The sequence below is a fragment of the Neglectibacter caecimuris genome, from assembly GCF_034335015.1.
Classification (GTDB): domain Bacteria; phylum Bacillota; class Clostridia; order Oscillospirales; family Acutalibacteraceae; genus Acutalibacter; species Acutalibacter caecimuris_A.
The window spans coordinates 1-115,059 of record NZ_JAWXXK010000002.1 but is presented as its reverse complement, the minus strand read 5'-3'; the positions used below and the strand labels follow the sequence as shown (position 1 = coordinate 115,059).

Below are 115,059 nucleotides of genomic sequence, written 5' to 3'. Positions count from 1 at the left end.
TCTGCTGGTTCCCCGCTGTGCCACGTCAAGGGCGCTCAATATTTACGGCGACGCGCCCGGAGCGGGGGCAAACGTGTGCACCTGGACCACCACTAAGCACGGCACGCAGACCTGGATCCCGGAATATGTGGAATCCATGGGCGGGTTCCTGCTGCGCTCCGCTTATAATCAGAACCTGCTGCTGACCGCTTCCGGCAGTGCCAACGGCTCCAATGTCTGTGTGCAGACCTATAACGGCAAGAAAAATCAGATTTGGACCAGTGATCTGCTTACCGTATTGCCCACAAACCTGAAAACAAATACCAAAAGCAGCTATACCCTGGGCGAAACCGTGACCATCGCCCCCACCGCCACCGGCGCGCAGCAGTACAGCGTCAGCATTTGGGACGGCGGCGCTTTCGGCGCGGGGAACAATGTTTTTCAAAAGCTGAAGTTTACCGGCTCCGTCTCCTACAAGCCCACGAAAGCTGGTACTTATAGTATCCGCATGGACGCCCACAACGGGGCGGGAAAGGCAAGCATTGACCAAAAATTCACGGTAAGCGATATCCCTTGCAGTCTTTCTTTTACGAATACAGTGTCTTCTCTCAATGTAGGGGAAACAAAAACGCTGAGGATCAATTATACAGCGGGAAGCAACATCAAAACGATACGACGGGCGATTTCTACAGGTGCTGTATCCGGTTCTTGGAGCAATACGACAAGCAAGGGTATCGCTGATTTGAATCTTACCGGACAATACGCTGGAACGGCCAATATTACCATTTCCCTTCTAGATGAAAATGAGAAAGCTATACTTTCCAAGTCCTTTAGCATCACAGTAAACCCCCTGCGGGTTTCCAGCGTGTCACTGAACAAGAGCAGCCTTAACCTGACGGTGGGGCAAAGCGAGCTGCTCAGCGCCTCGATAGCGCCCTCTAACGCCACGAACAGGTCGGTTACCTGGTCCAGCAGTAATTCCTCCGTGGTCTCGGTGAGCGGAGGCGCTGTGACCGCCAGAAATCCCGGCACCGCTGTGATCACCGCCACGGTAGACGGAAAAAGCGCCTCCTGCCAGGTGACAGTAAAGGGCGTTGAGGTTAGTCGTGTCACAGTGGATCGGGCTTCTGCCGAGCTCCGAATCGGAGATACTATTCAGTTGAACGCTTCTGTCTACCCCTCCAACGCCGCGGATCGTTCCGTTTCCTGGCGCAGCGACGACTCCTCTGTTGCTTCAGTTTCCTCTACCGGGCTTGTTACCGCGAAAGGAGAGGGTCTCGTCCGTGTGTGGGCCAGAGCAGGAGGGAAAGAAGACTATTGCTCGATTCTGGTGGTTCCGCGCGAGGTGGAGGGCCTGACCCTCAGCGCCTCCGAGTTGGAGCTTTCTCCCGGGGAAACTCAGCTGCTGTCGGCCTCCGTATACCCTTCGGACGCCTGGAACAGCACGGTCACCTGGAGCTCCAGCGCGCCGGAAATTGTACAGGTGGTAGACGGATGGCTCACAGCCCTGAAGCCCGGAAAAGCGGTTATCACTGCCAAAGCAGGGTCGTTCTCCAAAACCTGTGCGGTGACGGTTTCCGAAATAGAGGTGGAAGAGCTTCGGATTTCAGAAAGCTTTTTAGAGCTTGCCCCCGAAGAAACAAAAACCCTTTCCGTGGGGATCCTTCCGGAAAGCGCCGCTAACAGAAGCGTTTCCTGGAGCAGCAGCGACCGGGAGATCGCTGTGGTGGAAAACGGGCAGGTTACGGGAATCAGCCCCGGCTTTGTCAAGATCACCGCGGCCTGCGGGCGCCTGGAGGCTACCTGCTACGTCAGGGTACTGGGCGTGGGAGATGAGCTTCTGGACCCCACGGAGGAAAATGAATTTGTCGATGTTCCCAATGGCGCTTATTTTTCCGCCGCCGTGGATTGGGCTGTGGAAAAGGGCATTACCGCCGGAACGGATAAAAGCCATTTCCGCCCCAACCAGGTCTGCACCAGGGCCCAGGCCGTCACCTTCCTGTGGCGCGCGGCGGGCTCCCCCAAGCCCCTAAACGCCGAGGTGAGCTTTACCGATATTTCCGAAACCGAGTATTATTACGACGCCGTGATCTGGGCGGCGGAGCGCGGCATTACCGGCGGCGTGGGCGAAAATCGGTTCGCCCCCAACGACAAATGCACCAGGGCCCAGATCGTCTGCTTTATGCATCGCATGGAGGGCATGCCGGAGGTTTCCTCCGTCAGTCCCTTCCGGGACGTTCCCCCCACCATGTACTACGCCAATTCCGTGGCCTGGGCTGTGGAAAACGGCATCACCGCAGGCACCAGCGCCACCACCTTCAGCCCCCACAACGATTGCAGCCGCGGCCAGATCGTGTCCTTCCTCTACCGCTTTCTGGGGTAAGGCGGGGCTGAATACAGAATAAAGAAAAAGAGCAAGCCAGCCCGCAATTCGTGCGGGCTGGCTTTGTGGGAAAGGATGGGGTTTGGTATGAAAAAGTTTTTCAGCGTTTTACTTGCCATGCTGGTGGCACTGACCGCAGTCCCGCAGGGAGTAATTTCCGCCGAAGCGGCAACCGGATGGTTGACTGTGCCTGGTATCGAGGAAGGGGAAATCGTGTTTGACAGCGGCACGGGAACAATCACGAGTTGTACCCTTGAGGTGACATCTGCAAATATCCCCAGTACAATCAATGGGGTGAAAGTGACGAGCATAGGGGCATCTGCGTTTTTTGGTTGCAGTAGCCTGACCAGCGTTACGATTCCAGACAGTGTGACGAGCATAGGGAATTTGGCGTTTTATCGTTGTAGTAGCCTGGTCGACATTACGATCCCCAACAGCGTGACCAGCATAGTAGATGCGGCGTTTCATGGTTGCAGCAGCCTGACCAGCGTTACGATCCCCGACAGCGTGACGAGCATAAGGGGTGGTGTATTTGCAGATTGTAGTGGCCTGGCCAGTGTTACGATCCCCAACAGTGTAACCAGTATCGGAGATTTGGCGTTTCATGGTTGCAGCAGCTTGAAAACCGTTTATTACGGCGGCAGTGAGGACCAGTGGGAAAATATAAATATCTCCGATGGCAACAATGAGTTGATAGACGCCGATATCCGCTATAACAGTGACGTATCCGGCGAAAAAGGCAGCAAATGCGGCGATAACCTGACCTGGACCTATGCCAACGGCAATCTGGAGATCAGAGGGACCGGAAATATGTATGACTTTGATGAAGCCCATTTGCCGCCCTGGGCAAATATTGCCGGTGAAATCAAGAGCATCTTTATATGGGGAGATACGGCCAATATTGGGAAGAACGCGTTTCAGGGGTGCGTTAACGCGACATATACCGCCATTCACAGCAGCGTAACAAGAATCGGCGAGGGCGCCTACGGAGCGTGTGAAAAGCTGCGGAATGTCCACTACAGTGGGACGGAGGCTAATTGGGGCAATGTACAAATTGGCGTCAACAATGAACCGCTGATGACCGCGAGTCGTCTATGTTCTGGAACAGATCCATGGAAACCGGGCCCCGGCGATAAGCCTGATAAGCCCGGTACAGACGTCAGTTCCTTTAACAAAACCCTGTATCATTCCGACTGGCTGGCAAAGGAAGGCCAGATTATGCCGAGAAATTGCGGCTATTTGAAAAACCGCCAAACTCCCAGCGGTATTCTGGTTGAACTGCTGAAGGGAAGCGCAATGGATAACGCGACCGGCCTGTGGAAGGATTTGTCCGCAGTTTTTGACATGATAGAAGATATCGGAACCGTACACAAGCTGGTGATTGAAGAAAAGGATATGTACTCGGCAATTATTCTTGCCGCTATGGAAGCTGGCGCTGATTACGATCTGATTTCCTCTGAAGCTGAGGACGCGCTGAAATTCTTTAAGGAGGCCATTTCAGACTATAAGGCCGTGATTACGGCTGATAAGGGCTGGTCGCCGGGAACAAATGACGCGGAGTTCTTAAAGTATATTCAAAAGAACCCGAACGGCACTCAGGAATATATCTCCCAATGGTTCAAAAAGAACCATCCCGGCCTTACTCAATATGGGGACGTGTTCAAGAATTTTTCCACCGTATTAAAAGGAATCAATTCTATTGAGAGTTATGTAAAGACCCTGACCTCATATGCCATTCTTTCTCAAACAACGGAATCGATGGAAGAGGTTTTGAGAAGCGCGTTGAATGTCAGCCGCCAAACCCATGGCGGTTTACACCCTCTTACAATGGCTTTTTCCGAAACTTTAGGAATTATTTCCAAAAGCAAGGAAAATCTCATAAAAGCGGTAACGATGAAGGAAGTCACCGTCATTGGCGAGGGAATGGCAAGATATCTTATTAAAGAATTGTTTTGGAACGAGGTGAAAAACGAGCTGTATACCGCAATGCCAGGCGTTGCTGTCCTGCAGGCGGGGTATAAGGTGGGAAAAACCATCTCAAACGCTTTGTGCAACACAGACGATACGATTGAGGCTTATCTGAAAATGAAAGCTACTTTAGAGGTTGACCAGGTGATCGCTTCCGTTTACGAAGACATGAAAGCGAACGCTCAAAGCAGCCATACCATTGAAAACGCGGAAAAGCATTTAAGCGCCATGACCCTGGTTTTTAAGATACTGGATACCGACTGTGAAAACGCCTATTCTTACGTAGATAAGCTGGACTCCGCCGTGCTGAGCAAGGTGGAACAGGCTTTTGGGAAAAAAGGATATGCAGAACTGAAAAAATCGATAAAGTCTATTCAGAACAGCTATTCAGTTGATCACATTATGGCTTTGAAAGGCTGGGTTGATTGGCTGGAAGAGGATTATCCCAATTCAGGCTTATATGAATACTATAACGGTATCTATTACGGAGGGACAAGAGCAATTTCAAAATCAATGGTGGTAGCTTGTCCCGTAAACGTATATGTGAAAGATTCCGACGGGAATATTGTAGCGTATGTGGAGAGCGACGAGGTAGCCTGCTATGCGGAGGATGTAATGATTGGAAAAATCGGAGAGGAAAAAATCATTCATTTCTATGGGACTGCCGACTATACGATTGACTGTGTGGGATATGATTCCGGAACGATGAGTGTTTACACAGAGGACTCCGGTAATGGCTCCGATAAAGCAAAAATCGCCAATTACTATGATTTACTGGTGAGTGAGGAAATTACTTATACTGCCTCTGTAAGCAGCTCTGCTTCAGGAGAGCACTGCGTTCTGAAGGACGCTGCGAACAACGAAATCCTCACCGCTGATTTTGACAATTCAAAAAATGAAAACGCATATCCCCTGAAGATGCTATCCGGCACATTTTCGCGGGAAAGTGGAATTCATACAGAAGCCTCCGTGGTGAAGGGTGAAAAAATTGATATTTCCGCCTTTGTCCCGGAGGGGTATGAATTTATTCGCTGGGAAGTAACGGAGGGAAACTGTGTTATCAAGGAGCCTACAGCACGGTGCACATCACTGATCATGCCCGGCGAAAGGATTACAGTCATGGCGGTTATGAAAGAGCCGAAAAAAGAAAAAATCAGCATAACCGGGGTGTCTGCTGCGTCTGAGTTGGTCTATAGGAATGCTCCCCACCTGGGCTACACCGGTACGCCGACCAGCGCCTATACGGGAGACTATGAAACTCACTATTCCGGCAGGAACAGCACGGTTTATGACAGTGCCAATGCTCCTGTGAACGCTGGCGACTATACTGTGACCATTAAAATTCCGGACAGCAGTACGGAATATACCGGAAGCGTCACATTGGATTTCACAATCTCAAAGGCTCCTCAAGCAGCGCCCGGCGCGCCGGAGTTATCCAAGAAGACTGCCGACAGCGTTACCCTAAAGGCCATTTCCTCAAGCGGTAACGGCACGGCAGCACAATACAGCGGAGATGGCGGAGTTACCTGGCAGAACAGCTCGTTTTTCAGCGGCCTTTCTGCGGCGACAGAGTATCACTTTGCGGCCCGGTATGCCGGTACGGGGAATTATGAGGATTCCCCTATCGGCGAAGTCTTATCAGTCGTCACTGACACAGAAGCTACGGGCACGCCACCTGATGTTTCCCCTGCTCCCGATGATCCCGGAATAGAGCTTCCGCCCTCCGACGTCCCCGAAGACTGGGAAAATCCCTACACCGATGTATCAAAAAGCGACTGGTACTATGACGCTGTGGGGTATGTGACGGTTCGCTCTTTGATGAACGGCCATGGAAACGGAAAATTCGGGCCGAATGAGAAGATCAGCCGGGGGCAGTTCGCCCAGATCATTTATAACAGAGAGGGCAGGCCGGAAGCTGTGGAAAGCGGCGGGTTCAGTGATGTTCCGAAGGGCCAATGGTATTATGACGCCGTGACCTGGGCCGCAGGCAGCGGGGTGGTCAGCGGCTACGGAAACGGGAAATACGGCCCCAATGATCCGATCACCCGGGAGCAGCTGGCGGTGATGCTCTGGCGCTATGCCGGGAAACCGGAAAGCTCCGGCAGCCTGGAAGACTTTGCAGACAGGGAAAGGGCCGAGGACTATGCCGTGCAGGCGCTGCAATGGGCTGTGGAAAAGGGCATTATGAGCGGCAAGGGAAACGGCATTCTGGATCCCGGCGGCAGGGCCACCCGAGGAGAGGCCGCCCAAATGGTCAGACAGTTCTGCAAGGCGCTGGACGAAGAGAAGGCTGAGGAAACGTAACAGTGGTAAACCTGTAGAAAAATAAAGTGAACCTTGCTTTCCTGATGAAGAAGCTCGCTCTCTAGTTGTTAGTTGTGAGTAGTTAGTCGTTAGAAAGGTCAAGGACGAGATTCTTCGCCTGCGGTTCAGAATGACAGTGGGGAACTGTTTGATAAATTGAAATTTGGCGTGTTAGTTGTTAGCTGTTAGTAGTTAGTTATTTAGAAAGGGAAAAGGCCTTTCCTTGTCATTCTGAACGAAGTGAAGAATCTCGCCCTTTGCCCTTTTATTCAGGCACTAAGGGCGAGATCCTTCGTCACTTTGTTCCTCAGGATGACAAAGGAGGGGGCTTGTTCTTCTCTAACAACTAACAGCTAACGACTAGTTCGCTAAACTACAATTTAGCGGTGTCCCTGCGGTCGGGTCAGAAATCATTTTCCTGCACCAAGTAGGGGCACGAGTGGCCGCGGCGCCTCGCCGCTAAACCATCATTTATCACTCTATATCCAGCCCTTTCTTGATTGCGCTGCTACGCAGCGCCACCACCGTCTAGCATCTAGTATCTAGTATCCAGCATCTAAAAAACGCCCTTCTCTAACAACTAACAACTGTTTCCCTTGACAGCAAAAGAAAAAGGGCATACACTTTTCTAAAGGCGACACCGCGTGGTTTACGGCTATCGCGTTAAACAAAGAAAAGAGGGCCATTTTATGGAAATTTGCGGGAAAAGGGAATTTGAGCTGCTGAAGAAAATCGGGTTTACCCGGGTGGCCGGGTCTGCGGAGGAGCTGAAGGCGGCGGAGATTTTGCGGGCGGAGTGCGAAGCCATTGGCGTACAGGCGGAGATCGAGCCTTTTCAGATTGAGGACGCGGACATCGAAACGGCGGCCTTTGAGATTTTGGAGCCCTTTCATCAGGAATATCAGGTTACGGGCTTCAAATGTGCTCAGAATACTCCGGAGGGCGGCCTGACCGCGGATTTTCTCTATGTGGAAAACGGGCTGGACGTGAATCTCATAGATGCCGCCGGGAAGATCGTACTGGTCAACGGCTATCTGCGGGTGCCGGTGTTCCGCAAGCTTTTGAAGGCAGGCGCGGCGGCCATTGTCACCATGGAGGGTGAGCTGCGGGATAAGCCGGAGGAAACCGACCTTTCCACTCGTGCGCTGCGTAAGACCCTGCGGGCCTTTGGCAACGTGCCCATGGTGAACCTGCGGGTGGCGGACGCCATGGACATGGTGCGCAAAGGGGCCTGTAAGGCAAAACTTACCCTGAAAAACACGGTGGTGGAGCGCATCTCTCACAATGTGGTCTGCACCCTGCCCGGCACGGAAAAGCCCGAGGAGATCATTTCCTTCGGCGCCCATTACGATTCCGTGCCCTTTTCTACCGGCGTGTACGACAACGGCGCGGGATCTGTCATCAACATGGAGCTTCTGCGGTACTTCAAGGAGAATCCGCCCTGCCGAACCTTAAAATTCATGTGGTACGGCTCGGAGGAGATCGGCCTGGAGGGCAGCAAGGCCTATGTTCGTGACCACAAGGACGAGCTTTCCCGGCATGTGTTGATGATCAATGTGGATGTGGGCGGCCCGATCCTGGGCGTGGAGGAGCTGGGTGTGACCGGCGAGGAAAGCCTTGTTTCCTTTGCGGACTATCTGATGAAGATCGGCGGCTACCCGGTGCAGGTAAAGCAGACCATCTATTCCAGCGATTCCATTCCCTTTGCGGATAACGGCATTCCGGCGGTGAATTTTGACCGGGCAGGCGCTCACGGCGCCGCCTATATCCACAACCGGTATGACACCCTGGATTTCCTTTCTGCGGAGATGCTGGAGAAAACCACCGCCCACGTGCTGGAGTTTTCAAAAACAATGGCAAACGCCAGAGTGTTCCCGGTGGAGAAAAAGATGCCCCAGAACATGGTGGAGGAGATCGACAAGTACCTCTACAAAAAGGAGCTTCAGGAGGCGGAGGAAGAAAAGGCACAGAAAAACGCTTGACTTTTCTCCGGGGTTCTGCTAGGATAAAAGCGATTTCGAGAAGAAAGGGAGTAGAAGATGAGACTGTAAGCCTATGAAAAACCCAGAATAGAACTACGGTTTCGGGCAGATTGTGCCCGCGGCCTTTCTTTGCTGTTGGTTTCATGGCTTACGGATATGTCTTTTCAGAGAGCTTCGGGAATTTTTCCCGGGGGCTCCTCCTGTGTGATGTAAAGTGGGCCTGTTTCCGGCGGCGTCGGGAACAGGCCTTTTTGCATAGGAGGGATTTTTATGCTGCAATTACAGAATATAAGCATTTCCATGAGGAAGGACCTGCGGGAGCTTCTTCGGGACTTTACCTTTTCCCTAAACCCCGGGGATAAGGCGGCGGTGATCGGCGAGGAGGGCAACGGAAAATCCACCTTGCTGAAGCTGATCTATGACGAGAACATGGTGGAGGGGTACGTGGAGTGGAGCGGAACAGTCCGAAAAAACGGTCTTGTACTGGGCTATCTTGCCCAGGAGCTTCCGGCAGAGGACAAATGGAAAACAGCCTATGAATTCTGCTGTGAAGAGTCCTCTTTTTTGGATAGTACCCCAAAGGAACTGGCGGACGCGGCAGCGGAGCTGCGGTTTTCCCAGGAGCTTTTCTACTCGGACCGGACCATGGGCGCACTCTCCGGCGGGGAAAAGGTAAAGCTGCGTATGGCCCTTCTCACTCTGCGCCGCCCGGACTGCTACCTTTTGGACGAACCCTCCAACGACCTGGATATCGAAACCCTGGAATGGCTGGAGGAATTTATCCGCGGCTGTCCCCAGCCTGTTTTGTATATTTCCCACGACGAAATGCTCCTGGAAAACACGGCCAATGTGATCCTTCACATGGAACAGCTGCGGAGAAAGACTCTGCCCCGGTGGACGGTGGCGAGAATGGGGTATCGCCGCTATGTGGAGGAGAGGCTCCAAAGCTTTTCCCATCAGGAGCAGGTGGCCAGGAAGGAACGGGAAGAGGAGAAAAAACAGCAGGAAAGGTTTCAAAAGATCCAGCAGAAGGTGGAGCACCAGCTGAATTCCATTTCCCGGGGCGATCCCCATGGGGGAAGACTTCTGAAAAAGAAAATGAAGTCCGTAAAGGCCATGGAGCACCGGTTTGATCGGGAGCACCAGGCCATGACGGAGCTTCCCGATACGGAGGAAGCGATCCTGGTGGGCTTCGGAGAAAATACCGGGATCCCGGCAGGCAAAACCGTGCTGGATCTTTCCCTTCCCAGGCTGACGGCGGGAGAAGGAGAAGAGGAAAAGCTTTTGGCGGAAAACCTTCGCCTTTCTGTCCGGGGGCCGGAGCATATCTGCATCATCGGGAAAAACGGAGCGGGAAAAACCACCCTGCTGCGCAGGCTGGCTCGGGAGCTTCTGCCCAGAACAGACCTGCGGGTCTCCTACATGCCTCAGGATTATGAGGAAACCGTGGAGCAGGAGCAGACCCCGGTGGAATTTCTGGCAAGCTCCTCGGAAAAGGCGGAGCTGACCCGGGTAAAAACCTATCTTGGCAGCATGAAATATACCCCCGAAGAAAGCGAACACAGTATTCGGGAGCTTTCCGGCGGACAGAAGGCAAAGCTGTTCTTCCTGAAAATGATCCTGAGCGGCAGCAACGTGCTGCTGTTAGACGAGCCCACCCGAAATTTCAGCCCCCTTTCCGGCCCGGTGATCCGGGGGATCCTGCGGGAGTTCAAGGGCTGCATCATCAGTGTGTCTCACGATAGAAAGTATATCGAAGAGGTCTGTGAAACCCTGTATGAATTAACAGAAAAAGGGTTGGAAGAAAAATCATAAGCTATCAAAAAAGGGCCGCCGGATAACGGTGGCTCTTTTTTATTTATCTTGCTGTTTTTGAATTGCGTCTTCTATTGCTTGAATCAATTCGTGAGGCGGGACGTCCAGAGCTTGCGAAATTTTGAAAAGTGTATCAATGGTAGGACTGCGTAATCCCCGCTCAATTTTACTATAATGTGTTCGATCCAGACCTGCCAGACCACTGAGTACCTCTTGAGATTTTCTTCTGTTTTTACGAAACCTGCGAATAACCTGACCAACCAATTCTGCGCTTACCATGGTGCCACACCTTTCCCGATAAAGCGATAAGAAATCGAAAAACACGACGAGGTCACTTGACCTCATTATAGAAGTGTGGTATATTGTTTTTGAGGTCAATCGACCTCAAAAGATTGAAGGAGGGAAAATTGTGGATTACATGACAGTGAAAGAAGCTTCAGCGCTTTGGGGATATGCTCCAAGCACAATCAGAACATGGTGTAAAAACGAAAAAATCAGTGTGCTGCTTAAGCCGGTAAAGGTTTCCAATGAGTGGCGAATACCGGCTGAAGCGTCTTGTCCGAAAGCTCTTAAAAAGAAAACGGGGGTATAAATTATGCAAAAAAGCAAATTTTGGCCACTTGTTCTGGCTGTATCGCTCCTATTGACTTTGTGTGCTTGTGGAAAAAGTGAAGAAGTTAAATCGGTGGAAAAACTTATAGCTGGAATTGGCGAAGTGACATTTGAAAGTGAAATCAAAATTACGGAAGCCGAAAATGCCTATAATAATCTTATAGAGGAAGACCAGCAGAAGGTCGAAAACTACAATATATTACTCTCTGCTAAAGAACAGTATAAAAACCTGGGAATTAAGTTAACACGAGATAACTACGAGAAGTATCTAGCGGTTGATTTTAATTTAGAATATGGAGGGAAAATTGATGCCGCAAAAGTAATGGGGTATAATATTCAATCTGGTAATTACGTATATACCGAAATTGAATTGAATGCGAGAGTAAGCGGAAAATCTCCAAATTACGATTATAATGATGTTACAGTCACAGTGAGCATACAAGGAGATTATTTGCCTTTCACATATGAAATTTATAAAAAGTTGAATTCAGGAGCAATGTCCTTGGAGGAATACGCAGCAGATTATAAGACAGATGTCAACAAAACACTTATACTGCAAACGGACATTTTAGGAGTTGGAGAAGCACAGGATAAGATCATACTCAACGAGGATATGTGGACTTTAGACAAAGGCTTGTCTCTTGAGTTTGAAGTAGTCGATGTTTCCGGAACGATGACAACAATTAGATAACCGCTTATTATGAGGCGGCAGTTGAGCCCTCATGGTATTGCCTAATGAAAGCAAGTTTAAGCAACTTGAGATTATTGTGAGCAAAAATTACTCCCTTTTTATATTTGATAGGAGGAAGTTATTATGAAAGCTTCAAAATTCTTTTCTGCTATTTTTTCCGTTATTGGAATATTTACCGGATTTTTGTCAACTATCTTTGGAATAGTGGCTTTAACAATGTCACCGGGGTATGCAGAATCCGCTAAAGCATACGGCGGAGACGCATACACGGGTATACAAAATGCAGCAGCACAATCAGCCACTAATATTCGGTATTTAGCTGAAATCGTAAAATTTGGAGTCGGCACGTTTTTGATTGTGTTTGGTATAGTAGCTCTATGCTATTTCGGGCTGAAAATCAGCAATTTCAAAAAAGAAGTGAATGAGCCGACACACCTTCAAACTAATTTTCCAGGAAATGGGCAGACAGACCTCCAAATTGGCCTTCCGGAACCAGCTGTTTTTCATGATTCTTTGGAATAATATTGGAAAGTTGAGGGAATAAGCTCAGGCATAGTTACTTGAGAGCGAAAAATCCAAAAACAAATGTTCGTAAAATTTTCGGAAAAGCATTGCATTTCCGAAAATTTTTCTTTATAATGAAATAAAGAAATATGTGACCCGGGAAAACGGGCGAGGAGGATACGGGAATGGCGGAAAAAAAGCAGGCCCCCATCAGCACCAGAGCGGAGGGAAAGCCGGAGGAAAAGGCGAAGGCTCTGGAAACGGCCCTGGCCCAGATCAAAAAGCAGTTTGGCGAAGGGGCGGTCATGCGCCTGGGGCAGGATTCTACCCTGAATGTGGAAAGCATCCCCACGGGGTCCCTTTCCCTGGATATGGCCTTGGGCATTGGCGGCCTGCCCAGAGGGCGTATTGTGGAGGTTTACGGGCCGGAATCCTCCGGTAAAACCACCCTGGCCCTGCACTGTATCGCCGAGGGCCAGAAAATGGGCGGCAATGCCGCGTTTATCGATGTAGAGCATGCCCTGGACCCGGTGTATGCCGGAAACCTGGGAGTAGATGTGGAAAGTCTGCTGGTTTCCCAGCCGGATACCGGCGAGCAGGCCCTGGAGATCACGGAAGCGCTGGTGCGCTCCAACGCCATCGATGTGATCGTGGTGGACTCTGTGGCCGCCCTGGTGCCCCGGGCTGAGATCGAGGGCGATATGGGCGACGCCCACGTGGGCCTGCAGGCAAGGCTCATGAGCCAGGCTCTCCGAAAGCTGGCGGGCGCCATTTCCAAGTCCAACTGTGTGGCGATCTTTATTAACCAGCTGCGGGAAAAGGTGGGCGTTATGTACGGCAACCCCGAGGTCACTCCCGGCGGCCGGGCATTGAAATTCTATTCCTCCGTGCGCATTGAGGTGCGCAAGGGAGAGATCATCAAAAACGGCACGGATATGATCGGTGCCCGTACCAAGGTGAAGGTGGTCAAAAACAAGGTGGCCCCGCCCTTCCGCGTGGCGGAATTTGACGTGATGTACGGCACGGGCATTTCCCGTACCGGCGAGCTGCTGGACAGCGCCGTGGAGCTGGAGATCATTCAAAAGAGCGGCTCCTGGTTCTCCTACAACGGAGAGCGCATCGGCCAGGGACGGGATAAAACCAAAGAATTCCTGGCAAGCCATGAGGAAATGGCGGCGGAGATCGAAAAGCAGGTTCGGGAAAATGTGGAAAAGCTCTATGAAAAGCCCGGAAAAACCGGCGGAGCAAGAGAAGCCGCCACTCCGGTAGAGCTGCCGGAGGCTGCCCCCGCGCCGGAAGCCGCCCCCGCTCCCACCAGCAAGGCGGCGGCAAAGCAGAGCATCGATATCACGGTGGATGACGACTGATGGAGCTGACAGCGGCAGAGCCCCGGCGGAAAAGCCTGACCCAGCTGTATCTGAACGGCGAGGCCGCCGTAAAGATCGACACGGAAACCTTTCTCCGCTCCGGCCTGAAGCCGGGAGACGAGCTTTCCGATGAGGAGCTCCATGAGCTGATTCAGGCCTCTGACGCCCGCCGGGCAAGAGAAAAGGCTCTGTATTTGCTGGAGCACCGCAGCCATTCCAAAAAGGAGCTGACGGAAAAGATCGCCCGCACCGCAGCCTCCCGGGAAGCCGCCCAGGCGGCGGCGGACCGCATGGAGGAGCTGGGTCTCTTAAACGATGAAACCTATGCCAGAGACCTGGCCAGGGAGCTGTTTCAAAGGCGGCGGTTCGGCAAAGCCAGGGTCCGGCAGGAGCTTCGGCGAAAGGGCATCGATAGTGCGCTCATCGATGAGCTGTTGGAGGAATACGGAGACGAGGAGTTAGCCCTTCAGAATATTCAGGCGGTTCTGGAAAAGAAATACGCCGGCTGGCAGGAGGAGGAAAAGCTTCGGCGCAGAGCCTTCTCAGCCCTGCAGCGGCTGGGCTATTCCTACGACCTGATCCGCCGCGCCATGCGCACGGAGGAAGAGGAGTTTTAACAGGTTTCTGAGAAAACCGGTCAGGCTGTCGCTTGGCCGGTTTTGTAAATTTAGTGGTCAGCGGGGAATTAGTAATTCAAGGCAAGGGCGGAGTGTGCTGGATTATAGTTTGTACTGCAGGCAATCGCAAACTGGGTGGAAAAGGAAGCTCGGAAAAAGTGCAGAAAGCTATCGCTTTCTTGGCACTTTCTCGAAGAATCTCATCCTCACTTCTTGAGCAAAAGGGCAAAGGGCGAGATTCTTCACCGCCTTCGGCGGTTCAGAATGACAAAGGGAAGGCGGTTGCCTTTTCTAACAGCTGACTACTCACAACGAAAGGGTGAGGTTTTTTACTGAGAAAGTAAGGAGAGCCTTACTTTTTGTTCAGCAATGACAGGAGGAAGCGAGCGTTTCACCGCTAAATGATAGTTTTGCAATTACTCTTGGCTTTCTCGCCTGCCGGCTCAGACATTGCTGGACGTGCCCCACCGGGGCACAGCAACCGAAGCGGTAGCTGAGAACGGTTCGCACCAGCGGTCTCGCCTGCCGGCTCGGGTGCAAAGCGCAGAAAGCTATAGCTTTCTTGGCGCATTGTCCTGCACCGACCGAGTTGACAAACGAGAACGGGTCAGAGCGGTCTCCACTGGAGACCTTCCCCCCACTGGGACGCGCTCGCCCCTGAAAGGAGAGCAGTCACGGCAAAGCCGTCTGGCTGGGCAGTTAATAAGGCGCAGGGTTTATACGGGTTTACAGTGAGCTGACACCGCTCCACCATGTTTACGCATGGTCCCCCTCTCCTTTCAGGGGAGGCAAGGGTTGCTGTGGCCCACCGGGGCACAGCAACCGGAGCGAAGCGGAGAAAGATGTCAGCCAACAGGCGAGAAAGGCAAGGATTTCTGCTTCTCGTCAGCCTGCTAAATTATAGTTTAGCAAACTAGTCGTTAGCTATTAGTTGTTAGTCGTTAGAGAGGGGCGAGTTCTCACTTTTGTCATTCTGAAGAACGCAGAAAGCTATAGCTTTCTTGACGAAGAATCTCGTCCTTCATTTCCTGAATAGAAGGGAAAAGGGCGAGATTCTTCACCGGGAAAGCAAGGTTAAAAAGCTATAGCTTTTTGTGCTTGTCTGTTCAGTAATGACAGGAGGGAGGTGTGTGGATAACCGGTAAATCCCAGTTTAGCGAACTTTGCCCTTGCCCTTCTTAATTGCTCCTTGCTCATGGTATACGCTCTATTTTTCCATGTATTGAATAGCTGCCGCCTTGCTCGGTTATTTGTGTACCTATTGTTCAGCATTCCATATCAAAATTCTTCCAATGCCTGCCGCAGGGCGGGAAGCTTCAGTTTCAGCATTTCCTCTAAGGGGTAGCTTTCCAGCAAAAATCGGACGAACCGGCAGCCCAGGAAATAGCCCGTATCTGATTTTCCCCGGTAGCTGCACCAATCCCCGAAGAAGTCCTGTACGCTTTCCTCTGCCGCAAGCCTGCGGCGGTATTCCGCTTTCAGAGTTTCCTCCTGTTCTATGCACCAGGTAAGCCAGCCGTTTTGATCCTGATGGTAATAATCGGGCTGTCCCAGAAGCTCCTGTTCGCAGAACATGGCCACGCCTTCGCTGTAAAGCTGGAACAGCCCCTCTTCTTCGGGAGTGGCTGCTTCTCCAAAGCAGCCGCCCTTTTGCTCGTGATACAAATGCCCCAGCTCGTGGGCGGCCAAGGCAAACAGTTTTTCTTCTTCGCCCCAGCGGAGCTCCCAGATCTTTTCCATGCCCAGAAGCACGGCGGGCTTTCCGTTCAGCTTATCTGCCCAGCCTGCCCCGTTGCACAGGCCCAAATACAACAGCACCTCCGCTTCCGGTTCTTGCCCAAAAGCCTGCTGAAAGCCGGAGGCAATTTTTTTCGATACCCTTTGAAAACTGAGGTGGATCTCCCTGAGCCCCTCGCTGTTTTTCAATGCGTCCTGCAAAACAGGCAGGACCTGTTTTTCAAAATCGTAGTCCGCTGCGTCCTTTTCACATTTTTCCGCAAGCTCCGGAGAAATAGCCGCGGCATATTTCTTCCATGCGGTAAGAGTAAAGCTCCCCTCCGGGAAAGCCCTCTGTACCGCTTCATAAGTATCCGTAAAATGCATTTTGTTCTCCTTTCCCCGCTTCAAAAATCTCCCCGAACACCTGAAGGTTCGGGGAGAGCTGCTATTTCACAATGAAATTGTAGGGCTGCTCCGCCACAATGCCGCCGGAGCTGTCCGCAATGCGGATTAGCAAGCGGTAGGTGCCGCGCTCCTGGCCCTTGGGAACCACCAGGTGCAGAGTTTCTCCCTGCCCGGTCGGAATACTTCCGGAAGAGGGAGAAATGCTCCAATCTCCCGCCGCCGGAGAGTAGCTGCCGCTTTCAGGCCCTTCTCCTGTTTTACACAGAACCTCCGCCAGAAGGGTATCTCCCGGCTGGATCCCACGGTAGCTCAGGTTGAAGGCCAAATCTATTGCCCCTTCCGAAACGTCTATCAGCCTTTGGCTGTCGCCGCCCAGCTCGACCTTGATAGACCGCTGGCCGCCGCCGGTTTCTTCCCGATCCAGGGAAACGCCGAGCTCCGCTTCCGCGTCCACGGCGCCCTGGCTGCCGGCCATTTGCAGGCCCGCCCGGGGGAAAAGGGCTGCCTTGATCCGGTATTCTCCGGAGGCCAGCTCGCTTTCCTGCACAGAGGAAAGGTTCAGGTTTATGGCGGCAGAGCCATTTTGGGCCATGGTAAAGGACAGGGTGCCGTCCCGCTCCGAAATCACGTTTTCTCCATCTCCGGTAACGGACATTCCGGTGGGGAAGCTGATTTTCTTCCCATCGGGAGTCGTCAGAGTCAAACGGACACAGGCACCTGCCGCATAGCGGGCATTTGACCCTGTGGCAGCGGACGCCGTAAAGCTCCAAATACCGGTTTCCGTTTCCTCCCGGCTGAGGCTCAGGCTGCAGCCTTCCTCCGCCGCCACAGTAAAGGCCGCTTTTGCCGCGCTTTCCGGCTGCTGGCTGCTTTCATAGGTCATTGCCAGAAAATACTCGCCCTGAGGAAGTCCACCGGCCGCGGCGGAAAAATCCACCACCACAAGAAGCCCTTCTGAAACGGAAGCAGACCCCGCCGTCGAAGCAGAATAGCTTTCTCCGCCGTCCAGGGCCGTAAAGCCGGAAAGGGGCAGCTTTGCGGCTCCTCCGCCTGCGGAAAAGCTGTAATACCGGCTGTTTTCCGCGGAGGTCATATCGCCCAAAACCAGCCTGGTTCCCGCAGGGAAGGCCACCTTGGATATGGCGGCGCCCTCTCCCTTGGCGCACAGCCAAAGGCTGCTCTCCGTTTTTCCGGAGGGGATATAGCTTCTATGAAAGCTTGCCGTCACCACGCCGCTGGGGGGAATGACCGCGCTGCCGCCGGAAATGCCGCCCAAAAAGCTTTTGCCCGGTACAATGCCGGCCGAGCCGCTTTCTGAGGGATCGCCTTCCGCCGTGGAGGAAACACCCTGTACGGCGGAAAAGGCCACCTCCTCGCCGCTGCTCTCACTGCGGAACAGCGCTTGGAAGAGAGTTTGCTTTTTTTGTACGGTCTCAATACAGCGGAACCATTTGCCGCTGTCTGCGGGCTCCGGCTTGTGCCGGTAGGTTTTTGCGGTTTCTCCCGAAAGCTCCTTCCAGGAAAGCTGCTCCTGATCCACGGGAAGCGTTTTTCCCGCTTCCTGCACACAGGTCTGCCAGCGGCAGGAAAGAACCTCATAGCCCACTGGCTCCGGTGCGGTAAACACCCAGGTATCTCCCTCCTGCGTCACTGTGATTTTTCCGGCAGGCTCCCGGCTCCAGTTGGCGATCAAATAGAGGTCTGTTCGCTCTCCCACTGAGAAGACCGAACCGGCGGGACGCACGGTATTGGGCTCGTCCTGGGTTTCCGTCCAGCCGCTGAAAACGTACCGATACAGGCCGTCCCCCTCCGGGGCGGAAAATTCCGGCGGAACGCCCGGCACAGTGAGCTTGCCGTCTGCCACGGGAATATTTTTCAAAACAGCCTGGCTGTCTGTGCTGCTCCCTTTTCCATAGTGCAGGGTGACGGGAAGCATTGCCTGGGCCTCCTGATATCCTGCCGCGGTCATTGCCGCCCGAAAGCTTTCGTTTTCCGCTGAGCAGAAAAAAACAGGGCCGTTTTGCCGGGGATAGAAGATTTCCGTTCCGATCTCCTGCTGGGTAATATGCTCGATCACGTACCGATTTTCTTCTTCCGGATTTGAATCATTTTCCGGCGTGCCGGAAGCTTCCGGGAGGCTGTCCAGAGAGCTTTGCGGTGTGCTCTGCGCCTGATCCGGCAGAGAGGAAGCTGCTTCCTGTTCCTCCGGAGCGGAAGAAACCGTCTGTTCTCCCTCCACTGTGGAAGCAGGCTCTAAGGAGGCGCTTTCCGGGGCCGTGGACGATGGTTGCTGGGAGGCCTCACTTTTCGCCGGAGGCTCTGCTTCCTTCTTTTTGGTAACTAACGCCTCGGTAAAGGGATTTTCCACATACTCGGGCCTGGGGGCCAGCTCCGCGCTGTCCCCGGAAAAGGCCTGATCCCCAATGCGAAGTAGGCCTTTCGGCAGCACAATGGTCCCGGTAAGGCTTTTACAGTTATAAAAGGTGCAGCTTCCAATGGCGGTCAAGTCCGCTCCCAGCTTTACCGTGGTGATCTGATATGCCCCAAAGGGTGCTGTTTCCGGGGTAAAATCCCGAATGGCCCCGGAACCGCTGATGGTCAGCACGCCGTTTTCTTCCAAGGCGGCGGTAACGCTTTGTGGGTTTACACCGATATCAAAGGAACGTGTCTCTCCGCTGGCAGTAACGGTGATCCCCTCCGCGCAGAGGCAGCCTGTTATCAGCATTGCCGAAAGCAGAACGCACAGAAGCGCTCCCGCCTTTTTCCGGACAAAACAGAACAAACGCTTCATTACAGCAAGCTCCTTTCCAATGAGAGATCAGTGCATAGATACTAAGTTTGCACAGAGGGAAAATACTATGACATGCTTTCCTGCTCTGTTACGGTAAAATCTTCTTTTACATAGCTGATTTTTGGGTTTTTCTTGAGAAAGGTAAGGGCATAACGTGTTCCCGGCTGGGGAGTAAAGGTAATTTCCCCGGAGGCCGCGCCGGACAAAAGCGCATTCATGGGGTCCGGCAGCAGGGAAGCGGGCCAGGCTACCGTTACGGCAGAGCCGCCGCCTCCCGCCAGCTCCAGCACCACGGCGCCTTCCTGCTCTTCCACTGTCCACTGCAATTCTCCCTGCCGGGCGGTAAAACCAAACCGGGCGCTGACTGTTTTGACATAGGGCTCGGTGCTCTGAGCTGTTACCATTACCACGCCGTCGCCGCCAAAGGCCGATTTCTCCAGCGTCAGCGTGATGGTCTCTGTTTGAAAATCGCCGGACAGACTGCCGGAACGTTCCGTTCCCGAAATGACCTCAGAAGCGGCGTTTTCCGCCCAACAGGTATACTGCAGGGGGTGCTCCGTACAGCGCAGCTCATCTACAAAATTGGACAGGGAAAAGGTGACGGTTACCGCTTCCCCCTCTGCCGGTTCACTGATTTGATAATAGGGGGGATCCTCCTTCAGCCGGTCGCTGACAAAGTAAAAGGGTACAGCCGCCGCGGCGCCGTTTTTTGCGGCCTGATTCACATATTTTGCCAGAGTGGCCCCTACAGTAGATAACAGCAAAGCCAGCGCCACCAGAAAAACCAGTGCCGCCAGCACACGCTGAAACTGTATTTTCTTTTTTTTCTGCTTTCTCATGGGTACCACCTTTAGGTCTGGGAGACAAGTCATTAGCCGTAAGTAGTTAGTAATTAGAAAGGACGATGTGAGTCAAATCAGGACCCAGCGGCAGGTTTTGGCTGTGCTTGCCTGGTGGTCACAGTCACTGTGACCAGATCGATCTCATGGCTGTAATCTTCATTGGTTTCCGCTTCGGGCCACTTGATGGAAAGCTCATACGAATGCTGCTTTCTACTGCCCTCTTTACCGCCGGCCACCGGCAGCTTTCCGCCGCCCGCGGTAAGCGTTTGATCCAGGGGGCCCGCAAGCTGACTGCCTTCCTCGCTGTCTCCCGCTTCTTTTTTCCCCAGCAGGGTAAAGGTAAGCGGCAGGTTCCCCATGGTATCTATGGCGATCTCATATTCCAGAGCTACCTCGCAGTTTCTTTCCCCATCGTAGTTTTGTACGGTAAACTGCACCGTGCGGGTATCGCCGGGGGCCATATTTTCAAGGGAAAGATCGAAATCCAGTGTACCGCCTCCGGCAAAAGCCGCGGTCCGCGCGGAAAGAGACGTGCCAAACTGAGAGGAATACTTTGCCAGGGTCCCAGTAGTTCCGAGCATAGTAACTACCGCCGCCAGCAGCAGATATCGCAAAAGGCGGGGGCGATGCCTCATATGTTTCGCGTGTTCCGACTTCCTCATGGTTTCTCTTTCCTCTGGCTGGATTTTTCGCTAAGAATTTGTACCGATAGCATCATTTGACGAGGGCGCAGCGCCGCGGGTATTTCCCCGGCGTTCTGTGGTATTGATGAAAACATTAAAATTTTGATTTTTTAGCCCGCAATAGAAGGCTTTTCTGCTTCTTACGCACTGTGTCTGCCCTTTTCCTTCCCGGTTCCGATCCAATCGGGAAGCTTAATGAGCAAAGCACCTATCACAAGCAGCAGCAGGATCCCCAGAGGGGAGCGCAAAAACAGCAGCACTCCGCCTGCGCCGGGCAGCACCAGGCACAGCTTTCCCAAGATCCGCTCCGGGGAAAGCAGGTCGCTGTCCTCTGTGTTGTTGGCGTCTCCCTGGGTGATAAACTGCCCGGAAACACTACCCATGATCCGATGGGTCACCGTTTCTCCCCGGCTGTCGCGGAAAGTGACTACATCTCCCAGGGTATAAGTTTCCTGACTTTTTACCAAGATCAGGTCACCGGGAGACATGCTGGGCTCCATACTGCCCGAGGTCACGATATACTGAGAGTACCCCAGCACCTCCGGCGCCTCCTTTTTCAGCACCGTCTGCTGCACCAGCATCCAGATATTTACAAGGAGCACTATGCACAATACTGCCGTTAGCAGGCCGCGCAGCACTTTAATGATCACTTTCATAGCCGTTTCCTTCCGCAAATGAGGGCTTCGTGGTTAGGGACTTGGAAAGGGGAAAAGCCAAGAATCCGTTTGGATAGGGAGCTTTGTTCTTCCCGCTCTTCCCACTTTCTTGCTAGTGGATCCCCGGATACCGGGTGTCGCCATCGAGGCTGACCTCGGGCTCTTTTATTACCTGAGCTGCTTCAATGAGCACAGAAACCATATAGGTCCTGCCGGTGGTATAAAGATCTGAGGTTGCCGCCGCGGTATCCAGCGCGTCGTCCCGTTCCGGTCTGTACCAGTCTTCATACATCCATTCCCAATCGATCCGGAAATGCTGCACGCTTTCCGCCGGGATCACGATCTCCTTGGTTCCCAGCGGCTGCTCTGCGCTGGAAATACGTTCCCGGTACAGATAGCTGTAATTCGTAGTCACGTTGATGATCGAATATCGGATCGGCAGGTGAAAGGAGGTTTCTACCAGCGAAACGGTATAAACAATATCGAAGGGTTCCGGGTTTTCCAAGGAAAATTCATAATATCCCTTGGAACCGGGCGCGGTAACGGGAAGGCCGTTCTTTTGCCCCAAATTCATGGAATCCATGCGATGCTTGAACAAGTCGATCACAGACTGCTGTTTCCAGGAAACGCCTGTGTCCTGGTCGATCACAGAAATTCCCTGATAGTGCTCCGGTTCGGAAGAAACGGGTTCAGAGGACTCCGATTCGGAAGGCTCGGGCTCGGAAGGCTCCCGCTCCGGCTCCGGGGGCTCCGAACCTTGTGAGGCTTCATCAGGAGCTTCGCTTACCGGTTCTTTTTTCGGAGGGGCATATTCTTCAGGAAGCTGGGGCAGTTCCTCCGCCTCATCATCTGTGATAATGACGACCTTATCTCCGCCGCCTACCGTTTCTCCCCCCGGCAGTTGTACTTCCCCGCCGGGCAGCACCACAGGCCCGCCCTCCAGCTGAACGGAACCGTCCTTCTCCACCACCACGCCGGAAACGATTTCCTCACCTGGAGACAGCTCCACATGCCCTCCCCAGGGTGTTACCGCCGTGCCCTTGGTAGGCAGCAGCACATGACCTGACGATGCTACCAGACTTCCGGCAGGCGTTACCGCATGGGAGGGCTCCTTCACCTTCAGGGAGGAGCCGCTGAAATCCACGATCTGTCCATCTTTCGTCACAAAGTAGGCGCTTTCCTCTTCCACCTTCAGGGCCTGGTCCTTAGAAAGAACCAGGGTGAATTCCAGCAGCCGGGCATCTTCAGACATTTGAAAGGAGGGCTGCTCACCGAGATCCGCCAAAATGGCGGTTCCGGAAAAATCCAGAGACAGCTCCAGCTCGGTTAGGATCTCTCTGTCGCTGTTCAGAACCGTTAAAGTGTGGGCGCCGGAACGCACATCGGAAAAATAGAATTTCCCCTGTTCGTCCGTTATATCGCTTTTCCCTGTTCTTTTCAGCTGTACCACGGCCCCCATGAAGGGTTCGCCGGAGCTGTGCAAAAGCCGCCCGCTGAGAAACCGCAGAGTTTCTCCGGACGAAAGAGAAGAATCGCCGGGGGAAAGTACAATGGTATCCAGCAGCTCCCCGCTGGAACGGGCGGCGTTCTTTCCCAAAAGGAAGCCTACCATGCCGGAGGTCAGGGCAAAGACCAGAAAAAGTGCCATCAATAGCGCGGAAAGCCGGGGCTGCCCCAAAAGCTTTCTTTTTTGTTTTTCCGCCAATTCCCTTCCCTCCTTTTCAAACGGAAAGCCCCCGGCAGAGGGCTTTCAAAGTCCTCTGCCGAGGGCTCTTATTGCCATCGGCTGTGCCAAAACGGCAACCTTTTTATCCTTTTATTCTTACTTTCTTCTGCCTTTTACGGAGCAGTAGAAGCGACAGGGTTCGCCTGTACGAACTGTACCGTCACTGTGAAGTCCGTAGTACGGTCAGTAGCGTTGGTCTGCTTACCATAGCCAGTGTCGTCCGCATCGTTGGCAGGACTGTCGGGAGCATCTTCATAGGGCCATTCCCAGCTGACATTCAGATCCTTTGTATTGGTGCCAGCCTTCAGTGTGCCGCTGTCCAGTACAAAACCGTATGTAGTATCTTTTTCCGCTGTGTCATCAGAGAAATCCAAGGTCTTGGCGCCCAGCTTCATGGTGAAATGATTGGGCAGATTGCCGGGCTTATCAGGCTTGATGTAAACAACATAATCCGCGTCTACTTCTGTGCCTAGGGAACCACTGGCGTCGGCAGCGGTAGTCAGGTTGATGTCAAAACCGCCTGCCATACCGGGAGCAATTCTTCCGCTAGCCACATTAGCGGGCTTTGTAGTGGCCGTGTCAGCGAGGTCGCCAAAGTTAACGGGAGAGGAGGCCAAAGTGGATTTGGTACCATTGGCCGTAATAGACGCACCCACGTTCCATCTGGCAACGATCATTTTGGTTGTACCCTGCACAGTATCCGAATACTTAGCCAAAGTACCGGAAGACAAGCTGGTGGTAATCAGCGTCAGGGCCATTGCGGCCACGCCAAGGCGAGCCGCGATGCTTCTCTTCTTCATTTGCTGTTCCTCCATTTGTTTTGTAAAATAGTGTGATATCTTTCACGGCGCCTGAAAAGCGCCGAAATATCCTGCTGGATGCTGGACTCTAGACACTAGAGAAAGGACAAAGGACGTTTTTTATGTGCTTTCTGCTTCTTGAGAAAGGGCCTTGGGCCTTTTTCTTTATTTTAAGAAAGCCTATCCTGCTCCTGAGGCGGGGCTTCACTTCCATTTACCTGGGCGCGCAGCCTTTGCAGCTCCTTTTCCATTTCTTCCATTTCCTGCTGCTTGGAAGAGCTTTCCTCCTGCAATTTTCGCTTCTCCTGACGATTCTGCTTTCCTGCCGCTACCCGGCGGATCACATCCCATAAAACGAAGAGCAGAACAGGACCGCCGATAAACAGGAGCATTCCCGGCGTGGACTGCAGGAACATGGCAAATTCGCCCGCACCCGCGATCCTTACCCCGGTATATTTCCCCTGCACCTGCTCGGGAGAAACCGGCGTGGCGTCTTCGGCGTTATTGGCATCGCCCTGCGTCACATACAAAAGAGTACCGTCCTGCTGCTGAATCTCCATAATTCTATGGGTAACAGCCGATTCCTCCTCCAGATAACAGATCACATCATTTACCTTCAGAGTATAGGGATCTGTTTTCTGAATGAAAATCATATCCCCGGCTTCAAACGCAGGCGACATAGAGCCGGAAAGCACCACCACCGGCGAAACGCCAAACACAGAGGGAATATGCTCGGAATCGGTATAGGAACGAACGATCATTACCACATTCAAAATAATGATCGGGATAAAAAGCACACACAAAACCACGCCGAGAACATTAAGAAATGTTCGCAGCGGGCCACCTTGCTTTTTCTGAGGCTCTTTCACGCCTTCTCCCATTACAAAATCACATCATTTCCGTAAGCGCTAAAAACAAAGGGAAAACACAGCCGCGCCGCAGGCCACTCTATACAGCCAGTGCGCCTTCTTCACAGATAAAGAAGTTGTTTTCTTTTCCAGAGCAGAACTTCACATTCTGGAAAAAACCGTAACAATACAACGCTCTGTATTCCTACTTTGTATTTTATCATGTTCTTCCTATTTTTCAAGAGGCAACACTGTTTTGACAGCAATTTTCACTTTTTCCCGAATTTTTCCTTTCAACAGAATACCAAAAGTAATAAATTGCACAATTTTTTTCTTTTACTACTAGATTTCGAGTGAAGTTCCCGGTATAATTGAGTGAAAGATTTTCAGCAGGGGAGGAAACCATATGCTGGATATTTCACTTTACAGCAATGATTCTTTCTTCCTGGCGGAAATGCAAAGGGACCTTTCCGCCAGCTTGGAAAGCGCTATGCAGGGTTCTTGCCGGTTTCGAAGCTTTTCCCTGCTTCAAACCAGCCTTTATGAACATATGGATTCTCCGCCGGATCTGTGCGTGGTAGATCTTCGGGACGACCCGGAGGAAGCGATGGCATTTATCCGACGACTGCATAGAAGCACCGGAACAGAAATCATGGTGGTAGCCCCCACCCCGGAATGGGCCATGGCAGCTTACGACGCCGATGTAATGTCTTACCTCTTGGATCCTCCGAATATTTCCAGAATGGCAGAGCTTGTGCTGCGTCGTTTTGCCCAGAGGTTCCGGCCCCAGCCCCTGCAATTTTCCTTTCGCACCGCTTCCGGTACCCAGGTGCTGGCGGCGGAACATATCAGTTATGTAGAATATTCTGATCACCGCCTGCTGATCCACACCGCCTCCGGTAAACAATTCTCCACTACTACCATGCGTCTTTCCTTCGGGAAAGCAGCCGAGCAGCTTCTTTCCGATCCCCGGTTCGTGCGTACCCACGCCTCTTTTCTTATCAATATTATGCACGTTACTTCTTTTGGCCAATATGCCGTTACCATGGATACCGGCGTTACCGTACCTATTTCCCATGCCAAAAAAGCCGAGGTCAATAAGCGCTTCCGGCAGTTCTTCAACAAGGAGGGAAAGAAACTGACCGGCGATGGAAAATGAAAAATTAGGAATGAGCAATTAAGGGCAGGAGCATAGTTTAGATAAATTGGAATTTGCAGGGCTAATGAATAGCAGAAAGCCAAGGGTTGTTCACTAAACTATAATTTAGCACTCCATATCCTGGCCTTTCTTCATTGCACCGAAGGTGTCACCACCGTCTAGCATTTAGTATCCAGCATCTAAATCTCCCTTCTCTAACAACTAACAACTACATTCCGAAAGGTGGTTCTTCTCTTGCGCTCCTCCGCTTTGTTCCGCCGCTTTCAGGGCAGTTATTTCAGCTATGTGCTGGTCTATTTCTGCGCGTATTTTGCCATGGCTTCCTTTGTTTCCATTTTATCGGTGTACCTTACCGGCATTGGAAAAACCGGAAGCGAAATGTCCTTTATCATTTCCGCTTCCGGTATTTTTTCCTTTTTTATGGTTCCGGCGGCAGGCTTTCTTTGCGACCGCACCGGGAGATCCCGGCTAATCAGCGCTGTGCTTCTGATGGCCATGGGGCTTCTGGCCCTGGTCTTTTCTGGGTGCAGGCAGGTGTGGGCCCTTTTTCTGCTGGAAGGGCTGCTGATGTCCTGCCTGAATTCCGCCCTCCCGGCCTGTGAGCGGCTTGCCGCCGCCACAAAATTCCGCTATGGGGTGCTGCGGATCTGGGGCACGGTGGGCTATGCGGCGGGGGCCCAGGCCGCAGGACTGGCGATCCAGCATTTTCCGCCCATTGTCCTGTTTTCTCTGGTATTTCTTTCCACTCTGCTTGCCGCGCTGGGCCTTGCCGGGGCGGAGGACCCCATTCAGCCGGAGCCTGCAGCGCCCCGGGAGGAGCAAAAAAAGCCGCCTCTTTCCTCTTTCTTGAAAAAGCCTCAATTTTTGCTGTTTCTGTTGATCGCCTTTCTTTTTTACAGCTGCTCCGGCGTGAATTTCAACTATGCCGCCTTTCTGCTGGACACCATGGGCGTGCCCACCGGCGCGGTAGGCACGGTGCTTTCCGTAGGCACGCTGGTGGAGATCCCGATCATTTTGTTTTCCAATAAATTTATGGATCGCTTTTCCGGAAAAAACCTGCTGCTGGCCTGCTGCGTTATCAATCTGGTGCAATTTCTCTGCTATGGACTGACCGGTTCCGCCTGGGTGGTGGTCACGGCCATGATCCTGCTGAAGGCCATTGGCGCAACTCTTTTTATGATGCTTATTCTGAAGATCGTGCGGAACCTTGTGGAGGCAGAGCTTACCGTGACCGGGATCTCCGTGGTAAATTCCATTACCAATCTGGGCGTGATCGTAATGCAGAATATTGGCGGCACGATTTTAGACCGTGCCGGCATTCAGGCCTTTTATCTGATCCTTGCCGCCGTCACTGCCGCCGCCATGCTCCTGACCCTGCCGCTCCGGGTGAAAAACACGGAAAAGGTGTTCGGTTGATCAGGGCGTGTTCCCATGAAGCAAGACACACGCCTTTTCGGCAAATTTTGCAGGCTTCTACGTTAAAAATCCTCGACAGGCGACAGCCTGTCTTGCGGTTTTTGCCTTGTATCCTGCAAAATTTTGCTCGAAAATCCGTGCACTTATCTTTATGTGAACACGCCCTAGTTGTTAGTTGTAAGTAGTTAGTCGTTAGAAAGGGCAGGGAGCAAAGCTCCCTGCCCTTTTTTCTTGCGCTGTGCAGCAGCGCCGCCTTTGTCCAGTATCTAAAATCCAGCATCCAGAATCTAGGAAATCAGTGCCTCTACCAGATCTGTCATCAGGGCGTCCCGGCTGATGTGGTACACATAGCGGATCAGGTGCCGGTTCCGGTCAAAGGCGTACACGCCCTCGTAGGTGGGAATGGGGCTGGGCTTTAAGCAGTCCAGCATAAAATCTCCGTCCAAAAGCCAGGCCACGGCGGTCACGTCCCAGATCACACGGGTCCAGGTTTTGGGGTAGCGGCTTTCCCGTTCTCCCACCTGGCAGCTGTAGGAGCAAAGGTGGTCGCACAGGGGGCTTTTGCCCTGAAGCCAGGCCTTCAGCTCCACGCCGCTGACGGAAAAGCTGGATACCACGCCCATACAGGGCAGCTGTACCACCGCCGCGCCGCAGCCGAACACGATCCGCGCTGCGGCAATGTCCTGCTGCAAATTGAATTCCAGGCAGTCCTCCCAGTCCAAAGCATGGCCGCCCAGCCAGACAAGAACAATGCGGTCCCGGATCTCCGGGTTTAACAGCAGGGCAGAGGCCACGTTGGTAATGGCCCCAATGGCCACCACATACAGAGGACGCTCCGGGGTATAGCCCATGGCCCGCGCCGCAAGGTCCCTGGCCGCGTCGGACGCCACAGGCGTAAGCTCATCGGGCAGATAGGCCTCCGAGCCGCGGAACACCACGCTTTTCAGATCGTCCCTTTCCGCCAGTGTGAGCAGCCGCAGAATCTCCTGGTAGCTTTTCTCCATGCCGTCCGCGGGGCCGGTGGATTTATCGTTGAAGAAGGGCGCGGCGTACAGCGCCTGCAGCCGCAGCTTTTCCCCGCGCCGCAGCAGATAGGAAATGGCAAACTGATCGTCGATCTCGTTATAGGCGTCGGTATCGATCACCACGTCCACAGGGCCCCGGGGCTTTTCCAGCCGTTTCAGCAGAGAAGCCGTATCGATGGGAGCGGAAAAAAGCTTTTTCCGCTTTTCGGCCTGCTCCAGCACAGCGGTACTGGTCTCATTTTTGTATTTCATCCTGTCAAACTCCATTGGGGTGTCTCCTGCCTTTCTAAGAGCCTATCCCGAAATAAGACGCGCAAATAGCGCTGTCAGATTTTCAGCCAGACAATGTATGGTTGAAAATCTGCAGGCAAGATGTGTGCCGATTATTTTGGGAGAGGCTCTAAATTTCGTTCAATGCCGCAAGCATACCATAAATCCACAGGAGAAGCAACAGGCTGTTGCTTGTTTTTTTCCCATCGTGCATCTATACTGGAGAAAAGACAAAAGCTTCTTATCTTATTTTTGGAAAGGCAGTGTTACTTTTATGGAAACAAAGGATATTTTGAAGCAGCTCAGAGAACGGGACGGCCTGACCCAGGAAGAGCTGGCGGAAAAGCTTTTTCTCACCCGCCAGGCCGTGTCCCGCTGGGAAACCGGGGAAACGCAGCCTGGAGTGGATCTGCTAAAGCGGCTTTCCACTCTGTTTCAGGTTTCTGTCAATACCCTGCTGGGCCAGCCCAGAACCCTGATCTGCCAGTGCTGCGGCATGCCCCTCCAGGACGACGGCACCATCAGCCGGGAGCCGGACGGCAGCCTGAACGAGGATTACTGCCAGTGGTGCTATACAGACGGAAGCTTCGTGTATCAAAGTATGGAGGAGCTTTTGAATTTTCTGACGGAGCATATGTCAAACGAAAGCTTCCCGCCCGAAGAGGCCAGAGCCTATTTCGCCCGGCAGCTTCCGCAGCTTGCCCATTGGAAGGGACGGGAACAATGACAGTGTAGGGTGGTTGCTGTCAGAGAAGGGAAAAACGCAAATTGCGTCTTAAAAAAGCGGCGAGGCGCCGCAGCCACTCGTGAAGCTGCTTGGTGCGAACGGACAGTTTCCAGCCCGACCACAATCAGGCAGATAAATTAGAATTTAGCGGTTATCCGCTCACTTCTCGCCTGTCATCCTGAGCAGACAAGCACAAAAAGCTATAGCTTTTTAACCTTGCTTTCTTGGCGAAGGATCTCGTCCTTTGGCTCTTTGACCAGGAATGAAGAGCGAGATCCTTCATCGCTTCGCTCCTCAGGATGACAAAGGAGAGGACTTGTTCTTCTCTAACGACTAACAACTAACAGTTAACGACTAGTTCGCTAAACTATAATTTAGCGATTATCCGTGTCATTCTGAACAAAGTGAAGAATCTCGTCCTTGGGTCTTTTTGAAGGGCTTTAAGGACGAGATTCTTTGTCAAGAAAGCTATAGCTTTCTGCGTTCCTCAGAATGACAGCGAGGGGGCGTACCTTTTTCTAACGACTAACAACTAGTTCGCTAAACTATTATTTAGCAACTCGCTGCCCTATCAAACGGGAGCTCTTTGTTTATGAGAAATAAAAAGCTGCTGAATATTTCAGATGCCGGATATCGGAAAAGGCCCTTTGCCCTTCTCCAGCGTCTAGGATCCAGAATCTAGAACGGTATCATCACTTCTGTGGCGAACACGTCTTCCTCCTGCTGACGGTTTACATAGCCGCCCAGGTATTTTACCATGCGGTCAATTTGGGAAAGCCCGAAGCCGTGACGGGCGCGGGGGTCCCTGTTGGGCTTTGCGGACAGAAATTTTCCGTTTTCCTGCCGGGCTTTTCCGGGGGCGGAATTGGTAACGGAAAGATAGAGCTGCCCTTTCATGGGGGAAATGTAGACCCGGAGAAACCGGGCCTCCGGGTCGGTAAGCCGCAGGCAGGCCTCCATGGCGTTATCCAGAAGGTTGCCCAAAATGGTGCAGAGGCTCACGTCCGGAATGGAGGATTCCTTTGGAATGCTGGCCGCGGCGCTGACGCGGATCCCCTTTGCCTTTGCCAGGGAAAGCTTGCTGTTTAAGATGGCGTCCGCCATTACGTTTCCGGTGCGGAACACCTGATCCACCTGCTCAAAGGAAGCCCCCAGCTCCTGCAAATAAGCCTGCAGCTGCTCCGTTTCCCCCAGCTCCAGAAAGGCGCGCATGGTTTGGGCGTGATTTCGCAGGTCGTGGCGCATGCCCCGGATTTGCTGGTACAGGTTTTCCACCTCCGCCACCTGCTGGGCGAGCAGATCGGTTTGAAAGGCCTCCAGCCGTTTTTCCGTGGAGCGCAGGGTGAAAAACCGAGTGAGAAAAACCGCTCCGGCCGCTGCAAGTAAAAGCACCGCCGCTGTAAGGAGCTGCCAAGGCATTATCGTTTTCTCTCCTTTCTGCCGTATTAGCTTCACTTGACGAGGAGGAACACGGTTTTGCGGGGCCGTAGGGGGGCCCTCTGGGGCGTGCTTACCCTTGTCAAATGAAGCTATCCTTCCTTTTTATAAAAGCGCACAAAGGCACTGTTGACCTGAGAAAACAGCCGCCTGCTCACCGGCACCACAGCGCCGCTGTCCAGCACCAGCTGCTCCTTTTGCAGGCGGCTGATCTGCCGCAGGCCCACCAGATAAGAGCGGTGGCACTGCACGAAATCCTCCGGGGAAAGCTTTGCCAGAACTTCCTGAAAGCCTGCCTTTACCTCCAGCATCTGCCCGTTTTCCAGGGAGATCAGCACCCTTCTTCCGGCGGCCTCCACCAGGGCGATCTCCCGCTGCAGCAGCCGAAGCTCCTCGCCGTCCGCCGATTCCGCCAGCAGCACCGGCTCCCGAGCGGATCGCTTTATGGCCCGGTCCAGGGAAGAAAAAAGCTTTTCCGGCCGAACGGGCTTCAAAAGATAGTGCAGGGCTTCCACCTCATACCCCTCTTCCACGTAGTCCGGCACCCCGGTGATGAAGATAATGGGCAGAGAGGAATCTGCTTTCCGCAGTTTTTTTGCCAGCTCCATGCCGCTGAGGCCCCCCATCTGGATATCCAGCAGCAGGACGGCCCAGTCCTTTTCCTCCTCCCAGGCGAAAAGAAAGGCCTCCGCGCTGGGGAAAAGGCACAGCTTCACCGTTTCCCCCCGCTGGGCGGCCCACTGTGTGACATAGCCCTCCAGAAGCGCCGCCTGAGCCGACTCATCGTCACAAATGGCAATTTTCCGCATAGGGGAACTCCTTTCGAAACTAGTTATTAGAAAAGGGCGGTAGGGATAATGAGGAATGAGAAATGAGCAGTGAGCAATGAAGGACAGGGACAGAGCAATAAATTGTAGTTTAGCGGTGTCCTTAGGCTCCACTTATTTATAAGGGGAGCTGTCAGCCGATAGGCTGACTGAGGGGATCAAAACTAGCGATTCTATGGCATTTTCTGCGTGTGACTATCCCTTCCACCGCCTATCGGCAGTCCCCGCAGACTGCGAAGCAGTCTGTTTCCCTTCTGCAAGCAAGGGGGGGCTTTCTCTCACCGCCAAATTCCAATTTAGCGAGCTCTTCCCTTGACCTTACATTGCGCATTCCTCATTGCGTCTGCCGTTTCGCGCCGCAGGCAAGCCCCTATCCCTTCCATTTCAAAAAGGTGATGGTCTGGTTTTTCATGGAGATCTTCTCCACCTGCCAGCCGTAGTTTAAAAGCTCCTTTTTGTATTGCAGAAAGGAATGGTCCAGAGGGACTCCCGCGATTTGGCGGAGCTCTTCAAAGGACAGAGTGAGAGAACCTCCCTCGGTTTTCTGAAGGTGCTCCCACAGAAGCTGATATTTGCTCATTTACTGCTCCAACCTCTTTCCGAAAAGCAGATCTTACACCTCTTCTACTACGCCGTCCTCCATGGTATAGCCCTCCAAAGAGTTTTCCTTCACCTGAATGCAGAGGAAGCTGATGGCGGAATCCTCCGCCGCGGAGAACTGACGCTTTGCCGCCGGGGCAACGCGGATCCAGTCCCCTGCGGAAAGTTCCACCGTTTCCTCATCGATCACAGCCTTTCCCTTCCCGGAAAGCACCCCGTAGATCTCCTCATTCTGCTTATGGGAGTGAACAAAGGGCACGCCCGTTCCCGCGGGAAGATCGTTTACGCTGATCTCCGCGCCTGTCAGGGAAAGGCTGTCGTGCAGCTCTGTTCTGGCGCCCGGCACAACGCTTACCTTGGTAAAGTTTTTCATTGAGAAAGCCTCCATTCTTTGTTGTAACATTCATTAGTACAACACAAGTATAGCGGCTTTTCATTGTAATGTCAAGTGTTACATCTGATTTTTTCCCGCGTATCTTCCAGCAGGTCCCGAAGGGTCATGGATTCCATCTTCTGCTCCATGGCTTTCTGAATTTCCGTGAGCCTTTCGTCTAAGACCCCATGAATATTTCTTCCCACAGGGCAAAGGGGATTGGGGTTTTCGTGGAAATGGAAAAGCTCTCCCTTTTCCACACATTCCACTGCGCGATAGATCTCCAGCAGGGTAATTTCTTCGGCCGGCTTCAAAAGCTCCGCGCCGCCCGTGCCCCGTGCCACACGGACGATCCCCGCCGCCTTGAGCTGCTGCAGCAGCCTTCTTACCACTACAGGGTTCACCGCCGCACTGGAGGCCAGCAGGCCGCTTGTCACCTTCTGCTCGTCCTTTAGCAGCTCCATACACAGGAGAACCTGGATCGCGACTGTAAATCTGCTTGAGATCTGCATGGATACGCCTCCGTTCCTTCCGGCAAAGAAATGTGCTTTCCCGGCGGCTTTCGCTACCGGTTCAGATCCTTTTTGATCTGGGTGGTGGAGATCTCCGGGGTGCGGGGAAGGTAGACCACCTCACACTGCTCCTTCAGGAAATCGAATTTCCCCTCCCAGTCGTCTCCCATCACAAAGGTATCCACATGATATTCCTTTACGTCCCGGCTTTTCTGATCCCAGCATTCCTCGGGAATGACCAGATCCACATACCGGATGGCTTCTAACAGCTGCTTCCGTTTTTCATAAGAAAAGTAGCATTTTTTCTGCTTTTCGTTCCAGTTGAATTCATCGGTGGACAGGGCCACGATCAGGTAATCGCCGTATTGCTTGGCCCGGCGAAGCAGATTGATATGCCCGTAATGCAACAGGTCAAAGGTGCCGTAGGTGATCACGCGCTTCACTGAGAATTCCTCCTTTGTTCCAGATGATCTATGGTTTTCCCGGCGGCGTTTCCAGTGGGTTCCACCATGCCGAATTCCCGCCGGAACTCCTGCACCTTTTCCGCCTGCCGCCCTTCCTCGAAGGACAGAATGCTTTCCTCCAGCGCGTTGTTATCCGCCGCCCGGGAGAAGGGAAGCAGGTTCAGATCAAAGGTAAAATTCCGGTCGTTCTCATAGGCCGCCAGGTCGTTTACATACAAAAAGCAGGGCTTTCCGGTATTCATAAAATCAAACATGGAGGAGGAGTAGTCGGTGAGCAGCGCGTCGCAGGCCAGGTACAGCTCCCCGATATCCGGGTAGTCCGAAGCGTTTCGCACCATGGGGGGCAGCTTCAGCTCCGCCGCTTTCTCCGCCACGTTGGGGTGAAGCCTCGCTAAGATCAGCCATTCCCCGCCAAAGCGTTTTTCCAGTGCTTTCACACAGCGCGCATAATCCACATCATAGACCGAAAGGCCCTTGTCCTTCCGGTAGGTGGGGGCGTAAAGCAGCAGTCTTTTCCCCTGCTCCAGCCCAAGGGCGTTTCGCACCTTTTCCGCCAGCTCCGGGTGTTCTCCGAACAGGAGATCGTTTCTGGGAAAGCCGCATTCCAGAATATCGCCGTCATACCAGAAGGCTCGCCGGTAGATCTCCGTTAAAAACCGGCTGTCGGAAAGAAAGAGATCCGCCATTTGAGAATCCTTTTTGGCCGTTTCCACATATTCCGGATCCAGAGCCTCCACAGCGTCCCCTTCGATGCGCTTTAAGGGAAATCCGTGCCAGGTTTGAATATAGTACTGGCCGGGACGCTTAAACAGATGTCCCCACTTCCGGCAGTTATCGATCCACACCCCGGCGGTGGCCCGGTGGTAAATTTCCCCGAAGGTGCCGAGGAAAACCGGGTGGATTTCCTTCGGCAGGGAAGCGGCCTCTTTTTCTCCCTTCACCGTCCAGTAAACCGAATAGCCCCGCCGGAGCAGCTCCTCCGCCAGAGGCTTGGGATTGTCGGAATAGCCCCTGCCGATAAAGCTTTGGCAGAAAACCTTTTTCCGGTCTTTCGGTAGCAGGGAGAAAAGCAGCCCCAGCCCATTTCGGGTCAGCTTTTGCCACAGATTCATGGCTGTTTTTCCTCCTTTTCTGACAAAGGCCCCTCAGAGCCGCTCATCAAGTGCCGGTTTCTCACAATGACCACCAGCCGGAAAACCAGAATGGCAAAGTCCGTCAAAGAGGTCAGCACGCAGAGGGAAACCAGATCGATTCCCCAGGTGAGGAAGGAGACCCCCACGCCGATGAGATACACCGCCGTGCCGAAGGCCACGGAGATATTGGCGTATCTCGCCAGGCCCATGGCCCCCAGGGTGGGATAGCCCAAAATATAATTGGGAAAGGTGAACACCGCGGCGGGGATCAGCAACCGGAGGGGAAGCACCACCTGGGCCCCCACCTCTTCTCCCAGCCACCATACCAGCAGGGGCCGGGCCAGCACAAAGACAAAGGCACAGCCTGCCAGGATAATGGGATAGATGTACAGCATCGCTTTTTTGACCAGCTTAAAATTTTTATGCTTCATCATGTGAGGGTACAGGCTGTCACTGATGGGGGACATGCCGTTTCTGGCGGTGCTGATCACCTTATCGGCGTTGAAGTACAGGCCGTTGGCCACAGGGCCGGCCACGTTTTTCAGCAAAATTCCGTTTAGATTGGAATTGATCGCGGCCGATACCTTGGAAAGAAAGAACTGGGAAGCGTCCTTGATTTCCAGCCAGATATCCCGGAAGGAGACCTTTGCGAACCGCAGGCCGATTTTTGCGAACAAATGCCAATAGACAAACAGGGTAGCCCCGGCATTGCCGATAGCGGAGATCAGAGGCACCAGGTAATAATCCTCCGGCTGCTTGACAAAAACGAACACCATGGCGGTGGCAAATACCTTCACCAGCACAGCCCGCACGGTAATGGCGGACATTTTTTCCAGCCCCCGGTACATGAAATCCGGCAGCAGGGCCACCATGCAGACATAAAGCAGATAAAAGACATAGGCCAAAAGCTCCCCCGGCTCCTTCAGCGTGGGGCGGATAAAGATCATCAGAACCAGGAAGGAAAGCACCATAAAGAAGCACTTTGCCGACACCACACAGGTAAGGGTTTTATTCAGGTATTTCTTGTCCTCCCGGTGCTGGGAGATCTTGGCCGTGGCGGACATGATAAACCCGAAATCAATGAAAATCTGAAAAAAGTTGGTGGTATAGTTGGCCGCGCCCAGCAAGCCGATATGCTCCGCGCCCAGCACCCGGGTCTGATAGCCCTGGGTCACCAGACCCAAAAGGGCGTTGGAAAAGGTGAGAATGTACAGCATGATGGTGTTTTCCAGCAATACATGGGGCTTTCTCTGCCGGAATTTTTGCAGCAGGTTCATGGGAAATCGACCAGCGCCTCGCAGAGGAGCGGGCATAAGCCTTCCTCAGACGAAAGCATTCCTTTCTTTTTAGAAATACAGCGAAAAGTCAACCCCTTGCCCGAAAGAGAAGGGATACCAGAGGGTAAAGCTTTTTTTCCAGGAGAAAAGAGACGAGCTTCTGTTTTTTCGGCAGCGTGCGCATGTAGCTGTTTTTCCGGTAATCGGGAAAATGCTCTGTAAGATAGCTTTGCAGCCTGGGAAGCAGCGGGTGGCTTCTGTCCGCCCGAACTACCCGCACAGCGGCCTGATATAAATGGGAATAGGTGAGAAAGCACAACTCCTCCCGGTATTCCTCAAACAGGCCTTTTTCCCGGAAATAAGTGAGGATCGCGTCAAAGGTATCTAAAATTTCCGCATTTCGGTCCAGGTTACTGTTCCGCATGGTAGAGCCGAAGCGCTGAAAATAATTGTACCCGATATCGTCCAGAAACACCATGCTGCCGGCCTCCGCCATCAGCATGGGGGTCAGGCGGGCGTCCTCATACCACATGCGGGGCGGATATTCCACCCCCGCCCGCTGAAACAGGTCTCTGCGGTACAGCTTATTCGCCGTGGCGGGGGCGGTGAGCAGCAGGTTTTTATGCTCTCTGAGGGTAAGGCCCACATTTTTCGGCACGTTTTCCGTGAGAGTGGCAAGCACCCTTCCCCCTTCGTCCACAAAGCGCATGCCGAACATGACAAGATCGGCGTTTTCCCGTTCTCCCGCTTCCAGGGTCGTCTCCAAAAGCTCAGGGTCGATCCAGTCGTCTCCGTCCACCTGGAGCAGCCATTTGCCGGCGGCTTCCCGGATCCCGGTATTTCTGGCGCTGCCCGGCCCGCCGTTTTCCTGGTGGATCACCCGAACCCGGGGGTCCCGTTCGGCGAGAGCATCGCAAAGCTCCCCTCCGCCGTCGGTGGAGCCGTCGTCAATGAGCAGCAGTTCAAAATCCGGCTCTGTCTGACAGAGAATGGAATCCACGCATTTTTCCAGATAGTCTTTTACATTGTAGACGGGAATGATCACACTGACTTTTGGCATAAGGCACCCCATTTAGTAGTTAGTTGTGAGTGGTTAGTTGTTAGAGAAGGGATTTTTCTTTTCCATTACTCTGATTCTCTTCCCTGTCATTCTGAACGAAGCGAAGAATCTCGGTCTTTCGTCTTTAGAAAAGGCACAAAGGCGGTTCAGCCTTTTAGTTTGAAAAGCAGGGCAATGAGAAAATACTGCTTTTTTTCCAGGAGGAACAGGAGAAGCCGCTGGTTGCGGGTAAGGGTGGCCCGGTAGGGGTTTTGCCGGTAGTCCGGAAAATGCTCCCGGAGGTAGGCGGCAAATTTCGGAACCAGAGCATGGCGTCTGTCCAGCCGGATCACTCGCACCGAGGCAGTAAGATAAACGTGAAAAAGGGTTAAAAAGCAAAGCTCGTCCCGGTATTTTTCAAACAGGCCCTGTTCCCGGAAATAGGTGAAAATATCGTCAAAGGCCTCTAAAATTTCCACATTCCGCTCCACATTGAGGTTTTGAATGATGGAGCCGGGCCGCTGCAAATAGTTGTACCCGATATCGTCCAGAGAAACCACGCGCTCCGCAAACAGCAGCAGCTTCAGCGTGGTACGGATATCCTCATACCACACCCGCAGGGGATAGCGCACGCCGGAGCGCTGAAACAGGCTCGTCTTATACAGCTTATTCCAGGCGCAGGGAGAGGAAAGCAGCAGCGCCTTGCAGTCCGCAAGGGAAAGCGCCCGGTTTTTGGGAAGCTTGTCCCGGAACAGGCCCAATTCCTTCCCCTGCAGATCCACCGAGCGAAAACCGAACGACACCATATCCGCGTTTTCCCGCTCCGCCGCCTTCAGGGCTTTTTCCAGAATTTCCGGCTCGATCCAGTCGTCGCTGTCCACCAGCAGCAGCCATGTTCCCCGGGCCGCCTCGATCCCGGTGTTCCGGGCGCCGCCCAGCCCCCGGTTCTCCTGGTGGATTACCCGCACCCGGCCGTCCCTTTCGGCCAGAGTATCGCAAAGCTCCCCGCTGCCGTCGGTGGAGCCATCGTCGATAAGCAGCAGCTCAAACTCCCGCTCTGTCTGACGGAGAATGGAATCCACGCATTTTTCCAGATAATCCTTTACATTGTAGACCGGAACCACAATACTGACCTTGGGCACAAAAGCACCTCCTAATACGGAATCGTATTATTCTTCTCAAAAAGACCGGGTTCTATCATCAAAAGGCCGGTCGCTGTGCCCCGGCGCTGTAAAACAGCTTTATTATACACTCTTTGGTGGGATTTGGCAAATGAGATGTTAGCGGTTAGTCGTTAGTTGTTAGGGAAGGGCATTTGGAGGTTGAGGGCGGCAGGATAAATGGGAAAGCGCTCACCTTTTCCTGTTGTTCTTCCCCCTTCTTCCTACGATTCTGGGCCCCCTTCCTGTCACTCTGCCTCCCTTCCTGTTATTCTGAGCCTCTTTCCTGTTATTCTGAGTCCCCTTTTCTGTCATTCTGAGCCGAAGGCGAAGAATCTCGGTCTTTCGTTGTCAGTTATTAGCCGTTAGAGAAGGACGCAACGGCATTTTTGGGGGGTCTTCCGCCTTGTTTTTTCTGTTTGATTGCGGTATACTGGAGCTACAGAAAGGAGGCGTTGTAATGGCTGTGGAAAAATCGGAGCGCAGGCTGGAAAAACGGCGCTTTTTGGGGCTTCCCAGATATTCCCTGGGGGAGGAGATCTTCTCCGCCGTTTCCCATGGGGTGTCCGCGCTGTTTGCCGTGGCGGCCCTGGTGCTGCTGCTGGTGTTTTGTGAAAAACGGGCGATCAACGTGGTTTCCGTATCCATTTACGGCGCTACCATGATCCTGCTGTACGCGGTGTCCACCCTGTACCATGCCCTGGGCCTGAATAAGGCCAAGGTGGTATTCCGCTCTCTGGATCACTGCACCATTTTCCTGCTGATCGCCGGCACCTACACGCCCATTACCCTGGTGTGCCTGGGCGGGGCCTGGGGATGGTCTCTGTTCGGCGTGGTATGGGGCGCGGCAGTACTGGGAGTAGTCTTAAACGCCGTCAGTGTGGAGCGGTTCAAAAGGGTCTCCATGGTGTGCTACCTGGCCATGGGCTGGGTGGTGGTGATCGCCATGAAGCCGGTGATGGCCCACCTGAGTACAGTGGGTTTCTGGTGCCTGCTTTCCGGCGGCCTGTGCTATACCGCTGGGGCGATCCTCTACGGAGTGGGAAAGAAAATTCCCTACATTCACTCCGTGTTTCACCTGTTTGTGCTGGCAGGCAGCGTGCTGCACACCATTTGCGTGGCGCAGATCTGCTGCTAGCTGTTTCGAAAGTATCATGAGGAATGAGCAAGGAAAGAGAAGAAACCCGTTTGATAAATTGGAATTTGGCGGCGAGCCGCCGCAGGCACACGTAAAGCTGCTAGGTGCGGGAGAACAGCTTACTTTCTATCTGTCATTACTGAACAGAAAGCAAGGAAACCTTGCTTTCTCGGCGAAGAATCTCGTACTGGGGTCTTTTTGAAGGGCTTTCAGGGCAAGATTCTTCTTCTTTTCTTTCCTCAGAATGACAGGAGAGGACTAGTCGATAAATTGGAATTTGCAGCGTTGGTTACAACGCTTGTGCCGCTGCACCCACTCGAGAACCCTCTTGGTGCGGGGAACCGGTTTCCGACCCGACCATAAGTAAGATGATAAATTGGAATTTAGCGCCGAGCCGGCGCATGCACTCGTGAAGTTGCTTGGTACGGGAAACCGGTTTCTGAGCCGACCGTTGGCAGGGTGGTAAATTGGAATTTAGCGGACTAATGAATAGTAGTAACTCCTTGCCTCCCCTGTTCAGGGGAAGAAGGTTGCTTTGCAACTCTGGGACCGCCGATAGACGGTGGAGAGGTTCCAGCTCACTGTAAACCAGCAAAAAACCTGTATTTTTCATCTCTCTGTCAGAACCCCTCGGTTACCCTATCGGGTGACTGCACCCCTTTCAGGGGTGAGCGCGTCCCGGTGGGGGGAAGGTCTCCAGTGGAGAACTCGGCTGTCGCTTCAGACATTGCTGAACGTGCCCCACCGGGGCACAGCAACCGAGCCGACAGGCGAGAAAGCCAAGGGTAAGTGCTAAACTACAATTTATTGCTCTTCTCCTGTTTTTCCTTATTATTGCGCCGAAGGCGCCATCACCGTCCAGCAATCTAGAATCCGGCCTCTAACATCTAAAAGGGCTCGTTGCAGCTTTTCCCTCTGCAACGAGCCCTTCAAATCCCTTTTCTAAACAACTAACGACTAACCTTTTCATAAATAACGCATAACGGCAATGACCTTTCCCAGCAGGAACACATTGTCGGAATAAATGGGCTCAAAATCCGGGTTTTCCGGCTGTAGCCGCACCCGGTCCTTTTCCCGGTAGAAGCGCTTTACCGTGGCCTCGTCTTCGATCATGGCCACGACGATATCGCCGTTTTCCGCGGTAGAAACACGCTGTGCCACTACATAATCACCGTCCAGAATGCCGGCGTCACGCATACTCAGGCCGCTGACGTGCAGGGCGAAAAGCTCCCTGCCCTCTTTTTGGGGGAAGGGGAGATAACCTTCAATATCCTCCACAGCCAAAATGGGCTGCCCGGCGGTGACCTTTCCCAAAATTGGCACCTGTACCGCGGCGGTGCTGCCTTCAATGCGAATGGAGCGGTTCAGGCCTGCGTCTCTGGTGATATACCCCAGCTTTTCCAGGGTTTTCAGGTGGGCGTGAACGGTGGAGGTAGAGTGAAGCCCCGTAGCGGCGCAAATTTCCCGCACGGTGGGAGGTACGCCCTTGGGCGCTTCCTTCACAAGGAAATCATAGACCTTCTGCTGGCTTTTTGTCAGGCGTTCCATGGCAATGCCTCCATTACGATTCAAATGGTTTTACGCGCTTTACGAATCAAAAGCTTCTTCCAGCCTTAAGTATAGCATATAGTATAGGAAAAAGTAAACATTTGTTTGAATATATTTTCGGAAAATTTTTCCGCATGGTTTCTGTGCGAAGCTTTGCAAAACGTTCACAAATCTTGCGGAAATTCTTTAAGCTTTATTCACAGCGCGGTAACAACTCCTCCGGGTTTTCCGCTATAATAAAAATGTACTCAGAAGAAATGGACCGCACCTTTTCTTTGAGATACGTGTTCTACCCTCCTCAATAATACCCCTCAAGCAAAAAGGGAAAAGGCCGGCAGTGCTGCCGGCCTTTTCCCTTTTTGTTGTTAGATGTTAGTTATTAGTTGTTAGTTGTTAGAAAGGGATTTTTAGATGCTGGATATTATGGGCAATGAGCAATGAGCAAGGAAGGGCAAGCCCTCTCGCTGTCATTCCGAGCCGCAGGCGAAGAATTTTGTTCTTGAGCCCTTTCTATCAACTAACTGTTCACAACTAATAACTAAAGAACGAGATCCTTCGCTTCGCTCAGAATGACAGAAAAAGAAGACTTTTCCTTGTTCTAACAACTAACGACTAACAACTTATACGCCAAATTCTCATTTATCAAACTCTATTCTTAAGTTGCTCATTGCTAATTCCTCATTTCACATGCTGGCGCCGCGCTTTTCCGCCCGGCGGGCTGAAGGGCGCTTTCAAAAAATCTGAGCGTTTGAAAAGTATAATCCCGGAATTTTCGGCTCAAAATACAGATGCAAGCAAACTGTATTTTAATCCGAAAGGAATGGAACACATGAACGGAAGACGTTTTTCAGAGAACAAGGCCCGGAAAAATGGGTTCTACCTTGCCCTGGCGGTTTGTCTGGTGGCGGTGGGGATCGCGGCGTGGAGCACCTATGACGCGGTACACAATTATCTTGCCCCGGAGGCCGGGAAGGCAAGTTCCGGCTCGGTGCAGAGCCAGGCGCCCAAGTCCCAGAGCGGCAAAACGGTAAGCCGGATCAAGGACGACCCGGAAGCGCCCAGCTCCTCCGCCTCTTCCGCTCCCGCCCGCCAGACCGTGGGAGCTGTAACGGGAAAAGAGGAAAGCAGCAAGATCGACAGCAGCGAAGCGGAGCAGCCGGTGAGCTCTGTGCCGGAGGAGCCGGTTTCCTCTGAGCCCCAGATCCCGGTAAACGCGCCCATCTATGAGATCAGCGACGAGCTGATCCACCCGCTGCAATCCAAAGAGATCCACAAGGCTTACAGCGCCGGGGCCCCCGTCTATTCCGAAACCATGAAGGACTGGCGGATCCATACCGGCATGGACGAAAAGGCGGAAAGCGGTGAAGAGGTTTACGCCTGCGGCAACGGGCAGGTCAAGCGCACTTACACCGACCGCATGCTGGGCAATGTGATCGAGATCGAGCACGGCGAGTACGAATTTTTCTATTGCGGCCTGGGGGAAAATTTCCTGGTGAAGGAAGGCGATACCGTCACAAAGGGACAGGCCATCGGCACAGTGACTGCCGTGCCCTTTGAGGCGGCGGAGGGAGTTCACCTGCACCTGGAGGTGCGCCGGGACGGCATCTATGTGGATCCCGAAAGCATTTTGACCGGACAGGAATAATCAGTACAACGAAAAAGAGAAAAATTTTGGGCGGCGCCTCCATTGGGAAGCGCCGCCCTTGTTGTATTGTGATACTTTTTTACCGATCATCAAGTCTTCCAGGAGGGAAGTTTTTTCTTTGGCAATGCAAGGACTTTCTGTTTCAGAGGGGGTGAAGCGGCATAGAATGAGCAATGAGAAATTAAGAACATGGGCGGAGTTCTGCAAATCAAAATTCAGCGATTACATGTTCACTGTCCATACAGGGTAACTGCCGGCCTGTTCCGGCAGTTGGCGGAACAAATGATTGAGCAGGCGGGAAAATAGTTGTATAATAAAAAGCACAGCAGAAAGGGGGTGTTAAAATGCTATGTTATTGTCATAGAAGAATCGATTTAAGCAATCAACTCTGTACAAAGTCTGATGTCTGGACGAAATTTGTACAGAGGTAAAAACTATCGTCCACATTGGATTTTGTACTTTTTATTCTGAGAATCATAGAGAATAGAATGGAGAAAATTCAATGGAAGAAAGAGCATTTAAGAAATATATTATTTTATGGTTAAGCCAGAGCGTATCAGGTCTTGGAAGCTCCATGACCGGGTTTGCGCTTGTTTTGTGGGCGTATGAACAGAGCCATTCCGCAATGTCCGTTTCGCTGATGTCCTTTTGCAATTATGTGCCGTATGTCTTTTTAAGCCTGTTTGTCGGCGGTTTTATAGACAGGCATAAGAAGAAAACGATCATGCTGGTTTCGGACAGTATTGCGGCAGCCGGTTCACTGACAGTATTGGCATTTCTGCTTGCGGGCTGTCTGGAGGTTTGGACTATCTATGCCATAAATGCGGTGATCGGTGTAACGAACGCCTTCCAGCAGCCCGCGTCCGCAGTGGCAACGGGAAGGCTTGTGCCAAAGGAGAAGATTTCAAATGTCAGCGGAATGAATTCTTTTTCCAGTAATCTTATCGTGGTATTCAGCCCCATGCTGGCGGCTTTCCTGTTTGCGGTAGGCGGGCTTCCGCTTATCCTGCTGATAGATCTGGCGAGCTTTGCCTTTGCCTTTTGCGTATTGCTGTTTTATATTACGATCCCAGAACAGGCGCAGGACAAAGCATACAGCTCGCCCTTTGCCGGGATAGCGCAGGGGTTTGACTTTCTAAAAAAAGAAATGGGCATTTTTTACATGATGTTGACAATGGCGCTGATTAATTTCTGTTCAAGGCTGACCTATGAAAATATTTTATCACCCATGATCCTGGCAAGAAGCTCCGGGGACAGCGTTGCGCTTGGAATGGTAAATGCCTGCATGGGAATAGGCGGGATTGCCGGAGGAATGATTGTTTCCGTGAAAAAAGAGAGCCGCCATAAGACAGCGGCAATTTATGTTTCGGCGGCACTGTCTTTTCTGTTTGGGGACTTGATGATGGCAGTTGGGAAAAATGTATTCTGGTGGTCCGCTGCTGCGGTCGCTGCCAGTCTGCCGATTCCATTTATCATGGCAAATCAGAATACGATACTGTATCGGAAGATTCCTGCCGCTCTGCAGGGGAGGGTGTTTGCCGTCAGGAACGCCATTCAGTACAGCACGATTCCGGCCGGCATTATCCTCGGAGGCTGGCTGGCAGATTATGTTTTTGAACCCTTTATGGCTTCCGGAAACAGGCTGGCAGGAATACTGGGAACAATCGTAGGGAATAGCGCAGGAAGCGGCATGGCTGTTATGTTTTTATGTACGGGAGTCTGCGGCTTTGTCCTGAGTATTTTGTCTCTGCACAGCAAAAAAATTCAGAAATTGAATGACGATTGATGTTTAAGAGCCTATCCCGAAATAAGACGTGCGCAGATAGCGCCGTCAGATTTCGGAATAGGCTCTAAGTATACGATGAAAATGTATTGCAGATCAGACTGTTGTGCGTAATCATTATGCAACAGATGGCAAAGCCCTAAAACGGCTTTCCTGCCGCTTCAAATGCCTTTGCCCTCCCCGGCGGCAACGGCATTTTCAGGGCATGTCTCTTTGAATATCCCCCGTAACAAACAGGCGCTATGCTCCCGCAAGGGAACATAGCGCCGTTTGTTGTCAGCAGACCGTGAAACGGTCTGCGTGTAGTTCTTTATAAACCGGCCCAGCCAATATGCGAAACCGGGATTTACCACATTGCCGTGTTGTTTTCCTTTGCCCTTTCTTTGCGATACTGTCCAGCATCTACTCTCTAGAATCTGGAAAATACAAATTTCCCGGATTCGGAGAGATCCTTCTGCTTCCAGCCGCCGTTGGCGGAGGCGCCGGGCTTCAGAGCGGCGGAGGTCTCATTTTTGTCGCAAAGGGACCAGTTTGCCCAGCTGATGCTTCGGCTTTCCAGGAAATCCAGCCATTCTCCCGCTTCCTTCAGGAACACGCCGCCGCTGCCGTCGGCGCGGCTGGTGCCCCATTCCGAAACAAAGATGGCGATCCCCTTGTTTCTGGCGGAATCGATCCGATCCCGCAGCTCCTTGCCGTGAGTGCCCGCGTAGAAGTGCAGGGTGTACATCAGGTTTTTCCCCTGTACCGGGTCGGCGGCGGCCAGGTGGATATCCTGGCTCCAGGTGGGGCTGCCGATGAGGATCACTCCGTCGGAGCCGGCGTCCCGAATGGTTTTTACCACTTCCTGGGCATAGGGCTTCACATCGTTTTTCCAGGAAACATTGCCATTGGGCTCGTTGCAGATCTCATAGAGCACCGCCGGGCTGTCTTTGTATCGCTTCGCCATTTCGGAGAAGAAGCTTTTCGCCTCCCGCAAATGGCTTTTGGGGTTTCCATCGGAAAGGATATGCCAGTCAAGAATGACATACATGTCGTTTTGAATGGCGGCGTCCACTGCGGCGATCACCTGTTTTTTGATGGTCTCCGGCTGGGAAAGATAGCCGTTTTCCCCGGTGTACATGGCCACCCGGAACAGATTTGCCCCATAGTCCGCCGTGGTTTTGATGGCCCCGGAGGAGGCGTACTGCCCGTACCACTGCATGCCGTGGGTGCTCATACCCCGCAAAACAATAGGCTCGCCCGCCTCGTTGCAGAGCTGCGTTCCCTTTACCTGAAGCTTGCCGTTTTCGGTAACGCCCCCCTTTCTGGTTTCCACGGGTGTGGGGGGCGTATCGGGCTCATAGGGGGGCGCGTCCGGGGTGTTTGCCTTTTTCGTGGCCCGGCACACCAGGGCGCAGGCCTCCGCACGGGACAGGCCGTCTCTGGGGCGGAAGGAGCCGTCCGGGTCTCCCACCACAATGCCCTCCGCGTAGGCGGCCAGCACGGTTTCGTAATATCTGCCGTCCAATTTGGAGAAATCTTTTATTTTCCGGGATTCCGTATTGTAATCTCCCTGAGCGCCGGGGAGAAAGGCCTTCATCAGGATCTTCACCGCCACCTGCCGGGAAATGGGCCGGTCAAAGGTCTGCCCGGTGGGGGGGAGCTCATCCCAGTCGTACCAGCCCTGCTCCAGGGCCGCCTGGGTCATGGAGGCCGCCCAGTGCCTGATCTGACCCTGAGAAGGGGTAAGGCCCTTCCGGCGGGCCACAATGCTTACAAATTCCGCCCCGGTAATGGTCTTATTGGGCCGGAAGGTGCCGTCCTTGTACCCGGCGAGCCAGCCGGAATCGGCCATGGCGGTGATATCGTTGTAATACCACCTGCCGGGCTTTACATCGGAAAAGGTCGTGCCCGCCGCGGAGGCCGCGGGAAGGGAATTTCCCAGGAAGATCTGCACTGCCGCAAGCAGAGAGGCTAATAAGCGCTTCATTTTTGGGCCAGCTCCTTTCTTGTTTCCAACCAGTGGAGGATATCGTCATAAACCTTCTGTTTTTCCGTTTCATTCAGCAGTTCGTGGCGCATGCCGAGATACAGGGTGAGCTCCACGTTTTTTACACCCGCTTCCCGCAGGGCGTCCGCCACCTGCCTGGGGCCAACGCCGTAATTGCCCACGGGGTCGTCCGTACCGGCCACCAGATAGATGGGAAGCTCCTTGGGAACGGCGGACGCCCATTGGGGAGAGCTCACCTCTAAAAGCCCGGTGAAGAGATCACGATACCCGGCGGCGGTAAAGGCGAAGCCGCACATTTTGTCGGCGGCGTAGGCCTTGCAGTTTTCCTCATCGGTGGAAAGCCAGGCAAATTTATTTACCGGGTTTTTGATGCGCTTATTGTAAGCGCCGAAGGCCAGCTTATCGATGAAATTGCCCCGGGATCGGGGTCCCCGCAGCTTGCATTGCAGCTCCGCCAGGGCCTTTCCGGGTTTTACGCCGGGGTTTTGCCCCATGGTGCCGCAGAGAATACAGCCGGAAAGCCTTTCCCCGTAACGAATCAGGAAGGAGCGGGATAAAAAGGAGCCCATGCTGTGTCCCATGAGAAACAGCGGAAGCCCGGGGTGCTCCTTCTGGGCCTCGTCCATCAGGGCGTTTAAGTCATTTACTACGTTTTCCCAGCCGTTTCTGTCAGCAAAGTGGCCGTTTATCTGGGCGGAGCGCCCATGGCCCGCGTGGTCGTTCATATAGACCGCATAGCCCCGTTCCGCCAGGAAGGAGGCGAAATGGTCGTAACGGGCGCTGTGCTCCGCCATGCCGTGGGCGATGACCAGAACCGCCTTGGGCGGCGCTTCCTCCCGGACCCAGCTTCGGGAGAAAATGCGCCCCGGTTCCCCGCAGGCCTTTCGCGTCCATTCTTTTCTCAGTATGCTCATAGGGTTTCCTCCTTTTAGGGAAGCACTGATTCAATCTGCAAGCTAGTTGCGTGCCAAGCCGCAAGGCGCGATTTATTCAGTGGTTCCTTAGAACAAGTCCAGCACATGGCAGGGCTTGTGATAAAATACGCTGTCAAAGGGCGCGTCGAGATTTTTTACCGCCGTTTCCGGCATCCAGGAAAGCTCTTCCGCGTTTCGCACCCCGCAAAGCAGGGCGGAAAAATCGCCGATGGGAAGCAGCGCGTCAGGCTCTGAAGCCACGCGCTCCACCCGGTTTTCCCTGCCGGGGGCAAAGGTCAGCTGGAAGGTATCATTATTTCCCTCTAAAAGCGGATCGGTAAGCTTCAGGGTAAGGCTTCCTTCCCCCCGGCAGCGGCAGAGCTTCAAGGCTTCCTGGGCGTTCACCACTCGGAGCATGCCGTTTAGAAACAGCTTGCAGTCCATGGAGGCGGCCTCCGGAAACAGGGAAAGAATATTCGCATGGGCGGGGGTGGAAAAGCGGATCGCCTGAAAATTGGCGATAAAAGCCGTGCGCACAAAGTGTAAAAGCCCCAGCAAAGCCCTGGCGTCCCGGAACAGCAGGCCGTTTCGAGCGGAAAAGTCCGTGCGGCAGTTCAACACCTCTCCGTCCCGTCCGCCGATGAGGAACGCACCGGGAACTCCCTGTTCGTCCTCCCAAACGAAAATATAGCGCTTCTGCTCCAGCAGATTCTCTTTTTCCAGATCAGGGTCGTAAACTTCCCGCACCACGGAAAGATTGCAGTTTTCGTACATGGCGTTGTACACCGTAAGCAGGGGAGAAAGATCGTCCCCGGGAAAAAGCTCTGTGACCTTTCCGCCCACGTCCGGCACATTCAGGTCGGAAAGGGGAAGGGTCCACAAATGGCAGGGCTGCCCGTTTTCAAAGCCAAACTTCCGATAATAGGCGGCGCTGAAGGGATAGAGCGAGGAAAGCACAAAACCGCTGTCGTAAAGCTCCCGGAAGGAGGCCTGCATACAGGCGCGGATCGCCCCGCCCCGCCGGTGAGCGGGCAGGGTGGCAACGCCCCCAACGCCTCCCATTTTTACGATATGCCCGTCAAACCGGGACCGGTATTTGTTCATGATAAAGCTGGCCACAGGCATGGGCTGGTTTTCCAAAAAAGCGGCCCAGCAGTCGGCGCGGGGGTCCTCCTTCGCTTCCCGCGCGGCGGCGCGCTCCTTCAAAAGGTCAAAGCCGCCCTCAAAGGCCACCGCCATGTGGAGGCCGGAATAATACCGCTCCTCCGGCTTCAGTTTTCTGGCCTGCATACTATAATTCCTCCCGGATATTTGCTTAAGAAAACCATACCATATTTTAAAATAAAATTCAACTTTTTCATTTATCCCACGTCAGTCTCTCTCGAACACTTTCTTTGCTGGTTTCCCAGGAGGCAAAAGCTTTTATGGTTTGCGCGGAAACGTCTCTTGACGAGTGTGCAACAATGTAATACAATGGACAAAAAGAATCACAAAGGATGATTTTGCATGGCTACGATTTCCACAAGTGTACGCATTGACGAAAGCCTGTACAGGGAAGCCAGAGAAGTATTTGAAAAACTGGGAATGCCCTTTTCTGTAGGTATCAGCATTTATTTGGAATATGTTGTCCGGGAGCAGGGGGTTCCCTTTGCCCTGCATCTGAAAAAAGCGGAGGAGAGGAAGCCATGCTGAACGGAACAGTACTGTCAAAGGATAGGAAGGCGGCTGAAATAAGAAACGATGATGTGATCGTTACCGATCCGCGCCACTGCCCGCTGTATTTACAAAAATATAATGATATAGAAGGCTGGCTGCGCGGTAGGGCGATCGATGCCCACAGAACAAATTCCAGATTACTCCGCAAGGCCCTGCGGCTGGCTCCGAACGATGATCTGGCCGCTGTGCTGAGGGTACATGGAGCCACCATTACGGATCCCTACTGGTTTTTGCCGGAAGGCGGCAGCCTGACCTATGAACAGGTGCGTTTCGAGAAAAATGAATTTGCGGCGCTTGCGCTGTATGGAGATCCCGATTCTTTTTCCAAGAGTGATGGAACTGCCGGAACGCCTGAGCTTACCAATACCGGCAGCTTTGAAAAATGCTGGAAGCTGCTGGACGGTGTTTGGTGGATGTATAAAGCCGGCAGTGCGGCAGAGCTTTTTTCAGAGCTGTTTATCTATCATTTCGGAAGAATGCTCGGCTTGAATATGGCGCGATATGAGCGGGTTTCCGCCTTTGATCAGGCTTCTGACCATGATCAAAGGCTTCCCACGGACAGCCTGAAAAATTCAGCCTATATCCGCAGCAAAAATTTCACCGATGAGACGACAGCCTTTGAACCGATCTATTCCATTCTGCGGGACGAGGAAGACTTTCAGATAAATTATCGGGAAATCAAGGCCATTTCCCCCAAAGCGGCCGCGGAATATGTGGGAATGCTCTATCTGGACGCCTTAGTGCTGAATATGGACCGCCACACCAACAATTACGGCTTCCTGCGAGACACAGAAAGCGGGAAGATCCTCTCGCTGGCCCCCTTGTTCGATCACAATATTGCCCTTGTTTCCAGGGGCTATCCCTCCCGCGCCAAGCGCGGCGGGGATCTGCTGCAAAAATTATTTGTGGATTTTCTCAAATCAGAGCCTCAGGCAGCTTGTGATTTTCGCAGCCTGGAGCTGAAGCCTGCGACCCGCGCTTTGATCCAACAGGTATTTGCGCTGGTTTGTGAAAGTCCCTGGGATTTTGTAATAGACAAAGATTTTATTGCGGATATGATCTTGTCCGCAAGCCAGTGGATCAAAGCACAGCTTCCTGAAATGGTCTAGGGCGCGCTGCCTGGCTTTCTTTGCGGCGCGGACGCTTTTGTCAGGGAAAGCCGCCCTGAAAAGACCAAGGCCGCTCTTTTGAATTTGCCGGAGAGGAGGAAAAGAACATGCGGATCATCTTTTGCGACGACGAGGAATCCGTTCTTCAGGAGCTTTCCGCCCTTGTGCTGGAATACTTTGCGGAAAACGGCCTGGCAGAGCCAGAGCTTTCTCTGTATGCCGGCGGGGAAGAGCTTTTGGAACAGGAGGACAGAGCGGAAGCTCCACGGGCGGAGCTTGCCTTTCTGGATGTGGAAATGCCCGGCGTCAGCGGGATCCAGATCGGGGCCAGGCTGAAGGAGCGGAACCCTTACCTGAAAATTTTCATCGTCACCGCATACGGAGACTATTTGGACGAGGCCATGCGGTTTCATGTGTTTCGCTACCTTTCCAAGCCCGTGGACAAAAGCCGCCTGTTTCGCAATTTGAAGGACGCCCTGTACCAGCTCAGCGTAGATACCCGGCCCGTGCTGATCGAGACTGCCGAGGGCTCTGTTACCCGGTATGCCGATGAGATCCTGATGGCGGAGGCGCGGGGGCATAAGGTGCTGCTTTACACGGCGGATAAAATTTATGAATCCCACCGGGGCATTCGGCACTGGGAACAGCTTTTGGAGATCGGCAGTTTTTTCCGCACCCACCGCAGCTTTATCATCAACATGAAATATGTCACTGCCTTTTCCCCAAATCTCATCACGCTTTCCGCTCCCGGCGAGCGGGAATATCCGGCCTACCTGGCCAGAAGAAGGGTTCAGGAATTTAAGAACGCCTATATGCTTTATGTGGAGGCGATGCGGTAATGAAAGAAACCATTGCGCTGGTGCTGGGCTTTTTTGTGCTGGCCGGCAGCGGAAGGCTTTTCTACCTGGGCTATTCCCGGGTGTGCACCCGGCTGCAAAGAGGAGGCGCTGAAGAAGAAAAAAGCGCCGCGCCCATTGCCATGGTGCTGACGGGCTTTTCCCTGGTCACCATTTTTGTTTTGCTAATCATGGTCTATACCTCCCTGGTCACGGGGATCCGGCTGAGCATGGGCTCCTTTGTTCTGGCAGGGCTTTTGCTGTTGGTTTTGAACAACCTGCTGCTGCTTTTGGGATACCGCTACAGCCGCCAGATAGACAGGCAGAATCTTTCCGACCAGCTGATGCTGCAAAAGCGGCAGAACGAGGTGGAGTACTATAAGGCCCTGGAAGAGCAGTACGACAGCCAGCGAGTATTGATCCACGATATCCGCAAGCATTTGGCCGCCCTGCGGGATCTGGCGGGAGAGCAGGGGGAGGCGGCCCGCTATATCACGGAGCTGGAGCGTTCTCCCGCCCTGCAAAACAGAGTGCGCTTCTGCGGCAGCCCCATTCTGGACGTGATCCTTTCCCGGTATGGGAAGCTCTGTCAGGAAAGCGGCGTTGGCTTTCTGGTAGATGTCCGCAGCCACTCCGTAGACCATTTGGAGCAGAGCGATGTGACCGCCCTGTTTGGCAATCTTCTGGAAAACGCCGTGGAAGCGGCACAGGGCGGTGAAAGCCCGTATCTGGAGCTGCTGGTGGATACCCGCCCGGGCGGCGCGCTGCTGATCTCTTTGGTGAATACCTGCGTTTCTCCCCCGGAAAGTGATGGAAAAGGAGGTTTTCTCACCCGAAAGCCCCACCGGGAGCGCCACGGCATCGGCCTGCGGAGCATAGCCCACACCGTGAAAAGGCACAACGGTACCCTCCGGCAGTATTACGAGGAAGAGACCGGGCTCTTTCATACCGTGGTCTTGCTGAGAGATAGAGCTGCCTGAAAAGCAGATGCTTTGAAAACCGATAAAAACCCACGGCCTTTGACCTGTTTCCGGTATTTGAGCACCGGCATTCCACAGCAAAGGTTTATTGGGGAAACAAAAAGGAGAGTGGGAAGTTATAATTCAGCCCTTAAGCTTCACTTATTTATATGAAGGGAAAAACTGCTCTTCGAGCAGCTCCCGCTGGCATGGCTGTGCCGTGACTGAGGGGACGTAACCAGCGATTCTATAGTAGTTTCTGCGTGTATCAAATCCCCCCCCACCGGGACGTGCTCGCCGTCCGGAGGTTTCTGCAGACTGTGAAGCAGTCTGTTTTCCCTCTAACAAGTAAGGGAAGGCCTTCGCGCTGCTTACTAATTGCTAAATTGGAATTTGCGGCGTACCGCTTATTTTCCTCCTGTCATTACTGAACAGACAAGCACAAAAAGCTATAGCTTTTTAACCTTGCTTTCCCGGTGAAGAATCTCGCCCTTTTCCTTTCTATTCAGGAAATGAAGGACGAGATTCTTCGTCAAGAAAGCTATAGCTTTCTGCGTTCCTCAGAATGACAAAAGCGAGAACTCGCCCCTCTCTAACGACTAACAACTAACAGCTAACGACTAGTTTGCTAAACTATAATTTATCATTTTTCCTGCGGTCGGGTCAGAAATCATTTTCCTGCACCAAGTAAGGGCACGAGTGGCTGCTGTGCCTCGCCGTTAAACCATCATTTACCGCTCTGCAATTTTTGTTTTTCCCTTGTCCTTCCCCGCGCCGGAGCAAGAAAGTCCTCGTCCACTGAAAACTGTTGATTTTCAGTGGGCGCTGTTTTATAATGGCCCTGCGGACAAATCGGAAATCAGAGGAGGGGTAGTATGCGGCGGGTCTTTTTACACGGCCTGGGGCAAACAAGTGAAGGCTGGAGAGAAGCTATTGTGAAATTGCAGACTGCCGAGCACTGCATCTGTCCTGATTTGGCTAATATCCTTCAGGGAAAAGAGGCAACGTATCAAAACCTTTATGAAGCCGTTTCGGCGATTTGCGATCAAACCGAGGAACAAATAGACTTATGCGGTTTATCTCTCGGTGGAGTATTGGCCTTGAATTATGCCATTGAGCGCCCCGAAAAGGTCCATTCGCTGGCCCTGATCGCTCCGCAATACAAAATGCCGAAAACCATGCTGAGGGTTCAAAATTTCCTGTTTCGATTTATGCCAAAATCCGCGTTTCAGCAGATGGGATTTGAAAAAGAAGCATTTATCCGGCTTTGCAAAACTATGATGAATTTGGATTTTAGCGATTCCCTCTCCAAAATCACCTGTCCCGCCTTGGTGATCTGTGGCGAAAAGGATCGCGCGAACAAAAAAGCCGCCGGAAAGCTGGCGGGCATTCTGGCAAACGCGGAACTGCGGGAGATCCCCGGGGCCGGGCATGAAGTGAATCTGGACGCGCCGGAAAAATTGTCCGAGGCTCTGGATCGCTTTTATCATCGAGCAGGATAAGCTTCCCGTTTCACGCTCTTTTCCACAATCGCTTTTTCTGAAAGCGTCATAAAAAAGGGTAGGGCAACCCATTGCGGTCCGCCTTACCCTTAGCTTTTCTGCGGCAGGCTCTTCAGCCTCCTTTTATACAATGCGCACGGGGACGCCGTTTACCTCCACGCCCTCGCCAGCCCGGATCAGGATATACCTTGCCCCATCGATGATCCTGGTTTCCAGCAGGTCGCTTCTTTCCGGGTTTACCTGGATCTTTACATCGGGGGTGCATACCTCCAATTTCCTGTGATCCACCAGGGTTTGGGGGCGCAGGGCCAGCTCCGGCCCGAATTCCTCCGTGAGCTTTTTGCCGAAGGCCTCCACATGCTCTTCCGATACGCCGCAGGAACCCAGCACCTCCCGGACAGCCCGGTTGGAAAGCACCAGCGGCTCCTCTTCCTTGCTGTCTTTGTGCTCCTGGATCATTTCCCGCAGCCTGGTATCCACCGACTGCACCACATCATAGCTGCAATCTTCCGAAAGGGCCTCTACCATCACGGCGTGGAAGGTCTCCTTCTGCGTTGCCGCAGGCATGGGAGCTTCCAGGCGAAATACCGCGTCGATGAGCTCCGAGTGATTTTCCGCCGGATCTCTGGAATAGTACAAAGCGCTGTAAATATCGGCGGAGCGGTCGTGAAAGGCGGGAAACAAGAATCCCGCCTCGGGAGATGCCACCAGCCAGTCCGGCAGGCGGCTGCGGAAGGCGTTTTCCGGCACATCGTAGCTCAAGGCGGACTTTGTAGGCTTTACCGGGCAGAGCGCGCACAAAATATAGGAATAGACCTCCTGGGAAGCGTCCTCCTGCCGGGAGCCGTCCTTGGCGCGGTAAGGAACATCATAGGTCTCACAGGCCAGCAGGATCAAGTATGTGCCCTCCGTGGAAAAGGAGCCAATGATCTGCTGAAAGAAGGTATGTACCGCTCCTTCGTCCCGCAAGGAGGATTCCCGCAGTGCCATCAAAAGCCTGTGCTCGTCGCTGTCCACCACCTGCTGGGTGGAAAAGGAAAGCTCCGCAAGGTTCCGCCCCGGCGTACCGGAAAGCACCCGGCGAAGCACCGCCAGCATTTCCTCGGTCTCCTCCTGGGGCAGGGTGGCAAGAGGCTGGTCGAATTCCGATACGATCTCCCGGCGCTCATTGACATAGCAGCCCCGGATATGGGTGATATTGCTTTTTTCCGAGCGAAGGCGGCGGCGGATCTCCGCAATTTCCTTTTCATTCATACACAAATCCCTTCCTTTTCCCGCCGCAAACCGGCGCTTTTCGCATTTTATCACGGCCCACGGAAAACCGCAAGAAGTTTTCCGCCGAAAATCTTCTTTTTTCTCCCAATTTATGTTATAATAACGATGGCAAGAAGCCGTCGTTATCTTGAAGAAGCTCTGAAACGCGCAGCGTTTCTCTTTTCCTTCGGAAAAGCACCGGACTTCTTCGGGTGAGATCATAGCTTATGGATACTGGATAAGGGTGTGTCTTTTCTTAACTCTTTTCAAAATCTGGCAGGAAGTATTTCATATCTGGTTTGGGGGTTTATGAGGATGATGCGGGCAGGGTTTGACAATGCGAAATACCGGGAGATGCAGTCCCGGCAGATTCAGGAGAGGATCGAGCAGTCCGGCGGAAAGCTTTATCTGGAATTCGGCGGGAAGCTGTTTGACGATTACCACGCTTCCCGGGTGCTGCCGGGCTTTGAGCCGGACAGCAAGGTGAAGATGCTGCTGGAGCTGAAGGATCAGGCAGAGATCGTGATCGTGATAAGCGCCTCGGATATTGAGAAAAACAAGGTGCGGGGTGACCTGGGTATCACCTATGATGTGGACGTGCTCCGCTTGATCGATTCCTTCCGGGAGATCGGGCTCACCGTGGGCAGCGTGGTGCTCACCCAATATGCCGCCCAGCCGGCGGCGGAGGCCTTTCAAAAGCGCCTGGAATCCCTGGGCGTCAAGGTGTTCCGCCACTATTCCATTCCCGGGTACCCCTCCAATATTCCCATGATCGTCAGCGATGAGGGCTTCGGCAAAAACGACTATGTGGAAACCAGCCGTTCCCTGATCGTGGTAACGGCCCCCGGCCCCGGCAGCGGAAAAATGGCCACCTGCTTAAGCCAGCTGTACCATGAATACAAGCGGGGCGTTCCGGCGGGCTACGCGAAATTTGAGACCTTCCCCATCTGGAACCTTCCCCTGAAGCACCCTGTGAATCTGGCCTATGAGGCCGCCACGGCGGATCTGAACGATGTGAATATGATAGACCCCTTCCACCTTGAAGCTCACGGCGTTACCGCCGTAAACTATAACCGGGACGTGGAGGTGTTCCCGGTGCTCAACGCCATGCTGGAAAAGATCGCCGGGGAATCTCCCTATAAATCCCCCACGGACATGGGCGTGAACATGGCGGGAAACTGCATCATAGACGATGAGGTATGCTGTGAGGCCGCCCGGCAGGAGATCATTCGCCGGTACTACAGCGCCCTGTGCGGCCAGCGCCGGGGCAGCGACAGCGATGAGACCGTATATAAGCTGGAGCTTTTATTGAATCAGTCCGGCATTTCGGCGGAAAGCAGGGCCGTGGTCACCCCTGCCCTGGAGCGTGCCGAGCAGACCGGGCTGCCCGCCGCCGCGATCCAGCTGCCGGACGGCAGGATCGTCACCGGAAAGACCTCCGAGCTGCTGGGGGCCTCCTCGGCGGCCCTGCTAAACGCCCTGAAGGCCCTGGGCGGGATCCAGAAGGATATCCACCTGATCTCCCCCATTATCATTGAGCCTCTGCAAAAGCTGAAAACCACCCACCTGGGCAGCGTGAATCCCCGGCTGCATACCGATGAGATCCTCATCGCCCTTTCCATCTGCGCCGCCACCAATCCCACGGCGGAGCTTGCCCTGCGCCAGCTTCCCAAGCTGCGTGGGTGCGAGGCCCACTCCACCGTGCTGCTTTCCCAGGTAGATGAAAATATCTTCCGCCGCCTGGGTGTAAATCTGACCAGCGAGCCCCAATACCAGACCAACAAGCTCTATCATAAGTAATAGTTAGCTGTGAGTTGTTAGAGAAGGGCGCGGCGGCAGTTGCACCGCTGGCACTCGTGAAACTGCTTGGTGCAGGGAACTGGTTTCCGACCCGACCGGCGGCAAGGTGCCGCGGCCATTCGGGAATCTTCTCTGTGCAGGAGGGCAGTTTTTGACCCGACCGGCAGCGAGCTGTTTCCTTTCCTCCTGTCATTCTGAATCGCCGGAGGCGGTGAAAAATCTCTCTCTTTGAGTTGTTAGTAGTTAGTCGTTAGAAAGGTAAGGGCGAGATTCTTCGTCACTTTGTTCCTCAGAATGACAGGTGGGAGGGCAGTGCGTTAAATTAGAATTTGCAGCGAGGCGCCGCAGCCACTCGTGAAGCTGACTGGTACGGGAAACCGGTTTTCAACCTGACCGCAGCCAAGCAGATAAATTGGAATTTAGCGAGCTGATGAATAGCACTAACCCCTTGCCTTTCTCGCCTGTCGGCTCGGTTGCTGTGCCCCAGTGGGGCACGTTCAGCAACGGTCTCACCTGTCGGTTCGGTCGGTGCAGAACAATGCGCCAAGAAAGCCATGGCTTTCTTGGCGCATTGCACCCGAAGCGGAGAAAGCTGTCACGGCTCTGCCGTGACTGAGGGGATTAAAACTGGCGGTTTTATCCCACTTTCTACGTGTGACTATCCCTTCCACCGTTCTCGCCTGTCGGCTCGGTTGCTGTGTGCCGGTGGCACACGTCCAGCAACGACCGAGTTGACAAACGAGAACGGGTCAGAGCGGTTGCTGTGCCCCAGTGGGGCACGTTCAGCAATGTCTGAAGCGACAGCTGAGTTCTCCACTGGAGACCTTCCCCCCACCGGGACGCGCTCACCCCTGAAAGGGGAGGTGGCGGCCGATAAGGCCGTCGGAGAGGTTTCAGCTCGCTGCTAAATTAATTTGGCGGTTTGCTCTGACGCAAACGTAGGGGAGCGGCTTGCCGCTCCCGCCTTATAATTGGCATAAACCCTCTGGACGGTCCCTACAGTATGTTGCCTTTTCCTACTGCTAAACTACAATTTGCCGCTCTATCCTTGCCCTTTCCTGCTCATTGCTAATTCCTCATTGCTTAATATGCCTTCCCCTGAAACCTCTCCGGGGACTTTCCAAAGTTTACCTCCCTTACGGCCCGCAGGATCTCCTCCCGGCGGGCTTCCGGGTTTGGCAAGTCGCACACCACGTCGTTCAGGTCGTAGGGGCCGTTTCGGAAATGGCCCACCACCACGCCGTGGAATTCTCCATCGATCAGAAGATATTGCAAGGGCTCGTGATCGTAGGGAAGCTGTTCATACAGGGGAAGGAATTTTTCCTTTACTGCGGGCTCGTTGGCCTTATACAGAAAATCGTTTCGGTGGATGGCGTATACAAAGTGAAGGGGAACGGGCTGATGGGCTTCCAGGAGAGCAAGATCCTCCCGCAGAAGGAACATGCCCTCCGCTTCCGCGAAAACCCCTTCCGCCGCAAGCTCCTCCGCCGCCTTGCGAAGCTCCTTTTCCGGCAGTTTGTAAAACGACCTTGCCATAGCGGGAGTAAAGGCCGCCTCCCGATAGGCAAAGCGACGCAGAACCGTCTTGATAGCCTCCGGGCGGGAAAGGGAAAAGCCCTCCGCCTCCGGGAACATTTCGAAAAACCGCATCCAGCCCCGATCCCATTCGCCGTCGTATTGATCTTCATAAATGAGAAAGGCCTCCTGCAGGCGGTGCAGGACGGGGGTGATCTCCTTGACCAAAAGCCCCGTTTCCGCCTTGATCTGCTGAATGGTCAGAGGCCCTTCCCGGTTGATCAGGGCAAGCAAGCTTTCCTGCAATTCGGTGAGGCGGGACAGGGGCTTTTGGTACAGCGCCCAAAACAGCTCCAGGTCCTCCGGAACGATCCAGCCCAGATTGCCGCCGGAAAACCTGCCCTTGATCAGCCGGCGGTCCAGCTGCCTGCGGCGGTTGAACTCCAGGTCGTCAAAATCCGCCCGGAAGCTCAGGATAGGCGGCTGGCCAAAGCCGTTCCAATACACATTCTGCCCGGGCTGGGTGTCCCGGTAAAGCTCTAAATATTCCTCCTCCGTGGCCTTGCGGGAAAAGAACTGCCGCTCCATACGCAGAGAGTTGATTTTTTGGGGGGTTATCATTTGCAGCCGCTCCTTTTTTTACAGTCTGTTACAAATCATAGTATTCCTCAAAACCAGACAGCAGTATGGCGTGTTAGTTGTTAGTCGTTAGTAATCAGTTGTTTAGAAAGGGCAAGGGCGAGATCCTTCGCCTGGAAAGCGGAGTTTACTTCGCTTTTTGCGTAGCAGTGACAAAGTGGGCAGTTAGTACGACAAATTGGAATTTGCAGCTGCGCTGCGGGCACTCGTGAAGCCGCTTGATACGGAAAATCGGTTTCTGACCCGACCGACGGTGATCCGCCTATTTTCCTCATGTCATTCTGAGGAGCATAGAAAGCTATAGCTTTCTTGACAAAGAATCTCGTTCTTTGCCTTTTTATTCAGGGAATTAAGGGCGAGATTCTTCGTCACTTCGTTCCTCAGAATGACAGCGAGGGAGCTCGCCCCTCTTTAACAACGAACAGATAACAACTAGCTCGCTAAACTATAATTTACTGCTTTGCCCTTCATTGCTCATTGACCGGAGCGCAAATTGCGCTTTGCCCTTCTCTAACGACTAACTACTTACAGCTAACAACTATTCCCTGAACAGCTCGGTGGAAAGATAGCGGTCGCCGGTATCGGGCAGCAGGACTGCAATGGTTTTCCCCTTGTTTTCCGGGCGCTTTGCCAGCTGTATGGCGGCCCACAGCGCGGCGCCGGAGGAAATGCCGGTGAGAATGCCCTCCGCTTTGCCCAGCTCCCGCCCGGCCCAGAAGGCGTTTTCTCCGGTCACGGTAAGCACCTCGTCATAGATCCCGGTATCCAGGATCTCAGGCACAAAATTTGCGCCGATGCCCTGTAAGGGGTGAGGGCCGGCAGTTCCTCCGCTGAGTACCGGGGAATCCGCAGGCTCCACCGCCACGATTTTTATGGAGGGTTTTTTCTTCTTCAGATATCTGCCGGTTCCGGTAATGGTGCCGCCGGTGCCTACTCCGGCTACAAACAAGTCGAGCTTGCCGTCTGTGTCGCGCCAAAGCTCCGGCCCGGTGGTGGCTTCATGGGCGGCGGGATTCATGGGGGTTACAAACTGCCCGGGCAGGAAGCTGTGGGGGATCTCCTTACACAGTTCCTCCGCCCTGGCGATGGCGCCGCTCATGCCCTTCCCGCCAGGGGTGAGTTCCAGCTGGGCGCCGTAGGCCTTCATCAGCTGGCGGCGTTCCTCGCTCATGGAATCCGGCATAACGATGATGGTTCGGTACCCTCTGGCCGCCGCCACGGCGGCAAGGCCGATGCCGGTATTCCCGGAGGTGGGCTCAATAATGACGGAATCCGGCTGCAGCAGCCCCTTTTCCTCGGCATCGTCCAGCATGGCCTTTGCCACCCGGTCCTTTACCGAGCCTGCGGGGTTCAGATATTCCAGCTTCAGCAAAAGCCTTGCCTCAAGCCCCAGCAGCCGCTCCAGATGAACAGGCTCCAGCAGAGGAGTGTTTCCAATCAACTGCTCCAGACGGGTGTAAATGTTACTCATGAAAAAGCCTCCGTTTCCAGATATGATTTCAGCTCCTGAATTCCATCAGCCAGCAGTCCCGCTTGCTGCCCTCGTGAAGCTCGTGGGCCGGGAGAAATTTGATTTTTCGAAACCCGCAGGCCTCATAGCAGCGCAGGGCCCGGAAATTGTCGGCGTGGGGGTCTAAGACCACGGCCCGGGCGCCCTCCCGGCCGGTCAGATAGTCCAGCACCAGCTTCAAAAAGCGGCGGCCGATCTTTTTATCCCAATAGGCCGGCTCCCCAATAAACTGGTCGATGCCGAAGGCAAAAAGCTCCGGGTGGGGGTACTGATATTCCTCGCACAGCTCCGGGCTCAGCCGGTAGATTTGAAGATAGCCGATGGGGAGCTCTTCATATTCTATGATGCACCGGCGGCAGCCGGGCTCCTCCTCGTAAAAATCCCGCCGCACCCGCTCCGGGGTAAACCCGGCGTCTCTGCCCTCGTACCATTCCAGAACCGCCGGGTCCGTCATCCACTTCAGAAGGCTTCCCGCGTCCTGGTCTCGCAAAGGGCGCACAGATATAGGGCCGTTCCGCAACAAAATTTTATTCATGGAGATCCCTTTCCTATCACAAAATGAAAGCGCTCTGTGGAACAGGCCACCAGGCAGCCCTTTCCACAGAGCGTTTCTATTTCAAATCTCTGTAAACTGCATCAAGAAACCATGGGGAAGAAGCTTTCCCAGCAGGTGGTAGAACTTATAGAAAAGCCCCTTGGTATATACGGTTTTTCCCCGCTTCGCGGCCCGCAGGGAGCCCACCGCTACAGCCTGGGGAGATACCCTGGGAAGCTTGTCGATCAAACGGGACTTTCCTTCCGTGACGTTTGCCACATTCCAGAAATCCGTATCCATAGGGCCGGGGCATACGGCTGTGACTTTGATGCCCCTGGGGGCAAGCTCGTTGTGCAGCGCTTTGGAAAGGGCCAGCACGTAAGCCTTGGTGGCGCTGTATACAGACATTCTGGGGGTGGGGGCAAAGGCGGCGATGGAGGAAATGTTCAGCACCAGGCTGTCGTCTAGCATATAGGGCAGGCAGACGCGCATCACGCCGGTCAGCGCCCGGCAGTTTAAGTCTACCATGCCGGTCTGCAAGGCGCAGTTGGAGGAAAAGAAATCCACTCCCTTGCCGTAGCCGGCGTTGTTGACCAGCACTTTGATCTCCGGATTGTTTTCCTTGAGAAGCTGCTCAAACAGCCGCAGACTTTCCGATTTGGAAAGATCCAGAGAGATCGCGGCAATGGTTTTATCCGGGTGCTCCTCCGCGATTTCCTTCAGAAGCTCTTTTCGGCGGGCAATGAGCCAGAAAGCGTCCACAGTGGGGTACTGGGCGATAATGGCGTTGATGTATTCCTTGCCCAGTCCGCTGGAAGCGCCGGTGATGACAGCAGTGATCATATCCGCTCGACCGTCCTTTCTCGGCGGTCTTCCGAAAGGGAGCCGCCCTCCTTAAGCTAGGAGTTACTTTTCTAAATTTTACGCCATTTTCGGCGGTGCGTCAATCTTTATTGTCATTTTTTCAAAACAATGCTATACTAGGAGCTAAGCGCTGGATACTGGATACTGATATGAAAATAAGGAAGAGGGCATTTTTGAGCAAGCCCCGATATCCAGCAGGAAAGGACGGATAAATTTGAATTGGAAAAAAATCTTTGCCGCGCTGCTTACGGCTGTGCTCTGCGCGGTGATCTGCCTGCCGGCCTCCGCAGAGGAGTGGAAAAACGAAGAATTTTCCTTTACGGTGCCGGAGGAGATTGTATATACCTTCAGCCCGGCGGTACTTCAGGAGGATCCTTCCTGGGCGCTGGCCGGGATCGCCGACCCTTCTGCCATGCTGAAGGAGTATCGGGAGATGGGTGTTTTGACAGATCTTTACACCGAGGGGCGCAAATGCAATCTCAAGGTGCTGTCGAAAAGCAACAACACCACCGAAACTATTTTTAATCTGCGGGATATGCCGGAGGAGGAGAAAAGCCAGTTTTTGGACAAGCTGGCCCAGGCCGAGACCGAGGGCGTTACCGTGGAAAAAAGCTATGTGGACTTCGGCGGGCAGCCCTTTTATCGGATCCAGATCGACAGCGTTACCTCTATGGGAGAGATCCATGAGCTGCAATACGGCACCATCTTCAACGGCCATACCCTGACCTTTGTTACCTACAGCGAAAAGGCGCTTTCCGAGGAGCAGGCCGCATTGCTGGAAAAGGCCGCTTCCTCCTTTCAAATTCTTCAGCTGCTGGAAAAACCGGAGCCGAAGCCGCTGAACCTTGCCCTGATGCTGGCGCTTCTGGTGGTTTTAGTCGTTGTGGTCGTGGCGCCCTTTATCTATATTCCCGTGCGGAACCGGCAGGAGAAAAAGCGGAAGGCGGAAATGGCGGAGCGGCTCAGCGCTTACCATAAGGCCCATGAGAACGGAAGCGGTTACGGAGAAGTGCGGTTCGTCAATGAGACCGACTGCACCAGAGAGGCGGTACAGACCTTCAGCAGGTACCATGCTTATGGGAAGAACCTTGCTTCTCTGCTGATCGGCGGCCTTTTGTGCGCATCGGTGCTGGCCCTTGCCTTTACCTTTGACGTGACCTGGTGGATGAAGCTGGCCGCTGTAGCGGTGGCGGTCTATTTCCTGTACCGGGCCATCAATATGGGAACCGCTGTGGAGAAGGTACAGCAAAAGGTATTCGGGCGTGGCGTTTCCTCCACGGCCCGGTACACCTTCTTCGATGAGGGCTTCCGGGTGGCCGGGATCCAGTCCGCCAGCGTGTACCCCTATTTCCAAATCACCACTGTGCGAAAGCACGGGCATTATCTGTATCTTTACTACAGCCAGGACAACGCCTACCCTGTGGATCAGTTCGGCTTTACCCAGGGTGAGTTTGAGGAATTTTCCCGGTTCATTTCGGAAAAAACGGCGAAAAGCAAAAAAGCCTGAACAGGGACGCAAAGGAGAACGGTACTATGAAAAACGAGCTACAGCCCATCGGCATTCTCACCGCCATGCAGGTTGAAATTGAGGCGATTTTAGAGGCGGCGGCGGAGCTGACCGTACAGGAGCACGCCTCCATGAAATTTTACACGGGGCTGCTTTCCGGCACCCCCTTTGTGGCGGCCCAGTGCTCCCCGGGGAAGGTGAATTCCGCCCTGTGCGCTCAGGTGATGGCGGATTTTTACCACCCTCGCCTGCTCCTGAATATCGGCGTGGCCGGCGGGATCGGCCCGGGCGTTGCCATCGGCGATGTGGTGATCGCCACCGCCTGCGTGCAGTACGATTATGACGGCACCGCCCTGGGAGATCTGACCCCGGGGGAAATAGAACTGCCGCCGGACGGCAGAAAAGTGCGGGATTTCCTCTGTGACAACGCCGTTTCGGAAAAGCTGGCCCGGGGGGCGGAAAGCCTTTACGGCCATGCCCACCGGGGCGTGATCGCCACCGGAGACAGATTTGTGGCAGATCCCAATTTCGGGAAGTGGCTCTATGAAACCTTCGGCGCCCTGGCCTGTGAGATGGAGGGGGCCTCCACCGCCCACGCCTGTCTGTTAAACGGCATTCCCTGCGCCGTGCTCAGAACCATTTCCGATAACGGCAACGAGGAAGCCACGGTGGATTTTCCCACCTTTGCCAGAGAATCCGCCCACAAGGCCCAGAAGCTTCTTGCGGGAGTGATCCAAACACTATGAAACTGTTTCACGCTTCGCAAACGCCTGGAATCCAGGTGCTGGAGCCTCGTGTTTCCAATCACGGAAGGCCCCTGCTCTATTTTTCAGATCGCCGGGAAAACACCCTGGTCTATTTGTGCAACGCCATAGAGCGCCACTGGCTTGCTTCCGGCTTTCCGCCCTGTGAAACCTACCACAAATGGGGAAGCTATGGCTTTACGGGGGAAGGCTTGCTTTGCCTGGAGGAATACTGGCCCGGCGCCACAGAGGAAACCTACGGCGGCGCCGCCGGATATGTCTATACTGTGGAAACGGAGAAGGCCCGACCCTTGCCGGAGATCCCCCACGCCTTTACCTTGCAGGAGCCGATCCGGGTAACAGTCAGCGAGTTTGTCCCAAACGCGCTGGAAGCCTTGAAGCAGGCGGAACGGGCCGGAAAACTGGCGCTGCGCTCCTATGGGGAAAACAGCCCGGAAAAGCTTCAGTGGATCGAGCAAGCGATCCGCCGGGAGTACGAGGAAAGCGATTCCCAGCCCTACCGGGAGTTTTTACAGGCAAAATTCCCGCAGATCAAAGGGACGGCTGAAAAATGTAGCCGCGGTGTGTGAAATGAAAGGCAGTAGAAAATGAGCAATAAGGAATGAGCAATTAAGGGCATAAGCAGAGCTCGATAAATTGGAATTTAGCAGACTAATAAATAGCATTAACCCCCTTGCCTTTCTCGCCTGTCGGCTCGGTTGCTGTGCCCCGGTGGGGCACGCCCAGCAACGGTCTCACCTGTCGGTTCGGTCGGTGCAGAACAATGCGCCAAGAAAGCCATGGCTTTCTGCGCTTTGCACCCGAAGCGACAGCTGAGAACGGTTCGCACCAGCGTCCCACCGGGACGCGCTCACCCCTGAAAGGGGAGGGGGCGCGGCGAAGCCGTGACGGAGGGGTTCCAGCTTAGTGAAAATCTAGATAGAACCTGCGTTTTACCAACTTCCCGGCAAGAACCCCTCAGTCAGCCTATCGGCTGACAGCTTTCTACGCTTCGCTTTGGTTGCTGTGCCCCAGTGGGGGGAAGGTCTCCAGTGGAGAACTCAGCTGTCGCTTCAGACATTGCTGAACGTGCCCCACTGGGGCACAGCAACCGCTCTGACCCGTTCTCGTTTGTCAACTCGGTCGGGTCAGAAAGTGCTCTCCCGCACCAAGCAGAGGCACGAGTGCCAGCGGCGGCTCGCCGCTAAACTATCATTTACCGCTCTACTTCTGTCCTTCATTGCTCACTGCTCATTCCACATTGTCCCTACCGCCCTTCTCTCACAACTAACCACTATATTTTGAAAGGGGAAAAAGCATGGTCAATCATTTTTGTAAAACGCCCTTGTGGGAGGCAAGCCGGAAATTGGCGGCCGTTGCCGAGGGCTCGGAGCCCGCGGAGCTGGTTCTGACTCATGTGAACCTGGTGAATGTGTGCACCAGGGAAATTCAGGAGGACGTGTCCGTTGCCGTAGCGGAGGGGCGGATCGCCCTTGTGGGGGACGCTTCCCACTGTATCGGGGAAGGCACCCAGGTGGTGGACGCGGAAGGCAAATACCTGGCCCCGGGCTTTTTAGACGGCCACATTCACGTGGAATCCTCCATGATGGGGGCGGGGGAATACGCCAAGGCGGTGATCCCCCACGGCACCACCGGCATTTACATGGATCCCCACGAGATCTGCAATGTATTGGGCCTTCCCGGCGTTCAGTGCCTGCTGGAGGACGCGGCCCGCACGCCGCTGAAGACCATGCTTACCACTCCCTCCTGTGTGCCCGCTGTGCCGGGCTTTGAGGACACCGGCTCCAAAATCGGCCCGGAGGACGTGGCGGAGACCATGAAGTGGGATTCTTGCGTGGGCCTGGGGGAAATGATGAATTTCCCCGGGATCCTTTCCTCCAACGAGGAGACCCACGCCATCACCGGCAACACCCTGAAGGCCGGGAAAATCGTTACCGGCCACTATTCCCTGCCGGAAACCGGCAAGGGCTTAAACGCCTATATCGCCTCCGGCGTGCGCTGCTGCCATGAATCCACCCGGGCGGAGGACGCCCTGGCCAAAATGCGGCTGGGCATGTATGCCATGCTTCGGGAGGGCTCCGCCTGGCACGATCTGAAGGAGGTAGCCAAGAGCATTACCAAGCATCAGGTGGATTCCCGTTTTGCCTGCCTGATCTCCGACGATACCCACCCCCACACCCTGCTTTCCCAGGGGCACTTGGACCATATCGTCCGCCGGGCGGTGCAGGAGGGCATCGACGCCATTACCGCCATTCAGATGGTGACCATCAACTGCGCCCAGTGCTTCCAGATGGATCATGAGCTGGGCAGCATTGCCCCCGGCAAATGCGCGGACATGGTGCTGCTGAATAATTTAGAGGAGCTTCAGGTGGAGAAGGTATGGATCGACGGCGAGCTGGCCGCCGAAAACGGGGCCGTTGTGGGAGAGTATGCTCCCTACGCCTATCCGGAATGGGCCACCCGGTCCATTCATATTCGGGACGCCATTACCCCCGAAACCTTCCGCGTTCCCGCGAAGCAGGAAAAGATCGTGGACGGCGGCGTTACGGTGCGGGCCATTGAGGTGATCCCGGCCCGGGTGGGAGACTATGAGCGGCAGGTAACGCTTCCGGTGCGAAACGGCCTGCTGGAATCCGACCCCTCCCAGGACGTGCTGAAAACCGTGGTGTTCGAGCGCCATCACAACACAGGTAAAAAGGGCTTCGGTTTTGTTAAGGGCTTTGGAATTCGCTGCGGGGCCATGGCCTCCACCGTTTCTCACGACGCCCACAATTTACTGGTGATCGGCACCAATGACGAGGACATGGCCCTGGCCGCCAACACCCTGATCCAGTGCGGAGGCGGCATGTGCGCCGTACAAAACGGCAAGGTTCTGGGCCTGGTTCCCCTGCCCATTGCCGGGCTGATGGGGGAAAAGCCCATGGAGGAAATGGCGAAGGCGGTAGCCGATTTGGAGGAAGCTTGGAAGGTGATCGGCTGCTCCATGCCCTCCCCCTTTATGACCATGGCCCTGATCCCCCTGGCCTGCCTGCCGGAGCTTCGCCTCACCGACCGGGGCCTGGTAGACTGCACCCGCTTCTGCTTTACGGAAATAGAGGTTTGAAGATAGAAGGAAAATGTGCCATGCGGTGAGCTGCCGCTGGCAATCGTGAGGCTGCGTGATACAGGAGGGCAGTTTCTGACCCGACCGCAAGAAAACTGTTAAATGATAGTTTAGCGAACTGGTTGTTAGCCGTTAGTTGTTAGTCGTTAGAGAAGAACAAAGCCTCCTCCCTTGTCATTACTGAGCAAAAAGCGGAGTAAACTCCGCTTTCCCGGCGAAGAATCTCGCCCTTAATTCCCTGAATAAAAGGGCAAAGAACGAGATTTTTCACCGAGAAAGCAAGGTTTCCTTGCTTTCTGTTCAGTAATGACAGGCGGAGAGTAAGCAGCTCACTGCCATATTTCAATTTAGCGCTCTGTTAATGGTCGGGACAGAAACCGATTTTCCGTATCAAGCGGCTTCGCAAGCGCCCGCAGCGCAGCTGCAAATTCCAATTTAGCAAACAGTTCCCCATTGTCATTCTGAGGAACGCAGAAAGCTATAGCTTTCTTGACGAAGAATCTCGACCTTAATTCCTGAAAAAGGGCGAAGGACGGGATTCTTCACCGCTTTTGGCGGTTCAGAATGACAGAAGTGAAGTATGCGGCTCGTTGCAAAATTCCAATTTGCCAGCTTGCTTATGGTCGGGCCGGAAACTGCTCCCCCCGTACTCGGCAGCTTCACGCATGCTCGCGGCGGCTCGCCGCCGCTTCTTTTCCTTACTATGAAAAAACCTCAGAAAAGGTCGTGATAGTATGCAATACGTTCTCTATGCCCTTACCGCCTTATACGCAGTTCTGTGCGTGATTGCCGCTGTGTCTCAGCTGAAAAGCACTAAGGAACGGGGCACGCCCGCCTGCATGCTTTTGGGCAGCGCCGTTTTGCTTTCCGCCATCGTGCTGGAGGAGCTGGCAGGGGGCTGGGGCTGGTTGCTCGCCACGGCGGGCGGAGTGATGATTTTTACCGCCGCTTTCCAAAACGGCAGGCGCGGCGGAAGCTTTCATCTGCGCCATCACGTGATTCGAGGAGCCTTTACCGCCCTTTTGGTTCTCGGATTTCTTCTGCTTTGAGCCCCTGGATCGAAACCGCATAAAAAAGGACAGAGCCTGTCATGCGATGCTCTGTCCTTCTTTTTTAGTTTTAAGTTTTTTACGCCTCGATCTCGATAAAATAGAGGTCGTTGACGCCCAGCTCAGCGGTGATGGTGAGAATGCCGTTCTCCCAGGTAAAGGGCCAGGGCTCCCGGCGCAGGGCGGTTTTTTCCTTTAAGGCCTCCACCTCCCGCCGGTTCATGTCCTGGGGGCTGCCCATTTCTTCCCATACCTTTAAGGGGTTGCAGTGCTCCTCGTCGATGCGGGAAACCGTGACCCGGCACGGCTTTCTTTCCCATTCCAGCTGGACCGCAGTCTGCTCCTTCGGCAGCTTCAGGTTTTTCATCTTCTGGCGGAACAGCAGCACCTGGGTTTCCCCCGTTCTCCGAAACGCGGCGATGCCGATCTCTCCCTTGGTGGCGTCCTCGCCCAGCTCCAGCCGTTCCTCCCCCGCCATGGAAAGCATCTTCATACCGTAAAATACCGGCTTGGGAACGCCGTCCTGGGTGAGCATGCCGAAGCCGCCGTGGAACTGCTGGGGGAAGGGGTGCAGCTCCTCAAAAATATCGCTGAAGCACCAAATGCTGGAGCCGTCTACATGCTCCGCCACGTCCAGTGCCGTTTTCACATCATAGGCCGCCACCTTCCGGGTATCGTTGGTATAAGAGGCAAACCCGGCGTTTTCGTTCCATTCGGTATAGTACACCGGCAGACCCTTGGCCTGCTCCTTTACCACGGCGGAATTTTTGATAAAAATATCGTTGGGAAGCTCCTTCTGCTCCGATTGATCCGGCATCATCGCCCGCTGCCCGGCAAGCAGGGTTTTTTCCCGCATTCCGCTGAAATCGGGCGCTTCGAAATGGAAGTCCAGCTCACCACCCTCCATATCGCCCTGATCCTCCACGCCGCCGATGGGATCCCCCGCGTACTGGTGGGTGGTGACGAAATCCAGCGGCACCTGGTTTTTCTCACAGAATTCTACAAAGGAGCGCACCCACTTGCTGCCGCTGGTGGCGGGGCCGCCTACCCGAAGCTGGGGATCCACCTCCTTGATCGCCCGGGCCGTGACCTCATAGAGCTTAAAATACTCGTCCCGGGTGCCGGAGAAGAACACGGGCAGATCCGGCTCGTTCCACACCTCAAAGGGCCAGGTGCGTACCTCCTCCGGGCCGTACCGATGCTCCAAAAAACGGAGAAAGGCCTTGATGTACTCCGCCCAGGCCCCGTGATCGGCCGGCGGGGAAATACAGGGCTTATAGAAGAACATGCCCCGGTCGTCTCTGGCCGCCAGCTTTTCCGGCATGAAGCCCAGCTCCACAAAGGGCTTCATGCCCGCCTCCAGCACGTTGTCATAGGCTACGCCGCAGGCGTGAAAGCTCCGCTCCGTAAACTGCTCCGCGCCGGGAAGGGGCATCAGATCCGCAAGGGTATGCAGCGTGTTCATATCGTCGCAGAAGATCCCATGGAACCGCACATAGCGGATCCCCAGCTCTTCGTGGATCCATTTCAGCTGCCGGGTGTAATCGGTCCGCAGCGCCAAAAGCGCATGGCTGCTGCCCACACAGTACTGCCAGTGCTTTTTGTGGGGATAGCTCTTACAATTCTTCGGAATAGTAAATTTCATTTGGTTTTCCCCATTCTTCTTTCTCAGTGATGACAGTGGGAGCAGTTTGCTAAATTTGGATTTAGCGGGCTAGCCCTCTGTTATCCTGCGTTCCCCCCTGTCATCCTGAGCGAAGCGAAGGATCTCGTCCTTTTCCCTTTTCCATAAGATCCAAGGACGAGATCCTTCGTCACGATGTTCCTCAGGATGACAGACGGGGGCCTTGCTCTTCTCTAACAATTAACTACTCACAACTAACGACTAAAGAGCCATTCCACGGCCTTCGGGGCGTACTCCGCCCAGAATTTTTCATCGTGAATGCCGGGGCTTTCCTGATACTGGTGGGGAACGCCCTGCTCCGTCAGGAACTGATGGAACTGGCGGTTGGGCTCAATGAGGAAATCCTCAGAGCCGCAGCACATATAAATTTCCGGCAGCTTCTTTCCCACCGCCTTCAGCTCCTTTACCAGGGTTTCCGGGTTGTTCCGGCTTTCCTCCACGGTTTCCAGGTCACCGAAGCATTCGTGATAATAGGCATAATTCGCCATGGGGTTTTCGTCCCCTTCCTTCATGTGGGCGATTTGGTGAACGATCAGCGCCGAGGACATGCCCGCCGCCTTGCCGAACACATCCGGGTAGGCAAGCGCCGTGCGGAGAGCCCCGAAGCCGCCCATGGAAATTCCCATGATATAAGTTTCCTCCGACGTTTTCGCCAGACCAAAGGTTTTCCGCACATAGGAAACCAGCTCTTCTCCTACCAGAGAGGCGTAATTGTGACCGGTGGACAGGCCGTTTAAGTAAAAGCCGTTTTCCCCGTTGGGGCTGACCACGGCAATATTGTATTTTTGCACCAGCTCCTCCGGCACCCAGCTTTCCGCTTTTCCCGTGTAGCCGTGCAGGTGGAATACCGTTTTGATGGGCCGCCCGCTTTCCTCGGGAAGGTCGTTGGGCAGGATCATCTCAAAGCTCCCCTGCCGGTTCAGGCTGTTCAAAAAAAGGTCGATCTTCAGTTTTGCCATCGTTTTTTATTTCCTCTCTTTCGATTTCTTTTGCAAAAAGCGGAGCCTCCTTCCGGCAGCCCCGCTTTCAGAATCTTAGAACTTGCATCGATAGAATACGTGTGCGGATTTCCGAACGGATTTTATGGGGGGAACAAAACACAGTTCCTATGAAATCCGCCGAAAAGCTGTGCGCTTTATTCTATTGACACAATCTCCTGTTATTCACCTGCCGCAGCCTTGGCTTCCTCAATGACCTTCTGGGAAACGTTGCCGGGGGCTTCCTCGTACCGCTCAAACTCAAAGGTAAAGCTGCCCCGGCCTTGGGTGCACTGGCGCAGGAAGGTGCAGAAATCGTGCATTTCCGCCATGGGGACCTCGGCCTCTACCGTCTGGCGGCCCGCTCCCGCAGGCTCCATACCCAGCACGCGGCCCCGGCGCTTGTTGACCTCGCCCATCACGTCGCCCATGTTGCCGTCCGGCACAGTGGTCCTCAGATGGCCGATGGGCTCCAGCAGCACGGGATTTGCCTTGGGAAGGCCGTCCCGGTAGGCGATGGAGGCGGCGGTTTTGAACGCCATTTCAGAGGAGTCCACCGGGTGATAAGAACCATCGTACAGCACGGCGGACAGGCCCACTACCGGATATCCTGCCAGCGGCCCCTTCAGAATACATTCCCGCAGGCCCTTTTCCACCGCAGGGAAGAAGCCCTTGGGAACAGAGCCGCCCACCACGCGCTCGCTGAATTCCAGGCCGTCGCTGTCGCAGGGGGAGAATTCGATCCACACATCGCCGAACTGGCCGTGGCCGCCGGTCTGCTTCTTATGGCGGCCCTGTACCTGCACCATCTTACGAATGGTTTCCCGGTAGGGAACCTTGGGCGTTTTCAGGGTGACCTCCACGCCGAACTTCGCCTTCAGCTTGGAAACGGCCACATCCAGGTGCTGCTCACCCAGGCCGCCCACGATCAGCTCATGGGTTTCGGAATTGTTGGAGAACTTCAGGGTGGGATCTTCTTCAGAAAGACGCAGCATGCCCTGGGCCACCTTATCCTCTTCTCCCTTGTTCTTGGGAACGATGGCCATGGAAAGGGCCGGGGTGGGATATTCCACACCCTCCAGCACCACCTTCCGGGTGGGAGAGCACAGGGTATCGCCGGTATTCACGGCGGCAAACTTGGGCACCGCGCCGATATCGCCGGCGCCGATATATTTGACGTCCTCCTGCTTTTTGCCTATCATCATCACGGTTTTTCCCACCCGCTCCGTATTGCCGGTACGCATATTGACCAGGGGAGTCTCGGTGGAGACCTTGCCGGAAATGACCTTCAAATAGGAAAGCTTGCCGATAAAAGGATCGGCCACGGTTTTGAACACCAGCGCCACGGCGGCCCCGTCCTCATTGACGGAAAGCTCTACCGGGTTGCCGTCCACGTCCAAAGCGATCTCCGCCGCCTTTTCCTCCGCGGAGGGAGCCAGCCAGGCAACGCCGTCCATAAACTGCTCCATGCCCCGCATGAGCATGGCGTCGCCGCAGAACACCGGGGTGATGGTGCCGGACTTTACGCCCTTGCTGACGCCTACAATGACCTCCTCCGGCGTAAATTCCTCACCGGCAAAGTATTTTTCAAACAGGGCGTCGTCCGTTTCGGCAACAGCCTCGTAGATGGCGGTGCGCAGGCCCTCCAGCCGGTCTCCCATATCGGGCATGGGCACCGCCACGGGCTTGCCACCGGAATAATCATAGGCCTTGTACTCCAGAAGATTGATGTAGATGTTCGCCTGTCCGTCCTGAATAAAGGGAACCACCACCGGGCAGACAGAGGGGCCGAACTGGGCCTTCAGATCTTCAAAAACACGGTAGAACCGGGCGCTTTCATCGCACAGGCCGTTGACAAAGAAAATTTTCGCAAGCCCGCGCTTCTCCGCGGCCTCAAAGGCCTTTTCCGTTCCCACAGAGATGCCGTCCTTACCGGAAATGACCACCAGCACGGTGTCCGCCGCCCGCATGGATTCGCACAGGCCGCCCTCAAAATCGAACAGCCCGGGCGCGTCCAGCAGATTGATCTTCTTATTTTTCCACTCCAGCGGAGCTACCGCCGCGGAAATGGAAGCCTTCCGGCGAATTTCCTCCGGGTCGTAATCGCATACGGTATTTCCTTCGCCTACCTTGCCCCGGCGGTCAGAAGCCCCCGCGAGATACAGCATCGCCTCCGCCAGGGAGGTTTTGCCCGCGCCGCTGTGCCCTGCCACCGCAAGATTGACGATATTTTTCGCCTGATACTGGTTCATATGTATTCTCCTTCCACAGCTATTCCGCTGCATTCCATGCCGCGTTCAGCCGGTTTTTCCCTGTTTTGCACAATTCAGCTTCTAGGGTATAGATAATTATATAACACTTTGCCGGGGATTACAATGGGGAAACAAAGAAAATATATGAATTTTTTCTGTACTATTTTTTGTTTTAGAGCAATTTGCACAAAAACAGAGCTCCGTTTTCTTCTAATCGGATAGGGAAAGAGGAAAACCGGATCGAAAAAATGGTAAAGCAGCCTTTTGTAACAGTTTCTTGGCTCCTCCTTATACTTTTTGCGGCTTCCCCTTCGCCGTTGGCAGAGGGAATGGCAGTAACCCTTGCCTTCCATATTTCATAAGGGGAGGGGAACCATCGGAGGGTGGTGCGCGAACTGTTCTCCACCGAATACCAGCACCCTTTACTCGCACAAGGGGGAACCTAAGGGCATTAAACTGTAATTTACCACTCTGCAATTTATTGGGTGTTGTTTGCAACACCTTCGCCCTTGCCCTTCATTGCTAATTGCTCATTGCCATGCCTTTTTTCATTGCTCCCCTGATTTTTTTGTTTCTTTTTTGCCGCTTTCATGCTAGAATAGAAAACAAAAAAAGCCGCGCTCTCCCGTGAAAGCGGAAGGACGGAAACCGAAAGGAGCTTTTTTATGACGCAGAAGGAATTTCCCCGCACTCAGGTGGAGAGTGTTTCCCTTTCCCGTATGCTGATCGGCACCAACTGGCTTTTGGGCTGGAGCCATACCAGCGTTTCCGCCGACGAGATGATCAAGCGGCGCTATGACAGCGCCGAGGCCTTTCAGCCTGTGCTGGAGGCTTATCTCCGCCATGGGGTAGATACCATCATGGCTCCCTTCGGGCTCTCCCCGGAGCTTACAAAGGCAGTAAAGGAAACCGAGCAAAAGGCGGGAAGAGAGATCATCATGGTGGATACCCCCACTCTGAACGTGACGGATTCGGCCGAGGCCAGAAGAGAATCGGAGCGGCTGGTGAGGGAATCCGCCCAGCGGGGGGCGAAGCTCTGCCTGATCCACCATTCCGCCGCCGAGCAGCTGGTCAATAAAAACCTGGGGCAGATCACCCGGCTGGACGACTACACCAAAATGATCCGGGATGCCGGTATGATCCCCGGCCTTTCCGCCCATATGCCAGAGCTGGTGGTGTATTCCGACCAGAACGGCTACGATGTGCAGACCTATATTCAAATCTTCAACTGCATGGGCTTTTTGATGCAGGTGGAAATTGAAACGGTGGCTTCCATCATTCAAAACGCGAAAAAGCCCGTTATGACCATTAAATCCATGGCGGCGGGCCGCTGCTCCCCCTATGTGGGCCTCACCTTCTCCTGGAACGCCATTCGGGAAAAGGACATGGTGACGGTAGGCGCCTTTACGGCCGCAGAGGCCGAGGAGGATATTGAGATCTCTTTAGCCGCCATCGAGCACCGGTTCCCCAATTTGGAAAAGCGCTCCAGCCCCAACCAGGATCAGGCGGCTTTCGGGAAATAGTTGTTAGTTGTTAGAGAAGGGCAAAAAGGCTCTTTCCCGTCTGTCATTACTGAGCAAAAAGCGAAGCTAGCTTCGCTTTTTCGGCAAAGCAAGCTTTGCTGCCGCGAAGAATCTCGACCTTTAACCGTTAGTTGTGTTAGTTGTTTATAAAAAGGAAAAACCTATGAAAACAGAACGAAGCTATCCCGCGGTGTCAGTTCACCAAAGAGGGGTCCAGCGGGCAAAAGCCGGGCACCCCTGGGTATTTGACAACGAGATCACCGGACAAAAAGGGGCCCCGGAGGACGGCGGCCTTTGCGACGTGCTTTCCCCGAAGGGGCGGTACCTGGGCACCGGCTTTTATAACAGCCGCTCCAAGATCCGGGTGCGGGTGATCTCTCAAAACGCCAACGATGATTTCAGCCCGGATTTTTTCCGCCGCAGGCTGCAATACGCCTGGGAATACCGCAAAACTGTCCTGGGCGGCGAAGTGGGGGCCTGCCGGGTGATTTTCGGAGAAGCGGACCGCTTTCCCGGCCTGACGGTGGATAAATTCGGGGATATTCTGGTGACCCAGACGCTTTCCCTGGGGATCGAGCGCAGAAAAGACCTGCTTTTCCCCCTGCTTGCGGAAATTCTGGAGGCGGACGGGGAAACGGTCTCCGGCATTTACGAGCGAAATGATGTGAAGATTCGGGAGCTGGAGGGCCTTTCCCAAGGGAAGGGCTGGTTTCCTTTGCCCGGAAAGCACCTGCCGGAAAGCACCTCCACGGAGATCACGGAAAACGGCATTCGCTACCTGGTGGATTTTGAAAACGGCCAGAAAACCGGCTTTTTTCTGGATCAGCGCTATAACCGGGCTGCGGCGGCCAGACTGGCCGCCGGAAAAACCGTGCTGGACTGCTTCACCCACACCGGCTCCTTCGGCCTGAACTGCGCGAAGGCCGGGGCAAAGCACGTTCATTCTGTGGATATTTCCGAAACCGCTCTTGCCTGCGCCAGGGAAAACTGCGCTCGGAACGGCCTTTCCCATCTGGTGGAATACGAAGCCGCCAACGTGTTTGACCTGCTGCCCAATTTGCCTCACGGCGCTTACGATTACATTATTTTGGATCCCCCCGCCTTTACGAAATCCGGGAAAACTGTAAACGATGCGGAGCGGGGCTATAAGGAGATCAATTTTCGGGCCATGAAGGCTCTGCCCAGAGGGGGCTATCTCGCCACCTGCTCCTGCTCTCATTTTATGACGGATCAGCGTTTTCGCAAAATGCTGCAAAGCGCCGCCTCCGACGCGGGGGTGGAGCTGCGGCTCATCGAAGCGCGGCAGCAGGGGCCGGATCACCCGGTTCTCTGGAACGTGCCGGAAACTGATTACCTGAAGTTTTACCTGCTTCAGATCGTATAAGAAAGGAAACAACACCATGTCTATGAAACAAAACCGGGAGCTGCCCCTCCCCGCCGGCCTGAAAGCGGAGTATCCTCTTTCCGACGCTGTCAAGGCCCTGAAGGCCCAAAGAGACCGGGAGATCCGGGAGGTTTTTGAAGGAAACTCCGATAAATTCCTGGTGCTGATCGGGCCCTGCTCCGCCGACAACCAAGACGCCGTGCTGGAATACGTGCACCGCCTGCAAAGGGTCAACGAACAGGTGAAGGAAAAGCTTCTGCTCATTCCCCGGGTATATACCAACAAGCCCCGCACCACCGGAGAGGGGTATAAGGGCATGCTGCACCAGCCCTCTCCTGACCAGGCTCCGGACATGCTTCAGGGCATTATCGCCATTCGGAAAATGCACATTCGGGTCATGGAGGAAACCGGGCTCACCGCCGCCGATGAAATGCTGTACCCGGAAAACCGCAGCTATCTGGACGACGTGCTTTCCTATGAAGCGGTGGGGGCAAGGTCTGTGGAAAACCAGCAGCACCGCCTGGTGGCAAGCTCCATGGATATCCCCGTGGGCATGAAAAACCCCACCAGCGGTGACCTTTCGGTGATGCTCAATTCCGTTCAGGCCGCCCAGGCAAGCCACACCTTTTTGTACCGTGGCTGGGACGTGACCACCTCCGGCAATCCCCTGGCCCACGCCATTCTCCGGGGCGGCGTGGACAAGTACGGCTCCTGCGTGCCGAACTACCACTATGAGGACCTGGCCCGGCTCTGCGAGCTGTATGAAAAGCGGGAGCTGCAAAACCCCGCCGCCATCATCGACGCCAACCACTCCAATTCCAATAAAAAATATAAGGAGCAGCTGCGCATCGTCAGCGAGGTGCTTCACAGCCGGAATTACAACCCCGCCCTGAAAAAGCTCATCAAGGGCGTCATGATCGAAAGCTACCTCACGGAAGGCAGCCAGCCTATCGACTGCGACCGGGTCTACGGCAAATCCATCACCGATCCCTGCCTGGGCTGGGAAGACACGGAAGCCCTGCTCTATTCCATGGCGGAAAGAGCATAAACCGGACAGCGGTTTTAGGGTACACTGCCATAAAGCGGTTCCGACCCGGCCACAGGTGTAATTAGTAATTGGGCAATGAGGAATTATTTGCGGAAGGAAGCTTAGTTATGTGGTATTTTTCTAATGACAACTCCCCGCCTGTCATTCAGCCGGGTTCCTGCATTCAAAGTAAATATTCCAATACGGAAATACCTGCCCTGCCCTCCAAGGCTGTAGTGTTCTGTTTGGGAAAGGGCCTGCCCGTATTGGAGGAACGGTTTTCCACTTGTTTGCTAATGGAAGAGCTGCCGGGCTTTATCACTCATTCCAAAGTGCTGCGGGTTTCCGAACACCCCGATGTGTGCTTTCTTCATGGTGGCTACGGTAGTCCGCAAATCGCATGTACAATGGAAACCCTGCACGCCCTGGGAGTGACGGAGGCATTTTTGATCGGTCTATGCGGTGGATTTGGTGAAGATACCCAAGTAGGAGCCATTTTGCTCCCTGAGAAAATTTGGAGTGAAGAGGGCTGCTCCCGACACTATTATGAAGCGCCTCGCTTTGCTCAGGTGAACAGTCCCCGGCCTCTGTCGAAGCTGGCGGAATTTTTAGAAAAGAGGGGCTTTTGCGTCCGGTTGAAAAATACTGTCACCACCGACGCTGTGTACCGTCAAACCTACTATAAGGAAGCCTTGTGGCGAAAAATGGGCTGTGAGGCAGTAGACATGGAGGCCTCCGCTTTTGTAAGCCTTTGCAATTATTATGGTATGAAAAGCACCGTGGCACTGATGGTTTCTGATCGCCACCCCCTGCACGAAGGAGATCCTGCCTGGGTTTGGGGCTCAGACAGCTTTCGGGAAACACGGGATGACTTTATCGCTGCCTGCGTTTCCTTTTCGCTGAAAAATGAAGAGGAGGAAAACCATGGCTGAACGGGTTTATAACAAACTGGTGCGGGACAATATTCCCGACCTGATCCGGGAGAACGGCGAAACGCCTGTGATCCGCACCTTAGACGATGGGGAATACGCCGCCTGTCTGGCGGAAAAGCTCCGGGAAGAGGTGGAGGAATTCCTGGCAGACAGCAATCTGGACGAGCTCAGCGACATTTTGGAGGTGCTGGAGGCCCTGGCCGGTCTTCATGGCTGGACGGACGGCGAGATCCAAAAGGTACGCCGGGACAAGGCCGAGCGCAGAGGGGCCTTCCGGGAACGGGTGTTTCTGGAAAAGGTTTTGGAGGACACGGAAGAAGAACTTTTATGATATCCATTGACCTTTCCGGAAAAACAGCCTTGATCCCCGGAGCCACGGGACAGCTAGGAAGCGGCTGATACAATGAGCAATGAGAAATTAGGAATGAGCAATATTAAGGTCAAGGGAAGAATTCGCTAAATTTGGAATTTGGCGGTGAGCCACTCACCTCCCTCCTGTCATTACTGAACAGAAAGCAAGGTGGCCTTGCTTTCTCGGTGAAGAATCTCGCTCTTTGCCCTTTTCCCCAGAATCAAGATCGAGATTCTTCGTCACTTCGTTCCTCAGAATGACAGGTAGGAAAGTGTGCGTTAAACTATTAATTAACAATTTCCTTCCGGTCGGGCCGGAAACTAACCGACCATGCTCGGTGGGGACACGAGTGCCCGCGGCGACTCGCCGCTAAACTATCAGTTACCGTTCGACCTGCATCCAGAATTCAGTATCGAAAAAACGGCAGCTGCAAAGGTTAAGCTTTTGCAGCTGCCGCTGTGTTTTTTGCTCTGCGCCTGAAAACGATTTATCGCCGGAAGCACAGGTATTCCCCAATATGCCGAAAACCGAGAGGCGCGGCAAGCTGTTTTTCCTGTTCCTCCATAAAATAGCACAGCGCTTTAGCGCCGCTGTTTTTTCCTTCGTTTAAGCATTTGATGAGCAGATTTCGGAACAGCTCTTCCCGGAAGAGGCCGTTTCGGAAATCCATACCGAAAATTTCCAGCATGAGCGTTCCATCGGTCCAGTAGACCGCCGCCTCCGCTCTGCCGTTTTCATAGAGAAGGTAGATTTCCCATTGATCCAGCGCTTTGAAAAGTCTGTCGCTGTTCCAGTACATCTCTTCCGCGATGGGGTCGTGAAGCTCCCGGAAATCCTGAAAATTTTCCTTTGTCACCCTTCGGAGATCGCCGGTTTCCGGCAAGGGGGCGTATTCCTCAAAGAACAGTATTTCGTGCTGGCTGCGCTCCAGCAGCTGAAAGCCGTGATCCGCCAGATATTCCACCGCCTCCCGGTTTTCCGCCGGAAAGCCCAGCCACACGTCATAGCCGGGATAGTTTTCCTTCCCAAAGGCCAGAAATTCTTCCAGCGCCTGGGCGGTTCCCGTTTCCGTCAGAAAGCTGGAGGAGGAAAAATACCGGTCCTCCGGAATACAGTAATATTGGATCCACCCGACAGCTTTTCCCTCCCGTTCAAAAAGGAAAATGCCCTTCTTTTCATTGCCCAGTGCCTCTTGTGCCTGCCGGATAAAATCCTGCCGTGTCTTTACTCCGTCCGCATAGGTGGGATAGCCGGAATAAGAGGGCTCCAGCGCCAGTCCATAGGCAAAATCAAGATATTTCTCCAGCTCTTTCCGCTTCGTCAGTCTCCGCAGCATAGCGTTTCCTTTCTCTTAGTCTAACAACTAAAAATCTTCTTTGCTCTTCCTTTTTTGCGCCGAAGGCGCCACTACCGTCTAGCCTCCAGCATCTGAACGCTTATACATTTTCCAGCTTCTGCTGTTCCATGCTTTCCTCCTCCAGGGCTACCGGCATGGAAAGCCGGGGATCCAGCGGATCGATCTCTTTTTCCCGCAGCTTTGTATGTACAGAGGAACGCAACAGCCGGTAGATCACCGCTGTGGTGGGCGTGCCGATCAAAATACCGGGGATTCCCAGCACGCTGCCCCAGAACAGTACGGCAAACAGCGTCCACACCGGGGGCAGGCCAATGGAGGAGCCCACTACCCTGGGGTAGATCAGGTTTCCTTCCACCTGCTGTAAGCACAGAAGGAAAATAAGGAAGATCAGGGCGTCGATGGGGTGTACCAGCAGCAGGATCACCACACCGGAGGCACAGCCGATATAGGCGCCCAAAATGGGGATCAAGGCGCCCAGCGCCACAATGGAGGAAATCAGCAGGGCGTATTCCAGCCCCAGGATGCTCATGCCGATGTAGCACAGGGAGCCCAGGATCACACACTCCAAAAGCTGGCCCCGGATAAAGGAAAAGAATACCTTGTTCGTTACCGCGCCGATACGGGCGATTTTTTTCGCCACCGGGTTCGGCAGGTATGCCAGCAGGGTGGATTTTACACTTCGCAGCAGCTTTTCCTTGCCGAACAGCATGTAAATGGAAAAGATAAAGCCCATAATAAAAGTGAATACCCCGGAGGCCACGTTTACGGTCACATTTACCAGGGAGGTCACAAAATCCGTGGTCATTTTCGTAACGTTGGAGAACAGAGAGCCCCAGTTAAAGCTCTTGATAAATTCCTGTACAAAGGTCAGGTCGTTTTTCTGGGCAAAGTCCGTGACCCATTTTACCGCTTCGTTGGTATAGGCGGGTACCGTTTTCTGTGCGGTTTCCGCCAAAACACTGAGCGACTCGATCAGCCCGGGAATGATAAAGCAGGCAATAAAGAGGATCACCAGCAGCACTACCAGATAGGCCAGCGCCACCGCCAGGGGCCGTTTTGCCTTTTTCCATGCCCTTGTCTTGCATTTTTCAAAGGGCCTGAAGGCGATATCCTCAAAAAAGTGGACAAACACATTGAGAATGTAGGCGATAACGATCCCGCAGAAAACGGGCATTACCGCGTTTAAGAGCATACGGAGCCACCCCACCACCGTATCAAACCGCAAAATTGCCAGAATCAGTACGGCGGCAAGCAGCATCAGCGCCGCACCAGTGTACAGCGCCCCTTTCTCTTTTCTCAGGTCACTTCTTACGTCCTTCAGCTTCATAGAACGCTCCCCTTCCTCTTTTATGTGCCTAGGTCTTTTTCAGAAACACGTGGCGGCACTTCTGACAGGTCACCTGAATGTTTCCTCTGCCCCTGGGTGCCCGAAGCCGCTGCTTGCAGTTGGGACACCGGAAATATTTATACTCCTTTCGCTGAGAGAGCTTCTGCTTCTGAAAGCGAAACCAGCCCTTTATAGGCAGCCATATCTTCAAAAACGCCTGATTTTCTCGCTGACGGGCCGGAATATTTTTGGAAAGTGCCCGGAACAGAGCGTAGATCAGAAGAATATCCGCCAGAAAATACAGTGGACGAAAGAATAACGAACCCAGAAGGGAGAATACTACCCCTGAGATCAACAGGGCAAAATTGAATGTGTCTGTCCCATACCGGCCATAAAGAAACCGCTGCAATTTTTGCATCAGCATGTGCGCACCGCCTTTTGCTTGAGATCAGCTTTCGCGGCAAGCCGCTTTCCCACGGGCAGGCGCGGTCTTGTCGGAGGCTTTTCCTTTAGTATATCGCCGGAAGCCGTTGTTTTCAACCGGACTTTTACCGGCTTTACGATAAATTTACAAATTGGGGACAGGAAAGGAAGTATAAAAAATAACAATAATTCTTATTTTAATCTTGACTTCCAGTTTTTTCCTGTTATACTAAGCAGTAAGAAAGCTTCGACCATAAATTTTTTCAGGAGGGATTTACCATGGCAGAACTGAAAGGCAGCAAAACCGAAGCCAACCTGCTCACCGCGTTTGCGGGAGAGTCCCAGGCCCGCAACAAGTACACCTATTACGCGTCCAAGGCAAGAAAGGACGGCTATGTGCAGATCGCCAATATTTTTGAGGAGACTGCGGCAAACGAAAAAGAGCACGCCAAAATGTGGTTCAAGCTCTTAAACGGCGGCATCGGCGATACCCTGGACAACCTGAAGGACGCCGCCGCCGGGGAAAATTACGAATGGACCGATATGTATGCCGGCTTTGCCAAAACCGCCCGGGAGGAAGGCTTCGATCAGATCGCCAATCTCTTTGAGGGTGTAGCGAAGATCGAAAAGGAGCACGAGGAGCGCTACCTCAAGCTGGTGAAAAACATCGAGGAGGGCCTGGTGTTCTCCAGAGACGGCGATGTGATCTGGCAGTGCGCGAACTGCGGCCACATCGTGATCGGCAAAAAGGCCCCGGAGGTCTGCCCTGTATGCGCCCACCCCCAGGCCTATTTCCAGATCAAAGCGGAAAATTATTGATTTCAGCCAGGCATGGCGTAAAAAACAGAGCAGCTGCCGTAAAAGTTGACCTTTTGCGGCGGCTGCTTGCTTTTTAGATGCTGGACAAGGGGCGGCATATACTAATGAGGAATTAGCAATGAGCGATGAGTAATTAGAAAGGGCAAGGGCAGGGGTCGCTAAATTGGGATTTGGTGGGCTAACGAATAACAGAACCTCCTTGCCTCCCCTGAAAGGGGAGGGGAACCGCCGATAGGCGGTGGAGAGGTTCCAGCTCGCTAAAAACCTGTATAAAACCTGGTTTTTTCTGCTCTTCTGTCGGAACCCCTCAGTCACGTCTGCGCCGTGACAGCTTCCCTTTCAGGGGAGCCAAGGGGGTGCCATATAAACTATCATTTGTTGTACTAACTGCCCTCCTTTGTCATTCTGAGGAACGCAGAAGGCTATAGCTTTCTTGACGAAGAACCTCGCCCTTAATTCCCTAAAAAAGGGCTAAAGGACGAGATTCTTCACTTCGTTCAGAATGACAAAAAGGGGAGTAGCTGGGTAACCGCCAAATTCCAATTTGTTGCTTTGTCCCTGCCCTTCATTGCTCATTGCTAATTCCTCATTCCTCATTGCCTATACGCCCTTTTCCAGCGGTTATCCCCGAAACACATACATTCTGGAAGGCTGCTCTTCTCCATCTCCCTGGGCCATGCACAGAAATTCCCAGCCATAGCGTTCATAAAAGGAGGTATGATCCGTCAGAAGGTAAAGGGTATTGATCTCGAAGCCTTTCATATCCTCGCTGGCATAGCCCAGCAGCTTCCCGGCAATGCCCTTCCCACGGTGCGCTTCTTCCACATAGACCGCGCAGATATTAGGGGAAAGATCCTTCCGTTCGTGAAAATCGTTTTCGATCACGCCCAGCCCGCCTATGATCTCCCGTCCCAGCATGGCAAGATACCACTGGGGAATGGGAGTTTCTTTTTTCAAGCATTCCCCAATGCTCTCCTGGTAGGCCTCCAGAGGGATCCCCCATTTGGCATGAAACCATGCGGCGGCCTGTTGAGCAAACTCTCCGTGATCCCGAATTTTTAAAAGCTTCATAGCCTGTTCCACCTCTTGTACTTCAGTATAGCACAAATTTTTTGTTGCCGCTGAATTTTTTGAAAAGCTTTGCTTGACAATGGTACGAAATCATACTATACTGTGTTTTAGTACGATTTCGGACTGGGGGAATTGGTTTATGGAATATCCCGGAAAAACGGAAATGACGGAGATCTATTATCTTAATTCGGAGATCGACTATGTTTACCATGAAATCGCCGTAAAGCTGGGCTTGTCCGACAGCGAGCTGGCTGTGCTTTCCATTCTTTACGATTTTGAGGGCCAGTGCCTTTTGAGCGATATTCTCCGGCTTTCCGGCATCAGCAAGCAAACGGTAAATTCCGCTTTGCGCAGACTGGAGAAGCAAGGTATGATCGTGCTGAAGGCTTTTGCTGGAAAGCGGAAAAGGGTATGCCTGACTCCCGCCGGAAAAGTTTTGGCGGATTCTACCGCGCGGCGGGTGCTTCAGCTGGAGGAAGAGATCTGGGCTGCCTGGACAAAAGAAGAAAGAGAACTGTATCTGGAGCTGACCCGGCGGTATCTTTCCGCCCTGAAGGAAAAAGCGAAAACACTGTAAGGAGCGTTTATGAAAATACAATTATCCGATCATTTTACTTACCGGCGGCTGCTTCGATTTACGCTGCCCTCCATCACCATGATGATCTTTACCTCTATTTATGGCGTGGTAGACGGCTTTTTTGTTTCCAATTACGTGGGCAAAACACCCTTTGCGGCGGTCAATTTCATCATGCCCTTTCTCATGATTTTGGGCGGGGTAGGCTTTATGTTCGGCACAGGCGGCAGCGCCCTGATCTCCAAAACCCTGGGGGAAGGGGACCCTCAACGGGCGAACCGAATTTTTTCTCTGCTCATTTATCTTTCTGTGTTCAGCGGGCTGCTTCTTACTTTGCTGGGCTTTCTGCTTCTGCGCCCCATTGCGGCGGCAATGGGCGCTTCGGGAGAAATGCTGGAGCACTGCCTTTCCTATGGCCGGATCATTCTGCTGGCCACCCCGGCCTACATGCTGCAATTTGAGTTTCAAAGCTTCTTTGTCACGGCGGAAAAGCCTCAACTGGGGCTTTTTGTGACCGTGCTTTCCGGCGTTTCCAACATGGTGCTGGACTGGCTTTTTGTGGCGGTGTTTTCCTGGGGCCTTGAGGGAGCGGCGGCCGCTACCAGTTTTAGCCAGTACCTGGGGGCGGTAGTGGCGTTTGCTTACTTTTTCCGCCAGAATTCCAGCCTGCTGCGGCTGGGAAAAACCGCCTTTGATGGAAAAGCGGTGTTAAAAACCTGTACAAACGGCTCTTCGGAGCTGATGTCCAATATCTCCATGTCCCTCATTGGGATGCTGTATAACATTCAGTTGATCCGCTACGCGGGAGAAGACGGCGTGGCAGCCTATGGCGTGCTGATGTATGTGAATATGATTTTCCTGGCGGTCTTTATCGGATACGCGGTGGGCACGGCCCCGGTGATCGGCTTCCATTACGGCGCGGGAAACCGGGAAGAGCTTCGCAGCCTGCGGATAAAAAGCCTGGTGCTTATCGGTATTTTTTCCCTTGCCATGCTTCTGGCCTCAGAGGGGCTTGCAAAGCCGCTTTCCCTGATCTTTGTCAGCTATGACGAGAACCTGCTTGCCCTGACCCTTCGGGGCTTTGTGATCTATTCCTTCTCCTTCCTGTTTTCCGGTATCGCCATTTTCGGCTCCTCCTTTTTTACCGCCCTCAATAACGGGCTGGTCTCCGCACTGATCTCCTTTCTGCGCACCCTGGTATTCCAGGTGGCGGCGGTGCTGCTGCTGCCGCTGCTGTGGGGGATCGACGGCGTGTGGCTGTCCATTGTGGCGGCAGAGCTGATGGCCGCTGTTGTAACGGCGGTATTCCTCTTTGCGCTGAGAAAAAAATACGGGTATTAGGGAACAGCCCCAACAGCTGAAGAATGGCGTTGACCTCTTTTCGGTTTCGTGCTATACTGAAACCTTGAAATAGGGAGAAAACGGCTTACATACAAGCTGAAACACAGGATAAGGAAGGGGCCGGTTAGGTATGGCAGCACAAAAAAAGCCCACTGTGGCTGTGGCGACAGACAGCAACAGCGGGATCACTCAGGCACAGGGGACAAAGCACGGGATCGGTGTGATCCCCATGCCGTTCTTAATTGACGGAACGGAATATTTTGAGGACGTTTCCATTACCCGGGAGGAATTTTTTCAGAAGCTGGAGGAGGGCGCCGATGTGCAAACCTCTCAGCCCAGTCCGGAATCCGTGACCGCCCTGTGGGATAAGCTGCTGGAGGAATACGAGGAGGTCGTCTATATCCCCATGTCCGGGGGGCTCAGCAATTCCGTGCAGACGGCTCTGATGCTTTCGGAGAGCTATGAGGGAAGGGTACAGGTGGTGGATAACCACAGGATCTCCTGTTCTCAGAAGCAGTCGGTTTTGCAGGCTGTAAAGCTGGCCCGGGAGGGCAGGAAGGCCGCCGAGATCAAAGCGTTTTTACTGGAGCACGCTCTGGACGCCAGCATTTATATTGCGGTAGATACCTTGAAATATCTGAAAAAGGGTGGCCGTGTTACTGCGGCGGGAGCGGCCCTGGGAACTATTTTGAACATCAAGCCCGTCTTGCAGATCCAGGGGGAAAAACTGGACGCCTATGCCAAGGTGCGGGGCATGAAGCTGGCCCAAACAAAAATGCTGGAGGCCGTGAAAAACGATATAGAGAGTCGGTTCGCAGGAGAAGAGGTGTTGATCAAGGGCGCTTACACCTGTGATGAAAAATCACTGTCTCAATGGAAAAAAGCCCTTTCCTCCGCATTCCCGAAGCATAAGATCTCACTGGATCCCCTGGCTCTGAGCATCAGCTGCCATATCGGCGCTGGCTCCATGGCCGTGGTGTGCATGAAAATAGAGCCGGAAGCCGATGGAGTTTCCTTCGAGCTATAGCGCTCGTTTAAGGCCCCAGCCAGCGGACGCCGGGGAGGTTCCGCAAAACAGTGAAGAGCACTGCCAGGATCAGTATAAAACCAAAAAGCCATAAACAGCGCCTGCTTTTATACAGCGGGCGCTGCTTTTTTAGGTAACGCAGCGCTTCCCAGAAAAGATACCCGCCAAAAAGCGGCAGCAGGCAGAATAAAAAAGGATTGTGGAAAAAAGCCGTCAAAAGGTCTCCCCGCAGCAAAGCGTAAAACATTCGCTGGCCGCCGCACCCGGCGCAGTACAGCCCGGTAGCCTCTAAAATCAGGCAGGGCGGCTGCCAGAGAAAGACCACCAAAACAAATGCCGCCAAAAGCCCCAGCAGCAGAGCAATGACCCGAACTGTCCGAGCCCGCGTTTCTTTTTTCATTTGCGATCACCTCGATCGTAGGAAAGTAGTTAGCAATTAGTAGTTAGCAATTTAGAAAGGGCAAAGGGCTTCCCTGTTGTTATCTTGGACTCTCCCACTGTCATCCTGAACGAAGTGAAGGATCTCGCCCTTTTTTATAGGGGTTTGAAGGACAAGCTTCTTCCCAAAAGCAATGACAGGAGGGAAAATGCCCTCCTTAATTGCTCATTGCTCATTCCTCATTATTCCTTGTACCGCCCTTCTCCAGTATCTAGTATCTAACATCTAGCATCTAGTATATCATTTCCCCGGAAAAAAGACTACCCTTGGGGGCTTACGATATTTTTACAAAACACAAAAAAACACTTGACTTAAAGTCCCCTTTACCTTTTATAATAGAGGCAAGTGATCATTCAAAATTTTCACGAAGAAAAAAAGAGCCGCTGAAGCGGCTTCAGGCAGGGGAATAGGCCGATCCTATCCTCTGTCAAAAAGAAAGGGGATCTGTTGCAGTATGGCGGAAAAGTATTTGGGCGAAAGCATTAAAAAGCTGGGTTTTGGGCTCATGCGCCTGCCCATGAAGGGCGAGGAGATCGACATCAAGCAGGTCAAGAAAATGGCCGATACCTTTATGAGCAAGGGCTTTACCTATTTTGACACGGCCTATGTGTACATAGGGGGCAAGTCTGAGGTTGCCCTGAAGGAGGCCGTGGTGGACCGCTACCCCAGAGAGAGCTTCCAGTGCGCCACAAAACTGCCCCTGTGGGATCTGAAGGCCCCGGAGGAAATGGAAAAGATCTTCCAGGAATCTCTGGATCGCGCCGGGCTTTCCTATTACGATTTTTATCTCCTGCATGCCCTCAATAAGGACGCCGCCCAAAAGGCTGAGGAGCTGGGGGCGTGGGACTTTATCAAGGGCCTGAAAGAGCAGGGAAGGGCAAAGCATATCGGTTTCTCCTTCCATGACAGCGCCCAGGTGCTGGACGAGATCTTGACGAAGCACCCCGAGGCGGAATTTGTGCAGCTGCAAATCAATTATGCCGACTGGGACAGCGAAAGCGTTCAGTCCCGGCTGTGTTATGAAACGGCCAGAAAGCACGGGAAGCCCGTGATCATTATGGAGCCGGTAAAGGGCGGTTCTCTCGCCACCATGACCCCCCAGGTGCAGAAGCTTTTCAAGGAGGCGGCCCCGGAGCTTTCCGTTCCTTCCTGGGCGGTACGGTACGCGGCGTCTTTAGAGGGCATTGTCACGGTGCTTTCCGGCATGTCTACCGAAGAGCAGCTGAACGACAATGTGTCTTATATGGAAGACTTCCAGCCCCTGTCCGATGGAGAGCGGGAGGTCGTAAAAAAAGCGGTGGATATTCTGAACAGCACTCCCACCATTCCCTGTACCGGGTGCAAATACTGTGTGGACGGCTGCCCCCAGAAGATCAACATTCCCGGCATTTTCTCCGCAATGAACAATTACACGCTCTATAACAACGAAGCGGGCGCCAAAGGCAATTACAAGCACGCTGTTTCCGAGGGCGGCAAAGCTTCCGACTGTGTTCAGTGCGGAAATTGCGAGGCCCACTGTCCCCAGCATATCGAGATCATTGAAACTCTGAAAAAGTGCGCCGCCGCTCTGGAATAAGGCAGGAGGAAAGTTTATGAAGGATATTACCTTGGGAATGCCCGGCAAAAAGCTGGGCTTTGGGCTTATGCGCCTGCCGGTCAGAGAAGGCGGCAAGGCGGGAGAGATCGACCTGGAGCAAGTCAAAAAAATGGTAGACCACTTCATGGAAAAGGGCTTCACTTATTTTGACACCGCCTGGATGTACTGCGGCTTTCAAAGCGAGCCCACCGTCAAGGAGGCGTTGGTAAGCCGTTACCCCCGGGAAAGCTTTACCCTTGCCACCAAGCTGAACGCCGGGTTCTTCGACTCCCTGGAAGACCGGGACAAAATTTTCAACCAGCAGCTGGAAAAAACCGGTGCGGGATATTTTGACTATTATCTGCTCCACGGAATCGACGGCGGCAATTATCCGAAATTTGAAAAATTCGACTGTTTCAACTGGCTGATGGAAAAGAAGGAGCAGGGCCTGGTTCGGTGTCCCGGCTTTTCCTTCCACGGCACCGCCCCGGTGCTGGACGAGATTTTAACAAAGCACCCGGAGCTGGAATTTGTGCAGCTGCAAATCAATTATCTGGATTGGGAAAGCCAGTGGGTCCAGTCGAAGGCATGCTATGAGGTAGCGGTAAAGCACGATAAGCCCGTGATCGTCATGGAGCCCGTCAAAGGAGGCACCCTGGCAAAGGTGCCCGCTGAGGTGGAAAAACTGTTCCGGGAATACGCGCCGGAAAGCTCTCCGGCCTCTTGGGCCGTTCGGTTTGCGGCCTCTCTGGAAAACGTGTTCATGGTGCTTTCCGGCATGAGCAGCCTGACGCAGATGGAGGATAACCTTTCCTATATGGAGCGCTTCCAGCCCCTGAAGGGAGAGGAACTGGCTCTGGTGCAAAAGGCGGAAAAGCTCATAAACGGCCAGATCGCCATTCCCTGCACCGGCTGTTCCTACTGTACGGACGGCTGCCCGCAAAAAATCGCCATTCCCCAGTATTTCTCCCTGTACAATGAGGATATGCGGGAGCACCTGGAGGAAAAGGGCTGGACCGTGAATTTCAGCAATTACGACCATCTTACCGAAGAATTCGGCAAAGCGGGCGACTGCATTGCCTGCGGCCAGTGCGAGGGCATGTGCCCCCAGCATCTGCCCATCATTCAACACTTGCAGGACGTGGCGAAGCACTACGGAAAGTAGCTTTTAGTTGTTAGAGAAAAAGTGCACTGCAGTTCTTTCTGCAACGCACTTTTTTAGATTGCTGGACGCGCATAGCAATGAGGAATTAGGAATTGGGAATTAGCAATGAAGGGCAAGAGCAGAGCGATAAATTCCAATTTATCGAACAGTTCCCCGCTGTCATTCTGAGGAACGAAGAGACGAAGAATCTCGACCTTGATTCTGGGGAAAAGGGCAAAGAGCGAGATTCTTCACTGAGAAAGCAAGGCCACCTTGCTTTCTGTTCAGTAATGACAGGTGGGAGGTGAGTGGCTCACCGCCAAATTCCAATTTGTCAGGCGTTGGTTACAACGCCTGTGCTCTTGATCTTAATAATTGCTCATTTTACAAGACATAATTTGCGTTTTGCCCTTTTTTGAACCGGGTGCGGCGCTTTTTGGGAAAGTACTATGGCAGGGCCATGCGGAATAGAAAGGCTGTTAAAATCCAGGAAAGGATGAGAACTATGAATGAAGTAACTGTAACAAAGCACGGGGAGGGGATCTGGATCCTTACGGAAAACGCTCCCGGTACGGCGGTGGACGCATATCTCGTTTGCGGCTCGGAACGGGCGGTGCTGATCGATGCTCTGCAGGAAGCCGCCGGAATTTATCAAAAGGTTCGGGAGCTCACAAAGCTTCCGGTAGATCTGGTTTTGACCCATGGGCATTTCGATCATATTGGAGCTGCCCGGGAGTTTGCGGAAGCGGGCTGCTCTGTTTTCATGGAGTCTTCCGATCTTCCGCTGCTTTCCGGATCTGGAAGCGGCGCTTTAGCTCAGGAAGCAGTTATGCCATTGAAGGATGGACAGGTGTTTGAGCTGGGCGGGCGAGCTCTGGAAACCATTTTGGTGCCGGGCCACACGCCGGGCAGCGCGATTTTTCTGGATCGGGAGGATCATCTGGTCTTTTCCGGAGACAGCTTCGGCTCTGGCCCTATTTGGCTTCAGCTTCCCTACAGCCTGCCCCTTTCCCGGTTTCAGGAAAATCTGGAGGCGGCCTTAGCCAGGCTGAAGGAGATTCCCGATCTGCTTTTCCTGCCCGGCCACCGGAATCAGTCCCCGGGAGAGCTGCGGCTGGAGTATGTTCACGACCTGCTCGATACGGTAAAGGCCGTGCGCGGCGGCAGCCTCAGGGGAGAAACGGAAACCATGTCCGCCGCGGGACAAACGATCCCCTATGCCGTGGTCGCACATGGCTCTATGCTGGGCCTTTTCTATTCTCCGGAACACATTGAAGAATAGAAAAGCTTGTACCGGCAGAATGTAAGCGCGCAGTATTTCATCGGATCTTATTGCATCTGTCTCTAAACATAAAAAAGCCTCCGGCCAGGAGGCTTTTTTCTATCTTTGAGATGGAGCAGAAAGTGAGAAATAAAAAGGGGACAAGAGAACAGAGCACACTCTCAGTGCTCAGAAAAGCTTTGCGGCAAGGCTCTTGTGCTTCCCAAAGATTTGAGTTTTGAGAGGGATCTTCGCGCTAAAAAATCATTATGGAGGGATTGTATTCTTTCGCTTATCCACGTCTCAAATTCAATGGATTTCAGCAAATTATCACGAAGTTTTCACAGAATCCGTATTGAAACCGGCGCTGTGATATTTTATAATAAGTTTATCTTATTGTGTTCTGTAAGGAGGAAACCCTTATGAAGTTGAAAGGAAAAAGATTAGCGGCGCTGCTGGGCGCGGTTTTGTTCAGTGTGGGAACCGCTTCTTCCGCGCTGGCGGCTTCTGCGGAACCGGAGGCCTCTCCGCTGGCGGCGGGCTTTCTGCATTCCGCTATCATAAAGGAAGACGGTACTCTATGGACTGCGGGCTCCAATACCTACGGGCAGCTTGGCGTTGAGGCGCCCGCGGAGGGAGAAGCCTCTTCCGAAGGGGAGGGCAGTGAAACGGCAGCTGCTTCCGGGGGAGACAGCACTGTATTTGTGCAGGTAAAAAACGATATGCGGGCGGTATATGCCGGTTATTTGAATACCTTTGCCATTGATAACGGCGGTATGCTGTACGGCTGGGGCTGGAATGAAGGCGGTCAGCTGGGCCTGGGAGATACGGAAAACCGTACCGTTCCTGCGGAGATCCTCAATGATACCGTTACCGCGGCGCCGGGCCGGTTCCATACGGCGGCCATCACAAGGGACGGCACCCTGTGGTTGTGGGGCTGGAACAGCAAGGGCCAGCTGGGAAACGGCAGCACGGAAAGCATGAACGCCCCGAAGGAGACCTTGGATCAGGTGAAAAGCGTGGCGGTGGGCATAGAGCACACCATGGCGGTAAAAGCCGACCACACCCTGTGGGCGGCGGGCGGAAATACCTATGGTCAGCTGGGTGATGGAACCACGGAGGACCAGCTGACCTTCCAGCAGGTCATGGAGGATGTGGAGGCTGTATCCTGCACCGCCTTCGGCACATTGATCCTCAAAACCGACGGTACCGTGTGGGCCTGCGGCTACAATGCCAATGGTGAGCTGGGAAACGGCACCTATGACAATATTGCGGAGCCGGTGCAGATTTTGTCCGATGCGGCCTCCATCGCCTGTGGCGACAGCTTTTCGGCAGCGGTTCTGACAAACGGTACGCTGTACGCCTGGGGCAGCAACGCCTATGGGCAGTACGGCAGTGAAATGTCCTCCTCCCCCATTCAGGTGGCCGAGGCCGTGACAGATGTGAGCCTGGGCGGCGGGCATATGTTGTATTTAACGGAAGAAGGCCAGGTGTATGCCCTGGGAAATAACGAGAAGGGCCAGCTGGGAAATGATTCCCTGGAAAACCTCAGCGAGGCCGTTTCTGTAACGGAGGGCGTGGCGTCTTCTCCCAAGCCTGCCTCCGGCGCTTCGGTAACCGTGCTGGTCGTCCTGCTGATCGTAGTGATCGCGGTGGTGTTCGCCTGGTTGATTGTCCGCACCCTGAAGGGGAAGCCGGAAAAGAAGGAGAAGCCCAAGAAAGCAGAAACCGAAACGGAGGAAAAGCTTTCAGACCGGGAGCTGATCCGTTTGGCAAAGGACATGGCAAAGCAGCAGAAAGCGGCGGCGGAAGCGGAAGAAAGCTCTGTGCCGGAGCCGGCTGATGAGAAAGCGGAGCCTGCCGAAAAGCCTGCGGAAGAACCGGACGGCAAGGAGATCGATGTGGAGTCTCTGGAGGACGCCATCACGAAGGACGAGGAATAAGAGCCTCTCCGAAAATAAACCCACACATCTTGCTTGCATGTTTTCAACCATACATCGTTGGTTTTCCTTGCCGGGCGACAGCCCGCCCGCGAAAAACCGCCTTGTCTGGCTGAAAATCTGACGGCGCAATCTGCGCACGTCTTATTTCGGGATAGGCTCTAAATCGTAAACATTTGCAAGAGCAGCAAGAATGATCGCTGCTCTTGCTTTTTGCCTCTGAAAGCCACCCACTGGAGGGCGAGCGGTCCAAAGGAGCTTGTAAATGGAAAGCTCCCCTTGCCGTGGAATGGAAGCGTGATCGGCCAGCCGCATGGAAAGGCAATCGATTATTACGGAGAAGCACGGAACCGCGAAACAAAGCTCTTTTGTTTCGTCCTAAGCAAACTTTCCTCTGTTTTCCTGCCGTTCATGCTTCACAGGATACCACTCGTGTAAAAAATCCCCTTTTCTTTCGGGAAGGGGATTATACTATGTACGAAGGGAGCGAATCACATGAAGGAACCCAAAAAGAAGCCTGCCTATTCCATGGGCGGCAATGTGCTGTTTTTGCTGAAGATGGCGTGGAAAACCACGCCCATGCTGTTTTTCTGGTATCCTGTTTCCATTTTACTGGAGCTGGGGATCCCCGCTATCGCCATGGTCCTGCCCAGCCGGGTCATTGCCCTGCTGCAGGGCGGAGCAAGCTTTGAAGCGCTGCTTCTGGAGATCACAGGCTGGTCTTTGGGGCTTCTGCTCTGCGGCGCGGGGTGCGCGGGGCTTGCCCGGTTTACGGATTTTGCCTATCTGATTTTTCCCCGCTTAAAAATGAACCGTATGGTATGCCTGAAAATCATTTCCACCGATTACCCCAACGGCGAGAACCAGGATTTTCTGGATCTCCGAATAAAAGCCAACGGGTACTTAAACAGCAACTCCTCCGGCGGAGAGGAATGCTACCGGGTGATGCGCCGGCTGCTCATTGGCCTTGTGGGGCTGCTGTTCTTCGGCGCGGTGTTGTGGGCATACAGCCCCCTGGCGGCGCTGGGCGTGGCGGTACTGACCTCTCTGGGATTTCTTTCCCGGCGGGCGGCAAACCAGTGGGAATTCAAAAACCGGGACAACTGGGCGCCCTATGACCGAAAAATGCGCTACATTTACGAGGAGGCGGGAAACTACCGCTTTGCCAAGGACGTGCGGCTGTTCGGTATGGCCAGCTGGCTTTCCGACCTTTACGACAGCTTCCAGAAGCTGCGGTTTCACTGGGCGGAAAAAGCGGGAAGAGTCGCCTTTCTGGCGGACGCCGCCGATTGCCTGCTGGGCTTTTTGCGAGAGGGCGCGGCCTATGGGCTTTTGCTGTGGAGCGCCCTTCAGGGCGAGATCGATCCTGCGGCTTTCGTGCTGTATTTTTCGGCGGTGGGCAATTTTTCCAACCAGTTTCTTGCCTGCCTCATGGAATTTTCCACCCTGCACCGGCTGCATCTGGAAACGGCGGACTACCGGGCGTTTCTGGATTATCCCGATGCGTTCCGGCGGGAGGGGGGCAGGCCCCTGCCCCAGGCGGACAAATGGGAGCTGACGCTGCAAAATGTATCCTTCCGGTATCCCGGCGCGAAGCGGGACACCATTCATCAAATGAACCTGACTCTGCGGGCCGGGGAAAAAACCGCCCTGGTGGGCTTAAACGGCGCGGGAAAGTCCACGCTGGTAAAGCTCCTTTGCGGGCTGTACGATCCCACCGAGGGGCAGGTGCTGTTAAACGGCATTCCTGTGACGGAATTTGACCGGGAAGAATATTACACCATGTTTTCCGCGGTATTTCAGGAATCCGGCGTGCGTGCGTACTCGGTGGCGCGGAACGTCTCCATGAACGAAAATCCGGAGCCTGACAGGGTAAAGGCCTGCTTAAAGCTTTCCGGGCTGTGGGAAAAGGTGGAGGCCATGCCGAAGGGCATGGAAACCAAGCTGATGAAATACATCTGGCATGACGGCGTGGAGCTTTCCGGCGGCGAGGCCCAGAAGCTGATGCTGGCTCGGGCGTTGTACAAGGACGCCCCCATGATCCTGCTGGACGAACCCACCGCAGCCTTAGACCCCATTGCGGAAGCCGAGCTATACGAAAAATACGGCGAGCTCACCGCCGGGAAGACCTCCCTCTTCATTTCTCACCGGCTTTCCTCCACCCGCTTCTGCGACCGGGTGCTGTTCCTGGAAAACGGCAGGATTGAAGAAGAGGGCACCCACGAGGAGCTGCTCTCCCGGCAGGGAAAATATTATGAGCTGTACGAGATCCAAAGCGCGTATTATCGAAAAAATGGAACAGGAGGGGAACAGAATGAAACAGCTTTGGCGTAATCTGAAAGAACACTGCGCCCTGCTGCTGCGGGGCTACCGGCTGATCCTTCAGATCGGCAAGGGAAAAGAGCTGTTTTTCCACGGGGCGGGAGCCGCTGTTACCGCCATTGCCCCTTTGGTGACCCTGTACTTTTCCGGGCAGATCATCGATGAGCTTTCCGGGGCAAAGGACGGCCGCCGTCTGCTGGTTTTGGCCGCCCTGACAGTGGGTGTCAATCTTGCGCTGCTGCTGTTGAAAAACCTCTTAAACCGGAAAAAAGAAGCCGCCACTGCTACCAGCTGGGACGACGCCTACATGACCTACGCCCGAAAAATGCTTTCCATGGATTACGAGCATGTGGAGGACGTGCGCGTCCATGAACGCCTGGATCAGATCAAGCAAATGCAAAACTGGTCGGGACACGGGCTGTTCAAGCTGATCCAGGTCGTAGACGGTTTGGTAGAAGGCTTTGTAGGCGCGGTTTCCTCCTTCGTGCTGGCGATCGGTCTGCTTTTGGTCACTGTGAAAAATCCTGCCGGGCCGGCGGAGGTGCTGGCCTCTCACTGGGGCACCGCGCTCCTGCTTGCGCTTCTCTTATTGAGCCTGGTGGTCTTCTATTTCCTGTCCAAGCTGGACGCAAAACGGCTGGACGATATGTCCAAGGACATGACCCTGACAAACCGCCTGTTCAGTTACTTTTATTGGACGCTTCCCTCTGACCACAAGGGGGGAAAGGATATACGGCTTTACGGAGAAACAGAGCTGATCCACAGAGAGATGAAAGAGGCCACGGAAGAAGACCATCGCTTTTCCAATCAGATCGCCCGGTGGTTCGGCCCTACCGCCGCCCTTTCCGCCGCCGTGCCTTATGTAATGAGCCTATTCGTATATCTTGTGGTGGCCGCCAAGGCGTATCTGGGGCTCATTGGCATCGGCGGGGTGGTCACCTATGTGGGCGCGGTCAATCGCTTTTCCGCCGGCTGCCAAAAGCTGTTTGACGCCCTTTCCGATCTGATGGCAAACCATGCTTCCCTGAAAAATGTGTTTGAGTTTCTGGAGCTCCACAACGACAGGTATAATGGCACTCTGCCTACGGAAAAGCGGAACGATGGGGAATACCTCATTGAATTTCATGATGTTTCTTTCCGGTACCCGAACACGGAGGCTTACGCCCTGCGCCATTTGAATTTGAAGCTGAAGATCGGCGAGCGGCTGGCGGTGGTGGGCAGAAACGGCAGCGGTAAAACCACCATGATCAAGCTTCTCTGCCGCCTGTATGACCCCACGGAAGGAGTGATCACCCTAAACGGCATCGACATTCAAAAATATAATTACCGGGAATATCTCGACCTGTTTTCCGTGGTCTTTCAGGATTTCCACCTCTTTTCCTTCGAGCTGGGCCAAAGCGTGGCCGCCAGCATGGAGTATGACGAACAGCGGGTCAGAGACTGCCTCCGGGAAGCCGGCATGGAGGAACGCCTTTCCAAAATGCCCCATGGCCTTGCCACCTACCTGAACAAGGATTTCGAGGAGGAGGGCGTGGAGGTTTCCGGCGGCGAGGCCCAGAAGCTGGCCATTGCAAGGGCGCTGTACAAGGACGCTCCTTTCCTGGTGCTGGACGAACCCACCGCCGCATTGGATCCTGTAGCGGAATACGAGGTCTACCGGAAATTTGCGAAAATCGCCCGGAATAAAACCTCCGTCTGTATTTCCCACCGGCTTTCCTCCTGCCGCTTCTGCGACCGGATCGCCGTGTTCCAGCAGGGCGAGCTGGTGCAAATGGGCAGCCATGAATCCCTTCTTCAGGAAGAAACCGGCGTGTACCGGGCCCTTTGGGACGCCCAGGCCCAATATTACGCCCCCGAAGAGCGGGAAGCCCTTGACAGAACGCCTGCGGAATGCTAAACTCAAAATAGAAAAAGAAAAGGGGGGGGAACAGAAATGAACCAGCTTCGGAAAAACCTGACGGCATTTCGTTCCCCGCAAATAAAAGAACGGCTTTGAGCCGTTTTTCCAACTTCCTTGCAGCGAACAGCGCCCCGGTTTTTCCGGAGGCGCTGTTTTTTCATTCCGGCAGCGAAAAGCAATGAGGAATGAGCAATTAAGAAGGGCAAAAGCAGAGATTGCTGAATTGTGGGATTTGGCGGCGAGGCGCCGCAGCCATTCGTGAAGCTGCTTGGTGCGGGAAATCGGTTTCTGACCTGATAGCAAGTAAAGCGCTAAATTAGAATTTAGCAGTTGCCCGCTTACCTCCACCTGTCATTCTGAACGAAGTGAAGAATCTCGCCCTTTGGCTCTTTACTCAGGGAATAAGGACGAGATCCTTCGCTCCGCTCAGGATGACAACGGGGGCAGTTAGTGCAATAAATTGGAATTTAGCTGACTAACGAATAGCACTAACCCCTTGCCTCCCCTGAAAGGGGAGCCAAGAGTGTGTGTAAATTTATAATTTAGCAGCGTTGGTTACAACGCTTGTGCCCTTGCCCTCATAATTCCTCATGGTATCCACTGTCCAGCATCTAAATTTCCCTCTCTAACCACTAACAACTAATTACTAACTACTATTTGGGGGTCCTTTTATGGTAACCATCGACCTGGGAAGCGTCAGCTTTCCTTTACGGGAGTTTCAGGATTTTTCCTGGCTTTTGGAGCTGGGAGCTCCCTTTTGCGTATTTTCTCAAAACGATTCCGGCAATCTTTCCTTTGGCGTGGAAAAGAATGGCAGGAAGCTGTTTGTCAAATACGCCGGAGCGAAAACGGCGAAATATTCCGGCACGGTAGAGGCGGCCATCGACCGTCTGAAAAAGGCGGAGCAGGTGTATCTTGCCCTGCCTCACCCCAGTGTGATCCGGTATCTGGGCCGTTTGGAAACGGAGCATGGGCTTGCCCTGCTCTTTGAGTGGGCTCAGGGCGGCTGCCCCCACGCCCATTGGGAATTTGAGGAAAAGCCGAAATTTACTCACCCGGATTCCGCCTACGTCAGGCTCCGCGCCCTGCCCCTCGCAAAGAAGCGCCGGGCCGCGGAAACGCTGTTTGATTTTCTCTGCTATACGGAAGAGCGGGGCTTTGTGGCGGTGGATTTTTACGACAGCAGCTTGTTATACAATTTTCTCACCGATACCCTCATCATCTGCGATATCGATCTGTTCCGCAGGGCTCCCCTCCGAAACGACCTGGGGGAGGATTGGCCCGGTTCGCCTCGCTTAAAGGCCCCGGAGGAAGCTCAGCCCGGCGCGGTGCTGGATTCCCGCACCAATGTTTTTACCCTGGGGAAGCTCTTACTGTTCCTCTTTGCCGGGGAGGAGTATCAGGACCGGGCCCACTGGGAGGAAACGGAAGCACGCTTCCGGGCGGTGCAAAAGGCCCTTTCCCCAAAACGGGAAAACCGGTTCCCCATCCTGAAGGCCTTTCGGGAAGCCTGGAGCCGGGGTGCTTCCGAGGAGGAAAATCTTGTCCTCCGGGAAATAGAAGCCCCGCCGGAAAAGCGGCGGATCGCCCGGAGTATTCTGGAGGCTTTACCAGGCTGGTTTGGCCTGAAGGAATCCCGGGAGGAATACATTCGGGAAAGCGGCGGCCTTCCCTTTGCCGCCGTTTTTCAGGGAGAGACTGCCGTGGGCTTTCTCACCGTCCGGGAAACCTCTTCGGAGGCGGCGGAAATCTTCGTGATGGGAGTGCTGCCCTCAGAGCACCGCCGGGGAGCGGGCAGGCAACTGGTAGAATGGGCGAAAGCCTTCTGCCGCAGGCAAAAGTATGCTCTCCTGCAGGTCAAAACCCTGGACGATTCCAACCCCGACCCCGGCTATGCCCGCACCCGTGCTTTCTACTCCGCCATGGGATTTCGCCGCCTGGAATGCTTTCCCACCCTGTGGAACAAGGAAAACCCCTGTTTGATCATGGTTCAGGCTCTTGCCGTGCCGGAGAAAGGAGAAACACAGTATGAAGATCGTTGATTTCCGCCGGGAGCATATCCCGCAGGCGGCGGCCCTGGCCCTTTCCTGTTATGGGGAGGAACGCCGCCACGCAAGGGCGCTTCCCAAGGCTTCGGCGCTGCTGGATCTGGAGCCCTTTGCCGAAAACGGTCTGGGCGCCGCCGCTCTGGAGGGGGACGCCCTGGTGGGCTTCCTCTGCGCCGTTTCTCCCTTTGCACACGCCTTTCGTTCCACTGACGCGACAGGCGTGTTTTCCCCCATGGGGGCCAATGGAGCAAGGCCGGAAAACCGGGAGAAGATCTATGCCGCTCTCTATTGCCACGCTGCCCGAAAATGGGTCAAAGCCGGGGCCGTCAGCCACGGTATCTGCCTTTATGCACACGATCAGGCTGCCCAAACACAGTTTTACCAATACGGGTTTGGTCTGCGGTGTATGGACGCTATCCGAAAAACAACGCCGCACCCCTCCGTTTCGCTTCCGGGCTACACAGCTTCAGAGCTTTCGCTGGAAGAGTGTGCGGCGGTGTACCCGCTGGAGCTTGCACTGCACAGGCATTACCTGGAAAGCCCGTTCTTTATGAACCGGGCTCCGGAAACCATGGACCAGTTTCAGAACTCCTTCTCCTCCGGCACAGACCGGTGCTTCGTCTCCCGCTGTCAAGGGGAGCTTTGCGCCTTTCTCCGGCTTTCCCCCTCTGGGGAGACCTGTGTTGCCGGAGGCCCTGATTACCGCCATATCACCGGGGCGTACTGTCTGCCGGAGCACCGGAGGAAGGGTGTGTTCACAGCGCTGCTGGAATATGTGTCCGCCGCATTGTATAAGGAGTGGATCCCCCTTTTGGGGGTGGACTTTGAAAGCATCAATCCCCCGGCATCTGGCTTCTGGAATCGCCACTTTACCTCCTACACCTGCGGCGTTGTTCGCCGGATCGATGAACATATTCTATTGGCGTAAAAAGCAGGGGGGCTATGGGGGCATGAGCAATTAGCAATGAGAAATGAGCAATGATTAAGGGCAAAGGCACAGGCGCTGAAAATAATACAAGCGTTGTAACCAACGCCTGTAAATTGGAATTTACGGCGAGGCGCCGCAGCCACTCGTGGAGCTGCTTGGTGCAGGAAATCAGTTTCTGACCCGACCGCAAGTAAAGCGATAAATTGGAATTTAACTGCCCTTTGCCTCCCCTTATTTATAAGGGGAGGGGGACCGCCGAACGGCGGTGGAAGGGATAGTCACACGCAGAAAGTGGGATAAAACCGCCAGGTTTAATCCCCTCAGTCACGGCCTTGCCGTGACAGCTCCCCTTACTCGCGCAAGTGGAGCCTAAGGGCGCTAAACTATAATTTAGCGTTTTTTACGGTCGGGTCAGGAATCTCATGTTTCTGCACCAAGCAGGGATATGAGTGGCCGCGGCGCTTTGCCGCTAAACTAATTTACCGTGTTACAATTTATTGCCTTACATTGCTCATTGCAAATGGCCCTTTTTTCAATGCGCTGCATAGCAGCGCCACCACCGTCTGGCATCTAGTATCCAGCATCTAGAATCTAAACGGGCGCGCCGCGGAAAAACCGCGGCGCGCCCGTTTTATGCTTTTTTCAAATTCACCCTGGCTTACAGAAAAAACTGAAACCCGCAGAAGGCCGCGTAGATCACCAGGAGGGTTATGCCCTGGAAGCGGCTGAGTTTTCCGCGCTTTAGGGCTGGAAGGGTCAAAAACGCCATAACGAAGAGCATCAGGGGGATATCCACGATGAGGGAGGCGTTCATACCGGCGATCAGTTTTCCGCTGGGAACGGCAAAGGGAGACAGCACTGTGGAAACGCCGGAAACCAGCACCAGATTGAAGAGGTTTGCTCCCACCACATTGCCTAAGGACAGGGCTCCATGGCCCTTTATGAGAGAGGTGATGGCGGTGACCAGCTCCGGCAGGGAGGTGCCCAGGGCTACAAAGGTCAGCGCAATGACCGATTCCGGCACTCCCAGCGCCTGGGCGATGATGGTACCGTTATCCACCAGGAGGTTGGCCCCCACGGCAATCAGCGCCGCGCCGATCACCAGCAGCAGAATATCCTTGTAAAGGGGCTTCATTTCCTCTTCCGACTCCTTTTCCTCTTCCGCACCGACGGCGGAAATGAGCTTTGGCCCCTTCACCGCCTGGGTAATGGTAATGGCCATGTAGGCGACGAAAATCAAAAGCATCAGCACGCCGGTCATTCTGCTGAAGCTGCCGAAGAGATAAGCCGCGGCCATATATACCGCGGAGGCTCCAAAGAAAAAGGCAATGGGAACGCGAAGGGCTTTTCGGTCGATCTCACCTGGGCGTACCGCCACCACAATGGCGGCGATCAGCGCCGTATTGCAGATGATGGAGCCGATAGCGTTTCCGTAGGCGATCTCTCCGTGGCCGCTTACCGCCGAGGTGGCGGAAACCATCACCTCCGGCAGGGTGGTGCCGATGGAGACCACCGTGGCGCCGATAAGGATCTCCGGCACATGGAACCGGTGGGCAATGCCCGTGGCCCCGTCCACAAACCAATCCCCGCCCTTAATGAGCAGAATGAGACCCAGCAGGAACAACAAAACCGCAACAACCATTTTTTGACCACTTTCCTTTCTTTTAGCGGGGCTGCTGTAAAACGTTCTTTATCAGTCTTAGGCTTCCCCAAAATGCGGAAAACCGAGCATGGCTTTGTGCCATACCCGGTCCTTTTTCTCAAAACAGACCCCGTGTATCGCCCAAAGCTCATACACGAGTCTCGCAAATAAAAGCAAGCCAGGCCCAAAGGCCGAGGTTGTTGACTTGCTGCGCGATCAAACAGCACAGGGCCCAACCGCCCTTTCGCACTGTCTGCCGCGCCTGCTACTCCCCCGCTGGAATTTCCTTGCAAAGCTTACCAAAATTTCACAGGCTTGTCAAGAGGGGCCATAGGGAAAAGCGGGAAATGCGCAAGATGTCGTTTGAAAGCCGTGTACTTGGGAAGCGGCCCGGTGCAGGAGAAAGATTTCTGACCCGGCTGCGGGGGAACTAACATAAATTGTAGTTTGGCGAACTAGTTGTTAGCTGTTAGTTGTTAGTCGTTAGAGAAGGGCAAGTCCTCTTTCCTTGTCATTACTGAGGAAAAAGTGCAGAAAGCTATAGCTTTCTGCACTTTCCCGGCGAAGTATCTCGCCCTTAATTCCAGAAAAGGACAAAGGACGTGATTCTTCACCGCTTTCAGCGGTTCAGAATGACAGGAGGAAAGTGAGTTGCTCGCCGTTAAATTATAGGTAACCTCTAAAAACTCAATGTTCCGATGAAACGATTTAGAAAAATCGGCCTTTTACAGGCTTTACAACTGCATTTTTCTGAGTTTTTAGGGACTCCCTGTAGTTTAACGAACTAGTCGTTAGAGAAGAACAAGTCCTCTCCTTTGTCATCCTGAGGAGCAAAGCGACGAAGGATCTCGCTCTTCATTCCTGGTCAAAGAGCCAAAGGACGAGATCCTTCGCCAAGAAAGCAAGGTTCTCCTTGCTTTCTGCTCAGGATGACAGGCGGGAAGTGAGCAGATAACCGCTAAATTCCAATTTATTCGCCTGTTTGCGGTCGGGCCGGAAACTGATTTTCTGTACTAGGCAGCTCCACGAGCGCCCGCGGCGGCTCGCCGCTGCCCTTTTCTAATAACTAACTACTAACGGCTAACAACTAATTTCCCACAATCTTTTCTCATAGTCCTTCACATAGTATCGAAGATTTGTCCTGCCCCGGGAAAGAACCGTATGTCCCTCCGCTTCCAGCTTTTCCTTCTGGGCCTGCACCCCGCCGGGGTATTTGGGGTTTAACTCCCCGTTTGCCTTCAGCGTTCTCCAATAGGGCGTGGGGTCGCTTTCCCGCTGGAAGCTCGCCCAGGCCGCGATGGAAGCAAAGATCCCGGCGGTAATGGGCTCGGTAAAATCCGCGCCGTTTTCCCTGGCGAAATACTCCCGAATACAGCCCACCGTGAGAAGCTTGCCGTAAGGCACCCGCTTCATCACCCGGTCGTAGTCCATGGGAGGGGCAAAGTACATTTTGTCCCCGCCGTATTTTTCGATGCTTTTTTGGTCTGTCAGGATCTGTGTTTTCGGCATATCCTTGCTGTCCCGCAGCATGGCGTTAAAATCCTTTTTCTCCTCGTTTGCCATAAAGCCCCGCCTCCTTTTTCAAAAAGCATACCCCATTTTTCCCCGCCCTGCAATGAGGCGGTTTTTCTTTTTGAAAAAATTTTTCAAACGCTTGCAACACGCGAAAGGCTTATTGCAGCTCTTGCTCCAGATTCTGAAAAATTGGATCGTCAAAAAATTTTCCAATAGAAATTTCCAGGCCATCACATAGTTTTTTAACGGTAACAACCGAAACATCCTTGCGGCGTTCGTCCATCATACTATACACCGTAGAGGGTGTTACGCCGGACAACGTAGCTAATTCATTGTATTTTATCTTCCGTTCCGAACACAATTTTTGAAATCTTTTTACTACAGCATTTTTGATTTGCATTGTCATCTCTCCTGAAAACAGGATAAGATATTATGCGCATCATCGTATACGCGCTTGCGTATATATAAAAATTATGCTATCCTCTTAATACGCACTTGCGTACAAAAAGGAGGATCGCGATGAACTCTTTCACTTGTGCATTTACAGGACACAGGCCCCAAAAGCTGCCCTGGGGATATCGTGAAGTTGATCCCAGGTGTATCGCCTTGAAAAAGGCGCTTGCCGCGCGGATTGCCGAGCTGGCCCATGCCGGATATACCGATTTCCTCTCCGGCATGGCGGAGGGAACCGACACCTGGGTGGCGTTGGCCGTCCTTGCCCTGAAAAAAGAAACTCCCGCGCTGAAGCTTCACTGTATCCTGCCCTGTGAGGGACAGGCGGACAAATGGCCGGCTTCGGCGCGGGAATTGTATTTCTCCATTTTGGCGCAGGCGGACGAGGTGGTATATGTGGCCAGGAAGTACAGCAGCGGCTGCATGCTGAAACGCAACCGCTACCTGGTCGATCACGCCCATTGCCTGCTGGCCGTTTACAACGGCGAGTATCGGGGCGGAACCGCAATGACGATACGGTATGCTCAAAAAACAGGCAAAAGGGTGATCGTGCTGGATCCTACTGGCTGATCCAATCAATTTTTTGGGCTGTATTACCGAAAGCTCCTTATAGAAATTCTATCCGCTGCAGCCCGGCATTTACCCGGGCCCTTGCTCCATAGGGAAGGGCCGTTCTCGGCCACGCGTGGCCGAAGTTTATGTTATACAAAATCGGAAGGCCGCGGCTGCCCAGCACGTCCCGGTACACGGTTTTATATTCCTCATAGTACTGCTCGTCCTGGGGCTTTCCCACAAGAAGCCCGGTGATCTCATCAAAGGCCCCGGTGGTTTCGATGGCCTCCAGCTCCTTTCGCAGCAGCTGGGGAGTGGGCTTTTCCTCGCAGGTTTCCAGAAACATGATCTTCCCCCGCCATTCCTCCCGCTCCGGGAACAGGCGGTACCGCTTGCAGATCTCCCGTTCGTCCGTATACCTGCCGGAAACCAGAATATCGTAAAAGCTTTCCAGGCACCCGCCCAGAAGCTCCCCTTCAAACAGCCCGCTTCCCTGAAGCAGCTCATAGCCCCGGTTTTCCCTGTGGGAAACACGCTCTGTGCCCATCGCCGCCTGGGAAAAATCGGTACGGTCCTCGTACCAGAGCTCGCTGGGGGTGATCTTCCAGTGCCTGTAGTCTTCAAAATAACCCTGAAACGCCGCTTTGGTGTAGGGAAGCATTTCCTCCGCAAGCTCCGCCAGATCGCAGAGAAAGCAGGGGCCGTAAAAGGTTTGCAGCCCGAGCCGGTAAAACATCAGATGGTTTACGGTAGTGTCGGAAAACCCCGTAAACAGCTTGGGGGAACGCCGCACCGCCTCTGTAAATTCCTTGTCTTCCATAAGATACGGCAGCAGCCGGTAGGTGTCGTCGCCGCCGATGGCGCAAACGATTCCCCGAATGGAATCGTCCAGAAAGGCCTGCTTCAGATCCTCCGCCCGCTTTTCGGGGTGCTGCTCCAGGTACTCCTCGCCCCGCAGTGCATGGGGCATAAAAACCGGCTCCAGGCCAAATTCCCTCAGCCGCTTTTTGCCCAGCTCCACGCTGTGGCTGCAAAACTCCTCCCCCAGCATTCCGCTGGACAGGCTGACGACCGCTACCTTATCTCCCCGGCGAAGGGGGGCTGGTTGGTTCATTTTTGGTTTCCTCCTCTGTGTAATGGTCGCAAAACGTATAATAGTTTATGGGAACTTTATAATACATTAATATGGTTTTTGATTCTTCACTCCGCAACTATCGCATTACGCGCTCATTATGTTCTAACATCATTCCTAATACTGTCGATCAGTTTTCTGCGAATTACCTCAATTCTATTGTTTAGCGGATCGTCAGCATTCCCTACACTGCGACCAGATATAAAAACATTGTGTATTTCTACTTCAAACTCTACGAGACAGTTTCGTACGTCTTGACCGGCATAAAGTTCAAATTTTCCCTTATCTGATTCGCAAAAATGCTTATAATTTTCTTGAGCGATATAATATTTATCACGAATCTCTAGTTTCCTTTTTTGCTTCTCAATCAGTGAGTGCGTAATCAAGGTAATTATTGTTGTAATCAAAGTCATTCCCGAGCCAATAAGTGTTGCTGTCATTGTTTCTGACATTGATATTCCTCCATCACATTTTATTAATTGTTTTTCTTTAAATTATATTTTTCGCTTTTTCTCTTACTATCACCTATTGCTTCTCTGTTCTTGACATCAGCACCACGCACTCAATGTGTTGAGTATGGGGGAACATATCCACGGGCTGGAGCTTTTGCACTTTGTAGTGGTTTGCCTGAAGGAAGCGGAGATCCCGGGCGAGGGTTTCGGGGTTGCAGGAAATATACACCGCTTTTTTGGGGGCCAGGGAGCAGAGGGCCCGTAAAAATTCTTCGCTGGCGCCGGCCCGGGGCGGGTCCAGAAATACCGTATCGAAGCGCTGCTTTTCCAGGGCGGCCTCGGCCATGAATTCCCCGGCGTCCCCGCAGGTGAAATAGATGTTTTTTACCTTGTTTTCTCTGGCGTTTAAGATAGCGTCCTTGACCGCGTCCCGGTTCAGCTCTACCCCCAAAACGCTGCCGGCGCCGCTTTTGGCCGCCACGATCCCAATGGTGCCGATACCGCAGTAGGCGTCCAATACCTTTTCCGTTCCGCTGAGCTCCGCGTATTCCATGGCTTTCCCATACAGAAGCTCTGTCTGTACAGGGTTTATCTGATAAAAGGATTTCGGGGAAATGCGGAACTTGCAGCCGCAGAGAATATCGGTGATGCAGCCCGGCCCGTACAGGGTCTTTTCCTGCCGTCCCAGCACCATGGAGGTGCGGGTGTCGTTTACATTTTGAACAATGGTGGTGATCTCCGGGTGAAGTTTTAAAAGCTCCTCCGTAAAGTGCTTTTTCGCTGTGAACACAGGGGTTCCCGTTACCAGCACCACCATGAGCTCTCCGGTTTGAAAACCGCGCTTTACCAGCACATGGCGCAAAAATCCCCGGCCGGTGTCCTCTTCATAGGGGCGAAGCTTGAAGGCCTTCAAAAGCTTCCGAACGGAAACGATGATCTCGTCGGCCTTTTGATCCTCCGTCAGACAGGAATCCACCGGCACCACCCAATGGGTGCCGGACTGGTACACCCCGGAGAGGATCCTGCCGCCCCGCCTGTCCCAGGCAAAGGCCGCCTGCACCTTATTCCGGTAATGATAGGGGTGCTCCATGCCCAGGATCGGCTCTATTTTTCCAAACTGCCCCAGCAGCTTCCGGCAGCGGTCCTGTTTCCACTGAAGCTGCCGCTCATAGCTTAAATTTTGCAGCTGGCACCCGCCGCATTTTCGATAGACCGGACATTGCGGTTCCCTTTGGACTTCCATAAAACGGCCTCCTGAAGCTTTTCTGCTGTTTCTCAGTATAACACAAAAACCTCCCGGGTGGGAGGTTTTTTATGAAGCTGTTTTTCAGAAAAGCTTTATGGCGCTTCTTCCTCCAGCCTTTTTCGCAGTTCCTCCTTCTTTGCTTCGTTTTCCGCTTCCCATTTCTTTGCCTCTTCCAGGGTGATCTCTTCGGCATACGTGTCCAGCAGGGAAAGAAGGCGGTCGTATTCCTTCTGAGAAAAAAATCCGCTTTCCAAATTGGCCTGATAGGCCTCCAGGGCTTCCCGATAGAACCTGCTTTCGTCCACAGGGTGGATTTCATTGAATTCAGTGTACAGCTCCTTCAGCTCTTCCGCGGAAAACACCGCGTTCCGGGCAAGGGTGTCTCCCAGGGAAGCCTTCGGTTCCTGCTCTATTTCCTCCGGCGCCTTGCAGCTTTGAAAAACCAGGCCTTTCGAGGTGGGATCGGAAGCCGCTTGCGGCACAGGCACAAAGAGCCCCTGGCTGGTTCCCGTTGTCAGGCAATACTGATCCTTGGCATACACGCCAAGGCCTTTTGAGGAATGGAATAAGAAAAAAAGATAGCTTTGACCCAGCAAAAGCTCCGGTGTATCGAAGGCCTCCACATACTCACCGTCTTTCATGCCGCCCAGCAGGCGCAGCAGCACCTTTTCTTCCGCCTCCCCGCGAAATGTCTCTTTCGTCTCGAGCTCCACATCGGTATAGGGAATAACTCCTCCGTCCGCGCGTTTTACCAAAACGGGCTCATGAATACAGGAGACCCGGCCATACACCACCAGTGTGGACTCCTCAGACAGCTCGAAAATACTATATTGCTGTACCAGACCGCAGGACTGCTCGGGGCCCGGGGCCGTTTTCCCTTCCTTTGTGGAACGCAGGGAACCGGCTGGAACGGCTGAGGACGCCCGGTCTCCCTTTCCGGCGGCGCTTCCGCAGCCGGAACAAATGCCGATTAAAAAAAGCAGCAGAAGTAAGACTTTGACAGAACTTTTCCATTTTTTCATTTTGCGGTTCCCTCCCAAAGTGGTAGCTCCCATCTATCATACAATTTCAGGGGCATTTTCACTCACCCGTTTGGGAAAATTTTGGGAACAAAAAGAAAAAAATACGCAAAACACCACAAGCTCCGGGAGAACGCCGGGGACAGCAATCCCCACAGACCGCGCCTGTTCTGTTAACTGTCATTCTTCGTCGCTATGTTCCTCAGAATGACAAGAGAAAACTATCTGCTAAATTACAATTTAGCTCACACTCTTGGCTCCCCTGAAAGGGGTGCTGGTCTCCGGTGGAGACCGTTCAGCACCGACCGGAGCGAAGCGGAGAAAGCTGTCACGGCAAAGCCGTGACTGAGGGGTTCTGGGCAGTGAGTTGGTCAAACGCAGGTGTTATATTGATTTTTTTACTGAGCTGGAACCCCTCCACCATGCTTATGCATGATCCTCGCAGACTGCAAAGCAGTCTGTTTCCCTTATTCAGGGGAGGCAAGGGTTTTACTTTCCCTGAGAAAATCACTTCCTCACCCGTGTCTGTCCCGGGTGAAGGTTTTTAACTGCTCCCGGCATAAAAAAGGTGTCGATGGGAACATCATAAAATTGACAAAGCAGGTACAGGGTGAAAACGCTGGGTGCGGTAGTTCCTATTTCGTAATACGAATAGGTGGGGCGGGAAATTTTAAGGAATTCCGCCACTGTTTCTTGTTTCAGTCCCGCATTGACCCGCAGTGCTCGAAGAGCAATGGGGAGCTGCATGCTCAGTTCTCTTTGAATGACCTGGTTCTGATTCAGTCGTTTCATTTTGATAACCCTCCAAAATTAAAAATACGCATCTCATGTTCAAATTTCGCATTAAATACGGTTTAGATGGTCTGAAAAATGGCCCATAATTAGGCCATTAGGTGGTGAGCTTATGGAATATGATTTGTTTGCAATTGGCAAAAGAATTGCCGATTTGAGAAAACAGCACGGACTGACGCAGGACGCATTAGGTGAGCACTTGGGAGTGACCGGCAAACAAATTGCCCGTATAGAATACGGTACCAGCAGCCTTACTCCTAAAAATTATCTCAAAGTAAGCGAGTTATTTTCCGTAAGTCTGGATTACCTTTTTAAGGGAAATCTTGAAAAGCCTCTGAATGATTGTGTAGTTGAATTTGTAAAACATGCTTCTTATGAAAATCAAGAAGCTGTTTGGCGTTTTCTTCAGGCTCTTATGAAGCTTAAGGACACCTAATGAAAATCCTCGAATTAAGTATAAAACTCCCTCTTTTTCTTTGTCAAGGGGGAGTTTTTGTCATGTTCTGCCGAAGTTATAGGGATTTAGGAGCTTTTCGACGAAATTTTCACTAACCAAGCTGAAAAACGCGCCGAAACAGGACGTTTGGTGTTCGTTTTTCTCATAAAATACGGTTTAGGCCGTCAGGAAAATGGCCTATAATTAAAATGGTTAGGTGGTGAGTTTATGGAATACGATCAGCTTGCAATCGGCAAAAGGATAGCGGATTTAAGGAAGCTGCATGGAATAACGCAGGACGACTTGGGTGAGCAGTTAGGAATTAGCGGCAAGCAGGTTGCCCGTGTGGAATACGGCACCAGCAGCCTTACTCCGAAAAACTATCTCAAACTCAGCAAGCTGTTTTCCGTAAGCTTGGATTATCTTTTCACGGGAGAACTGGACAAACCACTTCACGATTGTGTAACTGAATTTATAGAAAACTCTTCTTATAAAAATCAGGAAGCCGTTTGGCATTTCCTTTGGACGCTTATGGAAACAAAGGAATCTGATAAAAACTCTCATAAAAATCAATAACCTCTCCCTGGAAGAAAAGGGGAGAGGTTTTATTCTGTTCTGCCAAAATCAGAACATTAGTTATTAGAAAAAGAAAAGCTTGTCTTGATTTCCATTTAGAAAACTGTTATAATCAATTTGCACAGAATACTGTGCAGAAGAGTCTGCCCTCATACGGTAGGCGGTTTGGCTACATCCTCCGAAAGGAGGTGGAGCATATGCCGGTTACATTGACGTTTCATATCCTTTTTTGGACAATAACGATCAGAGTAACAGACAGAAACCGCCACTCTGCCAAGTGACGGTTTCTAAGTACATCTTAAAACTGTTATCTTGAGCCAAACCGTCTATCGGCAGGCTCTTTCTTCATCTTTATTATAGTAACTGTCTAATAATTTGTCAAGTGGCAATTCCACGGCAAAAAACACCTATCTGGGACAGACACGGGTTAGAAAGTGATCCTTTCAAGGAAGGCAGGGGGTTACTGCTATCCGTTAACCCGCTAAATTATAGTTTAGCGAACTAGTCGTTAGAGAAGAACAAGGTCCCTCCTTTGTCATTCTGAGGAACAAAGAATCTCGCCCTTCCTTCCTGAGCAAGGAGCCAAGGGACGAGATTCTTCGCCGAAAAAGCAAGGATTCCTTGCTTTCTGTTCAGTAATGACAGAGGGGAAGTAAGTGGTGTACCCGTTAAATTATAGTTTAGCGAACTAGCTGTTAGTTGTTAGAAAAGGGAAAATCCTTTCTTTTGTCATTCTGAGGAGCGCAGAAAGCTATAGCTTTCTTGACGAAGAATCTTGCCCTTAATTCCAGGGCAAAAGGGCAAAGGACGAGATTCTTCACTTCGTTCAGAATGACAGATAGAAAGCAAGCGGTTCGCCGCCAAATTCCAATTTATCGAACTATGCCCTTAAAATTGCTCATTTCTTATTACTCATTGCTCATTCTGTATTGCCCTCTGAATTTGGTGCGGCAGCCCATGTCTACCGTTTTCAGTGTAGCAGCCGAAAGAAGCTTTTCCGGTACTCGATAAGTTTAGCAATTACCCTTGGCTCCCCTGAAAGGGGTGCTGGTCTCCGGTGGAGACCGTTCAGCACCGACCGGAGCGAAGTGGAGAAAGCTGTCACGGCGAAGCCGTGACTGAGGGGTTCTGCGGTGGCGAGATAGAAACCGCAGGATTTATGCGGGTTTCCAGTGAGCTGGAACCTCTCCACCACCTGACGGTGGTCCCAGAAGGTTGCAAAGCAACCTTCTTCCCCTATTCAGGGGTGAGCGCGTCCCGGTGGGGGGAAGGTCTCCAGTGGAGACCGCTCTGACCCGACCGAGCCGACAGGCGAGAAAGGCAAGGGTTTTTGCTATTCGTTTAGTTTGATAAATTCCAATTTATCGGACTGGTTTCCCTCCTTGTCATTGCTGAGCAAAAAGCGAAGTAAATTTCGCTTTCCCAGCGAAGAATCTTGACCTTATTTTCTGGGAAAAAGCCAAAGGACGAGATTCTTCGCCACCTTCGGGGGCTCAGGATGACAACTTGAGAGCCCTTTTCTCTTTTCTAACAACTAACTACTCACGGCTAACCACTAACACACTAAATTCCAATTTATCGCACTGACTGCCCTCCTTGTCATTGCTGAGCAAAAAGCGAAGTAAATTTCGCTTTCCCAGCGAAGGATCTTGACCTTATTTTCTGGGAAAAAGCCAAAGGACGAGATTCTTCACTTCGTTCAGAATGACAGGAGGGAGGTGAGTAGATAACTGATAAATTCCAATTTATCATTTTGCTTATGGTCGGGTCGAAAGCTATCCTTTCGCGCCAAGTCGCTTCACGAGTGCCTGCGCCGGCTCGGCGCCAAATTCCAATTTATTGAACCAAGTTCTTAAATTGCTCATTCCTCACTGCTCATTCCTAATTCCCAATGCTTCCGCCCTTTCCAAAAGTAATCGGCCACTCGCGGCTGACAGTTAAAAAGCACCGCCCGTTTTCAAAACAGGCGGCGCTTTTTTCTCAGAATTTCCGGAACCTTTCATAGCGCCTTTGCAGCAGCTCCTCCGGGGGAAGCTTTTGCAGCTCCGGCAGGATTTCCAGCAGGGCGGTTTTCAGTTGTTCGCAGGTCTCACCGGCTTCCTTTTCCTCCGAAATCACCTTTTCCACCACGCCCAGCTCTTCCATATCCTGGGCGGTGATCCGCAGGCATTCCGCCGCGTCCTTTACCTTTTTGGCGTCCTTCCAGAGAATGCTTGCGCAACCCTCCGGAGAAATGACGGAGTACACGGCGTTTTCCAGGATCCACACCTGATCCGCCAGGGCCAGGGCCAACGCCCCGCCGCTGCCGCCTTCTCCGATGAGCACGGAGATCACCGGGGTTTTGAGGGCCGCCAGCTCCATCAGGTTTTCCGCGATGGCCTGGCCCTGGCCCCGTTCCTCAGCGCCCAGGCCGCAAAAGGCCCCGGAGGTATCTACAAAGCAGATCACGGGGCGGTGAAATTTTTCCGCCTGCTTCATCAGCCGCAACGCCTTCCGGTAGCCCTCCGGGTTGGGAGAGCCAAAGTTTCTGCGCACCTTATCCTTCATATCGCCGCCCTTTTCCATGGCGATCACGGTGACGGGTTCTCCGCCCAGGGAGGCGATACCGCCTACAATGGCAGGGTCGTCCGCGTACCGGCGGTCTCCGTGAAGCTCAATGAAATCCTCAAAAATGCGTTCGATATAGGAAAGCCCGGTAGGCCGTCCCTTTGCCCTTGCCAAAAGCACCTTTTCATATGCGCTCATTGCTCTGCGCCTCCCTTCTGATGGAGCCGCAGGAGTTTCGCGATGGTCTCCTTCTGCAGGGCCCTGGGCACGATCAGGTCCACAAAGCCGTGCTCCAGCAGAAATTCCGCCTTCTGGAAGCCCTGGGGCAGCTTTTTGCGAATGGTCTGTTCAATGACCCTGGCCCCCGCGAAGCCCACGGTGGCTCCCGGTTCTGCCATGATAATATCCCCCTCCATGGCAAAGCTGGCGGTAACGCCGCCGGTGGTGGGGTCCGTCAGCACGGTGAGATAGAAATTTCCCGCATCGCTGTGCCGCTTTACCGCAGCGCTGGTTTTCGCCATCTGCATCAGGGAAAGAATGCCCTCCTGCATTCTGGCGCCGCCGGAAACGGTATAGCCTATCACGGGCAGACTTTCCGCTGTGGCATATTCAAACAGGCGGGTGATTTTTTCCCCCACCACAGTTCCCATGCTGCCCATCATAAAATAGGGATCCATAAAAAACAGGGCGCAGGGCTCTCCCTCCACCTTTGCCGTACCGCAGACCACGCCCTCCCGTTCCCGGGAGGCAAGCTTGGCGTTTCTGAGCTTCTGGTCATAACCGGGAAAGCCTAAAATATCCCGGCTTTTCAGCTCGCCGTACAGCTCCTGAAAGGTTTCCTCATCGGTAAGGTAGGTCACGCGTTCTCTGGGGCCTACCCGGAAATGATAGCCGCAGGAGGTGCACACATTCATATTTTCCTGCTGCTCGGAAAGGGGCAGCAGCACGCCGCAGTGGGGGCAGGCGTTGCGGATCCCGCTGTCCTCCGCTTCGGTTCCCCCCTTTTCCAGCTCGTTCTGAGGGGAACGGAACAATCCCATCAAATTCATAAGCGCTATCGCTCCTTTCGTTCCGAATTACGGTTTGGGCTGCTGGAAATTCCGCATAAAATCTGTATAATAATTGCCCTTGCGGAACCGCTCGTCCCGCACGATGCCGATCTGATCTTCAATGTTGTTTTTGGGGCCGTCCACAATGAGCTCGCACAGGGCGGCCTGCATTTTACGGATCGCTTCCTCCCGGGTGGAGGAGTAAACGATCATCTTTCCCAGCATGGAGTCATAGTACGGGGGAATGTCATAGCCCTGATACAGGAAGGTATCGAACCGCACCCAGGGGCCCCCGGGGATATGCAGAAATTCCACCTTTCCGGCTCCCAGGGCGTTGACCCTGCATTCGATGGCCGCGCCCCGCACATGGATATCCTCCTGAGAAAAATCCAATGGCACGCCTGCCGCAATGCGGATCTGCCATTTTACAATGTCAACACCCGTTACCAGCTCGGAAACAGGGTGCTCCACCTGGAGGCGGGTATTCATTTCCATGAAATAGAAGTTTTGCTCCTTGTCCAGCAGAAATTCCACCGTTCCGGCATTGATATAGCCCGCCGCCCTGGCCGCTCTGGCCGCTGTTTCCATCAGCTTTTTTCGAAGCTCACGGGAAACTCCGGGGGAGGGAGATTCCTCAATAAGCTTCTGGTTGTTCCGCTGAATGGAGCATTCCCGTTCTCCCAGGCAGACGATATGTCCCTCTTCGTCCGCCAGAAGCTGCACCTCGATATGCTTTACCGGGTCCAGATATTTTTCCAGATAGACCCGGCCGTCTCCAAAGGCCTTTTCCGCCTCATTGGAGGCGGTGAGAAAGGCTTTTTCCATTTCCTCCGGGGCATTGACCAGGCGAATGCCCTTGCCGCCGCCGCCGGCGCTGGCCTTGATGAGCACCGGGTAGCCGATGGCTTCCGCCTTTTCCCGCGCTTCCTTCCAATCCCGCAGCAGGTCGGTTCCCGGCGTGACCGGGATCCCATTTTTCCGCATCAGCCGCCTGGCCTGCTCCTTATCTCCCATTTGGGAGATCACCTCCGCCGGGGGGCCGATAAACACTAAACCGTATTGCCTGCACTGCCGTGCAAGCTCCGGATTTTCCGCTAAAAATCCATAGCCGGGGTGAATGGCCTGGGCTCCCACAGCCAGCGCCGCGCTGACGATCCGCCGGATATCCAGATAGCTTTCCTCTGCTTTCGCCCCGCCGATACAAATAGCCTGATCCGCCATGGCGGCATGCAGGGAATCCCGATCCGCCTCGGAATACACCGCGACGGTGGAGATCCCCATTTCCTTGCAGGCCCGGATAATGCGAATGGCGATCTCGCCCCGGTTGGCAATAAGAATTTTTGTGAACAATCCGATCCACCTCGTTCAGCATTTAAATGTTCTTCTCTAACAACTAACAACAGTTTTTTTAAGCGTTCACCAGCGCAAAGGAGAACTCGGCGCTGACGCAGAGCTTGCCGTTTACCCTTCCCGTGCCCTTGGCAAAGTAGAACGCGCCCCTTTGCCGGAGCAGCTCACATTCTGTTTCCAGAGTATCCCCGGGCTTTACCTGGCCTCGAAACTTTACCTTATCCAAACCGGTAAACAGCGGGGTTTTTCCCTGGGCCTCTCCCAGCAGCAGTACACAGGCGGACTGGGCCATCATTTCGCACTGAATCACGCCGGGCACCACCGGATTTCCGGGGAAATGGCCCTGCAAAAAGTATTCATCGCCCTTGATATGGCATTTTCCGTGGGCTTTGCCATCGATCAGCTCTACCTCGTCCACCAGCAGCATGGGCTCCCGGTGGGGCAGGATCTTTTTGATCTCTTCCTTGTTCATAACAGCTCTCCTTTATGCCATCAGCACCGTGGATATGATTACTGTAAATTTCGTACACACCGAAGAAGTCCGGTGCTTTTCCGAAGGAAAAGAGAAACGCTTCAAGAAGAAAGGCTCTGCCTTTCTTTTGTTCAGGGGCTTCTTCAAGATAACGACGGCTTTTTGTCATCGTTATTATACCATAAGCGCCATGGGCGCGTTGGTATAATGTGCCGATTGCCCGTTGTGCGAAGCACAAACTGGGCAAGGCAATTTTAATTCTATAATATCCGCACGCCCTTTGCGGATATTATACCATAAGCGCCATGGGCGCGTTGGTATAATGTGCCGATTGCCCGTTGTGCGAAGCACAAACTGGGCAAGGCAATTTTAATTCTATAATATCCGCACGCCCTTTGCGGATATTA

The 115,059-nt window shown here is 53.5% G+C and carries 96 protein-coding genes (1 of these 96 only partly in view); 46 read left to right on the top strand and 50 right to left on the bottom strand.

All coding sequences use genetic code 11. The features are described 5' to 3' along the window. The 4 genes from U8T64_RS02605 to U8T64_RS02590 all read left to right on the top strand — a co-directional run. Positions 1-2,362 carry the 3' portion of an Ig-like domain-containing protein gene (locus tag U8T64_RS02605; protein ID WP_322180667.1) on the top strand. It extends 206 nt beyond the left edge of the window, so 2,362 of the gene's 2,568 nt are visible here — the last part of the coding sequence; its start codon lies off the left edge, out of view; the stop codon is at positions 2,360-2,362. 87 nt (positions 2,363-2,449) lie between these two features. Then, positions 2,450-6,634 carry a leucine-rich repeat protein gene (locus U8T64_RS02600; protein ID WP_322180665.1) on the top strand — a complete coding sequence of 1,395 codons (4,185 nt, stop codon included), beginning with the start codon at positions 2,450-2,452 and terminating at the stop codon, positions 6,632-6,634. A gap of 689 nt (positions 6,635-7,323) precedes the next feature. Next, positions 7,324-8,616 carry a M28 family metallopeptidase gene (locus U8T64_RS02595; RefSeq protein WP_322180663.1) on the top strand — a complete coding sequence of 431 codons (1,293 nt, stop codon included), beginning with the start codon at positions 7,324-7,326 and terminating at the stop codon, positions 8,614-8,616. 270 nt (positions 8,617-8,886) lie between these two features. Further along, positions 8,887-10,431, top strand: coding sequence for an ATP-binding cassette domain-containing protein (locus tag U8T64_RS02590; protein ID WP_322180661.1), 1,545 nt, complete (start codon positions 8,887-8,889; stop codon positions 10,429-10,431). A 39-nt stretch (positions 10,432-10,470) separates the two neighbouring features. On the opposite strand, the gene U8T64_RS02585 is transcribed toward U8T64_RS02590, so the two are convergent. After that, the gene (locus U8T64_RS02585; RefSeq protein ID WP_322180659.1) at positions 10,471-10,710 is read right to left on the bottom strand and encodes a helix-turn-helix domain-containing protein; all 240 of its coding nucleotides are present in this window, start codon (positions 10,708-10,710) and stop codon (positions 10,471-10,473) included. 130 nt (positions 10,711-10,840) lie between these two features. Here U8T64_RS02585 and U8T64_RS02580 point away from each other — a divergent pair, with 130 nt between their 5' ends. From U8T64_RS02580 to U8T64_RS02560, 5 genes are all read left to right on the top strand, one after another. Next, positions 10,841-11,023, top strand: a complete 183-nt coding sequence (locus tag U8T64_RS02580; protein WP_496196605.1) for a helix-turn-helix domain-containing protein — start codon at positions 10,841-10,843, stop codon at positions 11,021-11,023. 3 nt (positions 11,024-11,026) lie between these two features. Beyond that, complete coding sequence (locus tag U8T64_RS02575; RefSeq protein WP_322180658.1) at positions 11,027-11,734, top strand: hypothetical protein; 708 nt, start codon at positions 11,027-11,029, stop codon at positions 11,732-11,734. A 123-nt stretch (positions 11,735-11,857) separates the two neighbouring features. Continuing rightward, positions 11,858-12,256, top strand: coding sequence for a hypothetical protein (locus U8T64_RS02570; RefSeq protein WP_322180657.1), 399 nt, complete (start codon positions 11,858-11,860; stop codon positions 12,254-12,256). 167 nt (positions 12,257-12,423) lie between these two features. Further along, positions 12,424-13,605 (top strand): recombinase RecA, encoded by a 1,182-nt coding sequence (gene recA / locus U8T64_RS02565; protein WP_322180655.1) that lies wholly within the window; start codon positions 12,424-12,426, stop codon positions 13,603-13,605. Next, on the top strand, positions 13,605-14,222 hold the full coding sequence (locus tag U8T64_RS02560; RefSeq protein WP_322180653.1) for a regulatory protein RecX: 618 nt from the start codon (positions 13,605-13,607) through the stop codon (positions 14,220-14,222). The genes recA and U8T64_RS02560 overlap by 1 nt, the downstream gene beginning before the upstream one ends. 1,278 nt (positions 14,223-15,500) lie before the next feature. On the opposite strand, the gene U8T64_RS02555 is transcribed toward U8T64_RS02560, so the two are convergent. The 8 genes from U8T64_RS02555 to U8T64_RS02520 form a co-directional block, all read right to left on the bottom strand. Next, positions 15,501-16,325: a hypothetical protein gene (locus U8T64_RS02555; RefSeq protein WP_322180651.1), complete on the bottom strand. Its 825-nt coding sequence runs from the start codon at positions 16,323-16,325 to the stop codon at positions 15,501-15,503. Between the two features lie 61 nt (positions 16,326-16,386). Continuing rightward, positions 16,387-19,137, bottom strand: coding sequence for a hypothetical protein (locus tag U8T64_RS02550; RefSeq protein ID WP_322180649.1), 2,751 nt, complete (start codon positions 19,135-19,137; stop codon positions 16,387-16,389). Positions 19,138-19,202: 65 nt separating this feature from the next. Beyond that, positions 19,203-19,976 carry a hypothetical protein gene (locus tag U8T64_RS02545; RefSeq protein ID WP_322180647.1) on the bottom strand — a complete coding sequence of 258 codons (774 nt, stop codon included), beginning with the start codon at positions 19,974-19,976 and terminating at the stop codon, positions 19,203-19,205. Positions 19,977-20,053: 77 nt separating this feature from the next. Continuing rightward, on the bottom strand, positions 20,054-20,641 hold the full coding sequence (locus U8T64_RS02540) for a hypothetical protein (protein ID WP_322180645.1): 588 nt from the start codon (positions 20,639-20,641) through the stop codon (positions 20,054-20,056). A 161-nt stretch (positions 20,642-20,802) separates the two neighbouring features. Further along, complete coding sequence (locus U8T64_RS02535) at positions 20,803-21,318, bottom strand: signal peptidase I (protein WP_322180643.1); 516 nt, start codon at positions 21,316-21,318, stop codon at positions 20,803-20,805. A 112-nt stretch (positions 21,319-21,430) separates the two neighbouring features. Next, the gene (locus tag U8T64_RS02530) at positions 21,431-23,023 is read right to left on the bottom strand and encodes a peptidase associated/transthyretin-like domain-containing protein (RefSeq protein WP_322180641.1); all 1,593 of its coding nucleotides are present in this window, start codon (positions 23,021-23,023) and stop codon (positions 21,431-21,433) included. A gap of 134 nt (positions 23,024-23,157) precedes the next feature. Further along, the gene (locus U8T64_RS02525; RefSeq protein WP_322180639.1) at positions 23,158-23,844 is read right to left on the bottom strand and encodes a hypothetical protein; all 687 of its coding nucleotides are present in this window, start codon (positions 23,842-23,844) and stop codon (positions 23,158-23,160) included. A gap of 170 nt (positions 23,845-24,014) precedes the next feature. Then, the gene (locus tag U8T64_RS02520) at positions 24,015-24,641 is read right to left on the bottom strand and encodes a signal peptidase I (protein WP_322180637.1); all 627 of its coding nucleotides are present in this window, start codon (positions 24,639-24,641) and stop codon (positions 24,015-24,017) included. A gap of 457 nt (positions 24,642-25,098) precedes the next feature. Between U8T64_RS02520 and U8T64_RS02515 the strand changes: the two genes are divergently transcribed. Both U8T64_RS02515 and U8T64_RS02510 read left to right on the top strand, forming a co-directional pair. Continuing rightward, positions 25,099-25,851 carry a LytR/AlgR family response regulator transcription factor gene (locus tag U8T64_RS02515; RefSeq protein WP_322180635.1) on the top strand — a complete coding sequence of 251 codons (753 nt, stop codon included), beginning with the start codon at positions 25,099-25,101 and terminating at the stop codon, positions 25,849-25,851. A 234-nt stretch (positions 25,852-26,085) separates the two neighbouring features. Further along, the gene (locus tag U8T64_RS02510) at positions 26,086-27,267 is read left to right on the top strand and encodes an MFS transporter (protein ID WP_322180633.1); all 1,182 of its coding nucleotides are present in this window, start codon (positions 26,086-26,088) and stop codon (positions 27,265-27,267) included. Positions 27,268-27,554: 287 nt separating this feature from the next. On the opposite strand, the gene U8T64_RS02505 is transcribed toward U8T64_RS02510, so the two are convergent. After that, on the bottom strand, positions 27,555-28,559 hold the full coding sequence (locus U8T64_RS02505) for a nucleoside hydrolase (RefSeq protein ID WP_322180631.1): 1,005 nt from the start codon (positions 28,557-28,559) through the stop codon (positions 27,555-27,557). Between the two features lie 277 nt (positions 28,560-28,836). On the opposite strand from U8T64_RS02505, the gene U8T64_RS02500 reads away from it, so the two are divergent. Then, positions 28,837-29,289, top strand: coding sequence for a zinc ribbon domain-containing protein (locus tag U8T64_RS02500; protein ID WP_322180629.1), 453 nt, complete (start codon positions 28,837-28,839; stop codon positions 29,287-29,289). A gap of 678 nt (positions 29,290-29,967) precedes the next feature. On the opposite strand, the gene U8T64_RS02495 is transcribed toward U8T64_RS02500, so the two are convergent. The 10 genes from U8T64_RS02495 to U8T64_RS02450 all read right to left on the bottom strand — a co-directional run bounded on the left by U8T64_RS02495 (position 29,968) and on the right by U8T64_RS02450 (position 38,093). Continuing rightward, entirely contained in the window at positions 29,968-30,708 is a 741-nt protein-coding gene (locus U8T64_RS02495; protein ID WP_322180626.1) for a sensor histidine kinase, read from the bottom strand. A gap of 110 nt (positions 30,709-30,818) precedes the next feature. Beyond that, on the bottom strand, positions 30,819-31,535 hold the full coding sequence (locus U8T64_RS02490; RefSeq protein ID WP_322180624.1) for a LytR/AlgR family response regulator transcription factor: 717 nt from the start codon (positions 31,533-31,535) through the stop codon (positions 30,819-30,821). 388 nt (positions 31,536-31,923) lie between these two features. Next, the gene (locus tag U8T64_RS02485; RefSeq protein WP_322180622.1) at positions 31,924-32,133 is read right to left on the bottom strand and encodes a hypothetical protein; all 210 of its coding nucleotides are present in this window, start codon (positions 32,131-32,133) and stop codon (positions 31,924-31,926) included. Between the two features lie 33 nt (positions 32,134-32,166). Continuing rightward, positions 32,167-32,526 carry a cupin domain-containing protein gene (locus U8T64_RS02480; protein WP_322180620.1) on the bottom strand — a complete coding sequence of 120 codons (360 nt, stop codon included), beginning with the start codon at positions 32,524-32,526 and terminating at the stop codon, positions 32,167-32,169. Between the two features lie 71 nt (positions 32,527-32,597). After that, complete coding sequence (locus U8T64_RS02475) at positions 32,598-33,038, bottom strand: Rrf2 family transcriptional regulator (protein ID WP_322180618.1); 441 nt, start codon at positions 33,036-33,038, stop codon at positions 32,598-32,600. 53 nt (positions 33,039-33,091) lie between these two features. Further along, complete coding sequence (gene tagD / locus U8T64_RS02470; protein ID WP_322180616.1) at positions 33,092-33,481, bottom strand: glycerol-3-phosphate cytidylyltransferase; 390 nt, start codon at positions 33,479-33,481, stop codon at positions 33,092-33,094. Next, positions 33,478-34,614, bottom strand: a complete 1,137-nt coding sequence (locus tag U8T64_RS02465; RefSeq protein ID WP_322180614.1) for a CDP-glycerol glycerophosphotransferase family protein — start codon at positions 34,612-34,614, stop codon at positions 33,478-33,480. The genes tagD and U8T64_RS02465 overlap by 4 nt, the downstream gene beginning before the upstream one ends. Then, on the bottom strand, positions 34,611-35,948 hold the full coding sequence (locus U8T64_RS02460; protein ID WP_322180613.1) for an oligosaccharide flippase family protein: 1,338 nt from the start codon (positions 35,946-35,948) through the stop codon (positions 34,611-34,613). Before U8T64_RS02460 ends, U8T64_RS02465 begins: the two co-directional genes overlap by 4 nt. A 52-nt stretch (positions 35,949-36,000) precedes the next feature. Then, positions 36,001-36,972 (bottom strand): glycosyltransferase family 2 protein, encoded by a 972-nt coding sequence (locus U8T64_RS02455; RefSeq protein ID WP_322180611.1) that lies wholly within the window; start codon positions 36,970-36,972, stop codon positions 36,001-36,003. A 146-nt stretch (positions 36,973-37,118) separates the two neighbouring features. Continuing rightward, complete coding sequence (locus tag U8T64_RS02450; protein WP_322180609.1) at positions 37,119-38,093, bottom strand: glycosyltransferase family 2 protein; 975 nt, start codon at positions 38,091-38,093, stop codon at positions 37,119-37,121. A gap of 478 nt (positions 38,094-38,571) precedes the next feature. On the opposite strand from U8T64_RS02450, the gene trhA reads away from it, so the two are divergent. Then, entirely contained in the window at positions 38,572-39,249 is a 678-nt protein-coding gene (gene trhA / locus U8T64_RS02445) for a PAQR family membrane homeostasis protein TrhA (RefSeq protein WP_322180608.1), read from the top strand. A 966-nt stretch (positions 39,250-40,215) separates the two neighbouring features. On the opposite strand, the gene lexA is transcribed toward trhA, so the two are convergent. Further along, positions 40,216-40,797 (bottom strand): transcriptional repressor LexA, encoded by a 582-nt coding sequence (gene lexA / locus U8T64_RS02440; RefSeq protein WP_322180892.1) that lies wholly within the window; start codon positions 40,795-40,797, stop codon positions 40,216-40,218. An 829-nt stretch (positions 40,798-41,626) separates the two neighbouring features. Here lexA and U8T64_RS02435 point away from each other — a divergent pair. Beyond that, the gene (locus U8T64_RS02435; RefSeq protein ID WP_322180606.1) at positions 41,627-42,442 is read left to right on the top strand and encodes a peptidoglycan DD-metalloendopeptidase family protein; all 816 of its coding nucleotides are present in this window, start codon (positions 41,627-41,629) and stop codon (positions 42,440-42,442) included. A gap of 502 nt (positions 42,443-42,944) precedes the next feature. After that, a complete protein-coding gene (locus U8T64_RS02430; RefSeq protein WP_322180605.1) occupies positions 42,945-44,228 on the top strand; it encodes an MFS transporter in 1,284 nt (427 codons plus the stop codon). A gap of 406 nt (positions 44,229-44,634) precedes the next feature. Here U8T64_RS02430 and U8T64_RS02425 read toward each other — a convergent pair whose 3' ends face one another. From U8T64_RS02425 to U8T64_RS02415, 3 genes are all read right to left on the bottom strand, one after another. After that, entirely contained in the window at positions 44,635-46,194 is a 1,560-nt protein-coding gene (locus U8T64_RS02425; protein WP_322180604.1) for a cellulase family glycosylhydrolase, read from the bottom strand. Beyond that, complete coding sequence (locus U8T64_RS02420) at positions 46,191-47,129, bottom strand: alpha/beta hydrolase (protein WP_322180603.1); 939 nt, start codon at positions 47,127-47,129, stop codon at positions 46,191-46,193. The genes U8T64_RS02425 and U8T64_RS02420 overlap by 4 nt, the downstream gene beginning before the upstream one ends. Positions 47,130-47,216: 87 nt before the next feature. Then, a complete protein-coding gene (locus U8T64_RS02415) occupies positions 47,217-48,419 on the bottom strand; it encodes a GNAT family N-acetyltransferase (RefSeq protein ID WP_322180601.1) in 1,203 nt (400 codons plus the stop codon). Between the two features lie 216 nt (positions 48,420-48,635). On the opposite strand from U8T64_RS02415, the gene U8T64_RS02410 reads away from it, so the two are divergent. From U8T64_RS02410 to U8T64_RS02390, 5 genes are all read left to right on the top strand, one after another. Further along, the gene (locus tag U8T64_RS02410; protein WP_322180599.1) at positions 48,636-48,821 is read left to right on the top strand and encodes a type II toxin-antitoxin system RelB/DinJ family antitoxin; all 186 of its coding nucleotides are present in this window, start codon (positions 48,636-48,638) and stop codon (positions 48,819-48,821) included. Further along, the gene (locus tag U8T64_RS02405; protein ID WP_322180597.1) at positions 48,815-49,954 is read left to right on the top strand and encodes a hypothetical protein; all 1,140 of its coding nucleotides are present in this window, start codon (positions 48,815-48,817) and stop codon (positions 49,952-49,954) included. The genes U8T64_RS02410 and U8T64_RS02405 overlap by 7 nt, the downstream gene beginning before the upstream one ends. 107 nt (positions 49,955-50,061) lie before the next feature. Continuing rightward, positions 50,062-50,793 (top strand): LytR/AlgR family response regulator transcription factor, encoded by a 732-nt coding sequence (locus tag U8T64_RS02400; protein ID WP_322180595.1) that lies wholly within the window; start codon positions 50,062-50,064, stop codon positions 50,791-50,793. Further along, a complete protein-coding gene (locus U8T64_RS02395) occupies positions 50,793-51,770 on the top strand; it encodes a sensor histidine kinase (RefSeq protein WP_322180593.1) in 978 nt (325 codons plus the stop codon). Before U8T64_RS02400 ends, U8T64_RS02395 begins: the two co-directional genes overlap by 1 nt. 854 nt (positions 51,771-52,624) lie before the next feature. After that, positions 52,625-53,251 (top strand): alpha/beta fold hydrolase, encoded by a 627-nt coding sequence (locus U8T64_RS02390; protein WP_322180591.1) that lies wholly within the window; start codon positions 52,625-52,627, stop codon positions 53,249-53,251. A 123-nt stretch (positions 53,252-53,374) separates the two neighbouring features. On the opposite strand, the gene U8T64_RS02385 is transcribed toward U8T64_RS02390, so the two are convergent. Next, a complete protein-coding gene (locus U8T64_RS02385; RefSeq protein WP_322180589.1) occupies positions 53,375-54,505 on the bottom strand; it encodes a DUF4317 domain-containing protein in 1,131 nt (376 codons plus the stop codon). A gap of 315 nt (positions 54,506-54,820) precedes the next feature. On the opposite strand from U8T64_RS02385, the gene U8T64_RS02380 reads away from it, so the two are divergent. Further along, entirely contained in the window at positions 54,821-56,305 is a 1,485-nt protein-coding gene (locus tag U8T64_RS02380) for a DUF1846 domain-containing protein (protein ID WP_322180587.1), read from the top strand. A 1,083-nt stretch (positions 56,306-57,388) separates the two neighbouring features. Here U8T64_RS02380 and U8T64_RS02375 read toward each other — a convergent pair. The 4 genes from U8T64_RS02375 to U8T64_RS02360 form a co-directional block, all read right to left on the bottom strand. Continuing rightward, positions 57,389-58,441 carry a DNA glycosylase AlkZ-like family protein gene (locus U8T64_RS02375; RefSeq protein WP_322180586.1) on the bottom strand — a complete coding sequence of 351 codons (1,053 nt, stop codon included), beginning with the start codon at positions 58,439-58,441 and terminating at the stop codon, positions 57,389-57,391. Between the two features lie 556 nt (positions 58,442-58,997). After that, positions 58,998-59,930 carry a cysteine synthase A gene (cysK, locus tag U8T64_RS02370; RefSeq protein WP_322180584.1) on the bottom strand — a complete coding sequence of 311 codons (933 nt, stop codon included), beginning with the start codon at positions 59,928-59,930 and terminating at the stop codon, positions 58,998-59,000. Positions 59,931-59,958: 28 nt separating this feature from the next. After that, a complete protein-coding gene (locus U8T64_RS02365) occupies positions 59,959-60,504 on the bottom strand; it encodes a GNAT family N-acetyltransferase (protein WP_322180582.1) in 546 nt (181 codons plus the stop codon). Positions 60,505-60,585: 81 nt separating this feature from the next. After that, entirely contained in the window at positions 60,586-61,347 is a 762-nt protein-coding gene (locus tag U8T64_RS02360; RefSeq protein ID WP_322180580.1) for an SDR family NAD(P)-dependent oxidoreductase, read from the bottom strand. A 235-nt stretch (positions 61,348-61,582) separates the two neighbouring features. On the opposite strand from U8T64_RS02360, the gene U8T64_RS02355 reads away from it, so the two are divergent. From U8T64_RS02355 to U8T64_RS02335, 5 genes are all read left to right on the top strand, one after another. After that, positions 61,583-62,875, top strand: a complete 1,293-nt coding sequence (locus U8T64_RS02355) for a YcxB family protein (RefSeq protein WP_322180578.1) — start codon at positions 61,583-61,585, stop codon at positions 62,873-62,875. A 26-nt stretch (positions 62,876-62,901) separates the two neighbouring features. Beyond that, entirely contained in the window at positions 62,902-63,621 is a 720-nt protein-coding gene (locus U8T64_RS02350; protein ID WP_322180576.1) for a 5'-methylthioadenosine/adenosylhomocysteine nucleosidase, read from the top strand. Beyond that, a complete protein-coding gene (locus tag U8T64_RS02345; protein WP_322180574.1) occupies positions 63,618-64,208 on the top strand; it encodes a hypothetical protein in 591 nt (196 codons plus the stop codon). Before U8T64_RS02350 ends, U8T64_RS02345 begins: the two co-directional genes overlap by 4 nt. Before the next feature lie 728 nt (positions 64,209-64,936). After that, entirely contained in the window at positions 64,937-66,742 is a 1,806-nt protein-coding gene (gene ade, locus U8T64_RS02340) for an adenine deaminase (protein WP_322180572.1), read from the top strand. Between the two features lie 734 nt (positions 66,743-67,476). Next, a complete protein-coding gene (locus U8T64_RS02335; protein ID WP_322180570.1) occupies positions 67,477-67,791 on the top strand; it encodes a hypothetical protein in 315 nt (104 codons plus the stop codon). Between the two features lie 79 nt (positions 67,792-67,870). On the opposite strand, the gene U8T64_RS02330 is transcribed toward U8T64_RS02335, so the two are convergent. The 3 genes from U8T64_RS02330 to U8T64_RS02320 form a co-directional block, all read right to left on the bottom strand. After that, positions 67,871-69,436 (bottom strand): GH39 family glycosyl hydrolase, encoded by a 1,566-nt coding sequence (locus tag U8T64_RS02330; protein ID WP_322180568.1) that lies wholly within the window; start codon positions 69,434-69,436, stop codon positions 67,871-67,873. 233 nt (positions 69,437-69,669) lie between these two features. Further along, positions 69,670-70,434, bottom strand: a complete 765-nt coding sequence (locus U8T64_RS02325; RefSeq protein ID WP_322180566.1) for an alpha/beta hydrolase — start codon at positions 70,432-70,434, stop codon at positions 69,670-69,672. A gap of 200 nt (positions 70,435-70,634) precedes the next feature. Beyond that, on the bottom strand, positions 70,635-72,704 hold the full coding sequence (locus tag U8T64_RS02320) for an elongation factor G (RefSeq protein WP_322180564.1): 2,070 nt from the start codon (positions 72,702-72,704) through the stop codon (positions 70,635-70,637). A gap of 665 nt (positions 72,705-73,369) precedes the next feature. Between U8T64_RS02320 and U8T64_RS02315 the strand changes: the two genes are divergently transcribed. The 5 genes from U8T64_RS02315 to U8T64_RS02295 all read left to right on the top strand — a co-directional run bounded on the left by U8T64_RS02315 (position 73,370) and on the right by U8T64_RS02295 (position 77,901). After that, positions 73,370-74,227 carry a hypothetical protein gene (locus U8T64_RS02315; RefSeq protein ID WP_322180562.1) on the top strand — a complete coding sequence of 286 codons (858 nt, stop codon included), beginning with the start codon at positions 73,370-73,372 and terminating at the stop codon, positions 74,225-74,227. A 163-nt stretch (positions 74,228-74,390) separates the two neighbouring features. After that, complete coding sequence (locus U8T64_RS02310) at positions 74,391-75,611, top strand: class I SAM-dependent rRNA methyltransferase (RefSeq protein ID WP_322180561.1); 1,221 nt, start codon at positions 74,391-74,393, stop codon at positions 75,609-75,611. Between the two features lie 16 nt (positions 75,612-75,627). Beyond that, positions 75,628-76,659, top strand: coding sequence for a 3-deoxy-7-phosphoheptulonate synthase (locus tag U8T64_RS02305; protein WP_322180559.1), 1,032 nt, complete (start codon positions 75,628-75,630; stop codon positions 76,657-76,659). Positions 76,660-76,766: 107 nt separating this feature from the next. Beyond that, positions 76,767-77,570, top strand: coding sequence for a nucleoside phosphorylase (locus U8T64_RS02300; RefSeq protein ID WP_322180557.1), 804 nt, complete (start codon positions 76,767-76,769; stop codon positions 77,568-77,570). After that, positions 77,563-77,901: a nucleoside triphosphate pyrophosphohydrolase gene (locus U8T64_RS02295; RefSeq protein ID WP_322180555.1), complete on the top strand. Its 339-nt coding sequence runs from the start codon at positions 77,563-77,565 to the stop codon at positions 77,899-77,901. The genes U8T64_RS02300 and U8T64_RS02295 overlap by 8 nt, the downstream gene beginning before the upstream one ends. Before the next feature lie 508 nt (positions 77,902-78,409). On the opposite strand, the gene U8T64_RS02290 is transcribed toward U8T64_RS02295, so the two are convergent. The 3 genes from U8T64_RS02290 to U8T64_RS02280 form a co-directional block, all read right to left on the bottom strand. Then, the gene (locus U8T64_RS02290) at positions 78,410-79,258 is read right to left on the bottom strand and encodes a hypothetical protein (protein ID WP_322180553.1); all 849 of its coding nucleotides are present in this window, start codon (positions 79,256-79,258) and stop codon (positions 78,410-78,412) included. Positions 79,259-79,358: 100 nt separating this feature from the next. Further along, the gene (locus U8T64_RS02285; protein WP_322180551.1) at positions 79,359-80,606 is read right to left on the bottom strand and encodes an AI-2E family transporter; all 1,248 of its coding nucleotides are present in this window, start codon (positions 80,604-80,606) and stop codon (positions 79,359-79,361) included. A 28-nt stretch (positions 80,607-80,634) separates the two neighbouring features. Then, on the bottom strand, positions 80,635-81,030 hold the full coding sequence (locus tag U8T64_RS02280; protein ID WP_322180549.1) for a hypothetical protein: 396 nt from the start codon (positions 81,028-81,030) through the stop codon (positions 80,635-80,637). Positions 81,031-81,308: 278 nt separating this feature from the next. Here U8T64_RS02280 and rbr point away from each other — a divergent pair, with 278 nt between their 5' ends. Next, on the top strand, positions 81,309-81,848 hold the full coding sequence (gene rbr / locus U8T64_RS02275; protein ID WP_322180547.1) for a rubrerythrin: 540 nt from the start codon (positions 81,309-81,311) through the stop codon (positions 81,846-81,848). Positions 81,849-82,319: 471 nt separating this feature from the next. On the opposite strand, the gene U8T64_RS02270 is transcribed toward rbr, so the two are convergent. Both U8T64_RS02270 and U8T64_RS02265 read right to left on the bottom strand, forming a co-directional pair. After that, a complete protein-coding gene (locus U8T64_RS02270; protein ID WP_322180546.1) occupies positions 82,320-82,445 on the bottom strand; it encodes a hypothetical protein in 126 nt (41 codons plus the stop codon). A gap of 24 nt (positions 82,446-82,469) precedes the next feature. After that, positions 82,470-82,919, bottom strand: a complete 450-nt coding sequence (locus U8T64_RS02265) for a GNAT family N-acetyltransferase (RefSeq protein WP_322180544.1) — start codon at positions 82,917-82,919, stop codon at positions 82,470-82,472. Positions 82,920-83,058: 139 nt separating this feature from the next. Between U8T64_RS02265 and U8T64_RS02260 the strand changes: the two genes are divergently transcribed. From U8T64_RS02260 to U8T64_RS02250, 3 genes are all read left to right on the top strand, one after another. After that, complete coding sequence (locus tag U8T64_RS02260; protein WP_322180542.1) at positions 83,059-83,496, top strand: MarR family winged helix-turn-helix transcriptional regulator; 438 nt, start codon at positions 83,059-83,061, stop codon at positions 83,494-83,496. A 9-nt stretch (positions 83,497-83,505) separates the two neighbouring features. Continuing rightward, on the top strand, positions 83,506-84,834 hold the full coding sequence (locus U8T64_RS02255; RefSeq protein WP_322180539.1) for an MATE family efflux transporter: 1,329 nt from the start codon (positions 83,506-83,508) through the stop codon (positions 84,832-84,834). A gap of 130 nt (positions 84,835-84,964) precedes the next feature. Then, positions 84,965-85,861: a DegV family protein gene (locus tag U8T64_RS02250; RefSeq protein WP_322180537.1), complete on the top strand. Its 897-nt coding sequence runs from the start codon at positions 84,965-84,967 to the stop codon at positions 85,859-85,861. A 7-nt stretch (positions 85,862-85,868) separates the two neighbouring features. On the opposite strand, the gene U8T64_RS02245 is transcribed toward U8T64_RS02250, so the two are convergent. Beyond that, on the bottom strand, positions 85,869-86,261 hold the full coding sequence (locus tag U8T64_RS02245) for a DUF2752 domain-containing protein (RefSeq protein WP_322180535.1): 393 nt from the start codon (positions 86,259-86,261) through the stop codon (positions 85,869-85,871). 493 nt (positions 86,262-86,754) lie between these two features. On the opposite strand from U8T64_RS02245, the gene U8T64_RS02240 reads away from it, so the two are divergent. The 8 genes from U8T64_RS02240 (at position 86,755) to U8T64_RS02205 (ending at position 99,419) form a co-directional block, all read left to right on the top strand. Next, positions 86,755-87,876, top strand: coding sequence for an aldo/keto reductase (locus U8T64_RS02240; protein ID WP_322180534.1), 1,122 nt, complete (start codon positions 86,755-86,757; stop codon positions 87,874-87,876). Between the two features lie 16 nt (positions 87,877-87,892). Then, positions 87,893-89,041 carry an aldo/keto reductase gene (locus tag U8T64_RS02235; RefSeq protein ID WP_367575391.1) on the top strand — a complete coding sequence of 383 codons (1,149 nt, stop codon included), beginning with the start codon at positions 87,893-87,895 and terminating at the stop codon, positions 89,039-89,041. 484 nt (positions 89,042-89,525) lie between these two features. Beyond that, complete coding sequence (locus U8T64_RS02230; RefSeq protein ID WP_322180532.1) at positions 89,526-90,302, top strand: MBL fold metallo-hydrolase; 777 nt, start codon at positions 89,526-89,528, stop codon at positions 90,300-90,302. A 401-nt stretch (positions 90,303-90,703) separates the two neighbouring features. After that, a complete protein-coding gene (locus U8T64_RS02225; RefSeq protein ID WP_322180530.1) occupies positions 90,704-92,224 on the top strand; it encodes an RCC1 domain-containing protein in 1,521 nt (506 codons plus the stop codon). A gap of 492 nt (positions 92,225-92,716) precedes the next feature. Then, positions 92,717-94,555: an ABC transporter ATP-binding protein gene (locus U8T64_RS02220; RefSeq protein ID WP_322180528.1), complete on the top strand. Its 1,839-nt coding sequence runs from the start codon at positions 92,717-92,719 to the stop codon at positions 94,553-94,555. Next, positions 94,536-96,440 (top strand): ABC transporter ATP-binding protein, encoded by a 1,905-nt coding sequence (locus tag U8T64_RS02215; protein WP_322180526.1) that lies wholly within the window; start codon positions 94,536-94,538, stop codon positions 96,438-96,440. Before U8T64_RS02220 ends, U8T64_RS02215 begins: the two co-directional genes overlap by 20 nt. A gap of 674 nt (positions 96,441-97,114) precedes the next feature. Further along, complete coding sequence (locus U8T64_RS02210; protein ID WP_322180524.1) at positions 97,115-98,485, top strand: GNAT family N-acetyltransferase; 1,371 nt, start codon at positions 97,115-97,117, stop codon at positions 98,483-98,485. Next, entirely contained in the window at positions 98,472-99,419 is a 948-nt protein-coding gene (locus tag U8T64_RS02205) for a GNAT family N-acetyltransferase (protein WP_322180522.1), read from the top strand. Before U8T64_RS02210 ends, U8T64_RS02205 begins: the two co-directional genes overlap by 14 nt. 658 nt (positions 99,420-100,077) lie before the next feature. Here U8T64_RS02205 and U8T64_RS02200 read toward each other — a convergent pair. The 3 genes from U8T64_RS02200 to U8T64_RS02190 form a co-directional block, all read right to left on the bottom strand. Continuing rightward, positions 100,078-101,061, bottom strand: coding sequence for a calcium/sodium antiporter (locus U8T64_RS02200; RefSeq protein WP_322180520.1), 984 nt, complete (start codon positions 101,059-101,061; stop codon positions 100,078-100,080). 1,080 nt (positions 101,062-102,141) lie between these two features. Further along, a complete protein-coding gene (locus U8T64_RS02195) occupies positions 102,142-102,624 on the bottom strand; it encodes an MGMT family protein (protein ID WP_322180518.1) in 483 nt (160 codons plus the stop codon). Between the two features lie 109 nt (positions 102,625-102,733). After that, positions 102,734-102,976 (bottom strand): helix-turn-helix domain-containing protein, encoded by a 243-nt coding sequence (locus tag U8T64_RS02190; protein ID WP_322180516.1) that lies wholly within the window; start codon positions 102,974-102,976, stop codon positions 102,734-102,736. Between the two features lie 119 nt (positions 102,977-103,095). Between U8T64_RS02190 and U8T64_RS02185 the strand changes: the two genes are divergently transcribed. Further along, complete coding sequence (locus tag U8T64_RS02185) at positions 103,096-103,599, top strand: SLOG family protein (RefSeq protein ID WP_322180514.1); 504 nt, start codon at positions 103,096-103,098, stop codon at positions 103,597-103,599. 37 nt (positions 103,600-103,636) lie between these two features. Here the strand turns inward: U8T64_RS02185 and U8T64_RS02180 are convergent, their stop codons facing one another. From U8T64_RS02180 to U8T64_RS02160, 5 genes are all read right to left on the bottom strand, one after another. Continuing rightward, positions 103,637-104,695: a S66 family peptidase gene (locus U8T64_RS02180; protein WP_322180512.1), complete on the bottom strand. Its 1,059-nt coding sequence runs from the start codon at positions 104,693-104,695 to the stop codon at positions 103,637-103,639. A 116-nt stretch (positions 104,696-104,811) separates the two neighbouring features. Beyond that, positions 104,812-105,165 (bottom strand): hypothetical protein, encoded by a 354-nt coding sequence (locus U8T64_RS02175; protein WP_322180510.1) that lies wholly within the window; start codon positions 105,163-105,165, stop codon positions 104,812-104,814. 73 nt (positions 105,166-105,238) lie between these two features. Further along, positions 105,239-106,408, bottom strand: coding sequence for a 23S rRNA (uracil(1939)-C(5))-methyltransferase RlmD (gene rlmD / locus U8T64_RS02170; protein ID WP_322180508.1), 1,170 nt, complete (start codon positions 106,406-106,408; stop codon positions 105,239-105,241). A gap of 95 nt (positions 106,409-106,503) precedes the next feature. Next, a complete protein-coding gene (locus U8T64_RS02165; protein ID WP_322180506.1) occupies positions 106,504-107,433 on the bottom strand; it encodes a hypothetical protein in 930 nt (309 codons plus the stop codon). A gap of 504 nt (positions 107,434-107,937) precedes the next feature. Continuing rightward, positions 107,938-108,222, bottom strand: coding sequence for a helix-turn-helix domain-containing protein (locus U8T64_RS02160; RefSeq protein WP_322180505.1), 285 nt, complete (start codon positions 108,220-108,222; stop codon positions 107,938-107,940). Positions 108,223-108,334: 112 nt separating this feature from the next. Between U8T64_RS02160 and U8T64_RS02155 the strand changes: the two genes are divergently transcribed. Both U8T64_RS02155 and U8T64_RS02150 read left to right on the top strand, forming a co-directional pair. Continuing rightward, positions 108,335-108,658, top strand: a complete 324-nt coding sequence (locus tag U8T64_RS02155) for a helix-turn-helix domain-containing protein (RefSeq protein ID WP_322180503.1) — start codon at positions 108,335-108,337, stop codon at positions 108,656-108,658. Between the two features lie 228 nt (positions 108,659-108,886). Beyond that, on the top strand, positions 108,887-109,234 hold the full coding sequence (locus tag U8T64_RS02150) for a helix-turn-helix domain-containing protein (protein ID WP_322180501.1): 348 nt from the start codon (positions 108,887-108,889) through the stop codon (positions 109,232-109,234). Between the two features lie 1,980 nt (positions 109,235-111,214). Here the strand turns inward: U8T64_RS02150 and U8T64_RS02145 are convergent. The 4 genes from U8T64_RS02145 to fabZ are packed head-to-tail and all read right to left on the bottom strand — an operon-like array spanning position 111,215 to position 114,652. Further along, positions 111,215-111,979, bottom strand: coding sequence for an acetyl-CoA carboxylase carboxyltransferase subunit alpha (locus U8T64_RS02145; protein WP_322180499.1), 765 nt, complete (start codon positions 111,977-111,979; stop codon positions 111,215-111,217). Beyond that, the gene (accD, locus tag U8T64_RS02140; protein ID WP_322180497.1) at positions 111,976-112,830 is read right to left on the bottom strand and encodes an acetyl-CoA carboxylase, carboxyltransferase subunit beta; all 855 of its coding nucleotides are present in this window, start codon (positions 112,828-112,830) and stop codon (positions 111,976-111,978) included. The genes U8T64_RS02145 and accD overlap by 4 nt, the downstream gene beginning before the upstream one ends. Before the next feature lie 27 nt (positions 112,831-112,857). Then, positions 112,858-114,180 (bottom strand): acetyl-CoA carboxylase biotin carboxylase subunit, encoded by a 1,323-nt coding sequence (locus tag U8T64_RS02135; protein ID WP_322180495.1) that lies wholly within the window; start codon positions 114,178-114,180, stop codon positions 112,858-112,860. A gap of 58 nt (positions 114,181-114,238) precedes the next feature. After that, positions 114,239-114,652 (bottom strand): 3-hydroxyacyl-ACP dehydratase FabZ, encoded by a 414-nt coding sequence (fabZ, locus tag U8T64_RS02130; protein ID WP_322180493.1) that lies wholly within the window; start codon positions 114,650-114,652, stop codon positions 114,239-114,241. Between the last annotated feature and the right edge of the window lie 407 nt (positions 114,653-115,059).

What these genes read in the sequence shown, in the direction of transcription:
- U8T64_RS02160 (WP_322180505.1), bottom strand. Translation starts at nt 108,222, where the DNA reads ATGAAACGACTGAATCAGAACCAGGTCATTCAAAGAGAACTGAGCATG.
- U8T64_RS02325 (WP_322180566.1), bottom strand. Translation starts at nt 70,434, where the DNA reads ATGGCAAAACTGAAGATCGACCTTTTTTTGAACAGCCTGAACCGGCAG.
- trhA (WP_322180608.1), top strand. Translation starts at nt 38,572, where the DNA reads ATGGCTGTGGAAAAATCGGAGCGCAGGCTGGAAAAACGGCGCTTTTTG.
- U8T64_RS02540 (WP_322180645.1), bottom strand. Translation starts at nt 20,641, where the DNA reads ATGAGGAAGTCGGAACACGCGAAACATATGAGGCATCGCCCCCGCCTT.
- U8T64_RS02395 (WP_322180593.1), top strand. Translation starts at nt 50,793, where the DNA reads ATGAAAGAAACCATTGCGCTGGTGCTGGGCTTTTTTGTGCTGGCCGGC.
- U8T64_RS02240 (WP_322180534.1), top strand. Translation starts at nt 86,755, where the DNA reads ATGGCGGAAAAGTATTTGGGCGAAAGCATTAAAAAGCTGGGTTTTGGG.
- U8T64_RS02485 (WP_322180622.1), bottom strand. Translation starts at nt 32,133, where the DNA reads ATGAGCAAATATCAGCTTCTGTGGGAGCACCTTCAGAAAACCGAGGGA.
- U8T64_RS02575 (WP_322180658.1), top strand. Translation starts at nt 11,027, where the DNA reads ATGCAAAAAAGCAAATTTTGGCCACTTGTTCTGGCTGTATCGCTCCTA.
- U8T64_RS02265 (WP_322180544.1), bottom strand. Translation starts at nt 82,919, where the DNA reads ATGAAGCTTTTAAAAATTCGGGATCACGGAGAGTTTGCTCAACAGGCC.
- U8T64_RS02420 (WP_322180603.1), bottom strand. Translation starts at nt 47,129, where the DNA reads ATGAGCATACTGAGAAAAGAATGGACGCGAAAGGCCTGCGGGGAACCG.
- U8T64_RS02185 (WP_322180514.1), top strand. Translation starts at nt 103,096, where the DNA reads ATGAACTCTTTCACTTGTGCATTTACAGGACACAGGCCCCAAAAGCTG.
- U8T64_RS02465 (WP_322180614.1), bottom strand. Translation starts at nt 34,614, where the DNA reads ATGAATCTGTGGCAAAAGCTGACCCGAAATGGGCTGGGGCTGCTTTTC.
- U8T64_RS02255 (WP_322180539.1), top strand. Translation starts at nt 83,506, where the DNA reads ATGAAAATACAATTATCCGATCATTTTACTTACCGGCGGCTGCTTCGA.
- U8T64_RS02210 (WP_322180524.1), top strand. Translation starts at nt 97,115, where the DNA reads ATGGTAACCATCGACCTGGGAAGCGTCAGCTTTCCTTTACGGGAGTTT.
- U8T64_RS02360 (WP_322180580.1), bottom strand. Translation starts at nt 61,347, where the DNA reads ATGATCACTGCTGTCATCACCGGCGCTTCCAGCGGACTGGGCAAGGAA.
- U8T64_RS02245 (WP_322180535.1), bottom strand. Translation starts at nt 86,261, where the DNA reads ATGAAAAAAGAAACGCGGGCTCGGACAGTTCGGGTCATTGCTCTGCTG.
- U8T64_RS02175 (WP_322180510.1), bottom strand. Translation starts at nt 105,165, where the DNA reads ATGTCAGAAACAATGACAGCAACACTTATTGGCTCGGGAATGACTTTG.
- U8T64_RS02455 (WP_322180611.1), bottom strand. Translation starts at nt 36,972, where the DNA reads ATGCCAAAAGTCAGTGTGATCATTCCCGTCTACAATGTAAAAGACTAT.
- U8T64_RS02225 (WP_322180530.1), top strand. Translation starts at nt 90,704, where the DNA reads ATGAAGTTGAAAGGAAAAAGATTAGCGGCGCTGCTGGGCGCGGTTTTG.
- U8T64_RS02335 (WP_322180570.1), top strand. Translation starts at nt 67,477, where the DNA reads ATGCAATACGTTCTCTATGCCCTTACCGCCTTATACGCAGTTCTGTGC.
- U8T64_RS02495 (WP_322180626.1), bottom strand. Translation starts at nt 30,708, where the DNA reads ATGCCTTGGCAGCTCCTTACAGCGGCGGTGCTTTTACTTGCAGCGGCC.
- U8T64_RS02405 (WP_322180597.1), top strand. Translation starts at nt 48,815, where the DNA reads ATGCTGAACGGAACAGTACTGTCAAAGGATAGGAAGGCGGCTGAAATA.
- accD (WP_322180497.1), bottom strand. Translation starts at nt 112,830, where the DNA reads ATGAATTTGATGGGATTGTTCCGTTCCCCTCAGAACGAGCTGGAAAAG.
- U8T64_RS02430 (WP_322180605.1), top strand. Translation starts at nt 42,945, where the DNA reads ATGGAAGAAAGAGCATTTAAGAAATATATTATTTTATGGTTAAGCCAG.
- U8T64_RS02150 (WP_322180501.1), top strand. Translation starts at nt 108,887, where the DNA reads ATGGAATACGATCAGCTTGCAATCGGCAAAAGGATAGCGGATTTAAGG.
- U8T64_RS02290 (WP_322180553.1), bottom strand. Translation starts at nt 79,258, where the DNA reads ATGCTGCGGAGACTGACGAAGCGGAAAGAGCTGGAGAAATATCTTGAT.
- U8T64_RS02570 (WP_322180657.1), top strand. Translation starts at nt 11,858, where the DNA reads ATGAAAGCTTCAAAATTCTTTTCTGCTATTTTTTCCGTTATTGGAATA.
- U8T64_RS02560 (WP_322180653.1), top strand. Translation starts at nt 13,605, where the DNA reads ATGGAGCTGACAGCGGCAGAGCCCCGGCGGAAAAGCCTGACCCAGCTG.
- U8T64_RS02600 (WP_322180665.1), top strand. Translation starts at nt 2,450, where the DNA reads ATGAAAAAGTTTTTCAGCGTTTTACTTGCCATGCTGGTGGCACTGACC.
- U8T64_RS02215 (WP_322180526.1), top strand. Translation starts at nt 94,536, where the DNA reads ATGAAACAGCTTTGGCGTAATCTGAAAGAACACTGCGCCCTGCTGCTG.
- U8T64_RS02545 (WP_322180647.1), bottom strand. Translation starts at nt 19,976, where the DNA reads ATGAGAAAGCAGAAAAAAAAGAAAATACAGTTTCAGCGTGTGCTGGCG.
- U8T64_RS02315 (WP_322180562.1), top strand. Translation starts at nt 73,370, where the DNA reads ATGACGCAGAAGGAATTTCCCCGCACTCAGGTGGAGAGTGTTTCCCTT.
- U8T64_RS02365 (WP_322180582.1), bottom strand. Translation starts at nt 60,504, where the DNA reads ATGAATAAAATTTTGTTGCGGAACGGCCCTATATCTGTGCGCCCTTTG.
- U8T64_RS02295 (WP_322180555.1), top strand. Translation starts at nt 77,563, where the DNA reads ATGGCTGAACGGGTTTATAACAAACTGGTGCGGGACAATATTCCCGAC.
- rlmD (WP_322180508.1), bottom strand. Translation starts at nt 106,408, where the DNA reads ATGGAAGTCCAAAGGGAACCGCAATGTCCGGTCTATCGAAAATGCGGC.
- U8T64_RS02500 (WP_322180629.1), top strand. Translation starts at nt 28,837, where the DNA reads ATGGAAACAAAGGATATTTTGAAGCAGCTCAGAGAACGGGACGGCCTG.
- U8T64_RS02585 (WP_322180659.1), bottom strand. Translation starts at nt 10,710, where the DNA reads ATGGTAAGCGCAGAATTGGTTGGTCAGGTTATTCGCAGGTTTCGTAAA.
- U8T64_RS02595 (WP_322180663.1), top strand. Translation starts at nt 7,324, where the DNA reads ATGGAAATTTGCGGGAAAAGGGAATTTGAGCTGCTGAAGAAAATCGGG.
- U8T64_RS02270 (WP_322180546.1), bottom strand. Translation starts at nt 82,445, where the DNA reads ATGAGGAATGAGGAATTAGCAATGAGCAATGAAGGGCAGGGACAAAGC.
- U8T64_RS02410 (WP_322180599.1), top strand. Translation starts at nt 48,636, where the DNA reads ATGGCTACGATTTCCACAAGTGTACGCATTGACGAAAGCCTGTACAGG.
- U8T64_RS02280 (WP_322180549.1), bottom strand. Translation starts at nt 81,030, where the DNA reads ATGCTGATGCAAAAATTGCAGCGGTTTCTTTATGGCCGGTATGGGACA.
- U8T64_RS02260 (WP_322180542.1), top strand. Translation starts at nt 83,059, where the DNA reads ATGGAATATCCCGGAAAAACGGAAATGACGGAGATCTATTATCTTAAT.
- U8T64_RS02555 (WP_322180651.1), bottom strand. Translation starts at nt 16,325, where the DNA reads ATGCATTTTACGGATACTTATGAAGCGGTACAGAGGGCTTTCCCGGAG.
- U8T64_RS02475 (WP_322180618.1), bottom strand. Translation starts at nt 33,038, where the DNA reads ATGCAGATCTCAAGCAGATTTACAGTCGCGATCCAGGTTCTCCTGTGT.
- U8T64_RS02480 (WP_322180620.1), bottom strand. Translation starts at nt 32,526, where the DNA reads ATGAAAAACTTTACCAAGGTAAGCGTTGTGCCGGGCGCCAGAACAGAG.
- U8T64_RS02305 (WP_322180559.1), top strand. Translation starts at nt 75,628, where the DNA reads ATGTCTATGAAACAAAACCGGGAGCTGCCCCTCCCCGCCGGCCTGAAA.
- U8T64_RS02250 (WP_322180537.1), top strand. Translation starts at nt 84,965, where the DNA reads ATGGCAGCACAAAAAAAGCCCACTGTGGCTGTGGCGACAGACAGCAAC.
- U8T64_RS02195 (WP_322180518.1), bottom strand. Translation starts at nt 102,624, where the DNA reads ATGGCAAACGAGGAGAAAAAGGATTTTAACGCCATGCTGCGGGACAGC.
- U8T64_RS02505 (WP_322180631.1), bottom strand. Translation starts at nt 28,559, where the DNA reads ATGGAGTTTGACAGGATGAAATACAAAAATGAGACCAGTACCGCTGTG.
- U8T64_RS02190 (WP_322180516.1), bottom strand. Translation starts at nt 102,976, where the DNA reads ATGCAAATCAAAAATGCTGTAGTAAAAAGATTTCAAAAATTGTGTTCG.
- rbr (WP_322180547.1), top strand. Translation starts at nt 81,309, where the DNA reads ATGGCAGAACTGAAAGGCAGCAAAACCGAAGCCAACCTGCTCACCGCG.
- U8T64_RS02310 (WP_322180561.1), top strand. Translation starts at nt 74,391, where the DNA reads ATGAAAACAGAACGAAGCTATCCCGCGGTGTCAGTTCACCAAAGAGGG.
- U8T64_RS02525 (WP_322180639.1), bottom strand. Translation starts at nt 23,844, where the DNA reads ATGAAGAAGAGAAGCATCGCGGCTCGCCTTGGCGTGGCCGCAATGGCC.
- U8T64_RS02415 (WP_322180601.1), bottom strand. Translation starts at nt 48,419, where the DNA reads ATGCAGGCCAGAAAACTGAAGCCGGAGGAGCGGTATTATTCCGGCCTC.
- U8T64_RS02145 (WP_322180499.1), bottom strand. Translation starts at nt 111,979, where the DNA reads ATGAGCGCATATGAAAAGGTGCTTTTGGCAAGGGCAAAGGGACGGCCT.
- U8T64_RS02220 (WP_322180528.1), top strand. Translation starts at nt 92,717, where the DNA reads ATGAAGGAACCCAAAAAGAAGCCTGCCTATTCCATGGGCGGCAATGTG.
- recA (WP_322180655.1), top strand. Translation starts at nt 12,424, where the DNA reads ATGGCGGAAAAAAAGCAGGCCCCCATCAGCACCAGAGCGGAGGGAAAG.
- U8T64_RS02330 (WP_322180568.1), bottom strand. Translation starts at nt 69,436, where the DNA reads ATGAAATTTACTATTCCGAAGAATTGTAAGAGCTATCCCCACAAAAAG.
- U8T64_RS02200 (WP_322180520.1), bottom strand. Translation starts at nt 101,061, where the DNA reads ATGGTTGTTGCGGTTTTGTTGTTCCTGCTGGGTCTCATTCTGCTCATT.
- ade (WP_322180572.1), top strand. Translation starts at nt 64,937, where the DNA reads ATGGTCAATCATTTTTGTAAAACGCCCTTGTGGGAGGCAAGCCGGAAA.
- U8T64_RS02230 (WP_322180532.1), top strand. Translation starts at nt 89,526, where the DNA reads ATGAATGAAGTAACTGTAACAAAGCACGGGGAGGGGATCTGGATCCTT.
- U8T64_RS02390 (WP_322180591.1), top strand. Translation starts at nt 52,625, where the DNA reads ATGCGGCGGGTCTTTTTACACGGCCTGGGGCAAACAAGTGAAGGCTGG.
- lexA (WP_322180892.1), bottom strand. Translation starts at nt 40,797, where the DNA reads ATGGAACGCCTGACAAAAAGCCAGCAGAAGGTCTATGATTTCCTTGTG.
- U8T64_RS02320 (WP_322180564.1), bottom strand. Translation starts at nt 72,704, where the DNA reads ATGAACCAGTATCAGGCGAAAAATATCGTCAATCTTGCGGTGGCAGGG.
- U8T64_RS02515 (WP_322180635.1), top strand. Translation starts at nt 25,099, where the DNA reads ATGCTGGATATTTCACTTTACAGCAATGATTCTTTCTTCCTGGCGGAA.
- U8T64_RS02550 (WP_322180649.1), bottom strand. Translation starts at nt 19,137, where the DNA reads ATGAAGCGTTTGTTCTGTTTTGTCCGGAAAAAGGCGGGAGCGCTTCTG.
- U8T64_RS02535 (WP_322180643.1), bottom strand. Translation starts at nt 21,318, where the DNA reads ATGAAAGTGATCATTAAAGTGCTGCGCGGCCTGCTAACGGCAGTATTG.
- U8T64_RS02460 (WP_322180613.1), bottom strand. Translation starts at nt 35,948, where the DNA reads ATGCCCGCTCCTCTGCGAGGCGCTGGTCGATTTCCCATGAACCTGCTG.
- U8T64_RS02400 (WP_322180595.1), top strand. Translation starts at nt 50,062, where the DNA reads ATGCGGATCATCTTTTGCGACGACGAGGAATCCGTTCTTCAGGAGCTT.
- U8T64_RS02435 (WP_322180606.1), top strand. Translation starts at nt 41,627, where the DNA reads ATGAACGGAAGACGTTTTTCAGAGAACAAGGCCCGGAAAAATGGGTTC.
- U8T64_RS02235 (WP_367575391.1), top strand. Translation starts at nt 87,893, where the DNA reads ATGAAGGATATTACCTTGGGAATGCCCGGCAAAAAGCTGGGCTTTGGG.
- U8T64_RS02350 (WP_322180576.1), top strand. Translation starts at nt 62,902, where the DNA reads ATGAAAAACGAGCTACAGCCCATCGGCATTCTCACCGCCATGCAGGTT.
- U8T64_RS02155 (WP_322180503.1), top strand. Translation starts at nt 108,335, where the DNA reads ATGGAATATGATTTGTTTGCAATTGGCAAAAGAATTGCCGATTTGAGA.
- U8T64_RS02300 (WP_322180557.1), top strand. Translation starts at nt 76,767, where the DNA reads ATGTGGTATTTTTCTAATGACAACTCCCCGCCTGTCATTCAGCCGGGT.
- fabZ (WP_322180493.1), bottom strand. Translation starts at nt 114,652, where the DNA reads ATGAACAAGGAAGAGATCAAAAAGATCCTGCCCCACCGGGAGCCCATG.
- cysK (WP_322180584.1), bottom strand. Translation starts at nt 59,930, where the DNA reads ATGAGTAACATTTACACCCGTCTGGAGCAGTTGATTGGAAACACTCCT.
- U8T64_RS02385 (WP_322180589.1), bottom strand. Translation starts at nt 54,505, where the DNA reads ATGAATGAAAAGGAAATTGCGGAGATCCGCCGCCGCCTTCGCTCGGAA.
- U8T64_RS02590 (WP_322180661.1), top strand. Translation starts at nt 8,887, where the DNA reads ATGCTGCAATTACAGAATATAAGCATTTCCATGAGGAAGGACCTGCGG.
- U8T64_RS02490 (WP_322180624.1), bottom strand. Translation starts at nt 31,535, where the DNA reads ATGCGGAAAATTGCCATTTGTGACGATGAGTCGGCTCAGGCGGCGCTT.
- U8T64_RS02205 (WP_322180522.1), top strand. Translation starts at nt 98,472, where the DNA reads ATGAAGATCGTTGATTTCCGCCGGGAGCATATCCCGCAGGCGGCGGCC.
- U8T64_RS02375 (WP_322180586.1), bottom strand. Translation starts at nt 58,441, where the DNA reads ATGATAACCCCCCAAAAAATCAACTCTCTGCGTATGGAGCGGCAGTTC.
- U8T64_RS02180 (WP_322180512.1), bottom strand. Translation starts at nt 104,695, where the DNA reads ATGAACCAACCAGCCCCCCTTCGCCGGGGAGATAAGGTAGCGGTCGTC.
- U8T64_RS02165 (WP_322180506.1), bottom strand. Translation starts at nt 107,433, where the DNA reads ATGAAAAAATGGAAAAGTTCTGTCAAAGTCTTACTTCTGCTGCTTTTT.
- U8T64_RS02425 (WP_322180604.1), bottom strand. Translation starts at nt 46,194, where the DNA reads ATGAAGCGCTTATTAGCCTCTCTGCTTGCGGCAGTGCAGATCTTCCTG.
- U8T64_RS02285 (WP_322180551.1), bottom strand. Translation starts at nt 80,606, where the DNA reads ATGAAGCTGAAGGACGTAAGAAGTGACCTGAGAAAAGAGAAAGGGGCG.
- U8T64_RS02345 (WP_322180574.1), top strand. Translation starts at nt 63,618, where the DNA reads ATGAAACTGTTTCACGCTTCGCAAACGCCTGGAATCCAGGTGCTGGAG.
- U8T64_RS02380 (WP_322180587.1), top strand. Translation starts at nt 54,821, where the DNA reads ATGATGCGGGCAGGGTTTGACAATGCGAAATACCGGGAGATGCAGTCC.